The organism is Gulosibacter sp. 10 (assembly GCF_900163695.1).
Classification (GTDB): Bacteria; Actinomycetota; Actinomycetes; order Actinomycetales; family Microbacteriaceae; genus Gulosibacter.
In genome coordinates, this window is record NZ_FUIC01000008.1 from 112,944 (window position 1) to 197,604 (window position 84,661).

At 71.6% G+C, this 84,661-nt stretch carries 76 protein-coding genes and 2 tRNA genes (1 of these 78 running past the window's edge); 14 read left to right on the forward strand and 64 right to left on the reverse strand.

The features are described 5' to 3' along the window. The 4 genes from FM112_RS03000 to polA form a co-directional block, all read right to left on the reverse strand. Positions 1–290: the 5' portion of a DUF779 domain-containing protein gene (locus tag FM112_RS03000; protein WP_087003242.1), read on the reverse strand. The gene continues 136 nt to the left of window position 1, outside the view; the window shows 290 of its 426 coding nt (coding positions 1–290); the start codon lies at positions 288–290; the stop codon falls past the left edge of the window. Positions 291–359: 69 nt separating this feature from the next. Continuing rightward, entirely contained in the window at positions 360–1,883 is a 1,524-nt protein-coding gene (locus FM112_RS03005; RefSeq protein WP_087003245.1) for an aldehyde dehydrogenase family protein, read from the reverse strand. Positions 1,884–1,955: 72 nt separating this feature from the next. Next, the gene (locus tag FM112_RS03010) at positions 1,956–3,257 is read right to left on the reverse strand and encodes a GAF domain-containing protein (RefSeq protein ID WP_140400551.1); all 1,302 of its coding nucleotides are present in this window, start codon (positions 3,255–3,257) and stop codon (positions 1,956–1,958) included. Positions 3,258–3,350: 93 nt separating this feature from the next. Continuing rightward, a complete protein-coding gene (polA, locus tag FM112_RS03015; protein ID WP_087003251.1) occupies positions 3,351–5,993 on the reverse strand; it encodes a DNA polymerase I in 2,643 nt (880 codons plus the stop codon). Positions 5,994–6,156: 163 nt separating this feature from the next. On the opposite strand from polA, the gene FM112_RS03020 reads away from it, so the two are divergent. Next, positions 6,157–6,567: a PaaI family thioesterase gene (locus FM112_RS03020; RefSeq protein ID WP_254910351.1), complete on the forward strand. Its 411-nt coding sequence runs from the start codon at positions 6,157–6,159 to the stop codon at positions 6,565–6,567. 3 nt (positions 6,568–6,570) lie between these two features. Here FM112_RS03020 and FM112_RS03025 read toward each other — a convergent pair whose 3' ends face one another. Further along, positions 6,571–7,197, reverse strand: a complete 627-nt coding sequence (locus tag FM112_RS03025; RefSeq protein WP_087003257.1) for an ANTAR domain-containing response regulator — start codon at positions 7,195–7,197, stop codon at positions 6,571–6,573. A gap of 37 nt (positions 7,198–7,234) precedes the next feature. Here FM112_RS03025 and FM112_RS03030 point away from each other — a divergent pair. Then, positions 7,235–7,317 (forward strand) — tRNA-Leu (locus tag FM112_RS03030). Between the two features lie 29 nt (positions 7,318–7,346). Here the strand turns inward: FM112_RS03030 and FM112_RS03035 are convergent. The 15 genes from FM112_RS03035 to fmt all read right to left on the reverse strand — a co-directional run bounded on the left by FM112_RS03035 (position 7,347) and on the right by fmt (position 19,882). Further along, the gene (locus tag FM112_RS03035) at positions 7,347–8,039 is read right to left on the reverse strand and encodes a Pr6Pr family membrane protein (protein ID WP_176386638.1); all 693 of its coding nucleotides are present in this window, start codon (positions 8,037–8,039) and stop codon (positions 7,347–7,349) included. A gap of 95 nt (positions 8,040–8,134) precedes the next feature. Further along, positions 8,135–9,598, reverse strand: a complete 1,464-nt coding sequence (pyk, locus tag FM112_RS03040; protein ID WP_254910345.1) for a pyruvate kinase — start codon at positions 9,596–9,598, stop codon at positions 8,135–8,137. 103 nt (positions 9,599–9,701) lie between these two features. After that, the gene (lgt, locus tag FM112_RS03045) at positions 9,702–10,682 is read right to left on the reverse strand and encodes a prolipoprotein diacylglyceryl transferase (RefSeq protein WP_087003263.1); all 981 of its coding nucleotides are present in this window, start codon (positions 10,680–10,682) and stop codon (positions 9,702–9,704) included. Further along, positions 10,679–11,500, reverse strand: coding sequence for a tryptophan synthase subunit alpha (gene trpA / locus FM112_RS03050; protein ID WP_087003266.1), 822 nt, complete (start codon positions 11,498–11,500; stop codon positions 10,679–10,681). The genes lgt and trpA overlap by 4 nt, the downstream gene beginning before the upstream one ends. Beyond that, positions 11,497–12,723: a tryptophan synthase subunit beta gene (gene trpB / locus FM112_RS03055; protein ID WP_254910346.1), complete on the reverse strand. Its 1,227-nt coding sequence runs from the start codon at positions 12,721–12,723 to the stop codon at positions 11,497–11,499. Before trpB ends, trpA begins: the two co-directional genes overlap by 4 nt. A 1-nt stretch (position 12,724) precedes the next feature. After that, positions 12,725–13,498 carry an indole-3-glycerol phosphate synthase TrpC gene (trpC, locus tag FM112_RS03060; protein WP_087003272.1) on the reverse strand — a complete coding sequence of 258 codons (774 nt, stop codon included), beginning with the start codon at positions 13,496–13,498 and terminating at the stop codon, positions 12,725–12,727. Next, the gene (locus FM112_RS03065; RefSeq protein WP_087003274.1) at positions 13,498–13,725 is read right to left on the reverse strand and encodes an HGxxPAAW family protein; all 228 of its coding nucleotides are present in this window, start codon (positions 13,723–13,725) and stop codon (positions 13,498–13,500) included. Before FM112_RS03065 ends, trpC begins: the two co-directional genes overlap by 1 nt. Positions 13,726–13,762: 37 nt before the next feature. Continuing rightward, entirely contained in the window at positions 13,763–14,395 is a 633-nt protein-coding gene (locus tag FM112_RS03070) for a Trp biosynthesis-associated membrane protein (protein WP_087003278.1), read from the reverse strand. Further along, complete coding sequence (gene hisI / locus FM112_RS03075) at positions 14,392–14,778, reverse strand: phosphoribosyl-AMP cyclohydrolase (protein WP_087003280.1); 387 nt, start codon at positions 14,776–14,778, stop codon at positions 14,392–14,394. Before hisI ends, FM112_RS03070 begins: the two co-directional genes overlap by 4 nt. After that, a complete protein-coding gene (gene hisF, locus FM112_RS03080; protein ID WP_254910347.1) occupies positions 14,771–15,577 on the reverse strand; it encodes an imidazole glycerol phosphate synthase subunit HisF in 807 nt (268 codons plus the stop codon). Before hisF ends, hisI begins: the two co-directional genes overlap by 8 nt. 5 nt (positions 15,578–15,582) lie before the next feature. Continuing rightward, positions 15,583–16,422 carry an ATP phosphoribosyltransferase gene (hisG, locus tag FM112_RS03085; protein ID WP_087003286.1) on the reverse strand — a complete coding sequence of 280 codons (840 nt, stop codon included), beginning with the start codon at positions 16,420–16,422 and terminating at the stop codon, positions 15,583–15,585. Positions 16,423–16,467: 45 nt separating this feature from the next. Further along, positions 16,468–16,731, reverse strand: coding sequence for a phosphoribosyl-ATP diphosphatase (locus FM112_RS03090; RefSeq protein WP_087003289.1), 264 nt, complete (start codon positions 16,729–16,731; stop codon positions 16,468–16,470). Positions 16,732–16,740: 9 nt separating this feature from the next. Then, on the reverse strand, positions 16,741–17,409 hold the full coding sequence (gene rpe / locus FM112_RS03095) for a ribulose-phosphate 3-epimerase (protein ID WP_087003292.1): 669 nt from the start codon (positions 17,407–17,409) through the stop codon (positions 16,741–16,743). Then, positions 17,406–18,965: an RsmB/NOP family class I SAM-dependent RNA methyltransferase gene (locus tag FM112_RS03100; RefSeq protein WP_087003295.1), complete on the reverse strand. Its 1,560-nt coding sequence runs from the start codon at positions 18,963–18,965 to the stop codon at positions 17,406–17,408. The genes rpe and FM112_RS03100 overlap by 4 nt, the downstream gene beginning before the upstream one ends. Further along, positions 18,962–19,882, reverse strand: a complete 921-nt coding sequence (gene fmt, locus FM112_RS03105) for a methionyl-tRNA formyltransferase (RefSeq protein WP_087003298.1) — start codon at positions 19,880–19,882, stop codon at positions 18,962–18,964. Before fmt ends, FM112_RS03100 begins: the two co-directional genes overlap by 4 nt. Positions 19,883–19,979: 97 nt before the next feature. Between fmt and FM112_RS03110 the strand changes: the two genes are divergently transcribed. Further along, positions 19,980–22,004 carry a prolyl oligopeptidase family protein gene (locus tag FM112_RS03110; RefSeq protein ID WP_087003301.1) on the forward strand — a complete coding sequence of 675 codons (2,025 nt, stop codon included), beginning with the start codon at positions 19,980–19,982 and terminating at the stop codon, positions 22,002–22,004. A gap of 54 nt (positions 22,005–22,058) precedes the next feature. Here FM112_RS03110 and FM112_RS03115 read toward each other — a convergent pair whose 3' ends face one another. Then, positions 22,059–22,547, reverse strand: a complete 489-nt coding sequence (locus tag FM112_RS03115; RefSeq protein WP_087003304.1) for a DUF2087 domain-containing protein — start codon at positions 22,545–22,547, stop codon at positions 22,059–22,061. Positions 22,548–22,617: 70 nt separating this feature from the next. Here FM112_RS03115 and FM112_RS03120 point away from each other — a divergent pair, with 70 nt between their 5' ends. Together FM112_RS03120 and FM112_RS03125 are read left to right on the forward strand one after the other, a co-directional pair. Then, a complete protein-coding gene (locus FM112_RS03120; protein ID WP_176386640.1) occupies positions 22,618–23,091 on the forward strand; it encodes a MarR family winged helix-turn-helix transcriptional regulator in 474 nt (157 codons plus the stop codon). After that, complete coding sequence (locus tag FM112_RS03125; protein ID WP_087003307.1) at positions 23,091–24,755, forward strand: MFS transporter; 1,665 nt, start codon at positions 23,091–23,093, stop codon at positions 24,753–24,755. The genes FM112_RS03120 and FM112_RS03125 overlap by 1 nt, the downstream gene beginning before the upstream one ends. A gap of 70 nt (positions 24,756–24,825) precedes the next feature. On the opposite strand, the gene FM112_RS03130 is transcribed toward FM112_RS03125, so the two are convergent. Continuing rightward, on the reverse strand, positions 24,826–25,617 hold the full coding sequence (locus FM112_RS03130; RefSeq protein WP_254910348.1) for an ABC transporter permease: 792 nt from the start codon (positions 25,615–25,617) through the stop codon (positions 24,826–24,828). Then, entirely contained in the window at positions 25,614–26,405 is a 792-nt protein-coding gene (locus FM112_RS03135; RefSeq protein WP_087003310.1) for an ABC transporter ATP-binding protein, read from the reverse strand. The genes FM112_RS03130 and FM112_RS03135 overlap by 4 nt, the downstream gene beginning before the upstream one ends. 109 nt (positions 26,406–26,514) lie before the next feature. Here FM112_RS03135 and FM112_RS03140 point away from each other — a divergent pair, with 109 nt between their 5' ends. Both FM112_RS03140 and FM112_RS03145 read left to right on the forward strand, forming a co-directional pair. After that, positions 26,515–27,708 (forward strand): sensor histidine kinase, encoded by a 1,194-nt coding sequence (locus FM112_RS03140; RefSeq protein WP_140400552.1) that lies wholly within the window; start codon positions 26,515–26,517, stop codon positions 27,706–27,708. Further along, the gene (locus FM112_RS03145) at positions 27,705–28,394 is read left to right on the forward strand and encodes a response regulator transcription factor (protein WP_087003316.1); all 690 of its coding nucleotides are present in this window, start codon (positions 27,705–27,707) and stop codon (positions 28,392–28,394) included. Before FM112_RS03140 ends, FM112_RS03145 begins: the two co-directional genes overlap by 4 nt. A gap of 90 nt (positions 28,395–28,484) precedes the next feature. On the opposite strand, the gene FM112_RS03150 is transcribed toward FM112_RS03145, so the two are convergent. Beyond that, a complete protein-coding gene (locus FM112_RS03150) occupies positions 28,485–30,164 on the reverse strand; it encodes an alpha-keto acid decarboxylase family protein (protein ID WP_087003319.1) in 1,680 nt (559 codons plus the stop codon). A gap of 238 nt (positions 30,165–30,402) precedes the next feature. Between FM112_RS03150 and FM112_RS03155 the strand changes: the two genes are divergently transcribed. Further along, the gene (locus FM112_RS03155; RefSeq protein ID WP_087003322.1) at positions 30,403–31,173 is read left to right on the forward strand and encodes a MerR family transcriptional regulator; all 771 of its coding nucleotides are present in this window, start codon (positions 30,403–30,405) and stop codon (positions 31,171–31,173) included. On the opposite strand, the gene FM112_RS03160 is transcribed toward FM112_RS03155, so the two are convergent. Next, positions 31,170–33,464, reverse strand: a complete 2,295-nt coding sequence (locus FM112_RS03160; protein WP_176386641.1) for an excinuclease ABC subunit UvrA — start codon at positions 33,462–33,464, stop codon at positions 31,170–31,172. The two genes, FM112_RS03155 and FM112_RS03160, sit on opposite strands and share 4 nt — an antisense overlap. An 80-nt stretch (positions 33,465–33,544) precedes the next feature. On the opposite strand from FM112_RS03160, the gene secA2 reads away from it, so the two are divergent. Beyond that, positions 33,545–35,881: an accessory Sec system translocase SecA2 gene (gene secA2 / locus FM112_RS03165; RefSeq protein WP_087003325.1), complete on the forward strand. Its 2,337-nt coding sequence runs from the start codon at positions 33,545–33,547 to the stop codon at positions 35,879–35,881. A 41-nt stretch (positions 35,882–35,922) separates the two neighbouring features. Next, the gene (locus tag FM112_RS03170; RefSeq protein WP_087003328.1) at positions 35,923–36,960 is read left to right on the forward strand and encodes a nitronate monooxygenase family protein; all 1,038 of its coding nucleotides are present in this window, start codon (positions 35,923–35,925) and stop codon (positions 36,958–36,960) included. 36 nt (positions 36,961–36,996) lie between these two features. Here the strand turns inward: FM112_RS03170 and FM112_RS03175 are convergent, their stop codons facing one another. The 17 genes from FM112_RS03175 to aroC all read right to left on the reverse strand — a co-directional run bounded on the left by FM112_RS03175 (position 36,997) and on the right by aroC (position 55,692). Beyond that, entirely contained in the window at positions 36,997–39,033 is a 2,037-nt protein-coding gene (locus tag FM112_RS03175; RefSeq protein WP_087003331.1) for a hypothetical protein, read from the reverse strand. Positions 39,034–39,035: 2 nt separating this feature from the next. Then, positions 39,036–40,229 carry a methionine adenosyltransferase gene (gene metK / locus FM112_RS03180; RefSeq protein WP_087003334.1) on the reverse strand — a complete coding sequence of 398 codons (1,194 nt, stop codon included), beginning with the start codon at positions 40,227–40,229 and terminating at the stop codon, positions 39,036–39,038. Between the two features lie 94 nt (positions 40,230–40,323). After that, positions 40,324–41,571: a bifunctional phosphopantothenoylcysteine decarboxylase/phosphopantothenate--cysteine ligase CoaBC gene (coaBC, locus tag FM112_RS03185; protein WP_254910349.1), complete on the reverse strand. Its 1,248-nt coding sequence runs from the start codon at positions 41,569–41,571 to the stop codon at positions 40,324–40,326. 6 nt (positions 41,572–41,577) lie between these two features. Then, positions 41,578–41,913, reverse strand: a complete 336-nt coding sequence (rpoZ, locus tag FM112_RS03190) for a DNA-directed RNA polymerase subunit omega (protein ID WP_087003337.1) — start codon at positions 41,911–41,913, stop codon at positions 41,578–41,580. A gap of 11 nt (positions 41,914–41,924) precedes the next feature. Then, positions 41,925–42,824: a guanylate kinase gene (gene gmk, locus FM112_RS03195; RefSeq protein ID WP_087003340.1), complete on the reverse strand. Its 900-nt coding sequence runs from the start codon at positions 42,822–42,824 to the stop codon at positions 41,925–41,927. Beyond that, the gene (gene pyrF / locus FM112_RS03200; RefSeq protein ID WP_254910350.1) at positions 42,821–43,714 is read right to left on the reverse strand and encodes an orotidine-5'-phosphate decarboxylase; all 894 of its coding nucleotides are present in this window, start codon (positions 43,712–43,714) and stop codon (positions 42,821–42,823) included. Before pyrF ends, gmk begins: the two co-directional genes overlap by 4 nt. Next, entirely contained in the window at positions 43,711–47,010 is a 3,300-nt protein-coding gene (carB, locus tag FM112_RS03205; protein ID WP_087003343.1) for a carbamoyl-phosphate synthase large subunit, read from the reverse strand. Before carB ends, pyrF begins: the two co-directional genes overlap by 4 nt. Positions 47,011–47,030: 20 nt before the next feature. Continuing rightward, a complete protein-coding gene (gene carA / locus FM112_RS03210; RefSeq protein WP_087003346.1) occupies positions 47,031–48,176 on the reverse strand; it encodes a glutamine-hydrolyzing carbamoyl-phosphate synthase small subunit in 1,146 nt (381 codons plus the stop codon). Beyond that, entirely contained in the window at positions 48,173–48,694 is a 522-nt protein-coding gene (locus FM112_RS03215) for a hypothetical protein (protein WP_087003349.1), read from the reverse strand. Before FM112_RS03215 ends, carA begins: the two co-directional genes overlap by 4 nt. 5 nt (positions 48,695–48,699) lie before the next feature. Further along, on the reverse strand, positions 48,700–50,049 hold the full coding sequence (locus tag FM112_RS03220; RefSeq protein WP_087003352.1) for a dihydroorotase: 1,350 nt from the start codon (positions 50,047–50,049) through the stop codon (positions 48,700–48,702). Beyond that, the gene (locus tag FM112_RS03225) at positions 50,046–50,999 is read right to left on the reverse strand and encodes an aspartate carbamoyltransferase catalytic subunit (RefSeq protein ID WP_087003355.1); all 954 of its coding nucleotides are present in this window, start codon (positions 50,997–50,999) and stop codon (positions 50,046–50,048) included. Before FM112_RS03225 ends, FM112_RS03220 begins: the two co-directional genes overlap by 4 nt. After that, complete coding sequence (gene pyrR, locus FM112_RS03230) at positions 50,996–51,610, reverse strand: bifunctional pyr operon transcriptional regulator/uracil phosphoribosyltransferase PyrR (RefSeq protein WP_087003358.1); 615 nt, start codon at positions 51,608–51,610, stop codon at positions 50,996–50,998. Before pyrR ends, FM112_RS03225 begins: the two co-directional genes overlap by 4 nt. An 82-nt stretch (positions 51,611–51,692) precedes the next feature. Then, the gene (gene nusB, locus FM112_RS03235) at positions 51,693–52,109 is read right to left on the reverse strand and encodes a transcription antitermination factor NusB (protein ID WP_087003361.1); all 417 of its coding nucleotides are present in this window, start codon (positions 52,107–52,109) and stop codon (positions 51,693–51,695) included. Further along, a complete protein-coding gene (gene efp, locus FM112_RS03240; protein WP_087003364.1) occupies positions 52,109–52,672 on the reverse strand; it encodes an elongation factor P in 564 nt (187 codons plus the stop codon). Before efp ends, nusB begins: the two co-directional genes overlap by 1 nt. A 56-nt stretch (positions 52,673–52,728) precedes the next feature. Then, positions 52,729–53,751, reverse strand: a complete 1,023-nt coding sequence (gene aroB / locus FM112_RS03245; protein ID WP_254910352.1) for a 3-dehydroquinate synthase — start codon at positions 53,749–53,751, stop codon at positions 52,729–52,731. Between the two features lie 115 nt (positions 53,752–53,866). After that, entirely contained in the window at positions 53,867–54,427 is a 561-nt protein-coding gene (locus tag FM112_RS03250) for a shikimate kinase (RefSeq protein ID WP_087003370.1), read from the reverse strand. Then, the gene (gene aroC / locus FM112_RS03255; RefSeq protein ID WP_087003373.1) at positions 54,424–55,692 is read right to left on the reverse strand and encodes a chorismate synthase; all 1,269 of its coding nucleotides are present in this window, start codon (positions 55,690–55,692) and stop codon (positions 54,424–54,426) included. The genes FM112_RS03250 and aroC overlap by 4 nt, the downstream gene beginning before the upstream one ends. 300 nt (positions 55,693–55,992) lie before the next feature. Here aroC and FM112_RS03260 point away from each other — a divergent pair, with 300 nt between their 5' ends. Beyond that, positions 55,993–58,587: an AAA family ATPase gene (locus FM112_RS03260; protein WP_176386642.1), complete on the forward strand. Its 2,595-nt coding sequence runs from the start codon at positions 55,993–55,995 to the stop codon at positions 58,585–58,587. A 285-nt stretch (positions 58,588–58,872) separates the two neighbouring features. Here FM112_RS03260 and FM112_RS03265 read toward each other — a convergent pair whose 3' ends face one another. From FM112_RS03265 to FM112_RS03300, 8 genes are all read right to left on the reverse strand, one after another. After that, on the reverse strand, positions 58,873–59,820 hold the full coding sequence (locus FM112_RS03265) for a shikimate dehydrogenase (protein WP_087003379.1): 948 nt from the start codon (positions 59,818–59,820) through the stop codon (positions 58,873–58,875). Between the two features lie 43 nt (positions 59,821–59,863). Continuing rightward, positions 59,864–61,444, reverse strand: a complete 1,581-nt coding sequence (gene mltG / locus FM112_RS03270) for an endolytic transglycosylase MltG (RefSeq protein WP_087003503.1) — start codon at positions 61,442–61,444, stop codon at positions 59,864–59,866. A 54-nt stretch (positions 61,445–61,498) separates the two neighbouring features. Further along, positions 61,499–61,960, reverse strand: a complete 462-nt coding sequence (gene ruvX / locus FM112_RS03275; RefSeq protein WP_087003383.1) for a Holliday junction resolvase RuvX — start codon at positions 61,958–61,960, stop codon at positions 61,499–61,501. Beyond that, positions 61,960–64,629, reverse strand: coding sequence for an alanine--tRNA ligase (gene alaS, locus FM112_RS03280; RefSeq protein ID WP_087003386.1), 2,670 nt, complete (start codon positions 64,627–64,629; stop codon positions 61,960–61,962). Before alaS ends, ruvX begins: the two co-directional genes overlap by 1 nt. Positions 64,630–64,676: 47 nt before the next feature. Further along, positions 64,677–64,886 carry a hypothetical protein gene (locus FM112_RS03285; RefSeq protein WP_087003389.1) on the reverse strand — a complete coding sequence of 70 codons (210 nt, stop codon included), beginning with the start codon at positions 64,884–64,886 and terminating at the stop codon, positions 64,677–64,679. A gap of 45 nt (positions 64,887–64,931) precedes the next feature. Then, complete coding sequence (locus FM112_RS03290; RefSeq protein WP_087003392.1) at positions 64,932–65,306, reverse strand: DUF948 domain-containing protein; 375 nt, start codon at positions 65,304–65,306, stop codon at positions 64,932–64,934. Positions 65,307–65,450: 144 nt separating this feature from the next. Next, positions 65,451–66,080: a 30S ribosomal protein S4 gene (rpsD, locus tag FM112_RS03295; protein ID WP_087003395.1), complete on the reverse strand. Its 630-nt coding sequence runs from the start codon at positions 66,078–66,080 to the stop codon at positions 65,451–65,453. Between the two features lie 188 nt (positions 66,081–66,268). Then, a complete protein-coding gene (locus tag FM112_RS03300; protein ID WP_087003398.1) occupies positions 66,269–67,591 on the reverse strand; it encodes a replication-associated recombination protein A in 1,323 nt (440 codons plus the stop codon). A 112-nt stretch (positions 67,592–67,703) separates the two neighbouring features. Between FM112_RS03300 and FM112_RS03305 the strand changes: the two genes are divergently transcribed. The 3 genes from FM112_RS03305 to FM112_RS03315 all read left to right on the forward strand — a co-directional run bounded on the left by FM112_RS03305 (position 67,704) and on the right by FM112_RS03315 (position 70,415). After that, on the forward strand, positions 67,704–68,495 hold the full coding sequence (locus FM112_RS03305; RefSeq protein WP_087003401.1) for a peptidylprolyl isomerase: 792 nt from the start codon (positions 67,704–67,706) through the stop codon (positions 68,493–68,495). A 115-nt stretch (positions 68,496–68,610) separates the two neighbouring features. Continuing rightward, entirely contained in the window at positions 68,611–69,843 is a 1,233-nt protein-coding gene (locus FM112_RS03310; RefSeq protein WP_087003405.1) for a DUF349 domain-containing protein, read from the forward strand. 101 nt (positions 69,844–69,944) lie between these two features. Next, the gene (locus tag FM112_RS03315) at positions 69,945–70,415 is read left to right on the forward strand and encodes a hypothetical protein (protein ID WP_087003408.1); all 471 of its coding nucleotides are present in this window, start codon (positions 69,945–69,947) and stop codon (positions 70,413–70,415) included. Here FM112_RS03315 and FM112_RS03320 read toward each other — a convergent pair. The 14 genes from FM112_RS03320 to FM112_RS03385 all read right to left on the reverse strand — a co-directional run bounded on the left by FM112_RS03320 (position 70,412) and on the right by FM112_RS03385 (position 84,593). Next, complete coding sequence (locus tag FM112_RS03320) at positions 70,412–72,661, reverse strand: bifunctional (p)ppGpp synthetase/guanosine-3',5'-bis(diphosphate) 3'-pyrophosphohydrolase (RefSeq protein ID WP_087003411.1); 2,250 nt, start codon at positions 72,659–72,661, stop codon at positions 70,412–70,414. The two genes, FM112_RS03315 and FM112_RS03320, sit on opposite strands and share 4 nt — an antisense overlap. A gap of 56 nt (positions 72,662–72,717) precedes the next feature. Continuing rightward, positions 72,718–73,731 carry a protein translocase subunit SecF gene (gene secF / locus FM112_RS03325; protein ID WP_087003414.1) on the reverse strand — a complete coding sequence of 338 codons (1,014 nt, stop codon included), beginning with the start codon at positions 73,729–73,731 and terminating at the stop codon, positions 72,718–72,720. Then, positions 73,728–75,416: a protein translocase subunit SecD gene (secD, locus tag FM112_RS03330; protein WP_254910353.1), complete on the reverse strand. Its 1,689-nt coding sequence runs from the start codon at positions 75,414–75,416 to the stop codon at positions 73,728–73,730. The genes secF and secD overlap by 4 nt, the downstream gene beginning before the upstream one ends. Before the next feature lie 120 nt (positions 75,417–75,536). Then, entirely contained in the window at positions 75,537–75,941 is a 405-nt protein-coding gene (gene yajC / locus FM112_RS03335; RefSeq protein WP_087003420.1) for a preprotein translocase subunit YajC, read from the reverse strand. A 51-nt stretch (positions 75,942–75,992) separates the two neighbouring features. Further along, positions 75,993–77,021: a Holliday junction branch migration DNA helicase RuvB gene (ruvB, locus tag FM112_RS03340; RefSeq protein ID WP_087003423.1), complete on the reverse strand. Its 1,029-nt coding sequence runs from the start codon at positions 77,019–77,021 to the stop codon at positions 75,993–75,995. Next, positions 77,018–77,665 (reverse strand): Holliday junction branch migration protein RuvA, encoded by a 648-nt coding sequence (ruvA, locus tag FM112_RS03345; protein WP_087003426.1) that lies wholly within the window; start codon positions 77,663–77,665, stop codon positions 77,018–77,020. The genes ruvB and ruvA overlap by 4 nt, the downstream gene beginning before the upstream one ends. Before the next feature lie 9 nt (positions 77,666–77,674). After that, positions 77,675–78,280 (reverse strand): crossover junction endodeoxyribonuclease RuvC, encoded by a 606-nt coding sequence (ruvC, locus tag FM112_RS03350; RefSeq protein ID WP_087003429.1) that lies wholly within the window; start codon positions 78,278–78,280, stop codon positions 77,675–77,677. Positions 78,281–78,295: 15 nt separating this feature from the next. Beyond that, entirely contained in the window at positions 78,296–79,057 is a 762-nt protein-coding gene (locus FM112_RS03355; protein ID WP_087003432.1) for a YebC/PmpR family DNA-binding transcriptional regulator, read from the reverse strand. A 61-nt stretch (positions 79,058–79,118) separates the two neighbouring features. Next, entirely contained in the window at positions 79,119–80,381 is a 1,263-nt protein-coding gene (locus tag FM112_RS03360; RefSeq protein WP_087003435.1) for a M18 family aminopeptidase, read from the reverse strand. Positions 80,382–80,398: 17 nt separating this feature from the next. Beyond that, complete coding sequence (locus FM112_RS03365) at positions 80,399–80,995, reverse strand: HIT domain-containing protein (protein WP_087003437.1); 597 nt, start codon at positions 80,993–80,995, stop codon at positions 80,399–80,401. A gap of 8 nt (positions 80,996–81,003) precedes the next feature. Next, positions 81,004–82,923 (reverse strand): threonine--tRNA ligase, encoded by a 1,920-nt coding sequence (gene thrS, locus FM112_RS03370; protein WP_254910354.1) that lies wholly within the window; start codon positions 82,921–82,923, stop codon positions 81,004–81,006. Between the two features lie 207 nt (positions 82,924–83,130). Then, complete coding sequence (locus FM112_RS03375) at positions 83,131–83,538, reverse strand: hypothetical protein (RefSeq protein ID WP_140400553.1); 408 nt, start codon at positions 83,536–83,538, stop codon at positions 83,131–83,133. Positions 83,539–83,566: 28 nt separating this feature from the next. Further along, a complete protein-coding gene (locus FM112_RS16760; protein ID WP_140400554.1) occupies positions 83,567–84,271 on the reverse strand; it encodes a hypothetical protein in 705 nt (234 codons plus the stop codon). Positions 84,272–84,521: 250 nt separating this feature from the next. Then, positions 84,522–84,593 (reverse strand) — tRNA-Val (locus FM112_RS03385). Positions 84,594–84,661: the final 68 nt, after the last annotated feature.

Consider the following 84,661-nt stretch of genomic DNA (forward strand, 5'->3'; position numbering starts at 1 on the left):
ATCCAGAACTCGAGCTCGCTGCTCGTGCCGTCGCGGTGCGGGAGGTCGAAGACCCCCAGCAGCACGTCCGCGCCGCCCGTCAGGAACTCCCCCGCCGGATAGCACATCGGCGCCGAGCCGTCGCAGCAACCGCCGGACTGGTGGAACATCAGGGGCCCGTGCCTCGCCGCGAGATCCTGGAGCAGCTCGAGCGCCGCCTCCGTGAGCCCGACCCGGGACCCCTCCTCGCCCTCGAGCGTCGCCCGGGCGCGGAGCAGGGCCTCCGGCGGGGCGGTCTCGTTCTCCGTCATTCCTCTCTCATCTCCCTCCGTCGCGGCGGATCGGCGGGGCCGGCTCCGGACCGGCCCCGCCGCCGGCCGCTAGAAGAACCCGAGCCTGTTCTCGTCGTAGCTGACGAGCAGGTTCTTCGTGTTCTGGTAGTGCTCGAGCATCATCAGGTGGTTCTCGCGGCCGATGCCGGAGGACTTGTACCCGCCGAACGCCGAGTGCGCGGGATAGGCGTGGTAGTGGTTGACCCACACGCGACCGGCCTGGATCGCCCGGCCCGCGCGGTAGGCGGTGTTCTGGTAGCGGGACCAGACGCCGGCGCCGAGCCCGTAGAGCGTGTCGTTCGCGATGCCGATCGCATCCTCGAAGTCCGCGAAGCGCGTGACGGCCACCACCGGCCCGAAGATCTCCTCCTGGAAGATCCGCATCGAGTTGTCGCCCTCGAAGATCGTCGGGTCGACGTAGTAGCCGCCCGAGAGCTCCCCGCCGAGGTCGGCGCGCGTCCCGCCGAGACGGACCTTCGCGCCCTCCTGCTTGCCGATGTCGATGTAGCTGAGGATCTTCTCGAGCTGGTCGTTGGAGGCCTGCGCGCCGATCATCGTGTCGGTGTCGAGCGGGTTGCCCTGCACGATGCGGCGCGTGCGCTCCGTGACGATCTCGAGGAAGTCCTCGTAGATCGAGTCCTGGATGAGCGCCCGGGAGGGGCACGTGCACACCTCGCCCTGGTTCAGCGCGAACAGCGAGAAGCCCTCCTGGGCCTTGTCGAAGAACGCGTCGTCCTGCTGCATGACGTCCTCGAAGAAGATGTTCGGCGACTTGCCGCCCAGCTCGAGCGTCACCGGGATGATGTTCTGGGAGGCGTACTGCATGATGAGCCGCCCCGTCGTCGTCTCGCCCGTGAAGGCCACCTTGGCGATGCGCGGATTCGCGGCGAGCGGCTTGCCGCACTCGACCCCGAAGCCGTTGACGATGTTGAGCACCCCGGGCGGCAGCAGGTCGCCGATGAGCTCGACGAGGTAGAGGATCGAGGCCGGCGTCTGCTCGGCGGGCTTCAGCACGATGCAATTGCCCGCGGCCAGCGCCGGCGCGATCTTCCAGGTGGCCATGAGCAGCGGGAAGTTCCAGGGGATGATCTGCCCGACCACGCCGAGCGGCTCGTGGAAGTGGTACGCGGTCGTGTTGTCGTCGATCTGCGAGAGGGTGCCCTCCTGGGCGCGGATGACCCCCGCGAAATAGCGGAAGTGGTCCACCGCGAGTGGGATGTCCGCGTTGAGGGTCTCGCGGACCGCCTTGCCGTTCTCCCAGGTCTCGGCCACCGCGATCTCCTCGAGGTGCTCCTCGATGCGATCGGCGATGCGGTTGAGGACCACCGCGCGCTCGGCGACCGGGGTCCGCCCCCACGACTCCTTCGCGGCGTGGGCGGCGTCGAGCGCCGCCTCGATGTCCTCCTCCGTGCCGCGGCCGACCTCGCAGAAGGGCTGCCCCGTGATCGGGGTGATGTTCTCGAAGTACTCGCCCTTCACGGGGGCGACCCACTCGCCCCCGATGTAGTGGTCGTACCGGGTCCGGTACTCCATGACGGCACCCTGGGTGCCCGGATTCGCGTATACGGTCATGATGCTCCTTGACGTCGTTGTCGTGGATGGTCGGCGGCTGCGCCGACGGCGCGCGGAGTGACGCGCGCGCCGTCATCCTAGCCCGGGCGGGGTTGCATGGACGTTGCGCCCGAGCCCGTCGAGCCGGGCGCGGATCGCCGATCGCTTCGGGGAGCGCGGCGGCAGCAGGCGGAGCAGGGCGAGCAGTGCCTCCGCGTCGTCCTCGTTGCCGGGGATGCCGAGCCAGTCCGTGAGGCTCTCGGCGCCGCCGTTGGCGAGCAGGGCCTCGCGGAGCGTCCCGCGCACCTGCTCGCGCAGGTCGACCACGCCCGGGGCCGCGGAATCCGGCAGCACCGGCCCGCGGTACCGTCGCAGCGCGCGGCGGTGCGCACCCCGGTCCACCTCCGCCAGCAGCCGGTCGACGTCGGAGCGCAGGGACGGCGCGAGCCGGTACGGCCGCGACCGCAGCAGCCCCTCCAGGCCGCCCGCGCCCAGCACCTGCCGCAGCCGCACGAGCTCGGCCCGCAGCGTCACCGGACGCACGCCGTCCTCGTGCAGCAGCGCGCCGAGCTCGCCGCTCGTCAGCCCCTCCGGGCGCCGGGAGAGGAGCGCGAGGATCTCGGCATGGCGCAGGCCGAGCCGGATGGCGCCCCCGCCGCCCGTCGCGATCTCCGGCGCCGCGGCTCCGACGCCCCGCCCCAGGAGCCGTAACGCGAGCCCGTCCTCGCCCTCCTCCCGAGCCGTGGGCGCTCGGTGCGGGCGCCCGCGGCGCTCCCCCGCGATCGTCCGCATCCGGAACTCGGACTCCACCGCGAGGGCCGCGGCGCGCAGCAGCGCGAGGCTCTGCACCGAGGCGGCGCGCGGGCCGCCCGTCACGTCGAGCACGCCCAGCACCCCGCCCGAGTCGAGATCGCGGATCGGCACGGCCGTGCAGCTGAAGGGGTGGACCGCCGGAGCGTAGTGCTCCTCCTCCACCACCCGTACCGCGTCGCCCACCACCAGCGCGGTGCCCGGAGCGCTCGTGCCCATCGAGGGCTCGGACCAGTCCGCGCCGGGCACGAAGCCCATGTCGGCGACCCGGGCGCGGGTGCGGCGGTCGCCGTCGACCCACATGAGCCGCCCCTCGGCGTCGGCGAGGGCGACCACGAGCCCCGCGTCCTCCACCGCCTCGAGCAGCAGCTGCTCGAGCATCGGCAGGAACGGGCCCAGCGCCCCCTCCCGGCGCCAGGCGGAGACGTCGTCCCCGGCCACCGCGGCCCGCGGCACCGCGAGGGCCGGGGATCCCAGCGAGCGCTCGGAGCGATGCCGCGAGGCGGCGATGATCTCGCCCATGCGTCCGGGCGCGCCGCCGCGCTCGGGGCTCCGCCCCCGCCACTGGTCACGCTGCACCGGCACCCGACCTCCTCGTCACGGTGCGAAGAGCGTATCCCCGCCGGCTTCGAGAATCCGGGTAGTCCTGCCGCTCCCCGGCGGGAGCGGCAGGGTCTGCTAGTGCCCCGCCGTCTGCCAGTTCTTCCCGCGGCCGACCGAGACGTCGAGCGGCACCGACAGATCCGCCGCCCCAGCCATCGCGGTGCGCACGAGCCCCTCCAGCGCGTCGAACTCCCCGTCGACGACCTCGAAGACGAGCTCGTCGTGCACCTGCAGCAGCATGCGCGAGCGCAGGCCCTCCTGGCGCAGCCGCTCGGCGACGTCGAGCATCGCGAGCTTGATGATGTCCGCCGCGGACCCCTGGATCGGGGCGTTCAGCGCGGCGCGCTCGGCGTTCTGGCGCGCGACCCGGTTGTTGGAGTTGAGGTCCGGGAAGGGCCGGCGGCGGCCGAAGATGGTCTCGGTGTAGCCGTCCTCCCGCGCCTTCGCCACCGACTCGCGCAGGTAGTCGCGCACCCTGCCGAAGCGCTCGAAGTAGCCGGTCATGAGCTCCTTGGCCTCCGACTGCGGGATGCCCAGCTGCTTCGAGAGCCCGAAGGCGGAGAGTCCGTATACGAGGCCGTAGGACATCGCCTTGACCTTCGTCCGCATCTCGGCGCTCACCTCCCCGGGCTCGACGCCGAACACGCGCGAGCCGACGAAGCGGTGCGTGTCCTCGCCCCGGTTGAAGGCGTCGATGAGTGACTCGTCGCCGGACAGGTGCGCCATGATGCGCATCTCGATCTGCGAGTAGTCGGCGGTGAGCAGCTCGACGTACTCGCCGTCGGCCACGAAGGCCTCGCGGATGCGCTGCCCCTCCGGGGAGCGGATCGGGATGTTCTGCAGGTTCGGGTCGGTGGACGCGAGCCGGCCGGTCGCCGCCCCGGTCTGCAGGTAGGTGGTGTGGATGCGCCCGTCCTCGCCGATGGCCTTGAGGAGGGACTCCATCATCTGCTTGAGCTTGGAGGCGTCGCGGTGCCGCCGGAGCGCGCCGAGGAAGGGATGCGGGTTCTTCAGCTCGAGCTCCTCGAGCGACTGGGCGTCGGTGGAGTAGCCCGTCTTGGTGCGACGGGTCTTCGGCATCTCGAGCTGCTCGAAGAGCACCGTCTGGAGCTGCTTGGGCGACGCGAGGTTGAAGCGCTCGCCGCCCACCGCGTCGAAGGCCTCGTTCTCGTACTCCGTCACGTGCTCGCCCTGCTCCTTCGCGAGCGTCTCGAGCAGCTCGCGGTCCATCGCGATGCCCGTGGTCTCCATGCCGGCGAGCACGGAGGTGAGCGGCGATTCGATGTCCGCGAACACGGGCTTCGTCGCCTCCGGCAGGCGGCCGATCGCGGCGTCCGCCGCGCGCTTGACGAACCAGGCGTCCGAGGCGAGGAAATCGGTGGTCTCCTCCTCGAGGGTCGCGAGCTGGTTCGGATCGGCCTCGGGCAGCGTCTCGCCCAGGTACTGCTGCACGAGCTCCGAGAGGCGCTTGGGCACGCCCGTGGGGTTCACGAGGAAGGCGGCGATCTTCGCGTCGAAGACGGTGCCGCCGACGCGGACCCCGGCCAGGATGCCGCGCTTGAGCTGCGGCTTCGCCTCGAACATGACCTTGGGCGCGTCCGACTCGAGCCATTCCCAGAACGCCGCGAGGTCGGCGCCCTCCTGCACGACGACCCGTGCGGCCTCCGTGCGGCTCGCGACGCCCGCCTCGACGAGGCCGCCCTCGCCGAACACGAGCACGAGGCCCAGGCCGTCCGCCGTCGCGGAGACCGCCGCGCCGAGCCAGTCGGCGAGCCCGTCTCCGTCGAGGGCGCCCTTGATGCCGAGGCCGTCGAGCGCGCTCGTGGTGTCGGCCGTGACGATCGCCCCGTCGCGCTCCGTCGCGAGCTTGAGCACGCGATCCTGCAGGGTGCGGAACTGCAGCCGGGTGAACACCTCCCGGACGGCGTCGACGTCGATCGGGCGGATGACGAGATCCTCGGGGCGCTTGGGCAGCTCGACGTCCTCGAGCAGGCGGTTGAGCCTGCGGTTGCGGATGGCGTTCTCCCGGTGCTCGCGGAAGGACTCCCCCACCTTGCCCGTGAGCTTGTCGTCGTTGGCGAGGATCTCCTCGAGGGAGCCGAACTGGGCGATCCATTTCGCCGCCGTCTTCGGCCCCACCTTCGGGATGCCGGGCAGGTTGTCGGCCTTCTCGCCCACCATCGCGGCGAGCTCGGGGTACTGGGACGGGGCGACCCCGTACTTCTCGAACACGGTCTCCGGCGTATAGCGCGTGAGCTTCGACACGCCCTGCACCGAGGGGTAGAGCAGGGTGGTCTCCTCGTTCACGAGCTGGATCGCATCGCGATCGCCCGAGACCACCACCACGTCGAAGCCCTGGTCCTCGCCCTGCGAGGCGAGGGTCGCGAGGATGTCGTCGGCCTCGAAGTTGTCCTTCTGCATCCACGTGATGCCCATCGCGTCGAGCGACTCCTGCAGCAGCTCGATCTGGCCGCGGAACTCGGGCGGGGTCTCCTCCCGACCGCCCTTGTACTCGGGGTACTCCTCGTTGCGGAAGGACTGCGATCCCGCGTCGAAGGCCACCGCGACGTGGCTCGGGTTCTCATCGCGCATGAGGCTGAGCAGCATCGAGATGAACCCGTGGATCGCATTCGTGTGCTGGCCCTCCGAGTTGACGAAGCTGTCGACCGGCAGGGCGTAGAACGCGCGGAACGCGAGCGAGTGACCGTCGATGACCATGAGGCTTGGCTTAGGCTGATTCGCTGACACCCCCACAGCCTACGTGGGCATCGCGCCGGATGGATGAAGACCTCCCGAGGAGGGCGGTCCCGGGCCCGGCCGACCGAGAGAGATGAGGACGCGCATGGCCGCGACGAACGCCGACCCCCAGCGGATCAACGGGATGCCCATCCCGGACCAGGACGAGATCACGGGCGGCTTCGGCCGCGGCGGCCTCGCCGAGCGCATGGGCCTGCTCATCGTGAGCCTCTCGCCGCAGCGCTCGGTGGCGGTGCTGCCCGTGGAGGGCAACGAGCAGCCCATGGGGCTGCTGCACGGCGGCGCCTACTGCGTCATCGGCGAGACCCTGGGCTCGATCGCCGCCAACCTGCACGCCGGCCCCGGCCGGTACGCGGTGGGCGTGGACATCAACGCCACGCACACCGCCTCCGCCACCTCCGGCTGGGTCACCGCCGTGTGCGAGGCCATCCGGCTGGGCCGCAGCATGACGGTGCACGAGATCGCGGTCGAGGACGCCGACGGCCGCCGCCTCTCGACGGTGCGGATCACAAACATGATCCGCACCCGCCGATAGCGGCTACTCCTCTTCGGCCTTCGCGGGCTTCTTCTTCGGCGCGAGCTGATCGATGACGGCCTGCGCGACCTCGTGCATCGTCAGACGGCGGTTCATCGATGCCTTCTGGATCCAGCGGAACGCCTCGGGCTCGCTCAGCCCCATCTTGTCGGTGAGCAGCCCCTTCGCGCGGTCCACGAGCTTCCGCGTCTCGAAGCGCTCGTTGAGATCGGCGACCTCGCCTTCCAGGGCGAGGATCTGCTGGTGCCGGGCGAGCGCGATCTCGATCGCCGGGAGCAGGTCGTTCTGGTTGAACGGCTTCACGACGTAGGCCAGGGCCCCGGCCTCCGTCGCGCGCTCCACGAGCTCCTTCTGGCTGAAGGCCGTCAGCAGCACGACCGGCGCGATGTTCTCATCGCTCAGCTGCGCGGCCGCGGAGATGCCGTCGAGCTTGGGCATCTTCACGTCCATGACCACGAGATCGGGGCGCAGCTCGCGGGCGAGCGCCACGGCGGTCTCGCCGTCGCCCGCCTCGCCCACGACCTCGAAGCCGTTGTCGCGGAGCGTCTCGACGATATCGATACGGATCAGGGACTCGTCCTCTGCGACGACCACCCGACGCGGTGCAGTAGTTGTTTCGTTCTCAGTCACGATATCGAGATTACTGTACTGTATTGCCAGGATGCTGGCCGGCTTGGCGGAATGGTAGACGCGACGCACTCAAAATGCGTTGTCCGAGAGGGCGTGGGGGTTCGAGTCCCCCAGCCGGCACCCGCGAGTCCGCGGCCGGGCCGGAGCCCTCAACCGCGTTCCGGGGTTCGAGTCCCCGGGCCGGCGTATCCCCGCGCGGAGGCCGACCCCCGCGCGAGCCCCGTCCGGCTCGCGAGCCACACGAGCGCTCCCGCGGCGATGAGCGCCGCGAGCAGCCCGACGATGTGCAGGAGCAGCGAGGCCGCCCCGCGCTCCGGCAGCAGGAAGCCGTAGGGCACCCAGCCGTCGGTGCGGCCGCGGATCAGCACGACGAGCAGCCAGGTCACGGGATGCGGCAGCACGAGCCACAGCGAGCGCCACGGCAGGGGCCGGGCCCGGGCGAGCGCCCAGTCCAGCACGAGCAGCGCGGGGAAGGCGACGTGCAGCACGAAGCTCGCCCACGGCGGCGCCGACCCCGTGCCCGGCACGAGCGTGTTGTAGATCACGCCCACGACGATCATGTTCGTCGTCGCGATCGCGCGCGCCCACACGAGCCATCTCGGCAGCCGCAGCCCGCGAAGCCCGAACGAGGCCGCGACGACGAGCAGCGCCGCGGCGAGCAGCGAGTTCTGATTCGTGAAGTAGCCGAAGAAGTCGAACGGGTTCGGGTCCCCCGCGGCCGCCTGACCGGCGTACGTGCGGGCGAGCACGCCGATCACGAAGATGCCGAGCAGCCCCCGGGCGGCGCCGATCGCCCGTCCCTCCCTGCGGGCTCGCGCATTCGCCGGTTCGTCCACGTCCATCCCGCCAGCCTATGCCCCGGGCGACCGGGACGACGAAGGGGCGGCGGCGATCGCTCGGATCGCGGCCGCCCCTCGCCGTCGAGGCGATGCGCGGGCTAGTCGCGCAGGTGACGGCCCTCGTACGCGGGCGCCATCTGGTCCACGGCGTCGCCGACGCGGTGCACGCGCAGGTCGTTCGTCGACCCGGGGACCCCGGGAGGCGTGCCGGCCACCACCACGACCTTGTCGCCGCGCTTGGCCTTGCCGCTCGAGAGGAGGTAGTCGTCGACCTGCATGAACATCTCGTCGGTGTGGGTGACGCGCTCGACGAGCACCGATTCCACGCCCCAGTACACGTTCATCCGCCGGCGCATCGACTCGCGGGGCGTGAAGCCGATCATCGGGATCTGCGGACGGAGCCGCGAGAGCCTCCGCACCGAATCGCCCGACTCCGTGAACACGCAGTAGTACTTGGCCCCGAGGAACTCGCCCACCTCGGTGGCCGCCAGGGTGAGCACGCCGCCCTGGGTGAAGGGCTTCGTGCCCAGCGGCGGGATGCGGTCGAGCCCGTGCGTCTCGGTGCTCTCGATGATGCGCGCCATCGTCTCGACGGCCACGACGGGGTACTGCCCGACCGAGGTCTCGCCCGAGAGCATGAGCGCGTCGGCGCCGTCGAGCACCGCGTTGGCGCAGTCCGAGGCCTCCGCCCGCGTCGGCCGCGGGTTCGAGATCATCGTCTCGAGCATCTGCGTCGCCACGATGACGGGCTTGGCGCGGCGCCGGGTGAGCTCGATCGCGCGCTTCTGCACGATCGGCACGGCCTCGAGCGGCAGCTCGACGCCGAGGTCGCCGCGGGCGACCATGATGCCGTCGAAGGCGTCGACGATCTCGGCGAGGTTGTCCACCGCCTGCGGCTTCTCGACCTTCGCGATCACCGGCAGGCGGGTGCCCTCCTCGTCCATGATCTCGTGGACGCGGTGGATGTCCTCGGCGCCGCGGACGAAGGACAGGGCGATCAGATCGGCGCCGGTGCGGATGCCCCAGCGCAGGTCGTCCTCGTCCTTCTCGCTCAGTGCGGGCACGTTCACGGCCACGCCCGGGAGGTTGATGCCCTTGTTGTTCGAGACGGGGCCCGCGACCTCGACCCTGGTGGTGACGGTCGTGTCGTCCACCTCGATCGCGCGCAGGGCGACGCGGCCGTCGTCGATGAGCAGCGGGTCGCCGGGCCGGACGTCCGCCGGCAGCCCCTTGAAGGTGGTGCCCACGAGCTCGCGAGTGCCGACCACCTCCTCGGTCGTGATCCTGAAGATGTCTCCCTCGGCGAGCTCGTAGGGCGCGCCGTCGTCGAAGCGGCCGAGGCGGATCTTCGGGCCCTGCAGGTCGACGAGCACCGCCACGGGCAGGCGCAGATCCTCGGAGGCCTGCCTGACGAGCTGGTAGTTGTTCGAGTGGACCGTGTGGTCGCCATGACTCAGGTTGAAGCGGGTGACGTTGACGCCCGCCTTGAGCAAGCCGCGGATGCCTTCCGGGGTGGATACCGCGGGGCCCAGCGTTGCGACAATCTTTGCGCGACGTGACACTATGTTGTTCTCCGTTCTGTGCGGGTGCACTGCAATCCGTGCAGAGAGCTCCGGATCGCCTCGTCGAGTCTGCCCGGAGCGGGTTACCGAATACTCGAAGCCGCTATTTCTCCGCGGTGGCGGGGGCTTCCTCGGCATCGTCCGTCTCCTCCGCCTCGGCGTCCTCGCCGTCGGCGTTCTCGGGGGCGGTCTCCTCCTCGACGGAGGCGTCTTCGTCCTCGTCCCGCTCGCTCCACACGTGGCCGTCCGCGTACACGGAGGTCTCGGGGAGCTTGTGCCTCCGCGTCTGCACGACGAAGAGCACGACGCCGATGAGCACCATGACGAGCGCGCCGAACACGTTCGACCGCAGGCCGAGGATGATCTCGGAGTAGTCGAGCCGGATCGATTCGATCATCATGCGGCCGAGGCCGTACCAGACGAGGTAGAGCGCGAGCGTCTTGCCCCAGCGGAGGCGGAAGCAGCGTTCGAGGAAGATGATGAGGGCCACGCCGAGCAGGTTCCAGAGGAGCTCGTAGAGGAACGTCGGGTGGAAGAGCGTGTCGGCGGGCAGGCCGCTCGGCACCGCCGGGTTGCTCGCGGGGATCTCGAGCCCCCACGGCAGATCGGTCGGCCAGCCGAAGAGCTCCTGGTTGAACCAGTTGCCGAGCCGTCCGATGGCCTGCGCGGCGAGGATGGTCGGCGCAGCGGCATCCGCGAAGCTCAGGAAGCGGATGCCCTTGATGCGGCACGCGATGTATGCGCCGATCGCCCCGCCGATCAGGGAGCCGATGATGGCGTTGCCGCCCTCCCAGATGGCGAAGATGCGCCACAGCTCGGCGCCCTCGAAGAAGTAGTCGGCCGGGTGCGTCGCGACGTGGTACAGGCGAGCGCCGAGCAGTCCGAGCAGGACGGCGGGGAACGCGATGTCGATCAGCGCCCAGGGCTCGGCGCCCCGCGCGACCATCCGGCGGTTCGTCCACCAGATCGCCAGGATCATGCCCACCACGATGATGAGCGCGTAGACGTGGAAGACGAAGGGGCCGATCTCGAAGAACGACCACTCGATGGGCGGCGAGGGGATGGACGCGGGAGCGGGATTCACAGGTGAGCACCTCGGATCGGGGAGTCGAGCTTGCCGGCCGCCAGCGCGCCCGCGGTCTCGGCCAGGCCGTCGAGGCCGGACTCCGCGAGCGAGCGGACGAGCGCCGATCCTACAATCGCGCCCTCCGCGTAGTCGAGGACGTCGCCGATCTGCGCGGCCGTCGAGATGCCGATGCCGACGCAGGCCCGCTCGCAGCCGAATCCGTGCAGCCGGTCGGCGAGCACCTTCGCCGCCGCGTCGAGCTCCGCCCGCGCGCCGGTGGTGCCGAGCGTCGAGACCGTGTACACGAATCCACGGGAGTGCTCGATGACGCTGCGCAGGCGCTCGTCGCTCGAGGTGGACGAGGCGAGGAAGACACGGTCGAGCCCGTGCCGATCGGCGGCCTCGATCCACTCGCCCGCCTCCTCCGGGATGAGGTCGGGGGTGATCGCGCCGGCGCCGCCGGCGGCCGCGAGGTCGGCCGCGAAGCGCTCCACGCCGTGCTGCATGATGAGGTTGTAGTAGCTCATGACCAGCACCGGCACGTCGGTGCGCTCCCGCACACGGCGGATCGCCTCGAACAGCTGCGCGACCTTGAAGCCGTGCTGCAGGGCGGTGTTGCACGCGGCCTGGATCACGGGGCCGTCCATCACCGGGTCCGAGTACGGCACGCCGAACTCGATGACGTCCACCCCGTTCCGGGCCAGCGCGACCGCGGCCTCCACGGAGGTGTCGAGGTCGGGGAATCCCGCGGGCAGGTAGCCGATGAAGGCGCCCCTCCCCCGGTCCCTCGCCGCGTCGATCGCGCGCTCGACCTGGGATGCGTTGGGGTTCGTCACAGCTCTCCTCCGCCGATGACGCGCGAGGCGTCGCCGAGCTCGAAATACTTCATGGCGGTCTCCATGTCCTTGTCGCCCCGGCCCGAGAGCGAGACCACGATCGTGGCATCGGGGCCGAGCTCGCGGCCGAGCGTCATCGCCCCGGCGAGGGCGTGCGCCGACTCGATCGCGGGGATGATGCCCTCGGTCTGCGCGAGGAGCCGCATCGCCGTCATCGTCTCGTCGTCGGTCGCGCCCCGGTACTCGACGCGGCCGATGGCCTGCAGCCAGGAGTGCGCCGGGCCGACGCCCGGGTAGTCGAGGCCCGCCGAGATCGAGTGCGATTCGATGGTCTGGCCGTCCTCGTCCTGCAGCAGCATCGTCTTGGCGCCGTGCAGCACGCCCGGGCGTCCCCGCCCGAGCGTCGCCGCGTGCTGGGGGGTGTCGATGCCCTCGCCGTACGCCTCCACGCCGTAGATGCGCACCGACTCGTCGTCGAGGAACGCGTCGAACATCCCGATCGCGTTCGACCCGCCGCCGACGCAGGCGATGACGGCGTCCGGCAGGCCGCCGAACCGCTCGATGCACTGCGCCCGCGTCTCGTCGCCGATCACCTTCTGCAGATCGCGCACGAGCCCCGGGAAGGGATGGGGGCCCGCCGCGGTGCCGAAGAGGTAGTTGGTGCTGTCCACGTTGGCCACCCAGTCGCGGAAGGCCTCGTTGATCGCATCCTTGAGGGTCCTCGAACCCGAGGCCACCGAGACGACCTCCGCGCCGAGCAGCCGCATGCGGGCGACGTTAAGCGCCTGGCGCTCGATGTCGACCGCTCCCATGTAGATGGTGCACTCGAGCCCGAACAGCGCCGCCGCCGTGGCCGTGGCCACGCCGTGCTGGCCGGCCCCCGTCTCGGCGATCACGCGGGTCTTCCCGATGCGCCGGGTCAGGAGGGCCTGCCCGAGCACGTTGTTGATCTTGTGCGAGCCCGTGTGGTTGAGGTCCTCGCGCTTGAGCAGGATGCGCGCGCCGCCGCAGTGCTCGGCGAAGCGCGGCGCATCCGTGAGCAGGGAGGGCCGGCCGGCGTAGTCGCGCAGCAGATCCTCGAACTCCGCCTGGAATGCGGGGTCGACCTTCGCGGCCTCCCACTCGGTGTCGAGCTGGTCGAGCGCGGCGACGAGGCTCTCGGGGGCGAAGCGCCCTCCGAACTCGCCGAAGTAGGGGCCCTTGACGTTGCGAAGTTGGGTCACGTTATGCCTGCTGGAACTCTCTGATCGTGGTTTCGGGGTCGTTGCCGGTGACGAGCGCCTCGCCGATGAGCACGGCGTCCGCACCCGCATCGCGATAGCGGCGGACGTGCTGCGGCTCGAGCACCGCGGATTCCGCCACCCTGACGACGCCCTCCGGGTATTCGGGCGCGAGTTCCGCGAAGAGCTCGGGATGCATCTCGAAGGTCTTGAGATCGCGGGCGTTCACGCCCAGCACGCGCGAGTCGGCCTCGAGGGCGCGGGTGAACTCGTCGCGCGTGTGCGCCTCGACGAGCACGGTCATGCCGAGCTCCTCGGCGAAGGCCTTGAGCCGCACGAGGGTGCGCTGGTCGAGGCAGGCGACGATGAGCAGCACGAGGTCCGCCCCCGCGGCGCGGGCCTCGAGGATCTGGTACTCCTCGCCGATGAACTCCTTGCGGAGCACGGGGATGCCCACCTGCGCGCGGACCGCGCGCAGGTCGTCGAGGGAGCCGAGGAACCGGCGCTCCTCGGTCAGCACGCTGATGGCCGCCGCGCCGCCGCGCTCGTAGAGCCCGGCCAGCGCGGCCGGGTCCGGGATGTTCGCGAGCCGGCCGCGCGAGGGGCTCGCGCGCTTGACCTCCGCGATGATGTTGATCCGATCGCCGTGGGCGAGCGCCGCCGCGGCGTCGATCGCGGGCGTCTGCGCGAGCGCGGCGCGCTCCACCACGGCCGCGGGTGCGTCCGCGCGGCGACGGGCGGCGTCCTCGAGCGATCCTGCGAGCAGGTCGTCGAGCATCAGTGCGCCTTCGGACCGAGACCGACCGCGTGGAGGATGGGCCAGAGGATCGCGCCGAGCACGACGAGCCCGATGCCGATGTAGACGACGATGTCCTGCACGAGGAAGAGCCCCACGGTTCCCACGAGGAAGCCGAGGATGATGATGAGCACCGAAGCCCAGCCGGCTACCGAGTTGCCCTCGCCCTCGACGTGGTAGCGGGACAGGACGATGTCCTTCTCTGACATGCGATGACTCCTTCGAACGGGGACGTACCGATCCAGTCTACCGGGGGTTTGCGGCCTCGGCGTCGTCCTCGGTCGGGTCGTCGCCGACCGAGAGCGCATCCCACTGCGAAACCGGGTCGGAGGCCGTCGAGGCCCGGGCCTCCCCCTCGGGCGCGAGCGCGGCGCGGCGGTAGCGCCGCGCCGATTCGGGCCACCGCCGGGCGGTGACCACGACGAGGACGCCGAGCGCCGCCTGGACCGCGCCCGCGGCGAGCGCGACGAAGGGCCAGACCGTATCCGACATCGTGCCCTGGGCGATGATCTCGCCGATGCCCTCGGCATCGGTGATGCCGCTGAGCTCGCGTACCGGCCCGACGAAGCCCACCGCGGGTTCGCTCGCCGCGTAGCCGGCGGCGACGGCGATCCCGATGCCCAGCACGGCCGACAGCGCGCCGATCACGACCCGGAACCCCCGGCCCGCGATGGCGAGCGCGGCGATCGCGGCGAGGCCCGCGAGCGAGAACGCCATCACCGCCAGGGCCGGATCGCCGCCGTTCGAGATCACCGAGCGGTCGAACTCCGAGGTATGCAGCTCCAGCACCGCCCAGGTCTGCGTCCGCGCGAGCATGGCCGCGCCGATGCTCGCGAGCATCCCCAGCAGGATGAGCCGCTTCAGCCGTCCGCCGCTCAAGCGCCCGCCTCCTCCTGGAATACGACCGCGAGCGGGTCCGTGTCCCAGCAGGTCCGGGTGTTGCGGTGGCAGGCCGCGCCGACCTGGTCCACGCCGAGCAGGATCGTGTCCGCGTCGCAGTCCGCCGCGAAGGACACGACCCGCTGGGTGTGGCCCGAGGTGTCGCCCTTGCGCCAGAGCTCGCCCCGGGAGCGGGACCAGTACACGGCGCGGCGGCTCGACAGCGTCTCGCGGATGGAATCGCGGCTCATCCAGGCCATCATGAGCACCTCGCCGCTGTCCCACTGCTTGGCGATGGCCGGCACCAGCCCCCGGTCGTCGTAGCGCAGGGCGGCGACGATCTCCTCGATCTGCTCCGCGCTCAGGGCGTCGACGCTACGCATCGCCCCTCCCCTCCCGCACCGGCAGATCGGCGTCGGCCAGCGAGCGCTTGACCTCCGCGATCGTCATCTCGCCGTAGTGGAAGACGCTCGCCGCGAGGACGGCGTCGGCCCCGGCGCCGACGGCGGGCGCGAAGTGCTCGACCCGGCCGGCCCCGCCCGAGGCGATGACCGGCACGTCGGCGACCTCGCGGACGCGGCGGATGAGTTCGAGGTCGAAGCCCGCCTTGGTGCCGTCCGCATCCATCGAGTTCACGAGCAGCTCGCCGGCCCCTCGCCGGCAGCTCTCCCGCGCCCATTCGACGGCGTCGAGATCGGTCTCCCGGCGCCCGCCGTGGGTGGTGACCACGAATCCGGAGGGCATGCGCTCGGAGCGCCTGATGTCGAGCGAGAGCACGAGCACCTGGGCGCCGAACTGGCTCGCGATCTCGTCGATGAGCTCGGGTCTCGCGATCGCCGCCGAGTTGACGCCGACCTTGTCCGCGCCGGAGGCGAGCAGCCTGGTCACGTTCTCGACCGACCGCACCCCGCCGCCGACGGTGAGCGGCACGAAGACCTGCTCCGCGGTGCGGGTCACGAGGTCGTAGGTCGTCGCGCGGTCGTCACTCGTCGCGGTGACGTCGAGGAAGGTGATCTCATCCGCGCCGTCGGCGGCGTACTTCGCGGCCAGCTCGACGGGATCGCCGGCATCGCGCAGATCGAGGAAGTTCACGCCCTTGACGACGCGCCCGGCGGCGACGTCGAGGCACGGGATGACCCGGATCGCGAGGCCCTCCCCATCGTTCGTGGTCGGCTCGGTCACGGACATCACATCCGCGCGGCCTGCAGCGCCGTCACGAGGATGGCGCGCGCACCGATGGCGTAGAGGCGGTCCATGATGCCGTTGAGGTCGCTCTGCGGGACGAGCGAGCGCACCGCCACCCACTCCTCGTCGTGGAGCGGCGAGACCGTCGGCGACTGGTAGCCGGGCGTGACGGCGAGCGCCTCCTCGAGCTTCGACACGTGGATGTCGTAGTCCATGATGCTGTTGCGGCGCGCGACCAGGACGCCCTCGAGCCGCTTGATCAGCGTCCGCGCGCCCTCGACCTTGTCGGGCGTGGAGATGAGCACCGCCGTCGAGTCGAGGATGACGGGGCCGAAGATCTCGAGCCCGGCCTGGCGGAGCGTGTTGCCGGTCGAGACGACGTCGGCCACCGCGTCGGCCACGCCGAGCTGGATCGCGGACTCCACCGCGCCGTCGAGCTTGACGAGCTCGACGGCCAGGCCGCGCTCCTTGAAGAACTGGTCGAGCAGCCCCGTGAAGCTCGTGGCCACGCGCTTGCCCTCGAGCTGCTCGACCTCGGTGAACAGTCCGGGGGGCGCCGCGAAGCGGAAGGTGGAGTCGCCGAAGTCGAGCGCGCGGATCTCCTCGGCCGGCGATTCGGAGTCGAGCAGCAGATCGCGGCCCGTGATGCCGGCGTCGAGGACGCCCTCGCCCACGTAGGTCGCGATGTCGCGGGGGCGGATGTAGAAGAACTCGACCTCGTTCTGGGGGTCGAGCGCGACGAGCTCGCGGCTGCTGCGGCGGCCGCGATAGCCGGCCTCGACGAGCATCTCGTTGGCGGTCTCTGCGAGCATGCCCTTGTTGGGCACTGCGATGCGAAGCAATTGGTCTCCTCAGGAGCGAAGAAGCGTGGCGGTGGAAGATCGGGGCTAGAGGTACCGGTAGAGGTCCTCGAGCGTGTAGCCCTTGGCGAGCATCATGACCTGCAGATGGTAGACGAGCTGCGCCATCTCCTCCCGGCACTCGGCGTCGGACTCGTATTCGGCCGCCATCCAGGTCTCGGCCGCCTCCTCGACGAGCTTCTTGCCGATGAAATGGACGCCGCGGTCGAGTTCGGCCACGGTGCCCGAGCCCTCCGGGCGGGTCTGCGCCTTCTCGGCGAGTTCAGCGAATAGCGATTCGAACGTCTTCACACCGCCAGCCTAGTGGGTGCATCCGTGCTGCGAGGCGAGCTCCCGCAGGCGCGCGATCTCCTCGGCCGGCTCGCCGCGGAAGACCGCGGAGCCGGCCACGAACGTGTCCGCGCCCGCCTCGGCCGCCATCCCGATCGTATCGGCGGAGACGCCCCCGTCGACCTGCAGCCGGATCTCCGAGCCGTGCCGCCTGGCCCATTCCCGCGCGAGCCGCAGCTTGGGCATGGTCTCGGGCATGAACCGCTGCCCGCCGAAGCCGGGCTCGACGGTCATGATGAGCAGCTGGTCGAAGTGCTCGAGGAGCTCCTCGATCTGCGCGAACGGCGTGCCCGGGCGCAGGGCGATCCCCGCGCGGGCCCCACGCTCGCGCAGCTGCCGCGCGAGCGTGACGGGCGCCGTGGCGGCCTCGAGGTGGAAGGTCACGGAGAACACGCCCATCTCGGCGAACCCGGGCGCCCACCGGTCCGGGTCCTCGATCATCAGGTGCAGGTCCAGCGGCACCGGCGAGACCTGCTGCAGCCGCTCCACCATGGGCTGGCCGAAGGTGAGGTTGGGCACGAAGTGGTTGTCCATGACATCGACGTGGGCGGCGTCGGCGGTGCCGATGCGCCCCAGCTCGCGCTCGAAGTTCGCGAAATCGGCGGCCAGGATGGACGGGTTGATGCGGACGTTCGTCAACGGTCGGCGCTCCTCGTATCGGGCTCGGATGCGGGTGTGTGGTCGGTCTCGACCGCCTCGGCGGCGGGCCTCCTGCGCAGCAGCGCGATGAACATCGCGTCCGTGCCGTGCCGATGGGACCACAGCTGCACCGCGCGGCCTCCGGCGAGATCGACGGCGCCGGTCGAGGGGAGGTCGAGCTCGGGGGCGAGCGCGTCGCACACCACCGCGGCGTCGAGCACCTCGATCCCCTCCGCGCTCAGGCCGGTGCGGAGCACCGTGCGCACCACCCCGACGGTCTCGGCGGGATGCGGCGAGCAGGTGGCGTAGACGAGCGCGCCGCCGGGCGCGAGCGCGACGAGCGCGGCCTCGAGCAGCTCCTCCTGGAGGCGGGTGAGCGTCCCGACGTCCTCGGGCCGCTTCCGCCAGCGCGCCTCGGGGCGCCTGCGGAGCGCGCCGAGGCCGGTGCAGGGCGCGTCGACGAGGATGCGGTCGTAGGCTTCGGGCCGCTCGGCGAACTCCCGGCCGTCGAGCTCCGTCACGCGGAGCCCGTCCGGCCCCGACAGCGGCTCGAGGGCCCGCCGGACGAGTCGGGCCCGCGCCGGCACCACCTCGTTCGCCTCGAACTCCGCGCCGGCGAGCCGCGACTCGGCCGCCAGCAGGGCGGACTTGCCCCCGGGGCCGGCGCAGAGGTCGAGCACACGCTCGCCGGGGCGCAGCGGCGCGCAGCGGCTCAGCGCGAGCGCCACGAGCTGCGAGCCGGCGTCCTGCACGCGCACCGCGCCGGAGCGCACCTCCTCGAGCTCGACCGGATCGCCCTCGGCGAGCCGCATCGCCACGGGCGAGGCCGGATCCTCGCGGAGCCGATCGGGATGCGCCGCGACCGTCTCCCGCCGATCCGCCAGGCCCGGCAGCGCGGCGAGCCGCACCTCGGGCGAGCGGTTGTCCGCCTCGAGCGCGCGCTCCAGCTCGGCCGTGTCGTCCTGCGAGGGCGCGCCGGCGCCGAGCCGCAGCGCGTCGCGCAGCGCCCGCGCGATCCAGAGCGGGTGGGCCGTCAGCAGCGCCAGTCGGGCGAGCGCATCGGGCTGCGTCGCGGCGACCCGCTCGCGCCACTCCTCCGGCTCCGCCTCGGACACCCGGCGCAGATTGGCGTTCACGAATCCGGCGGCGCCCTGCCCGCCCCGGTTGCGGACGGCGCTCACCGTCTCGTTCACCGCGGCGTGCGTCGAGACGCGCATGTTGAGCAGCTGGTGGATGCCGAGCTGCAGCGCCGACCGGGCGAGCGGATCCACCTGCTCGGCCGGCCGCTTCGCGACGATGCCGATGATCGCGTCGTAGTAGCCGGACATGCGCAGCGCCCCGTACGCGAGCTCGGTGGCGAGCGCCGCGTCGGCCGCCGAGAGCCGGGCCTCCTCGATCCGGTGCGGCAGCAGCAGGTTCGCATAGGCGTCGTCCTCCGCCACCGAGACGAGCACCGAGAGCGCCGCATCGCGAGCCGTCGGCCGCGGTGCGCGACGGCCCCCGCCGCCTCCTCCTCGTCGGCCGTCCCGGCGACGGCCGTCTCCGCGTCCACTCATCCGAGCCGCACCTCCGCCTCCTGCACTCCCCGGAACCAGTCCGCCGCGCGCATGGCGCGCTTGCCCGCGGGCTGCACCTCGATGAGCTCGAGCGCGCCGGAGCCGCAGGCGGCGAGCACCCGCCCGCCGTCGAGCACGACGGCGCCCGGGCCGCCTGCAACGGCGGCATCCGTCGCCGGCGCGGCCCGCAGCACCTTGAACCGCTCCCCGCGCCAGGTCGTCGAGGCGCCCGGCTCCGGGGTCGCGCCGCGGATGCGGGCATCCGCCCGGGCCGCGGTCGCGGTCCAGTCGATCGCGCCGTCCTCAACGCGCAGCTTGGCCGCGTGCGTGGCCTCGCCCCGCTGCGGCTCGGCGACCGCGGTGCCCGCGCCGATCGCGGCCACGGTCTCGAGCACGTCCGGGACGCCGAGCTCGGCGAGCCTCGCCAGCAGCTCGCCGGCGGTCTCCCCGGCGCCGATCGGGACCTCGCGGTTCACGAAGGTCGGCCCGGTGTCGAGCCCCGCCTCGAGACGGAAGACGGCGATCCCGGTGCTCGAGTCGCCCGCCATCACGGCGCGCTGCACGGGGGCCGCCCCGCGCCAGCGCGGCAGCAGCGAGAAGTGGAGGTTGATCCAGCCGTGGACCGGCTGCGAGAGCAGCGGCTCGCGGATGAGCCCCCCGTAGGCCACCACGACGCCGAGGTCCGGCGCGAGGCCGGCGATCCGCGCGGCGACGGCCTCGTCGATGCGGTTGGCGCGCACGACCGGGAGCCCGAGGGACTCGGCGCGCGCCGCGACCGGCGAGGGCTGCAGCCGGCGCTTCCGCCCGACCGGCGCGTCCTCCCTCGTGATGACGGCGACGATCTCGTGTCCGGCGTCGACGAGTCCCTGAAGCGTCGGGACGGCCGCGTCCGGCGTGCCTGCAAAGGCGATGCGCATGAAACCTCCTGTAGACCTCCGATCGTACCGTCGCGCCGCACTCCCGGCGGCACGCGGTGCGGTTGAATGGACGTCCACGAGGAACGAGGAGGGCCGGATGACGGATCCGTACACATGGCTTGAGGACGTCGAGGGCGAGCGCGCGCTGGAATGGGCGAGAGCCAGGAACGCCGAGGCGGCCGAATCGCTCGCCGCCGCGCCGGAGTTCGCCGAGACCCGGGAGCGCATCCTCGAGGTGCTCGACTCCTCGGACCGCATCCCGGCGGTCTCGAAGGTCGGGCGGCACTACTACAACTTCTGGCGGGACGACCGGCACGAGCGCGGGCTCTGGCGCAGGACGACGCCGGAGTCCTATGCGAGCGACAGGCCCGACTGGGAGACGGTGCTCGACCTCGACGCGCTGGGCGAGCAGGAGGGCGTGAACTGGGTGTGGCACGGCGCCTCGATCCTGCGGGGCGACGACGAGTTCCGGCTGGCGCTCGTCGACCTCTCGCGGGGCGGCTCCGACGCGGACGTCACCCGCGAGTTCGACCTCGAGCGCAAGGCCTTCGTCGAGGGCGGCTTCACCCGTCCGGAGGCCAAGGGATCGGTGTCCTGGATCGACGAGGACACCGTCTTCGTCGCGACCGACACGGGCGAGGGCAGCATGACCGCCTCCGGCTATCCGCGGCTCGCCCGGCGCTGGACGCGCGGCGCGCCCCTGGCCGAGGCGCCGATCGTCTACGAGGGCGAGGAGGCGGACATGTCGATCCACGCCGTGCACGACTCGACCCCGGGCTTCGAGCGCGACCTCGTCATCCGCATGCGGGCCTTCTACGACGCGGAGTTCTTCCTGCTCGGCGACGGCGACGAGCAGGTCCGCATCGACGTGCCGCGATCCGCCGAGCCCGACCTCCACCGGGAATGGCTCACGGTGCGGCTGCGCGACGCGTGGTCCGTCGGCGGCCGGGACTACGCGGGCGGCAGCCTGCTGGCGATCCGGCTCGAGGAGTTCCTCGCCGGCGACCGCCGTTTCCGGGTGCTCTTCGAGCCGGATCCGCGCGTCTCCCTCGTCGATGCGGTGTGGACGCGCGAGCACCTCGTGCTCACCACGCTCGAGGATGTGAAGTCCCGAGTGCGGGCGCTGCGCGCCGGCGACTTCGAGGAGGTGGCGCTGCCGGGTCTACCGGAGGTCGGCACGATCGACGTCCGCCCCGTCGACGCGAAGACCTCTGAAGCAGTCTGGATCACGACCACCGACTTCCTCTCCCCCACGGCCCTCTCGATCGCCGAGATCGGGACCGGCGAGGCGCCGCGGGCGCTGAAGTCGCAGCCCGAGCTCTTCGACGCGTCGGGACTCGTCGCGACGCAGCGCTTCGCGACCTCCGAGGACGGCACTCGCGTCCCGTACTTCCTCGTGCACCGCGGCGACCTCCCGCCGGACGGCGGCACGCCGACGCTCCAGTACGCCTACGGCGGCTTCGAGATCTCCCTGACCCCGGAGTACAACGCGGCGCTCGGCCGGGCCTGGCTCGAGCGAGGCGGCGCCTATGCGCTCGCGAACATCCGCGGGGGCGGCGAATACGGGCCGGCCTGGCATCAGGCCGCGCTGAAGCGGCACCGGCATCGCGCCTACGAGGACATGGCGGCCGTGTCGCGAGACCTCATCGATCGGGGCCTCACCTCGCCGGAGCGCCTCGGCATCCGCGGCGGCTCGAACGGCGGCCTGCTCACGGGCAACATGCTCGTGCGCGAGCCCGGGCTCTACGGCGCGGTCGTGGTTGAGGTGCCGCTGCTCGACATGAAGCGCTACTCCCACCTGCTCGCCGGCGCCTCCTGGATGGCGGAGTACGGCGATCCCGACACCGCGGACTGGGAGTTCATCCGCACGTTCTCGCCCTATCACCTGTTCGACCCCGAGGCCGACTACCCGCCGGTGCTGTTCACGACCTCGACGCGCGACGACCGCGTGCACCCGGCCCACGCGCGGAAGATGGTGGCGGCGATGCTCGCGGCGGGCAAGGACGTGACCTACTACGAGAACATCGAGGGCGGCCACGGCGGCGCCGCGACGAACGAGCAGTCCGCGCACGTGCGGGCGCTCGTCTACCGCTTCCTCGCGGAGCGCCTCGGGCTGGGGTAGCCCCGGCGCGCACGGCCCGGATGCCCCTCGCGGCATCCGGGCCGTGCGCGTGCATCAGGCGCGGGGCCGGTACTCGCCGCCGTCCGGCGCGCGATCGAGCAGCCCGTAGTCGACGAGGTACCGGCGCAGCACGACGTGATCGTCGTGGTAGCGGGAGAGCCGCTCGCCGACCTCCCGCTCGGTGAGCGCCTCGTCCGGGCGGAAGGCGCGCCGCGCGACCCAGCGGAGGAGCTCGCCGCGCTCCCCCTTGTCGGCCGGATACTGGCGGATCCGCCCGTCCTCCAGGAATCGCTCGACGCCGACGCGCCTCGGGCGGCTCGCCCCGCCGAGCGCGCGGGCGAAGACCCCGGCGTCGAAGCGCAGGTCCTCGTCGAGCATGCCCGCTCCCCGGAGCGCCTGCTCGATGCGCCTGCGGCGGGACGGCGAGTGGCGATCGAGCGCGGCAGCGATGTCGCCGCCCTGCATGCCGATGCACGCGACGGCGCGGGCGTCCTCGTTCGCGAGCACCGCCATGATGGGCTGCCATGCCGTGCGGGTGGTCATGCCGCCACGCTACCAATCGGCTCGCGCCGCAGCGCTCGACTCCATCATGAGATTATTATATAATCCCCTTATGGATAACGGACATGGGATCGCGGACAGCCTCTCGGAGCTGCTCGAGCAGCTGGTCCACCGGCTGCGCGACCAGGCCTCGGACGAGCAGCTCTCCCGCGCGTGGACCACGGCGCTGTCCCGGCTCGACAACGAGGGGCCGCTGCCCGTCACCCGGCTGGCGCACGCCGTGGGGGTCTCGCAGCCGGCGATGACCCAGCTCGTCGACCGGATGGCCGCCGAGGGCTTCGTGCTGCGCGCCGCCTCCGAGCAGGACCGCCGGGTGCAGCTCGTGGAGATCACGGAGGCCGGCCGGTCCGCCATCGATGCGCGACGCCGATGGCGCGCATCCCGGCTGGACGACCGCCTCCGCACCCTCGACCCCGCGGATCGCGCGGCCGTGGCAGGGGCCATCCCCGCGCTCGAGCGGCTCGTCGAGTCCCTCGCACGTCCCGACGCCGAAGACCACGACAAGAAAGAAGAAGCACAGCACTGATGAGTCAGTCCCAAGGAAAGCAGCAGGGCCTGCTCAAACAACCCAAGGCGGTCTGGGCGGTCGCCTTCGCCTGCGTCATCTCGTTCATGGGCATCGGGCTCGTCGACCCCATCCTGCCGGCGATCTCCGACAGCCTCGGCGCCTCGCCCGCCCAGGTGTCGCTCCTGTTCACGAGCTACCTCGTGGTGACGGCCATCGCGATGCTCGGGGTCGGCTGGGTGTCGAGCCGGATCGGCTCCAAGTGGGCGCTCATCGTCGGACTCGCGCTCATCGTCGTGTTCGCCGCGCTCGCGGGCGCCGCGGGCAGCGTCGACGGCATCATCGCCTTCCGCGGCGGCTGGGGCCTCGGCAACGCGCTGTTCATCGCGACGAGCCTCGCCGTGATCGTCGCCTCGGCGCAGGGCGGCTTCTCGGGCGCCATCATCCTCTACGAGGCCGCGCTCGGCCTCGGCATCGCGGCGGGCCCGCTGATCGGCGGCCTGCTGGGCCACATCAGCTGGCGCGGGCCGTTCTTCGGCGTGGCCGTGCTCATGGGCATCGCGCTCGTCGCGACGCTCCTGTTCATCCCGAAGACCCCCAAGCCGGCGGAGAAGATCTCGCTCGGCGCCCCGCTCGCCGCGCTCAAGCACCGCGGCCTGCTGACCATGGGCATCATGGCGCTGCTCTACAACTGGGGCTTCTTCACGATGCTCGGCTACGCGCCATACCCGATGAAGCTCGACGCGCTCCAGCTCGGCTTCGTGTTCACCGGATGGGGCCTGCTCGTCGCCGCGTTCGCGGTGTTCTTCGCGCCCCGCCTGCAGCGGCGCTTCGGCACCGCGGCCGTGCTCTACGCGAACCTCGCCGGGCTCGGCATCGTGATGACCGCGATCGCGATCGGCGTCGACTCCCCGCCCGTCGTGATCGCCGCCGTGATCATCAGCGGCGCCTTCATCGGCATCAACAACACGCTCACCACCCAGGCCGTCATGCTGGTCTCCCCGGTGGAGCGCTCCGTCGCCTCGTCGGCCTACGGCTTCCTCCGCTTCTTCGGCGGCGGGCTGGCGCCCTTCGTCGCGGGCATCGTGGCGCAGCACTTCGGCCAGGGATGGGCCTTCGGGCTCGGCGCCATCGCGTTCTTCATCGCGATCCCCGTGCTCGCGAGCGGCCACAAGCTGCTCGTCCGGGCCGAGTCCGCCGAGGAGGCCGAGGAGGAGCCGGAGCTCCCCGGCGCCTCCCTGACGGTGCTCGACGAGGTGGAGCTCGGCGCCAAGCCGATCATCGCCGCCATCGACGACACCGAGCTGGCCGACCAGGTGGTGGACCGGGCCGTGGCCCTCGCCCGGGAGCACCGCGCATCGGTGGAGATCGTCCACGTCACCGAGACCGAGGTGGTGGCCGACCAGACCCTCGACCCCGAGAGCGCGCGCCACTCCCGCGCGGTGGTCGACGCCCAGCTCGACCGGGTGCGCGGCTCCGACGTCGTCGCCCGAGGGGTCCTGCTCACGAGCGTCGGCGACCACGCCGCGACCGGCGCGGTCATCGCGCGCCGCGCCGCCGAGCTGCACGCCGGCATGGTGGTGCTCGGCCGGTCCAAGAACGGGCCGGTGGCGAGGCTCTTCGACGCGGACCTCGTCGGCGAGATCGAGCGCGCCGAGGACTGCCGGGTGATCCTCGTCGCCTGAGCCGGGGACCCGGCATCGGCGGGGCCGCGGCGGAGCATCGCTCCCCCGCGGCCCTTCGCGCTGCGCGGCCTCACTCCCAGCGGAACAGCAGGGCGGCGACCCCGGTGCCGATCACGGCGCTGCCGCCCAGGGAGGCCCAGTTCTGCCAGGGCACCGGCTCGGTGACGAGCGTCGACTGCAGCGCTTCGACGGCCGCGCCGAACGGCAGCCAGGAGCCGACCGCGGCGAGCGGCTCCGGCAGATTCCCGACCGGGCCGAACATGCCCCCGAGCGCCCCGATCCCGAAGAACGCGACGAGGCCGATGGCCACCGCCGAGTTCGGCGTGGGGGCGATCGACGCGACGATCATCCCGACCCCGTACATCGCGGTGCACGCCGCCAGGAACACGAGCGCCGTCAGCCAGGGATGCCGCGGCATCGACGCCTCGAAGAAGACGGCGCCCACGAGGAGCGCCATGCCCACGCCGAGGAGCATCTGCGCGAAGCTCACGATCAGCTGCGCGATGAGCACCATCACGGGCGAGGCCGGCGTGACCGCGAGCCTTCGGAGCAGGTGCGTCTTGCGGTACGTCGCCAGGAAGCTCGGCATGTTGATCATCGCAATGGTCGCGACCACCATCGCGACGATCACCGGCAGCAGGAAGTAGTCGAGCACGGTGACGCCCTCCGCCACGGGCGTCCCGAGGTCGTCGAAGGCCATGGCCTGCATGACGAGGATCAGCATCGGCATGCCGAAGGGGATGATCAGCCCGGCCGTGTCCCGGACGGTCATCCTCGCCTCGGCCTGGACGAGCCTGAGCCAGGCGCCCGCCCCCGGGCCGCCCGCCCGGGTCCGCGCGGCTGCGGCGCTCGCGGCGCTCACGCCGCCTCCTCCGCGTCGATCTCCCTGCCGGTGAGCGCCACGAACGCCTCCTCGAGGGACTGCGCCCCGGCATGGGCGGTCACCTCGGCGGGCGTGCCCTGCACGAGGATCCGTCCCGCGTCGATGAGCGCGATGCGGTCGCACAGCCGCTCCACCTCGTCCATCGCATGGCTGACGAGGATCACCGTCTGCCGCTCGAGCCCCTCGACGGTCTCCCAGATCCGCCGTCTCGCGCGGGGGTCGAGCCCGGTCGTCAGCTCGTCTAGGATCACGACCTCGGGACGCCCGATGAGCGCGAGTGCGATGGAGAGCCGCTGCATCTGGCCGCCGGAGAGATTCGCGAAGCTCGTCCTCGCCATGCCCTGCAGCTCGACCATGCCCAGCGCCTCCTCGGCGGAGAGCGGGTCCGGGTAGAAGCTGCGGTAGAGCGTCACGAGCTCGCCGCAGGTGAGGGCGTCGTGCAGCATCGCCTCCTGGAGCTGCACGCCGAGGATGCGGCGCACCGCGGCCCGGTCGGCGAAGGGATCGAGCCCCAGCACGCGGACCCTCCCGCCGTCGGGGCGGTGCAGCCCCGCGATCATCTCGACCGCGGTGCTCTTGCCCGCCCCGTTGGTACCGAGGATCCCGAAGGTCTCGCCGGCCCGGATCTGCAGCGTCACCCCGTCCACCGCAGTGCGGCGGCCGTAGCGCTTGACGAGGTCCCGTGCGTCCACCGCGTGCTCCGTCACGGCGAGCCCGCCCGGGACGGCCGTCTCGAGTGCGTCGTGCTGTCGTCTGCGTATCTCCATGCCTCAAGGCTGCTCCCCGCGGACCCGGCGGCGCGGGTGCCGCCGGTCATCGCCCCGCTCGTGACGATCGGCACCTCCGCGGCCGGTCCCCGGTCAGTAGGCTCTCCCCATGAATGCCCCCGCGACGCCCCGCCCCGCGATGGGGCGGCGCGCCCCGACCCCGCCGCAGCACTGGGAGCTCTACTCGGGCGCCGCCATGATCGTGATCTGCGTGGGCATCGCCGTGCTCATGCTCTTCACGAGCGGGCCGCCCCGCATTCCCGAATGGCTCTGGGGCGGGCTCTTCCTGCTCGCCGTCTCGCTCGTCGTGCTCGCCGTGTCGGGCCTGCTCCCCCGCCCCTGGCCCCTCCCCGTGTTCGCCGGGGCCGTGCTCCTCAGCTGGCTCCTGCTCATGGCCATGCCCGGTCAGGGCCTGTTCATCGTGATCTTCGTGATGATCGCCGCAGCCGGCGTCTCCATCCTGCCGATGCCCGCGATCCTCGGCCTCGTCGTCGCGAACAGCGCGGTCGTGATGCTGCACCAGCTCCTCGCCGGCGCCGACGCGCCGGAGGTCGTCGCGACCACGGTCTTCTGCCTGCTCATCCACCTCGCAAGCGTGTTCAGCAGCTCCGCGATGCAGCGCGAGAGCGAGCTGCGCGCCGAGCTCGAGGAGCAGCACGTCGAGCTCACCGCCGCGGCGGCGCTGCTCGAGGACTCGGCCAAGGCCTCGGAGCGGCTGCGGATCTCCCGGGAGCTCCACGATCTCATCGGTCATCAGCTCACCGTCCTCAGCCTCGAGCTCGAGGCGGCCAAGCACCGGGACGCCGAGCGCCGGGGCGTGCACGTCGATCGTGCGGCGGAGGTCGCACGGGAGCTGCTCCGGGACGTGCGCAGCACCGTCGGCGAGCTCCGCGCCGCCGAGCGCGGCGGGCTCCGGGCCCATCTCGAACGGCTCGGCGGGGCGGTGCCGACCCTCCAGGTCCACGTGCACGTCGAGGAGGGCGTCTACCCGGACGAGCAGCAGACGGCCGCCCTCGTGCGCGCCGCCCAGGAGATCGTCACCAATGCGGTGAAGCACGCGAACGCGCGCGAGCTGTGGCTCGACGTGACCCGCGACGCCGAGACGATCCGGCTCGTGGGCGTGGACGACGGGTACCCGCCCGGCAGCATCGAGTTCGGCAACGGGCTCACCGGGCTGCGCGAGCGCGTGGAGCTGCTGGACGGGGAGCTCCGTGTGGAGCCCCGCGGCGAGTTCACGGTGGAGGTGCGGCTGCCCGCCTCCGCGCGCCCCGCCTCCGCAGCCGCCGAGGGGGCCGGCGCATGACCGGCTCCGGCATCCGCGTGCTCGTGGTCGACGACCAGACCCTCGTGCGCCGCGGGATCGGGACGCTGCTCGAGCTCGGCGGCATCGATGTGGTCGGCGAGGCCGCGGACGGCGCCGACGCCCTCGAGGCCATCCGGCGCGACAGCCCCGACGTGGTCCTGCTCGATCTGCGGATGCCGCGCTACGACGGCCTCTGGTTGCTCGAACGCCTCGCGGAGCCCCGTTCCGCCGCCCCGGATGCGGACGACCCCGAGGCGGAGCCGCCGCCCGTGCTCGTCCTCACGACCTTCGACGACGACGCGCTGCTGCTCGAGGCCCTCCGCCTCGGCGCGCGAGGCTACCTGCTCAAGGACGTCACCGTCGAGCGGCTCGCCGCCGCTGTCGCGACGCTCGCGGAGGGCGGCACGCTCATCGCCCCCTCCATCACCGACCGGCTGCTCAGGGCCATCCGATCGGGCCCGCCGCCGGCCGGCGCCGACGACGCGCCCGTGCAGCCGCTGACCGGACGGGAGCTCGAGGTGCTCCGCCTCGTCGCCGAGGGCTACACGAACCGGCAGATCGCGGAGATCGTGCACCTGGCCGAGGGGACCGTGAAGAACCACCTGTCGGTGATCCTCGCGAAGCTCGGCGCGAGGGATCGCACGAACGCCGTGCTCCGGGCGCTGCATGAGGGCATCCTCGGCTGAACGGCGGCGGCCCCGGCGCGCGCTCGCCGGGAGCCGCCGCGGAGGCCGGGCGCCGGATGACAGCGCCCGGCCTCCGCCGGCCGATCCGGTTCAGGCGTTCCGCGGGCCGCGGGGGCCGTAGTCGAAGTCGGCCGTCATCGGGCCGAAGCCCTGGAGGCCGGCCGGCGCGTCCTCAGGGTCGAGGTGCAGCTCGAGGAAGGCGCCCTCGGAGGAGGACTCGATCGCCGCGAGCGCCTCTTCGAGCTCCCCCTCGGTGCGGGCGGAGTAGGAGACCATCGAGGTGTCCGGGCGGAACACCTTCGGCAGGGCGCCGTAGTCCCAGTCGGCGACGTCGTTGTACTCGGAGCGCATGCCGAGGATCCAGCGCTCGATCGTGTAGCCGCGGTTGTTCACGAGCACGATGATGGGCGCGAGGTCCTCGCGCAGGATGGTGGAGAGCTCCTGCGCGGTGAGCTGGAAGGAGCCGTCGCCGATGAACAGGATGTGGCGTCGCTCGCGCGCGGCGAGCTGGCTGCCGAGCAGCGCGGGCAGGGTGTATCCGATCGATCCCCAGATCGCCGAGTTGATGTACTTCACGCCCGCGGGCAGCGTCTGGGTGCCCAGCCCGATGTTCGAGGTGCCGGCCTCCGCGATCACCACGTCCTCCTCGCGGAAGAAGCGGCCGAAGCGCGGCCAGAGCCGCGCCTGCGTCAGCGGCGCGTCGCGGTCCGCCCGCCACGGCTCCGGCTCGGCGGCGGGCTCCGGAGCCGCGCCAGCGCGCTCGGGCGCGCGCTCGAGCAGCACGTCGAGCAGTTCGAGCACGTCGATGCCGATGTAGTCCACGCCGTGGATGCCGACGTGCTGGTCGCCGAAGTCGACGGTCGCCTCACGGGGGAGCTTCGCGGAGAAGCCGCCCGAGTTGCCCTCGATGAGCCGGGGCGTCGTGGTGAGGAGGAAATCGGCCTCCTCGATCGCCTCGCGCACGCCGGGCGCGGAGGCGGCGCCGTTGTAGGTGCCCAGGAAGAGCGGGTGCCGCTCGTCGAGGATCGCCTTGCCCGAGTTGAGCTGCGCGTAGCGCGTGCCCGTCTTCTCGGCGAAGGCCTGCAGCTTGGCCGCGAAGCCGTGCCGGTCCGCGTCGAGATCGACCAGCAGCGCGGGGCGCTCGGCGGCCTCGAACAGTTCGAGCACGCGCGATACCGCCGATTCGAGCCGCTCCGGGTCGCTCGACGCGATGCTCGCGGCGGGGTCGAAGGGCGCCTCGGGAGCCTCGATGGTGAGGTGGGAGATGTCCGAGGGCACCTGGATGTGCACCGGCCGCTTCTCGCGCAGGGCGGTGTGCAGGGCGCGGTCGATCTCCTCGGCGGCGTTGGCCGGGGTGATGCGCACCGCGGCCGCGGTGAACTGGCCGACGCTCGCGAGCATGTTCGTGAAGTCGCCGTCCGCCATCGTGTGGTGGAGGTCGTAGCGGCCCTCCGTCGCGTAGAGCGGCGGCGCGCCCGCGATCGAGATCATCGGCACGTGCTCGGCGGCGGCGCCGGCGATGCCGTTCAGCGCGCTGAGCTCCCCCACTCCGTAGGTGGTCATGAGCGCGCCGAGGCCTCGGGAGCGCGCGTACCCGTCCACCGCGTAGGCGGCGTTGAGCTCGTTGCAGGTGCCGACGAACCGGATGCCGTCGAACTCGTCGATCTGCTCGAGCAGATTGAGGTTGAAGTCGCCGGGCACGCCGATGACCTCGGTGATGCCGGCCTGGGCGAGGCGGGTGAGCAGGAACTCGCCGATGGTGATGCGCATGAAACTCCCTTGTGTCGATTCCTCCCATAGTCGGGAGAACATGCATTGTGTGCAAGTGATTGCAAATCATACTTACAAATTGACGCATTAATTGCTTATAAATAGGCAAGCTGTCCGTACCTGATCTCGATTCGGAGTGCTGGGTGCCGCCTCGTTCGGAGTTCCTGCGGGGTCGGTGCTTGACCTTGACGTTGCGTCAACCAATAGCGTGGAGTCGCCGACGACCGAGGAGGACCACATGGACTGGTCGATTCAGGAGATCGCCAAGCTCGCGGGCACGACGAGCCGCACGCTGCGCCACTACGACGCCATCGGGCTGCTCGAGCCCACCCGCATCGGGGGCAACGGCTATCGCCGCTACGACGAAGAGGCGCTCGTGCGCCTCCAGCGCATCCTGCTGCTGCGCGAGCTCGGCCTCGGGCTGCCGCAGATCGCGGAGGTGCTCGACCGTCAGTCCGATCCGGTCGAGGCGCTCGAGAGCCATCTCGAGTGGCTCCGCGAGGAGCGGGATCGGCTCGGACGCCAGATCGCGTCCGTGCGGTCCACGATCGAGGTATTGCAAGAAGGAGGAGTACTCATGGCCACGACCATGTTCGATGGATTCGACCACACCCGGTACCGCGAGGAGGTGGAGCAGCGCTGGGGCGCCGACGCGTATGCCGAGGGCGACCGCTGGTGGCGCTCCCTCTCCGAAGCGGAGCGCGCCGACTGGCAGCGTCGGGTCGCGGACCTCGCGAACGACTGGTCCTCCGCCGCGGAGCGCGGCGTCGACCCGGCGTCCGAGGAGGCGCAGGCGCTCGCGCACCGGCACGTCGAATGGCTTCGCGGCGTGCCCGGCACGCCGGCGGCCGCGCCCGACGGCGACATCGCCGGCTACGTGCGGGGACTCGCCGACATGTACGTCGCGGATCCCCGATTCGGGGCGAACTACGCGACCTCGGAGGGCGGGGCCGCGGGCGCGGAGTTCGTGCGCGACGCGCTGCACCGCTATGCCGAGGAGCGCCTCTAGCCCTCGGCGGCCGCTCGGAGCGCGCGGCCGGTGAGGGAGGCCTCGCACCGCATCACCTCGGCGGGGGTGCCCGTCACGAGCAGGCGCCCGCCGTCGGCCCCTGCCCCCGGGCCGATGTCGATGACGCGGTCCGCCCTGGCGATGACCCGGAGGTTGTGGTCGACCACGACCAGGGTGGCTCCCGCATCGACGAGCTCCGCGAAGAGGTCGTTGATGCGATCGACGTCGCCCGGGTGCAGGCCGGTCGTCGGCTCGTCGAGCACGATTCGCTCGCGGGTGAGATCCGCGGAGGCGCCGAGGTGCTTCGCGAGCAGCAGCCGCTGCTTCTCGCCGCCGGAGAGCGTGTCGAGCGACTGGCCGACCGCGATGTAGCCGAGGCCGACCCGATCCATCCACCGCATCGCCGAGACGATCTCGGGATCGTCCGCGAACAGCGCCGCGAGGTCGTCCGCGGTCATCCCGAGCACGTCGGCGATGCTCCGCCCCCGGATCCTCGCGGCGAGCGCCTCCTCGTTGAACCGCGCGCCGCCGCACACGTCGCAGGGCGTGGCCACGTCGTCGAGGAAGGCGAGCTCCGTCGTGATGTAGCCCTTTCCCCTGCAGGCGGGGCACGCGCCCTTCGAGTTGAAGCTGAACCACGCGGGGGCGAGGCCCGATGCCCGGGCGAACCGCTCGCGCACCGCGTCCGCGATGCCGAGCACGCTGAGCGACGTGGACCGGACGCCGCCGCGCAGCGGATCCTGCCCGACGACGACGAAGTCGGGCCGCTGCCCGGGCAGCTCCACCGTGGCGAGCGAGCTCTTGCCGGAGCCGGCCACCCCCGTGATCGCGGTCAGCACCCCGAGCGGGATGTCCACGTCGAAGCCCGTGAGGTTGTGCGCGCTCGCCCGCTCGACGCGGACGCTGCCCCGCTCCCGCCGCACGGCCGCCGCCGGCTCGAGCGGCCGCGCGAGCAGCCGCCCCGTGATGGTGCCGCTCCCGACGAGGGCCGCGGGATCGCCCTCGAACTGCACCGAGCCGCCTTCGCGGCCGGCCCCCGGCCCCATGTCGATCACGTGGTCGGCCGTCCGGATGACCTGCGGATGGTGCTCGACCACCACGACGGTGTTGCCCGCGTCGCGCAGCTCCCGCAGCAGCCGGTTCAGCCGCTGCACGTCCGCCGGGTGCAGGCCGGAGGACGGCTCGTCGAAGACGTAGGTGACGTCGGTCAGCGCACTGCCGAGATGCCTGACGATCTTCACCCGCTGCGCCTCGCCGCCGGAGAGCGTCGAGGATTGCCGGTCGAGGGTGAGGTAGCCGAGCCCCACCGAGACGAGTGCGCCGAGGGTGCGCCGCATGCCGTGCACCGCGGGAGCCACCCGCGGATCGTCCATCGTCGCGAGCAGGGCGTGGAGGGCCGAGACCGACATCCCGGTCCAGTCGACGATCGACCGGCCGTCGATCAGGCTGGACCGGGCCGCCTCGTTGAGGCGGGCGCCCTCGCACTCGGGGCAGCGCCGCCGGGTGAGGATGCGGTCCAGCTCCTCCCGCACGGCCGCCGACATCTTCTCGGGGCGGTTGCGGATGTACACGTCGCGGATCCGCGTGACCACCCCGTCGAACCGGGCCGTCTTCGGGAACTCCGGCTCCGGGGCCGGCAGCTTCAGCTGCTCCGCGTAGAGGAAGAGCCGCATCTCCTCCTCCGTGTAGTCCTTGAGCGGCTTGCGCCGGTCGAATAGGCCGCAGTAGGCGAACCGCTTCCAGCGGTAGACGCCCGGCCGGAACTGGCTGAACCGCACCGGCCCCTCGTCGATGCTCTTCTCTGGGTCGATGAGCTCGTCCAGGTCGATGTCGACGACCGTGCCGAGGCCGTCGCAGCGGGGGCACATGCCGGCCGGGTCGTTGAAGGAGTAGGCCGGCGAATATCCGGCCGAGGGCTCGCCGATCCGCGAGAACACGAGTCGCAGCAGCGGCGCGATGTCGGCGGCGGTCGCCACGGTCGACCGGGCGTTGCCCGTGAAGCGCCGCTGGTCGATGAGCGCGGTGAAGGTGAGCCCGCTCATCGACTGCACCTCCGGCTCGGGCAGGTGCGGCAGCCGGTTGCGCACGAACGCGGGATAGGAGTCGTTCACCAGCCGTTGCGCCTCCGCGGCGATCGTGTCGAGCACGAGCGAGGACTTGCCCGAGCCCGAGACGCCGGTGACCGCGGTGAGCGCCTTCTTCGGCACGTCCACCGTGACATCGCGCAGATTGTTGGTGGCCGCGCCCACCACCCGGATGAAGTCTCCGCCCTGAGGCTCCTGCCTGTCCATGCCGCTCATCCTACGAGCGGCCCCCGACATCGGATGGAGCGCCCGTCCCCCGTCCTGGCGGCGGCGCTAGGCTGGGGGCGATGACCCGCCGACGCATCGCATCCCGGCCCCGCTCCCCGTGGGAGCGGATCGCGCTGCCCTTCCGGCGCCTCCGACAGGAGCCCGGCACCGTCGACACCCGCCGCCACGCGGCTCTCGCCGATCGCGCCGCCGCCTTCGCCGTCTCGCTCCGCCCCCTGGACGACGCGCGGCTCGTCGACCGGCGGCCCGGCGCGGAGGGCGGGATGCTCCGACGCGACGACGCGCTCGCGCGCCTGCTCGGGTGGACCGCGGAGCACGCGCGGCGACGGCTCGGGCTCGACCCGCGCCGCGAGCAGCTGCTCGCGGCGGCGTGCATGCTGCGCGGCCTCGTCGTCGACATGGCGACCGGGGAGGGCAAGACGCTCGTCGGCCACCTGGTCGCGGCGGTGCACGCGCTCGCCGGGCGCCGCGTCCACGTGCTGTCCGCCAACGACTTCCTCGCCGCGCGGGACGCGGCGGAGGGGCTGCCGCTGTTCGAGGCGCTCGGGCTGCGCGGAGCCGCCGTGGCCGAGCGGATGCCGCACGCCGAGCGGCAGGCCGCCTATCGCGCGGACATCGTCCACGCCACGATCCACGCGGTCGGCTTCGACCTGCTCCGGGACCGGCAGCGCACCGACCCCGAGGACCGGCTCGTGCCGGAGCCCGACGTCGCCGTGATCGACGAGCTCGACGCGGTGCTGCTCGACGACGCGACGGTGCCGCTCGTCCTCGCCGGCGAGGCCGACGCCGCCGAGGAGGAGGAGACCCTGACATCGATCATCGCCGGGCTCCGCCCCGAGATCGACTACACCCTGGACGGCGAGCGGCGGAACGCCGGATTCACCGACGCGGGCATCGCCCGGCTCGAGGAGGCGCTCGACGTCGAGGACCTCTACGCCGAGGACCGCGCCGAGCTCATGAGCGCCGCCCACGTGGCCCTGCACGCCCGCGCCGTGCTCGAGCGGGACGTCCACTACGTCGTCCGCGACGGGCGCCTGCGGCTCGTGAGCGATGCGCGCGGGCGCACTGCCGACCGGCGCCGCTGGCCGGACGGGCTGCACGCCGCCGTCGAGCGCAAGGAGGGGCTCGAGGTCACCGTCCGGGCCGAGATCCTCGACCAGGTCCTCGTCGAGAGCGTCGTGCGCGGCTATCGGAGCATCACCGGGATGAGCGGCACCGCCCTCGAAGCCGCCGAGCGGCTCGCCGACGACCTGCAGCTGAAGACCGCGGTGGTGCCCGCCCACCGCCCGTGCATCCGCGAGGACGAGCCCGACCGGCTGTTCGCCGGCATCCGGGAGCGCGACGACGCGGCGGCGGAGCGCGTCCTCGAGGCCGCGCGGGCCGACCGGCCGGTGCTCGTCGGAACGGCCAGCGTCGCGGAGTCGGAGCGGTTCGCGGACCGGCTCCGGGCCGCGGGCGTGCATCCGGCGGTCCTCAACGCCAAGAACGACGCCGAGGAGGCCGAGACCATCGCCCGCGCAGGCCGCCTGGGCGCCGTCACCGTCTCCACCCAGATGGCGGGGCGCGGCGTCGACATCCGGCTCGGCCCCGGCGCCGCCGACGCCGGCGGGCTCCTGGTCCTCGGACTGGGCAGGTACGAGAGCGCCAGGCTCGATCATCAGCTGCGCGGCCGGGCGGGCCGCCAGGGCGACCCCGGCTCCTCGGTGTTCTTCACCGCCTTCGAGGACCCCGTGGTCCGCGAGCACCTCGTCCTCGACCGCCGCACGGAGATCCCCGCGGAAGGGCCGATCGAGTCCCCGGAGCTCCGGGCCCTCTACGACCACGCGCAGCGGGTGGCGGAGGGCCGGCGGATGCAGCTGCACCGGACCACCCGCGACTATCACCGGGCCGCGGACGAGCACCGGGCGCTGCTCCTCGACACGCGCGAGCGGGTGCTCCGCGAGGACGAAGCGCTGGACCGGTACCTGCGGGGGCTCTGGCCCGCCGACCCGGGGCGGGCCGAGCGCTGGCGCGATCGGCGCGGTTTCGCGAGACAGGTCGTCCTGCACCACCTCGACCGCGGGTGGAGCCGGCACGTGAACCGCCTCGCCGACGTCCGCGAGGGGATCCACCTCCGCGCCCTGGGGCGGCAGAACCCGCTCGAGGAGTTCTCGCTCATCGCCGTCGAGTCCTTCCGCGGCATCGCCTCGGCCGCCGCGGCCGCGAGCCGCGCCGACCTGGAGCGCGCCGCCGAGCAGGACCTCGACCTCGAGGGCCTCGGCCTTCGCCGCCCCGCGTCGACCTGGACCTATCTCATCACCGACAATCCCTTCGGCACGGAGGCGGACCGCGTGCTCGCCTTCGTGGGACGGGTGGTCCGCGGCGGCCGGCCGCCGCGGATCTCGTACACGGCATGATCGGGGCGGCCCGCGGCGGCCCCGCGCAGGAAGGAGCGCCCATGACCCGCAACCGACCGCTCGGAGCCCTCCCGGTCCCGATCCTCGCAGCCCCCATGGCGGGAGGACCGTCCACGCCCGAACTCGTGATCGCCGTCGCGGAGGCCGGCGGCTTCGGCTTCCTCGCGGGCGGCTACGCGACCGTCGACTCGCTCGCCGAGCAGGTCGGCCGGGTCCGCGCGCGCACCGACCGCTTCGGCGTCAACCTCTTCGTCCCGAACCGCCGGCCGATGGATGCGGACACCTTCCGCGCCTACGCCGAGGCGCTCGTTCCCGAGGCGGAAGCGCTCGGGGTCGGGATCGATCCGGAGCCCGTGGACGACGACGATCTCTGGACGGCGAAGCTCGAGTGGCTGCTCGATCATCCCGTGCCCGTGGTCTCGCTGACCTTCGGACTGCCCGACGCCGCCGAGGTGGCCGCGCTGCACGCCGTCGGCACCGCGGTGCTCGCCTCGGTGACCACGCCCGAGGAGGGGCGGAGCGCCGCGGAGCTCGGCGTCGACGGCCTCGTCGTGCAGGGGCCGGGCGCCGGCGGGCACAGCGCGGGTCACGATCCGCGCCGGCTCCCCTCCCCCGTCGACGGAGCCGAGCTCGTGCGGCGCGTCGTCGACGGCGTCGGCCTGCCCGTGATCGCGGCGGGCGGCGTGGACGGCCCCGGCGCGATCCGCGCGCTGCTCGACGCCGGCGCCGAGGCCGTCGCGATCGGCACGCTGCTCCTGCGCTCGGAGGAGGCCGGCACCGCACCCGCGCACCGCAGGGCCCTCGCGGACCCGAGGTTCGAGGAGACGGTCGTGACGCACTGCTTCACCGGCCGGCCCGCGCGCGCCCTGCGCAACGGCTTCATCGAGCGCCACGGCGCGCAGGCGCCGTTCGCCTACCCCGCGGTCCACCACCTCACCCGGCCCATCCGCCGGGCGGCGGCCGCCGCGGAGGACCCGGAGCGGCTGCACCTGTGGGCCGGGACGGGCTACCGGAGCGCCGAGGAGCGGCCCGCCGGCGAGATCGTCCGCGACCTCGCCGCCGCCCTGCGGCGGGGATGATCGCGGCGCGCTCCTCGGCGGGCGGCCCGTCGCGGCTTAGAAGATGTCCGGCGCATCCATCTTGACGCGCAGCGTCGAGGCCGGCCGGTGCCCGCCTCGACGGGCGGCTCCCGCACGGGCGCTCGTCGCGCGGGTGACGAGCTCGCTCTTCAGCGCCGCTGCGATCTCGGCGCCCGCGCGATAGGGGAAGCGGAGCACGGCCCGCTGCAGGTTCGCGTCCTCGGGGTCCGGCACCGGCCCGAGGACGTGGAGCCCCGCCGGGTCGAGATCGCGGAGCCGGCGGAGCGCGCCGTCCACCTCGTCCTCGCTGCCCCGCACCGACGCGACCCGCACCGCGGGCGGGAATTCCAGGGCCCGGCGCTCGTCCAGCTCGTGATCGAGCCAGGACTCCTGCTGCCAGTCCCGGAGGGCGACCAGCGGAGCCGAGGGGGCGCCGGTGAGCATCACCGAGCCGCCCCGGGCTGCGAGCGCGGCGGCGTTCGACCAGGCGCGCAGCGCGAACACCACGGTGTCGAGCGACTCGCGCATGAGCGCCCCCTCGGTGTCGAGCAGCAGTACCGCCCGGTAGCCGCCCTCGGCGACCGGCTCGGCGCCGCGCGTGGAGATCACCAGGGCGGGCTCGTCCGGCACGCCGACGACGCGCTTCTCGCCGTCGGCGACCAGCACCTTGGCGCCCGGGAACGCCCTGCCCAGCTCCTCGGCCGTCCGCTCGTGCCCCGCGCCGGTGCCCCGCAGCTGCTGCCCGCTGCACTCCGGGCAGAGCCACGCCGCGTGCACCTGCCCGCACACCGTGCAGCTCGGCGCCGCGTTCGCGTGCCGCTGGCCGAGCGGCCCTCCGCAGCGGGTGCAGCGCGCGAGCGTCCGGCAGTGCGCGCAGGCCAGCCCCGGGCGATAGCCCGCGCGGCCCACCTGGACGAGCACCGGACCGCGCTCGAGCCCCTCGCGCGCCGCGCGCCACGCCGCCTCGGGGATGCGCGCGGCCTGCGCCCGGGGGTCGTCCGTCATGGTCGTCGAGGCGGGGATGATGCGCGGGCGGGAGCGACGCGACGGCGCGAACTCGCGCAGCCATCCCGTGCGCACGAGCCGGCGCGCCTCGAGCGAGGGCGAATGGCTCGCGAACACGATGCCCGCCCCCTCGATCCCGCTGCGCATGAGCGCGACCTCGCGGCTGTGCGCATAGGGGGCGTGGGGCTCGCGATACGACTCGTCGCCGTCGTCCCACATCAGGATCATGCCGAGCTCGTGAGCCGGCGCGTACACCGCCGCGCGGTTGCCCACGATCACCTGGGGGATGGGCTCGAGGGCGCGGAGGAACTGCTCGTAGCGGGGCTTGGGCTTGTGCCGCCCGTCGATCGGGCGGATGCGCGACGCCGGCAGCTGCGCGCCGAACCGCTCGAGCGCCAGGTCGAGATCCCGGTAGTCGGGCAGCAGCACCAGCACCGACCTGCCGCGCGCGAGGGTCGCGGCGGCGATCTCCGCGAACGTCGAGAGGTATCGGGGCGCGCCCTCGGCGACGCCGGGCACCGCCCGCAGCGCGATGCGCGCGCCATCGCCCTCCGCGGCGAGCGCGACCGCCGCCTCCTCGCCGTAGTCCTCCGCGAGCGATCCCGACGGCGGTGCGAGCGGCTCCTCCGCGGGAATCGGATCCGCCTCCCGCTCCTCGAGCCATTCCTGCTCGAGGCGCACCGAGCGATTCGGGATCGCGAGCCGCAGCACATCGGCCATCGTCCCGGCCTGGCGGTCCGCGACGCGCCGGGCGAGCTCCGCGATGGGCGCCGTCAGCACCCGTGCCGGGGATTCGAGGGAGTCGAGCGGGGCGAGACGCCCCGAGTACTCGGGGGTGGCAGCCGTGCCGAGCACGAATCCGCGCACCAGGCGGCCGCCCGTGCGCAGGGGCGCCTTCACGCGCATCCCGGCGCCGACCCGGCCGCGCAGCGCCGGCGGGATCTCGTACTCGAAGACGCGATCGAGCTGCGGCAGCGGGGAGTCGAGCACCACGCGGGCGACGCGGTGCTCCTCCTCCCCCTGCCCGGCCCCGGGGGTCGGGTCCGGCGCGCCGCCGCCCCCGAGCATCGTCAGTCGAGCGCCGCGCGCAGCGCTTCCACGCGGTCGGTGCGCTCCCACGTGAACTCGGGCAGCTCGCGGCCGAAGTGGCCGTACGCCGAGGTGAGCGAGTAGATGGGGCGGGTGAGGTCGAGATCCCGGATGATCGCGCCCGGCCGCAGGTCGAAGACGCGCTCGACCGCGGCGACGATGCGCGCGGGCTCGACGGTGTGCGTGCCGAAGGTCTCGCAGTAGAGGCCGACCGGCTCGGAGGAGCCGATGGCGTAGGCCACCTGGAATTCCGCGCGCTTCGCGAAGCCCGCCGCGACCACGTTCTTCGCGACCCAGCGCATGGCGTAGGCGGCGGAGCGGTCGACCTTGGACGGGTCCTTGCCCGAGAAGGCCCCGCCGCCGTGGCGCGCCATCCCGCCGTAGGTGTCGACGATAATCTTCCGCCCGGTGAGCCCGGCGTCCGCGGCGGGGCCGCCGAGCACGAAGGGCCCGGCCGGGTTCACGAACACCTTGAGCTCCGAGGCGTCGAGCCCGAGCCCGCCGAGGACGGCGTCGATGACCTCGGCGCGGACGTCCCGCCGCAGCCGCTCGAGCGGGATGTCGCCGTCGTGCTGGGTCGAGACGACCACGGTGTCGACGGTGCGGGGCACGTCGTCCTCGTCGTAGCCGATCGTCACCTGGGTCTTGCCGTCGGGGCGCAGGTAGCCGAGCACGCCGTTCTTGCGCACCTCCGTGAGCCGCTCCGAGAGGCGGTGCGCGACCCAGACGGGCAGCGGCATGAGCTCGGGGGTCTCGTCGCTCGCGTATCCGAACATGATGCCCTGGTCGCCGGCGCCGAGCTTCGCGATCTCGTCCTCGCCGCCGCCCTCGCGATGCTGCAGCGAGGTCTCCACGCCGCTCGCGATCTCGGCCGACTGGGCGCCCACCGAGGCGGAGACGCCGCAGAGGTTGCCGTCGAAGCCCATGTCGCTCGACACGAAGCCGATCTCCGTGATGGTGCGGCGGACGATGCCGGCGATGTCGGCGTAGCCCTCGGTGCGGATCTCGCCCGCGACGTGGACCTGTCCGGTGGTGACGAGCGTCTCGACCGCGACTCGGGAGTTGGGATCCTGCCTGAGCAGATCGTCGAGGATGCCGTCGGAGATCTGATCGCAGATCTTGTCGGGGTGGCCTTCGGTCACCGATTCCGACGTGAAGAGGCGGAGTGCTGACATTGTTGACTCTCTTTCCCTGGGAGTGCGCGCCGCTTCGCCTGCGCTCGGCGGCACGTGGGAGGACTGCGGAGTGATGGTGCGCCGTCGAGGACGGCTATTCGTGCTCGTGCACGAGGTCCAGGATGCTATCGGCCACCGACATCTTGTCGCCCACGGCCTCGGACACGACGTGCCCGTCGAGGTCGAGGATCTGGATGGCCGTCTCGTCGCGGGCGAAGCCGTGGTGCCATCCGACGCGGTTGAGCACCAGGAAGTCGCATCCCTTGCGTCGGATCTTCGCGCGCCCCAGCTCGAGGCGCGCCTCGTCGTCCTCCTCCGTCTCGGCGGCGAAGCCGATGATGGTCTGGCCCGGCACGCGGGCCGCGACCATGTTCTTGAGGATGTCCGGGTTCTTCTTGAAGGTCAGGGTGAGGTCGTCGCCCGTGGCCTCCTTCTTGATCTTGCCCGCCTGGACGTGCTCGGGGCGGTAGTCCGCCACGGCGGCCGCCATCACGATCGCGTCCTGCCGCGGCGCGAGCTCGGCGCAGGCGGCGGCCATCTGCTCCGCGCTCGAGACGAGCACGACGCGGACGTCCTCCGGGGTCGGCACCTCGATGTTCGCCGCGACGAGGGTGACCTCGGCGCCGCGCTCGGCCGCCTTCCGGGCGATCGCGACGCCCTGCCTGCCGGAGGAGCGGTTGCCGAGGAAGCGCACCGGGTCGATGGGCTCGCGGGTGCCGCCCGCGGTGACGAGGACCGTGTGGCCCACGAGATCCCGGCCGCGCTCGGCCGCGAGGCGCTCGCGCTGCCCGCGGCGCGCCGCCGAGACGATCGCGTTCACGATCTCCTCGGGCTCCGCGAGCCGCCCGGGGCCCTCGTCGCTGCCCGTGAGCCGCCCCGATTCGGGCCCCACGAAGGTCACGCCGCGCTCGTCGAGCCGCCTGGCGTTGGCCTGCGTCGCGGGGTTCTGCCACATCTCGGTGTGCATGGCGGGGGCCACGACCACGGGCGCGAGGGAGGCGAGCACCGTGTTCGTGAGCAAGTCGTCGGCCATGCCGGTCGCGAGCTTGGCCAGCGTGTTGGCGGTCGCGGGGACCACGGCGATCACGTCGGCCGATTGGCCGAGCGCCACGTGCTGCACCGTGTCGACGTTCTCGTAGAGATCCGTCCGCACCGGGTTGCCGCTGATCGCCTCGAAGGTCGGCGCGCCGACGAAGCGGAGCGCGGCCCCGGTCGCGATCACGTCCACGTGGTGGCCGAGCAGCACGAGCGAGCGGATGACGGAGACGGCCTTGTAGGCGGCGATGCCGCCCGTGACGCCGACCGCCACCCGCAGCGAGGAACCCCCGAGGGCGCCCATCATCGGCGGCTACTCGGATTCTGCCGGGCTGACCGAGTCGTCGCCGAAGTCCAGCAGGTCCTCCGCGGACTCCTCGAGCACGATCTCCTCCTGCTTGGGCTCGTGCATGACGAGCTTGCCCTCGTTGATCTCGCGCAGCGCGATCGACAGCGGCTTGTCGTCCACGTTGGAGTCGACGAGCGGCCCGACGTTGTTGTAGATGGCGCCGTCCTGCAGGTCGCTGTAGTAGTCGTTGATCTGCCGCGCGCGCTTGGATGCGAAGGTCACCAGCTGATAGCTGCTGTCGACGCGGTTCAGCAGATCGTCCAGCGGCGGATCGATGATCCCCTTGGGCTTGTCAATCATGCGGAGTCCTCTCAGTCGTTGATGTCGTGGTCGAGCCCCATGAGCCGCACGATCTCCTGCGCGGCCCGGGGAACGGTGTCGTTCACGACGCGGGCGTCGAACTCGTCCTGTGCGGCGAGCTCGACCTTCGCGGTCGCGAGTCGGCGGTCCTGTTCCTCCGGGGACTCGGTGCCCCTGCCGATGAGCCGGTTGACGAGCTCGTCCCAGCTCGGCGGCAGCAGAAACACCATTCTAGCCTCTGGCATGTGCTCGCGGACCTGGCGTGCCCCCTGGAGGTCGATCTCGAGCAGCACGGGGCGCTCCTGCGCGAGATGCTCGAGGATGGGGCCGCGCGGCGTGCCGTAGCGGTACGAGTTGTGCACCGTGGCGTATTCGAGCAGTTCGTCCTCCGCGATGAGCCGGTCGAACTCGTCCTCGCCGAGGAAGTAGTAGTCCCTGCCCTCGACCTCGCCCGGCCGCGGCGCGCGCGTGGTGGCGGAGACCGAGATGTGCACCTGCGGATAGTGCTCGCGGATGTACCGGGAGACGGTGCCCTTCCCCACCGCGGTGGGGCCGGCGAGCACCACGACCCGCGGCGCCTGCGGGCTCGACCGCTCCCAGCCCTCCAGGAACTCCTCGAGCCGCGCCCGCTGGTTGCGGCCGAGCCCGCCGAGCCGCTTGACCGGCGCGATCCCCAGGTCGGCGAGGATCCGCTCCGTCTTGGTCACCCCGATATGGGGGATCGAGCGCAGGAACTGCGTGACGCGCAGCGAGGCCGCGGCGCTCTCGGGGTTCTCGGACGCCGCGAGCACGTCGAGCGGCCGGGCCGCGCCGCTCGCCATCCGCGCCTTGATCGACGCGCGGGCGCGCCGGGCCGCGACCGCCGCGCGGGAGGCCGCGACGCGGTCGACGGGTGGGGGTGTCTGGTTCATGCAAATGCGGTTTTCAGTGTTGCCAGCTGGGTGTCGATCGCACGATCGAGGCCGTCGAGGCCGTTCTCGAGCATGCCGCGCGAAGAGGTCACGATGACATTCTCCGCCGACTTGCCGAAAATCCTCCGTACGTCGGCGAACTCCGCGCCCTGATGCCCGAACCCGGGCGCGAGGATGGGCGTGTTCGGCTCGGCCGCGAGGTCCTCGGTGTCGATGTCGAGCAGATCGAGGTCCACGGTGGCGCCGATGACGACGCCCACCGACCCCTGCTCGCGCCCGGCCGAGTGCTCGCGGTTCCACTGCGCGGCGCGCGCCGCGATGCCGCCCGCCACCGTGCGGCCCTCCTGCGAGCCCCGCACCCGGCGCGCGGTCTGCACCGACGCCGACTCGGGGTTGGAGGTCGCCGCCAGGACGAACAGCCCCTTGCCGTAGGACTCCGTCATGTCCAGCGGCTTCCTGAAGGTATCGAAGCCCTGGTACGGGTTGATCGTCATCGCATCCGCCTCGAGCGGCATGCCGGGCGTGAGCCACGCTTCGGCGTAGGCGTCGAGCGTCGACCCGACGTCGCCGCGCTTCACGTCCGCGATCACGATGAGCCCGGCCTCGCGGGCCGCCGCGAAGACGTCCTCGAGCACCTTGAAGCCGTTGGCCCCGAAGCGCTCGTAGAACGCGACCTGCGGCTTGACGATGCCGACCCGGCCCCGGAGCTTCTCGATGATGCGCAGGCCGAACTCGTGCGCGCCGACCGCGGAGACCGGCAGCCCCCACTGCTCGAGCAGATAGGTGTGCGGATCGATGCCCACGCAGAGGTGGCCGTACTCGTCCATGGTCTCGGCGAGCCGGACCCCGAAGGGCCTCGGGTCCACGATCGGGATCGTCGAAGTGATCACACTCGTGCCTTTCGCTGTGCGTGGTACTCCTGCAGGGAGGTGACGTCGAAGCCGTGCTGCATCGCCTCGAAGGAGCCGACCGCGGCCTGCAGCTCCGACATCGTGGTGAAGATCGGCAGGTCCGCGGCCACGGCGGCCGTGCGGATCTCGTAGCCGTCGCCGCGCGAGGTGTTGCCCGCGGAGGGCGTGTTGATGACCATGTCGATCTCGCCGCCGTGGATCATCTCGACGATGTTCGGCAGCGCCGGGTCCTCGTGGTCGCCGTCGCGGGTGAACTTGCCGACGCGCTCCGCCGAGATGCCGTGGCGCCCGAGCACCTGCACGGTGCCCTCGGTCGCGTAGAGCGTGAAGCCGAGATCCACGAGCCGCATGATCGGCGCCACGATGGCGCGCTTGTCGCGGTCGTTCACCGAGACGAACACGTTGCCGGTCGCGGGCAGGCCGCCGTAGGCCGCCAGCTGGCTCTTCGCGAAGGCCCGGGGGAAGTCGCGGTCGATGCCCATGACCTCGCCGGTGGAGCGCATCTCCGGGGTGAGCAGCGTGTCGACGATCGAGCCCTCGAGCGTCCGGAAGCGCTTGAACGGGAGCACCGCCTCCTTCACCGAGACCGGGGTGTCGAGAGGCTGGAAGGTGCCGTCCGTCTCGGGCAACATGCCCTCGCCCCGCAGCTCGGCGATGCTCGCCCCGGCCATGACCCGGCTCGCGGCCTTGGCGAGCTGCACGCCCAGCGCCTTCGAGACGAAGGGCACCGTGCGCGAGGCGCGCGGGTTGGCCTCGATCACGTAGAGTCGGCCGGCGCTGATCGCGAACTGCACGTTGAGCAGTCCGTTGACCCCGATGCCCGCGGCGATCCTGCCCGTGGCCTCGCGGACCTCGCCGAGCACCCGGTTCGAGAGCGTGATGGCGGGCAGCGTGCAGGCGGAGTCGCCCGAGTGGATGCCCGCCTCCTCGATGTGCTCCATGATGCCGCCGATGAACAGCTCCTCGCCGTCGTAGAGGGCGTCCACGTCGATCTCGGTCGCGTCGTCGAGGAAGCGGTCGACGAGCAGCGGATGCGTCGACGACACGACGACCTCCCCGGCCGTGCGCTCGAAGTAGTCGTCGAGCTGCGCGGCGTCGAAGACGATCTCCATGCCGCGGCCGCCGAGCACGAAGCTCGGGCGCACGAGCACCGGGAAGCCGATGCGCTCGGCCACGTCCTGCGCGCTCGCGCGGTCGATCGCGGTGCCGTTGGCGGGCGAGGCGAGGCCGGCGTCGTCGAGGATGCCGGCGAACTGCCCCCGCTCCTCGGCGAGGTCGATCGCGGCGGGGCTCGTGCCGAGCACGGGCACTCCGGCCGCCTCGAGGCCCTTGGCGAGCCCCAGCGCGGTCTGCCCGCCGAGCTGCACGATCACGCCGACGAGCTCGCCGCTCGCGCGCTCCGCGTCGACGATCTCGAGCACGTCCTCGAGCGTGAGCGGCTCGAAGTAGAGCCGGTCCGAGGTGTCGTAGTCGGTCGAGACCGTCTCCGGGTTGCAGTTGATCATGATGGTCTCGAACCCGGCGTCCGAGAGCGCGAAGGAGGCGTGCACGCAGGAGTAGTCGAACTCGATGCCCTGGCCGATGCGGTTGGGCCCGGCGCCGAGGATGATCACCTTGCGGCGGTCCGAGGCGCTGATCTCGGTCTCCTGGTCGTAGCTCGAGTAGTGGTACGGCGTGTAGGCGGGGAACTCGCCGGCGCAGGTGTCCACCGTCTTGTAGACGGGGCGGATGCCCGCGTTGCGGCGGATCGCCCGGACCTCGCCCTCCTCGAGGCCGCGCAGCTCCGCGAGCTGCGCGTCCGAGAAGCCGTGCCGCTTCGCGAGGCGGAGGGTCTGCTCGTCGAGCCCGTCGGCATCCCGCACGAGCGCGGCGATCTCGTTGATCAGCACGATCTGATCGAGGAACCACGGGTCGATCGCCGTGGACTCGAAGACCTGCTCGACCGTGGCGCCCTTGGCGAGCGCGATCTGCACGTCGATGAGCCGGCCGTCGGTCGGGATGCGCATCGACTCCAGGAGCTCCTCGACGCCGCGCGGATCCTCGGCCCAGGTGAACGAGGAGCCGCGCTTCTCGAGCGAGCGCATCGCCTTCTGCAGGGCTGTCGTGAAGTTGCGGCCGATCGACATCGCCTCGCCCACCGACTTCATGGTGGTCGTGAGGGTCGGGTCCGCGGCCGGGAACTTCTCGAAGTTGAAGCGGGGCACCTTGACCACGGTGTAGTCGATCGAGGGCTCGAAGCTCGCGGGGGTCTCCCGGGTGATGTCGTTCGAGATCTCGTCGAGCCGGTAGCCGATGGCCAGCTTGGCGGCCATCTTCGCGATGGGGAATCCGGTCGCCTTGGAGGCGAGCGCCGAGGAGCGCGAGACGCGGGGGTTCATCTCGATGACGATCACGCGGCCGTTCGAGGGGTCCACCGCGAACTGGATGTTGCAGCCGCCGGTGTCCACGCCCACGGCGCGGATGATCGCGATGCCCACGTCGCGGAGGTTCTGGTACTCGACGTCGGTGAGGGTGAGCGCGGGCGCCACCGTGATGGAGTCGCCGGTGTGCACGCCGACCGGGTCGACGTTCTCGATCGAGCAGACGACCACCGTGTTGTCGGAGTTGTCGCGCATGAGCTCGAGCTCGTACTCCTTCCAGCCGAGGATCGATTCCTCGAGCAGGACCTCGGAGGTCGGCGAGGAGAGCAGGCCGTCCTCGACGATGCGCACGAGCTCCGCCTCGGTATAGGCGAAGCCGGAGCCGAGGCCGCCCATCGTGAAGGAGGGGCGGACGACGAGCGGGTAGCCGAGCTCGGCGGCGTAGGCCTTCGCCTCCTCCACGGTGTGGGCGATGCGCGAGCGTGCCACGTCGGCGCCGCACTCGAGCACGAGGTCCTTGAACTCCTGGCGGTCCTCGCCGCGGCGGATGGCGTCGATGTTCGCGCCGATGAGCTCGACCCCGTGCTTCTCGAGGATGCCGAGCTCGTCGAGCTTCATCGCGGCGTTGAGCGCGGTCTGCCCGCCGAGCGTCGGGAGGATCGCGTCGGGACGCTCCTTGACGATGATCGACTCGATCACCGCGGGGGTGATCGGCTCGACGTAGGTCGCATCGGCGAAGTCCGGGTCGGTCATGATCGTGGCCGGGTTGGAGTTGACCAGGATCACCCGGACGCCCTCCTCGCGAAGGACGCGGCAGGCCTGCGTGCCCGAGTAGTCGAACTCGGCGGCCTGGCCGATGACGATGGGGCCCGAGCCGATGACGAGGACGCTGTTGATGTCTGAGCGCTTTGGCATTGTAGTGAGGGCTCCTAGGGTTACTTCGCGGACTTGTGGGCGGCGACCATGTCGCGGAATCGGTCGAACAGGGGGGCCGCGTCGTGCGGGCCCGAGGCCGCCTCGGGGTGGAACTGCACCGAGAAGGCGGGGATGTCGAGGCAGCGCAGCCCCTCGACGACCTGGTCGTTGAGCCCGATGTGGCTCACCTCGACCCTGCCGAAGCCGGCGGGCGAGTCGACGGCGCCCTCGAGCGGCACGTCCACGGCGAACCCGTGGTTCTGCGCGGTGATCTCGACGCGGTTGGTGGCGGTGTCGCGCACCGGCTGGTTCACGCCGCGGTGCCCGAAGGGCAGCTTGTAGGTGCCGAAGCCGAGCGCGCGGCCGAGCAGCTGGTTGCCGAAGCAGATGCCCATGTACGGCAGTCCGTCGCGGAGCAGCTCCTGCAGGGTGCCCACCTGCTGCTCGTTCGCCTCCGGGTCGCCGGGGCCGTTCGAGTAGAACACGGCGTCGACGTCGAGGGCGCGGATCTGGTCCGCCGTGGTCTCGGCGGGCAGCACGTGCACGTCGAAGCCGCGGGTGTTGAGGTTCCGGATGGTGGCCTTCTTGATGCCGAGGTCGAGCAGTGCGACGGAGCCGACCCGCTCCCCCTCCAGCGTGTGCTCGGAGAGGTAGGCCTCCTTGGTGGTCACCACGTCGGAGAGGTAGCGGCCCGCCATGGCGGGCTGCTCCCGGACGCGCTCGAGCAGCTGCTCGGCGGGCAGGCCCGCGGCCTCGCCCGAGAAGACGCCGGCGCGCATCGCGCCGGCGTCGCGGATGCGGCGGGTGAGCGCGCGGGTGTCGATCTCGCTGATGCCCACGATGCCCTGCTCGGTCAGCGCCGTCTCGAGGTCGCCCTCGGCGCGGAAGTTGGAGACCACGCGGCTCGGGTCGCGGACGACGTAGCCGGCCACCCAGAAGCGGTCCGACTCCATGTCCGCGGCGTTGACGCCGGTGTTGCCGATGTGCGGAGCCGTCTGCACGACGATCTGCCCGGCGAAGCTGGGGTCCGAGAGCGTCTCCTGGTAGCCGGTCATGCCGGTGGTGAAGACGATCTCGCCGAGACGCTCACCGGTTGCGCCGTATGCGAATCCCTCGTAGCGGGTTCCGTCCTCAAGGACCAGAACGGCGGGGTCGGTGCGGATCATTTGTGCTCCTCACGGGTTGCGTGTTCGGTTGCGGTGATGGTGGTGATCGCCTCGAGCAGCGCCCGTCGCGCCGAGGGCTCGACGATGCGGAGGAAGGTCTCGACCGAGAGTTCGGGGCCGAGCTGCCATTGGACGGCGATCAGGCCGTCGGGTTCGACGGCGCGGTCGATCGTGGCCTGCGTGCGGGCCACGAGGGTGATGCGCTCGCGCGGGATGAAGAAGGGGTCCTCGGCGGCGATCCCGATCGCGACGCCCTGGGGATGCACCTCGACCACGGCGCGGCCGCGGTAGCCGAAGGGGCGGACGGCGATGCGCTCGAGCGCCGTGCCGGTGTACGAGGTCGCGACGTAGTGCGCGTCGTCCACCGCGAGCCGCGGGGCGCCGAGCCCCGCCGGCAGCGCCGGGGGCGCCGGGATCGCGGACTGCTTGCGGACGCGACGGCGCCAGCCGAGCCACATGCCGAGGACGATGAGCCCGAGGAAGGCCAGGATGCCGAGGGTGACGAGAGCGACTTCCATGGCTCCTACTCCCCGCTCTCCGCGATGCGCGTCCGGCTGGCCCGGGCGACGTCCTGCTCGGGCGCGGTGCGCCCGTCGCGCACCGTGAACGTGCCGCGATAGATCGTGTGGCGGACCGAGCCCGGCAGCTCCAGGCCGAGGTAGGGCGAGTTGACGGACTTGCCGGCCAGGTCGTCCTCGGTGAACACGCTCGACGTCTCGGCGTCGTACAGCACGAGGTTCGCGGGCTCGCCCGCGGCGAGCGGGCGCCCGGCCTCCCCCGCCGCGCCGATGCGCGCCGGGGCCTCGCTCATGACCCGGGCGACGCCGCGCCAGTCGAGCAGGCCGGTCTCGACCATCGCGAGCTGGACGATGCGCAGCGCGGATTCGAGGCCGACCATGCCCATCGAGGCGTGATCCCACTCCTTCTGCTTGCTGTCCATCGGGTGCGGCGCGTGGTCGGTGCCGACCACGTCGATCGTGCCGTCGGCGAGGGCCTGGCGGAGCACCTCCACGTCGGCGTCCGTGCGCAGCGGCGGGTTCACCTTGAAGCGGGCGTCGAAGCCGCGCACCTTCTCCTCCGTGAGCAGCAGGTGGTGCGGCGTCACCTCGGCCGTCACGGCGATGCCGCGCGCCTTGGCCCAGCGGACCACGTCGACCGCCGTCGCGGTGGACAGGTGGCATACGTGCACGCGCGAGCCGACCTGCTCGGCCAGCAGCGCGTCGCGCGCGACGATCGAGGTCTCCGCGGACTCCGGCCAGCCGCCCAGGCCGAGCTCGGCGGACAGGGCGCCCTCGTTCATCTGCGCGCCGACGGTGAGCTTCGGCTCCTGCGCGTGCTGGGCGACCACGCCGTCGAAGGACTTCACGTACTCGAGCGCCCGTCGCATGATGAGCGGATCGAACACGCACCTGCCGTCGTCCGAGAACACGCGCACGCGCGCCCGGGAATCGGCCATCGATCCGAGCTCGGCGAGCTGCTCGCCGTCCTGCCCGACGGTGACCGCGCCGATCGGGTGCACGTCGGCGTAGCCGGCGTCGCGGCCGAGCGCCCAGACCGACTCCACCACGCCGGCGGAGTCCTGCACGGGCTTCGTGTTCGGCATCGCGAAGATCGTGGTGAAGCCGCCCTTGGCGGCGGCGCGGCTGCCCGTCAGCACGGTCTCCGAGGACTCGAAGCCGGGCTCGCGCAGGTGCACGTGCAGGTCCACGAGCCCGGGGAGGGCGATCAGGCCGGATGCGTCGACGATCTCGGCGCGCTCGGGCGCCTCGATCGTCCCCGGGGCGGCGATCTCGGCGATCGCGCCGCCCTCGATGAGGATGTCGCGGGGGTCCTCGCCGTACGGCTTCGCGCCGCGGATCAGGATGGTGGTCATTCGCGTCCTTCGTTCACGCCCGAGCAGAGAAGGTACAGCGCGGCCATGCGCACGCTCACGCCGTTGGCGACCTGCTCGAGGACGGTTGATTTCGGGGAGTCCGCAGCCGCGGAGGAGATCTCGAGGCCCCGGTTCATGGGGCCGGGGTGCATGACGACCGCGCGCTCGTCGAGCCGCGCGAGGCGCTCGGTGCTGAGCCCCCAGCGCCGGGCGTACTCGCGGGTGTGCGGGAAGAAGGCGTCGTGCATGCGCTCGGCCTGGATGCGCAGGGTCATCACCGCGTCGGGGCGCTGCTCGAGCGCCGAGTCGAGGTCGTAGGCGGTCTCCGCGGGCCAGCGGTCGGTGTTCGAGGGCAGGAGCGTGGGCGGTCCGACCAGCGTGACGCGCGCGCCGAGGGTGCTGAGCAGCCACACGTTCGAGCGGGCGACGCGGGAGTGCAGGATGTCGCCGACGATCACGACGTGCGCCCCGTCGAGCCCCTTGCCCCGCGAGGCGCTGCCGTGCAGGCGCCTGCGCAGCGTGAACGCGTCGAGCAGCGCCTGGGTCGGGTGCTCGTGGCAGCCGTCCCCGGCGTTGAGGATGGGCGTGTCGATCCAGCCGCGCTCGGCGAGCATCTGCGGCGCCCCCGAGGCGGGGTGGCGGATGACGACGGCGTCCGCGCCGATCGCGTGCAGCGTCTGCGCGGTGTCCTTGAGGGATTCGCCCTTGGAGACCGAGGACCCCTTCGCGGCGAAGTTGATGACGTCGGCGCTGAGCCGCTTCTCGGCGGCCTCGAAGGAGATGCGCGTGCGCGTCGAGTCCTCGTAGAAGAGGTTCACCACGGTGATGCCGCGCAGCGCCGGGAGCTTCTTGACGGCCCGGGCCTGGGTCGCGGCCATGTCCTCCGCGGTGTCGAGCAGCAGGACCGCCTCCTCGCGGCTCAGTTCGGCGGTCGAGATCAGGTGCTTCACCGCGCGGCCTCCCCTTCGTTCGATTCCTCGCGGATGACGACGCGATCCTCGCCGCCGTCCGCCTCGGCGAGCTCCACCGAGATCCGCTCGCTCCGGGCCGAGGGCAGGTTCTTGCCGACGAAGTCGGCGCGGATGGGCAGCTCGCGGTGCCCGCGGTCGACGAGCACGGCGAGCTGCACGCGCCGGGGCCGGCCGAGATCGCCGATCGCGTCGAGCGCCGCGCGGATGGTGCGGCCCGAGTAGAGCACGTCGTCGACGAGGATGACGGTACGCCCCTCGACGCCGGCGAGCGGGATCTCGGTGGGATGCGCCTCGGCGAGCGGGCGCCGACGGAGGTCGTCCCGGTACATCGTGATGTCGAGCGCGCCGACGGAGGCGTCGGGGTCGAAGTCCCGGCCCTCGAGCCGCTCGATGGTCCGCAGGTTCTCGGCGAGCCGCCGCGCGAGTGGGACGCCGCGGGTGGGGATGCCGAGGAGCACGACGTCCTCCGAGCCCTGATTCGACTCGAGGATCTGATGGGCGATGCGCATGAGCGCACGATTGATGTCGCCGGGGTGGAGCACGATCCGCTCAACCACAGTGACCCCCTTCCCCGCCTCTCCGGACGGCATTAAAGGATGAGTCTTTCCGGTTCCGTAGCCTAGCACCGCGATGCGGCGCGCTCGTCATCGGGCCGGGGTGTCGACGGCGCGCTCAGGCGCCGTGCCGGTCCGAGATGCGCGCGAGCACGCCGTTGATGAAACGGCTCGAGTCCTCGGTCGAGTACTCGGTGGCGTTCTGCACCGCCTCCGAGATGGCGACGACGTCGGGGACCTCCTCGTTGAACCGGATCTCCCACACGGCGATCCGCAGGATCGCGCGGTCGACCCGCGGCATCCGCTCGAGGCGCCAGTCGCGCGCGGTGGACTCGATGTCCTCGTCGATCTCGGCGAAGTGCTCGGCCACGCCGGAGACGATCTGCCGCGCGTAGCGCCAGGAGGCGGCGCGCTCCGGCTCGTTCGCGGCGCGCGCCTGCTCGTCCGCGAGCACCTCCTCGATCGAGTGGCCGACGAGGTCCGCCTTGAACAGCATGTCCATGGCGCGCTTGCGCGCCTTGCTCCGGGCGCTCACTAGTCGTTCACGCGACCGAGGTAGTCGCCCGAACGGGTGTCGACCTTGACCCGCGTGCCCTGGTCGACGAAGAGCGGGACCTGGATCTCGGCGCCCGTCTCGACGGTGGCCGCCTTGGTGCCCGCGTTGGAGCGGTCGCCCTGGAGGCCGGGCTCGGTGTACGTGATCTCGAGCACGACCGAGGGCGGCATCTCGATGTAGAGGGGGTTGCCCTCGTACATGCCGATCTGCACCTGCTGCTGCTCGAGCATGTACTTCGCGGCGTCGCCCACGACGGCCTCGGGCACCGTGAGCTGGTCGTAGTCCTGCTGGTCCATGAAGACGAAGTCGTCGCCGTCGCGGTAGAGGTACTGGTAGTCGCGACGGTCGACCGTGGCGGTCTCGATCTTCGCGCCGGCGTTGAAGGTGCGGTCGACGGTCTTGCCCTGCACGATGTTCTTCAGCTTGGTGCGCACGAAGGCGCCGCCCTTGCCGGGCTTCACGTGCTGGAACTCGAGTACCTGCCAGAGCTGGCCGTCGATGATCAGGACGAGGCCGTTCTTGATGTCTGCGGTGGTTGCCATGTGAGGATTCCTTCCAGATTAAGACGATCCAGCTTAGCGCGCCGAACGCGCTCGCTTCAGGATCCGATCTCCTGATAGGCGGCGAAGAGCATCGACTCGTCGGGCGCCTGCATGATCGTGGGCTTGCCGATCTCGTCGAGCACGACGAAGCGCAGCATCGAGCCGCGCGCCTTCTTGTCGCGCTTCATCACCGACAGGAGCGTCGGCCAGCGGCCGGCGGGGTACTGCGTGGGCAGCCCGAGCAGCTCGAGCACGCGCAGGTGGCGGTCCGCGTCCTCGTCGCTCAGCCGGCCGGAGAGCCGGGCGAGCTCCGCCGCGTAGCGCATGCCCACGGAGACCGCGGCGCCGTGGCGCCACTGGTAGCGCTCGGCGTGCTCGATCGCGTGGCCGAGCGTGTGGCCGTAGTTGAGCATCTCGCGCCCGCCCTGCTCGGTGAGATCGTTCGCGGTGACGTCGAGCTTGTACCGGATCGAGAGCTCGATGATGCGCCGGAACTCGTCCGACTCGGGGTCGGTGGCCCGGTCCGGGTCGGCCTCGATGAGGTCGAGGATCTCCGGGGCGTGGATGAATCCCGTCTTGACCGCCTCGGCGAACCCGGTGACGAGCTCGTTCCGGGGCAGCCCGGCGAGCGCGTCGAAGTCGACGACGACCCCCGCGGGCGGGTAGAAGGCGCCCACGAGGTTCTTGCCCTCGTTCGTGTTCACGCCGGTCTTGCCCCCGATCGAGGCGTCGACCATGCCGAGCACGGTGGTGGGGACGTGGACGACCTTGATGCCGCGCAGCCAGGAGGCCGCCGCCCAGCCGCCCAGATCGGTGACCGCTCCCCCGCCGATCGCGAGCACCGCGTCGGAGCGGGTGAAGTCGGACTGCCCCATGATCTGCCAGAGGAACTCGGCGACCTGGACGCGCTTGCCCGCCTCGGCGTCCGGGATCTCGGCCATCAGCACCCGGCGGTACTTCGGCGCGAGCAACTGCCTGACCTCCTCGGAGATCGCGCCGAGCGAGGGCTGATGCACGATCAGCAGCTGCTCGACGCGGTCGCCGAGCAGCTCGTCGAGGCGATCGTCCAGCGTGCGGATGAGTCCGCGGCCGATCTGGACCGGCCCGTGCCCGCGGCCGCCTTCCAGCGTGAGGAATTCCGTCACCGAGAATGCTCCTTCGTGTTCGTATCTGCAGGTGCGCCGGCGCCGTCCATCAGCCCGTCGGCACCGTTCCGTCCTCGTCCGCCTGCTCGGCGGCCTTGCGCGCGAGCAGCGGCGAGTCGATCTTCTTGAGATGCCGCCGGACCTCGTTCACGACCTGCCACATCGGGCGGAAGCTCGTGTCCACCCTCAGGTCGGCGAGGCGCTCGTAGACGGGCCTGCGCCGCTCGAAGGTCTCGACCCAGGAGTCGATCCCGCTGAGCAGCGGCCGGTTGGTCTTGCCCGAGATCCGCTCCTCGATCGCCCGGCGATTGGCGACGAGCAGGACCACCTCGTGCTCGCCGTACTCGAGATCGGCCTGCGTCCCCTCGTCGAGGATGGCGCCGCCGCCGAGCGAGACCACATCGTACTCCCGCAGGGCGTTCGCGACGACCTCGCGCTCGAGTCGGCGGAACGCCGGTTCGCCCTCCCGGGGGATGAACTCGTGGATCGGCCCGTGCTCGCGCACGAAGAGCTTGTCGGTGTCGGCGTAACTCGCGCCGAGGCGCTGCGCGAGGCGCTTGCCCGCGCGAGACTTGCCCGCCGCCGGGGGCCCGATGAAGACGAGGCTCATACCTTCCACTCGCTCCGCGAGTCGCCCATCGGCGTCTCGTCGACCGGCCCCTCCACCGTCTCGGGGTCGACGAGCTCGGGGCTCGTCCGCAGCGTCTCGGGGATCGCCTCCAGATAGGCGGCGAGGTTGCGGCGCACCTCGGCGAGCGAGTCGCCGCCGAACTTCTCGAGCACGGCGTCCGCGAGCACCAGCGCGACCATCGCCTCGGCGACCACACCCGAGGCGGGCACCGCGCACACGTCGGAGCGCTGATGGTGGGCGGTGGCGTTCTCGCCCGTGCGCACATCGACGGTGTGGAGCGCGCGCGGCACCGTGGCGATCGGCTTCATGCCGACGCGCGCCCGGAGCACCGCGCCCGTGGTCATGCCGCCCTCGATGCCGCCGGCGCGATCCCCGGCGCGGTGGATGGTCCCGTCCACCGCGTACAGGGGGTCGTGGGCCTGCGAGCCCGGGCGGCGCGCGGTCTCGAGGCCGTCGCCGATCTCCACCGACTTGATGGCCTGGATGCCCATGAGCGCGCCGGCGATGCGCGAGTCGAGGCGGCGGTCCCAGTGCACGTAGGAGCCGAGCCCGGGAGGCAGGCCGTAGACGAGCACCTCGGTGACGCCGCCGATCGTGTCGCCGCTGCGCCGCGTCTCGTCGATCCTCTCGACCATGGCTGCCGAGGTCTCCGCGTCCAGGCAGCGGACGGGGTCGGCGTCGAGCCGCTCCACGTCCTCCGGCCGCGGCCAGGGCGCCTCCTCCGGCACCAGCCGGTCGCCGATGGCGACCGTGTGGCTCACCGTGCGGATGCCCAGCTCGGCGAGGAACTTCTTGGCGACGGCGCCGAGCGCCACGCGGGCCGCCGTCTCGCGCGCGCTCGCACGCTCGAGCGCCGGCCGCGCCTCCTCGAACCCGTATTTCTGCATGCCCACGAGATCGGCGTGCCCCGGGCGCGGACGGGTGAGCGGCGTGCCCCGCCCGGTCTCGAAGACCTCGGGGGCGACGGGCTCGGGGCTCATGACCTCGGTCCATTTCGGCCACTCGGTGTTCTGGATCCGGATGCCGAGCGGCGAGCCGATCGTGAAGCCGTGCCGCACGCCGCTCGACAGCGTGAGCTCGTCCTGCTCGAATTTCATGCGCCCGCCGCGGCCGTGACCGAGCTTGCGGCGCGCGAGATCGGCCCGGACCTCGTCGAGCGAGACCGGGACGCCGGCCGGCAGGCCTTCCAGCAATGCGAAGAGTTCGGGGCCGTGAGATTCCCCTGCGGTGAGCCAACGAAGCATTCTTCCATCATCTCATGAACCGCCCGCCGCGATCCCCCCGGAATAGACGGCGAACCCACATGAAAGGCGGATATTCTACAGACGTTCGATGAAATCGCAAGCATCGCGAGCGGATCATCGGAGTGAATCTGGGCCGCGGATCACAACTGGGTGGCTCGATGGGTGGTTTTCACCGACGACTCGTGCACTGCCGCGGCTGTCGAGAGCGGGCTGTGCCAGTGTTTCTCGTCGCGATACCGGGCCGCCGCCGACAAGGGAGGTCGAGGAATGGCCGAGAAAATCACAACCGTAGGGGGAACCGTGCGACAGGACTCCGCCCATGAGACGCCGTTCGGATACGGTCGTCCGCGAACCGTCACCCGGCTCATCGAGCGCCCGCGGCTCGCATTCTCCCCGGCCCCTCCGCTGACCGTCTTCACCGCCCCCGCCGGCTACGGGAAGACCATCGCGCTCTCCCAGTGGGCGGACGCCCTCGAGCAGGAGGAGCACGAGGTCGTCTGGTTCCGCCTGGCCGAGTTCACGGAGGGCCGGCACGAGTTCTGGCGGCTGCTCGCGGGGGCGTTCGGGCTCCCCTCCGGGCCCGACGAGCCCTCCGAGCACCTCCGGAAGCGGCTGCTGCAGCACTGCACCGGGCTGCGCCGCCCCACGTTCCTGTTCATCGACGACTATCAGACCGCGACCGACTCCACGACGGATGCGATGCTCGCGGAGCTCGTGCAGCGCAGCCGCCACCTCCACCTCGTCGTCGCGGCGCGGCACTTCGCGCTCCTCGACGGGCCCCTCGTGACGAGCAAGTTCGACGTGCGCATCGTGCTGGAGTCCGAACTCGCCTTCACCCTCGAGGAGGCCTGCGAGCTCGCGCGGCGCTGCGGCTGGGAGGACGAGGAGCCGGTGCGTGCCCTGCACGCGCAGGTCGGCGGCTGGCCGCTCGTCCTGCAGACCGCCCTCGCCGCCGGCAACGCCGAAGGCGTCGACCGGGCCAATCCGCGCGGCGTCTTCGACCGCCAGCTGGCGGGGCTCGCGGAGGGCTTCCTCTCGACCGTGGATCAGCGGCACGGCCGCCTCGCACTGCTCGCCGTCGCGCTGTGCCCGGGCATCAGCCTCCGGCTCGTCACGGAATGCGTCCGCTTCGCCGACGGCGGCGCAGAAGCCGAGCCGGTTCCGCAGCAGTCCGTCGACCGGATCATGATCCGCCTGCAGGGCCTCGGCCTCGTGGAGCGCACCCACAGCTTCCAGACCCAGCGGTTCCGCTGCCATCCCGGGCTCGAAGGGGCGCTGCGGCTCCGCGCGCACGACGAGATCGAGGACGGCTGCCTGCGCGAGCTCACGAGCGCGCACGCCTCGGACCTGGCCGAGGACGATCCCCCCTCGGCGTTCAGGCTCCTCTGCGAGATCGAGAACTACGAGGCGGCCGAGATCGTGATGCGCCGCCACTTCATCGCGATCCTCTCGAGCGACGAGGCGACCCGGGCCGCGCTCGCGGCCATCCCCTTCTCGCGGCTCTTCCGGCATCTCGCGCTCTCGGGGGCCCGGGTGCTGTTCGCGCTCTCGGACCCGCTGATCCCCGACTCCACGGTGACCGCGCTGCTCGAGGGCATCCGGGACACCGCGCGGCAGGCCGTCTCGGGCCGCGACCGCGGCGCCGCCTTCCCCGCCATCGCCGTCCTCGCGGGCGTGGAGCTCTACCTCGGCAACGTCGCGGACTCGCTCCGCCTCGCGCAGGATCTCGAGCACCGGCTCTCCGAGGACGCCCGACCGGGCGCCTTCGCGCCGAAGGAGATCCAGGCGTTCACGTTGAACATCATCGGCCTCGTGGGGCTCGCCAACGGCGATTTCGCGCTCGCCAACCGCAACTACCGCGCGGCGCTGAAGCTCGCGATGCACGCGGGCAGTCTGCCGAGCCAGATCCGGGCGCTGCAGGGACTGGCGCTCGCGGCCGGCATCGTCGGCGACATGGAATCGCTCCGGTCCTATCTCGAGCGCGCCGGGCAGATCGCCGACCACCACGACGAGGCGGACTTCATCGTCGAGGACACCGTCTGCGCGCAGCTGATCGCGGCGTGCGAGCGGGGCGACCAGCAGCGCGTGCAGCAGCTCTCGGCCGCCATCCAGCCCCTGCTCTCCCGGATGGTCACGGCGCCGCTCATCGTCATGACGCAGATCATGACCGTGCGGAAGCACAGCGGCACGTACTCGGCGCTCACGGCGCTGCATCAGCGTGTGCCCGCGGGTTGGCTCGAGGCCCCCGAGAAGACCTACTTCACGCGCCTGTTGGGGGTCTTCGCCGCCGATCTCAACACGCTGCTCGGCAATTTCGCCGCGGCGGAGGCGCAGCTGCGCCGCATGGACGCCGAGCAGCCGGAGGTGCGGCTCGCCCGCGCCAGGGTGCAGTTCTTCGGCGGCGACGCCCAGGGCTCGCTGCGCACCGTGCAGCAGCTGCAGCCGCCCCTGAACGAGCGGCTCCAGCTCGAGTGCGAGCTGCTCACCGCGCTGTCCTCCTGGCAGCTCGGCTTCGCCGACGACGCGTTCGCGGCCCTCGACAGCGCGACCCGGCGGATGGCCGAGACCTCCGGATACGGCTCGCTGCTCCAGCTGCCCTTCGAGCCGCTGCGGCAGCTCGCCGAGGAGGCGGCGGAGCGGGGGCGGGAGTCCCCGCTGCAGGAGATCGAGGCGATCCCGGAGACGCTGCGCGCCGTGCAGATCGAGCCGCTCACCGCCGCGGAGATGCGCGCGCTCGCCGTGCTCGCCGAGGGCCGACCGCTCGAGGAGACGGCCCAGCTGATGTACGTCTCGCTCAACACGCTGAAGTTCCACCTGCGCAGCATCTACCGCAAGCTGCACGCCTCCAATCGGGAGGAGGCCGTCGGCAGGGCCACCCGGATGGGGCTCGTGTGACCCGATCGAAGCCTCCCTCGCCCCTCGGGCGAGGCGACGGGTGAACCTGCGGGTGAATCCCCTGTCAGGACGGCGCATCCCTCGACCCGAGGGAGTAGCATCGCTGACGGCCGGGGCGCCTGGAGTCCGTATCGCTATGTATTTCCTCCTAGCACCCCTCGCTCACTCGCGGGTCACTCGCCGCGGAGAAGGGGCGGACCGGGGCTTCGGCCCGGCGGCCCTGCCGTCCCTACCGGCAGGGCCGCCCCCATCGGGGACTCCCGCCGGTGCCCGGCGTCGAGGAGGCTAGCCCAGCGCCGTGCGCATGGCGTCGATGATGCCGAGCTCGCCGGGCAGCGCCTCGTCGATATCGCGCCCCGAGAAGAGCCGGACCTGCCGGACCGCCTGGTGCAGCAGCAGGTCCAGGCCGGTGACGATCGGCGCCGCCGCCCGCGACCACTCGACGGCGAGGGGCGTCGGCCAGGGCGAGTAGGCGGCGGAGAAGAGCACGGGCGCCGCACCCGCGCGGAGCCCTGCGCGCAGCTGCTCGGCATCGGCCGCGCAGCCGCCGGGGATCGTGTCGATCACCGCGGCCGCATCGGCCTCGAGCCGCCAGGCGGCGAGGTCCGCGGCCGTGAACGTCGTCCGCGACCGGGCGCCGCCCGCCGAGGCGTTCAGCGACTCGGCGAGCGCGGCCGCCCGCTCCGGCCGACGCGCCCAGATGCGCACCTCGCCCGCGCCGAGGCGCTCGGCGGCGATGCCGAGCGAGGCGGCGGTGCCGCCGCTGCCCAGGACGTCCGCCCGCCCCTCCACGGCCGCCACCCCCCTCTCCGCGAAGGCGTCGATCGCACCGGGGATGTCGGTGTTCCAGGCGCGGGCCGGCGATCCGGGGTCGAGCGCGTCGAAGACGAGGGTGTTCGCGGCCCGGGACCGGACGGCGTCCTCCGAGGCGCTCGCCGCGAAGCGCAGCGCCTCGGCCTTGAGCGGCGCGGTCACGGAGAAGCCGCGCCAGCCCTGCCCCCGCCCCCGCAGCGCCTCCTCGAGCCCGCCGGCGGGGATCCGCCAGCGCTCGTAGGTCCAGTCCGCCCCGAGTAGTCGGTACGCGGCCAGCTGCAGCTGCGGCGAGCGGGAGTGCTCGATCGGGTCGCCGAGCACGGCGAGCCTCGCGGCGCCCCCTCCGCGCGGGGGCTCGACGCTGTGCAAGCCCTCCGGCACGGCGGGGAAACGCGGTTCTTCACGATGCGGTGCGGCCACGGCGGCCCTTTCTCACTCGGCTCGGGCGGAGGGGCCCGCGGCGCTAGCTGTAGTCCGGGTTCTCCTCGAGCCAGGCGATCCACTGGTCCACCGCTTCGAGATGCTCCTCGTAGCTGGAGGTGAACACGGTCTCCCCCGTCTCGAGGTTCACCGTCACGAAGTAGAGCCAGGGCCCTTCCGCGGGGTGCATCGCCGCGTCGATCGCGAGGTCGCCGGGGTTCGAGATCGGCCGGATCACGAGGCCGTTGTGCTGATAGGTGTTGTACTCGTTGCTCGCGTCGTTGCGCTCGGCGTCCGTCGTGGCCGCGCGGTCGTACTCGCCCGTGCCGTAGGTCACGGTCGCGTCGGACTGCAGCGGCATGTCGATGTCGATGCGGTTGAGGAAGACGCGGGACACCTTGTAGAAGTCGTCCTCGAATCGGGCCTCCTTCTCGATGAGGGAGGCCAGGCGGATGACGTCCCACACCTGGTCCTCGGGCACGCCGTGCGCCTCGAGCGACTCGTAGGTGCGGTCGACCATGATGGTCAGCACCGCCTCGGCGTCATCCTCGGGCGCGAACGTATAGGTGGCGGGGAACAGGAAGCCCTCGAGCGATTCGGCCTCCTCCGGCAGGCCGAAGGCCTGCGGGTCCGCGGCCGCCGCCTCGAGCTCCTCGACGGGAATGCCGATCGAGCCCTCGATGAGCGTGAAGACGTCGCGCATGATGGTGCCCTCGGGGATGGTCACCGTGTTCTCCACGCGGTTCTCCTCGTCGGTCAGCGCGACCAGCGCCGATGCGGCGCTCATCTCCTCCTGCATCGTGTACGTGCCGGGCATGAACACCGGCTCCTCCGGCATCGCGGTGATCGAGCGCAGGAAGGCGTCCGAGGTCTTGATGATGCCCTCGTCCTGCAGCCGGATGCCGATATCGGTGCCCGTGTCCCCGGGCAGGATCGTGAAATTCACCTCGGTGCCGTTCCCGGTGCCCTCGAAGTCGTCCTGCTGCCAGCCCAGCACCTCCTGGATGCGGTCGCCGAAGACGTTCCAGCCCACGACGCCGGCGCCGATGACGGCCGCCAGCGCGATGAGCACCACGATGAGGCCGCCCCAGCGGCGGCGCCTGCGCCCCTCGCGCTTGCGGGGGGCGGCGGACGCCTCCGTCGGCTCCCCCGCTCCGGCGAGGATGTCCGCGAAGGGATCCGCGGCATCGCCCGCCCGCCCGGAGGCCGATCGCGACTCGCCTCCCCGTGGCGCCCTCTCCGCGGGCTGCTCCTCGGCCGCCGGCTTCCGCCGCCCGGCTGCCGCGGCCTGCTCGGCTGCCGCAGCCTGCTCAGTGGCGCGGTGCTCCCGCGCCGGCTCCGCGCGCCGGTCCGAGGCGGCCTGCTCCCGCGAGGGCCGGGCACGCCCCGGAGGACGTTCTCCCCCGGCCCGCTCGCCGGGCTGCTGCGCCGGCCGCTCGTCTCGCACCGCCTCCGGACGTTCCCGCGGTCCGGGCTCTCCCGGCGCGGCCCCCTCGGGCCGCGCCCCGGAGGCGGCCGGCTCCGCGGGTCGCTCCCGGCCCGCGGCCTGCGCGTCCAGCTCCGCCCGGCGGGCGCGCTCCTCCGCACGAGCCCGCTCCGCCTCCCGTCGCTCGCGACGGGTCATCGGGCGGCCATCGCCTTCGTGCTCGCGGTGCGAATCCATAAGTGTGAGGGGCTCCTAGAGGTCGTGAAGTGCGGTTCCCGGCGCCGCGCCGTACTGGCGCTCCCGATCGAGCGCGTCCTGCAGCAGCACCACCGCGGCCGCCTGGTCGATGACCCGGCGCGACCTCGAGGCCTGTCTGCCGGCGGCTCGGAACTGTCGGGCGGCGCTCACCGTGGTGAGCCGCTCGTCCAGCAACCGTACCGGTGCATCGACGATAGCCGCCAATTGCCCGGCGACGCTCACCGCATCCTCAGTCGAGGGGGTGGATTCCCCGCGCATGTTCAGGGGATGGCCGACGACGAGCTCGAAGGCGCCGTACTCCTCCGCGAGCTCCGCGATGCGGCGCGCGTGCGCGTCGCCCTCGAGGTCCCGCGGCACGGTCTCGAGCGGCACGGCGAGCAGGCCGTCGGGGTCGGACCGCGCGACGCCGATCCGCGCCTTGCCGACGTCGACGCCGAGGCGCACTCCGCGCCGCACTACGCCCTCGAGAGCTCGGCGCGGATGGCGCTGATCGCCTCGGGCAGCTTGGCGGGGTCCTGCCCGCCGCCCTGGGCGACGTCCGGCTTCCCGCCGCCGCCTCCGCCGAGGATGCCCGCCGCGAGCTTGACGAGCGATCCCGCCTTCAATCCCGCCCCGCGGGCCGCCTCGTTCGTGGCCACGACGATGATCGGCTTGCCGTTCGACTCCCCGCCCAGCGCGACCACCGCGGCCTCCGAGCCGAGGCGCTCCCGGATCTCCAGCGCCAGGCCGCGCACGTCCTCGGCCGAGCCGACTGCGCCGAGCGAGCCGCCCACGTAGGTCGCGGGGCCCGCGGCGGCGGCCTGGGAGACGAGCTCCGGCACGCGCGCGCGGAGCGCCTGCGCCTCCAGCTGGGCGATGCGCTTCTCGGCGCGCTTGAGATTGGTCAGGAGGTCCTCGATGCGGTTCGTCAGCTGCTCGCGGGGCACCTTGAGCCCGCCGGAGAGCTCTCGGACGATCGCCCGCTCCGCGGCGAACTCCGCGAACGCGTTGCGGCCCACGAGCGCCTCGACGCGGCGGTTCTGCGAGCCCACGCTCGACTCGCCGATGAGGTTGACGAGCCCCACCTCCGAGGAGTGCGCGACGTGCGTGCCGCCGCAGAGCTCCCGCGACCACGGGCCCCCGATCTCGACCATGCGGACGGTCGAGCCGTACTTCTCGCCGAACAGGGCGCGGGCGCCGAGGGCCTTCGCCTCGTCGATGCCCATGACGCGGGTGACGACCTCGTGGTCGGCCCGCACCGCGGCGTTCGAGATCTCCTCGAGCTCGGTGCGCGTCTCCTGGCTGAGCGGCTGGTTCCACGAGAAGTCGAGCCGCATGTAGCCGGCCTTGTTGTACGAGCCGGACTGGTGGGCGCCCTCGCCGAGGGTGTCGCGGAGCGCCGCGTGGATGAGGTGGGTCGCGGTGTGCGCCTCGCTCGCCTGCCGGCGGTAGACCTCGTCGACCACGGTCTCGACGCGCTCGCCCACGACGATCTCGCCCGAGACCACCTCCACCGTGTGCGCGGTGAGGCCCGCGACGGGCTGCTGCACGTCGTCCACGCGCGCCTCGAAGCCTCCCGACGGCGCGACGAGCCATCCCTGGTCCGAGTCCTGGCCGCCCGCCTCGGCGTAGAGCGTGGTCGCGGCGAGGATGATCTCGGCGTGGCTCCCGGCGCTCGCCGCCGGCACGCTCTCGCCGTCAACGATGATGCCGAGCACCTCGGACTCCGCGCGCAGCTCGTCGTAGCCGAGGAAGCGCGTCTGGCCCTTGGCCCGGAAGTCGCTATAGACCGACAGGTCGGCGAGCGCCGAGAGGCGGGAGCGGGCGTCCGCCTTCGCGCGCTCGCGCTGCTCGGTCATGAGCTCCGCGAACTTCTCGCGGTTGACCCGGAGCCCGGCCTCCCCCGCCATCTCCAGCGTGAGGTCGATGGGGAAGCCGAAGGTGTCGTGCAGCTTGAAGGCGACGTCGCCCGCGAGCTGACCGCTGCCCGAGCGCTTCGCGTCCGCCACCGCCTCCTCGAAGATCGTCGTGCCCTGGGCGAGGGTGCGCAGGAACGTCTCCTCCTCGGCGTAGGCCGTGCTCGAGATCCGGTCGAAGTCCCGCTCCACCTCGGGGTACGCGTCGCGCATCGCCCGCATGGACGCCGGGAAGAGCCGGTCGAAGGTGGCGTGCTCGACGCCGAGCAGGCGCATGTTGCGCACGACCCGGCGCAGCAGCCGGCGCAGGATGTACCCGCGCCCCTCGTTGCCCGGCTGCACGCCGTCGGCGATGAGCATGAGCGCCGAGCGCACGTGGTCGGCGACCACGCGCAGCCGCACGTCATCCTCGGCGTCGTCCCCGTAGGCCTTGCCGGAGAGCTCAGCCGCGAGGTCGAGCACGGGCCGCACCTGATCGGTCTCGTACATGTTGTCCACGCCCTGCAGCAGGAAGGCGATGCGCTCGAGGCCGATGCCGGTGTCGATGTTCTTCTTCGGCAGCTCCCCGAGCAGCTCGTAGCTGCCGTCGCCGAGGTCCGCGCCGCGCTCGTACTGCATGAACACGAGGTTCCAGATCTCGACGTAGCGGTCGTCCTCGGTCGCGGGGCCGCCGTCGGCGCCGTACTCGGGCCCGCGGTCGAAGAAGATCTCCGAGTCCGGACCGGCGGGGCCGCCGGGCTTGCCCGCCGACCAGAAGTTCTCCTCGCGGCCCAGCCGCTGGATCCGATCCTCGGGCAGCCCCGAGATCTCGCGCCAGTGGTCGAACGCCTCCTGGTCCTCGTGGTACACGGTGACCCAGAGGTCCTTCGGGTCGAAGCCCAGCCCGCCCTCGGCCTGCGGCGTCGTGAGGAAGGTCCACGCGTACCCGATCGCCTCGCGCTTGAAGTAGTCGCCGAAGGAGAAGTTGCCGCCCATCTGGAAGAAGGTGCCGTGACGCGGCGTCCGGCCCACCTCCTCGATGTCGTTGGTGCGGATGCACTTCTGCACGCTCGTCGCCCGCGCGTAGGGCGCGGGCACCACGCCGGTCATGTACGGGATGAAGGGGACCATGCCGGCGATGGTGAACATCACCGTGGGGTCATCCGAGACGAGGGAGGCCGAAGGCACCACGACGTGGTCGCGGTCGGCGAAGAACTTCAGGAAGCGACGCTTGATCTCTGCGGTCTGCATGGCGGGTTGCACCGGGGTTTCGTGTGAGCGGGCGGACGGGGGTGTGGTCAGTGCCTGTCGGCGTCGATGGCGGCGTAGATCGCCTCGGTGCGGGCTCGGTAGCCCTCGCCGATCGCCGCCTTGACCTCGTCGACGCGGGTGTTGACCGATTCGAAGAATGCGCGGCCGCGCGGGGTCGAGTTGACGAAGTGCGCGACGGCGAAGCCCGCCGCGACGCCGCCTGCCACGAGCGCGGCCGAACGGAGGAAGGTACGCATGGTGTGCCGGTTGCCTCTCGGGAAGGGGATGGGATGGATCGTCCGCTAGCGGCGCTTGCGGCGCGTGCGCTGCGGGCGCATGGCGCGGAGCCCCGCCGCCGCGGCGGCGGAGAAGCCCGCGAGCTTGATGAGGGGGCCGCCGACCGTGGCGGCGGTGAGGGCCACGAGCGAATTCACGTTGCTCGTGACCTCGTGCACGTTGGTCGTGATGGCGTCGACCTTCGCGAGCTGCTTGTTCGTCTCCTGCATCGTGACCTGGGTCTCGGCCAGCGTGGGCGTGATCTCGTCCACCGACTTGCGGATGCCGCGTCGAAGCTCGTCGAAGACGCCGCCGAGCTTGAGGATCGGCACGGCGAGCAGGACGACGAGGACGAGGAACACACCCGCCGCGATGAGACCGGCGATGTCACCACCTGACATGAAAACACTCCTGAGATAGCTGCGGTCGCGTCGAGCCCGCGGGGCGCGTGCGACCTCGATCGCCCGGAACAATGAGCGCTCGAAGAATGAGCAGAGGGCGGATCGCCTGCCGGCGATCCGCCCTCAATGCTAGCGGTCTCGAGACTAGCGCGCGGCGTAGTACTCGACGACGAGCTGAACCTCGCACTGCACGGGCACCTCGTCGCGCTTGGGACGACGCTCGAGCACGGCCTGGAGCTTGTCCAGCTCGACGCTCAGGTAGCCGGGAACGGCCGGGAGCACCTCGGCGTGGCCGCCGGCTGCGGCGACCTGGAAGATCTCCAGCTCCTCCGAGCGCGGCTTCACGTGGATCATCTGCCCGGCCTTCACGCGGAAGGAGGGGCGGTCGACGATCTTGCCGTTGACGAGGATGTGGCGGTGCACGACGAGCTGGCGGGCCTGGGCGGTCGTGCGGGCGAAGCCCGCGCGCAGCACGAGCGCGTCGAGGCGCATCTCGAGCAGCTCGACCAGGTTCTCACCGGTCAGGCCGCCCTGGCGGCTCGCCTCTTCGAAGGCGATGCGCAGCTGCTTCTCGCGCAGGCCGTACTGGGCCCGCAGACGCTGCTTCTCGCGCAGGCGGACGGCGTAGTCGCTCTCGGTGCGGCGACGCGTGCGGCCGTGCTGGCCGGGGGCGTAGGGGCGCTTCTCGATGAGGCGGGCGGCCTTCGGGGTCAGGGCGACGCCGAGGGCGCGCGAGAGGCGCACCTTCGAGCGGGTCCGGGACTTCTTCGACATTAAGAAGTCTCCTTTCATTGTTTCGCAATTGGCGCGCGTGAGCGCGCAGATGGCATGTGCTCTCCGCCCGGGCTTTCACGAGCCCCGGCGTCAAACGCGATCGGATGTCCGAAGCGTCCGGTTCAATGGACGACCTCTGCTGAGCGCAGGGCACACGAGTGCCCGCCTGCGCGCAGGACCGAGCAAGCCTACCACGAACGGGTGATGCGGCGCAGTCGCTCCAGGCGGGTCGAGATCTCCCGCTCCCAGCCCAGCTCGGTCGGCCGGTAGTACTCGCGCTCGACCAGGGGGTCGGGCAGGTACTGCTGCGGCACGACCCCGTGCGGATCGTCGTGGGGATAGCGGTAGCCCTTGCCGTGCCCGAGCTGCTTGGCCCCCGCGTAGTGCGCGTCCCGTAGGTGCGGGGGCACGCGGCCGATCCCGCCGCCCTTGACGTCGGCGATGGCCTGCTCGATCGCCGTGATCGCCGAGTTCGACTTGGGCGCGGTGGCGAGGTAGATCGTGGCCTGGGCGAGCGGGATCCGCCCCTCCGGCATGCCGATGAGCTGCACCGCGCCGGCCGCGGCCTCCGCGATGAGCAGCGCCTGCGGGTCGGCCATGCCGATGTCCTCGGCCGCGTGGACGATGAGCCGCCGGGCGATGAAGCGGGGGTCCTCCCCCGCCACGATCATCCGCGCCAGGTAGTGCACCGCGGCGTCGGGATCCGAGCCGCGGATCGACTTGATGAAGGCCGAGATCACGTCGTAGTGCTCGTCGCCGTTCTGGTCGTAGCGCAGCAGCGCCTGGTCGCTCGCGCCCTCGACGTCCTCGGCGGTGATCTCCTCCCGGTCGTCCGCGCGCGTCCCCTCGGCCGCCGCCTCGAGCGTCGTGAGCGCCCGCCGGGCGTCCCCGCTCGCGAGCCGCACGATCGCGTCCCGCGCATCCCCGGCGATGGCCACCTCGCCGTCCAGGCCGTGCGGGGCCTCGATCGCGCGGTCGATCAGCCCCTCCAGATCGGCGCTCTCGAGCGGCCGCAGCGTCAGGAGCAGCGAGCGGCTGAGCAGCGGCGAGATCACCGAGAACGAGGGGTTCTCCGTCGTGGCCGCGACGAGCGTCACCCATCCCTGCTCGACCCCCGGCAGCAGGGCGTCCTGCTGCGCCTTCGTGAACCGGTGGATCTCGTCGAGGAACAGCACCGTCTGATCGCCGTAGAAGTCGCGCTCGCGCAGCGCCTCGTCCATGACCTGGCGGACGTCCTTCACCCCGGCCGAGATCGCGGAGAGCTGGACGAAGCGTCGCTTGCCCGATGCGGCCAGCGCCTGGGCAATGGTCGTCTTGCCGCAGCCCGGCGGCCCCCACAGGATGACGGAGGTGCCCGCGGCGCTCGCCGCGCCGTTGTCGGCGAGGCGGCGCAGCGGCGAGCCCGGCCGGAGGAGATGCTCCTGCCCGACCACCTCGTCGAGGTTGCGCGGCCGCATCCGGGCGGCCAGCGGTGCCGTCCCGCCGCCCCCGAGCAAAGTCTGTTCTGCCATCGCTAGCGATGGTAGCGAGTTCCTCCGACATCGTCGCGGCGCTACTGAGTAGACTGCTCGGGTTGATCCGCCCCGCGCACCGCGGGGCCCGAGCACTGACGAGGGGACCGGCGTGGCCGATTCATCCAAGAAAGCCCGCGAGGAGCGCCGCCGCGCACGCGAGTACGAGGCGCGCATCGTGGTGAACGACGTGCAGCAGGACCGCCGCCGGCGCGACAACCGCACCGGGATCGCGGTGCTCGCCGTGGTCGCCGTGCTCGCGGTGGCCGCGACGGTCGGCTTCTACGCCGCCGGCGGGCAGACCACGATCGCGGACGCCCCCGAGACCCCGGCGCCCACCGAGGCCCCGATCGAGGAGACCGCGCCCGCGGAGACCGGCGAGGCCCCCTCCCCCGAGCTCGCCGAGAATCGCGAGTGGACCGGCACGATGACGCTCAACGGCGGCCTCGACCTGGGCATCACGATCGACGGCGCGAACGCGCCGCAGGCCGCGTCGAACTTCATCGACCTGTCGCAGCAGGGGTTCTACGACCAGACCCCGTGCCACCGCCTCACCACCGAGGGCCTGTTCGTGCTGCAGTGCGGCGACCCCACCGGCACCGGCACCGGCGGCCCCGGCTACTCGTTCGGCCCGCTCGAGAACGTCCCCGAGGACGACGTCTACCCCGCCGGCACCATCGCGATGGCCCGCGCGCAGGCCGAGGACTCGATGGGCTCGCAGTTCTTCATCGTCTACGAGGACACCGAGCTCCCCGCCCCGGGCTACACCGTCTTCGGGCAGGTGACCGACGGGCTCGATCAGCTCAAGGCCGAGATCGTCGATCAGGGCGTGACCCCCGGCATGAGCGAGACCGACGGGCAGCCGGTCGTACCCGTCGACATCACCGGCATCACGCTCGAGTGATCCTCGAGGCCTCCTCGTCTGCGGCGTTCGCCGGCATGCCATACGATTGAGGAATATGCCTGCCGCCGCGGGCGCACGCCCGCGGAACACCCCTGATGAGTACCGAGGAACACGCATGTCTGCTCTCCCCACCCATCCGTTCGGTCGCGTCGACGAGGACGGCACCGTCTACGTCATCGAGGGCGACCGCGAGCGTTCCGTCGGCCAGTACCCCGACGGCACGCCCGAGGAGGCCCTCGCCTACTTCGTCCGCAAGTTCGACGACCTCGCCGGCCAGGTCGGCCTGCTCGAGCAGCGGGCCCGCGCCGGCGCGAACGCGAACGACGTCGCGAAGTCCGTCCGCCACCTGCGCTCGCAGCTCCGGGACGCGAACGCCGTCGGCGATCTCGCGGCGCTCCGCTCCCGCCTCGACGCGCTCGACGGCGAGGTCGAGCACCTGGGCGACCAGCAGAAGGAGGAGCAGCAGGCCGCGCTGACCGAGGCCATCGCCTACCGCGAGTCCATCGTGGTCGAGGCCGAGTCCCTCGCCGCTCAGAACCCCGCCTCCATCCAGTGGAAGCGCACCTCCGCGCAGCTCGAGGACCTCTTCGCCCGGTGGCAGCAGCACCAGAAGGAGGGCCCCCGCCTGCCCAAGAGCGACGCGAACGCGCTCTGGAAGCGGTTCCGCACGGCCCGCACCCACCTCGACTCCGAGCGCCGCAAGTTCTTCGCCGAGCTGGACGCCCAGCACAAGGCCGCCCGCCAGGCCAAGCAGGCCATCATCGAGCGCGCGCAGGCCCTCGCGCCGCAGGGCGCGGACGGCGTCCCCGAGTACCGTCGCCTGCTCGACGAGTGGAAGTCGGTCGGCCGCGCCGGCCGCAAGCACGACGACGCGCTCTGGGAGCGGTTCAAGGCGGCGGGCGACGTGCTCTTCCAGGCGAAGGCCGAGATCGACGCCCGTGACGACGAGGAGTACCAGGAGAACCTCGTCGCGAAGGAGGCCCTGCTCGAGGAGGCCGAACCCCTGCTCAAGGTCACCGACCGGCAGGCCGCGCGCGAGAAGCTCCGCAGCATCCAGGAGCGCTGGGACGCCATCGGCCGGCTCCCGCGCGACCGGTTCCGCGAGATCGAGGACCGCCTCCGCAAGGTCGAGACGCACGTCCGCCAGCTCGACGACGAGCACTGGGCGAACAGCAACCCCGAGAAGCAGGCGCGCCAGAGCGGCATGGCCTCGCAGCTCGAGGAGGCCATCGCCAAGCTCGAGGAGGAGCTCGAGGAGGCCAAGGCCGGCGGCGACGCCGCGAAGATCAAGGCGGCCCAGGAAGCGCTCGACGCCCGGCGCAGCTGGCTCCGGGTCGTGGGCGGCTAGTCCCCGGGCCTCGAGGCCGGCGCGGCTGGGGAGAACTTCGGTTATCCCCAGCCGCGTCCCGTTTCCCGACGCCGGCGGCCCGTCCGGGCCATGATGCGCTCATGAACCCGCTCGACCCGTCGCCCCAGCACCGCTCGCCGCTCGACCGCCGGCTCGAGGGGTTCCCCGAGGTCGAGCTGCGCGCGATGGTGCTCGCCGGCGAGCTGGCGCGGCACGGCATCCCGGGCTTCGAGTTCTATCTGCCGATCGGGATGCTGCCGACCGCCGTGGAGCGGGCCGCGAGCCTGCTCGGCATCATGCGCCCGGGCAGGACGGTCACCGGTCGCAGCGCCCGGTGGGTGCACGTCGGCGGTCCCGCGCCCCGGGAGGTGGAGGTCTCGCGCAGGAGCGGCCGCATGCTCAGGGTGGACGCGCCGGTGCGCTGCCGCTTCCGGCGCCTCGAGCGCTCGGAGGTGACGACCCTGGCGGGGCTCGTCCTCACCACCCCCATGCGGACCATGCGGGATCTGCTGCGCGAGGGCTTCGAGGAGGACGCCCGGCTGCTCGCGGCCGCGCTGGAGCCGGCGGGCTAGCTGTTGTGCACGCGGTACACGTCGTAGGTGCCCTCGACCGAGCGCACGGCCGCGAGCAGCCGGTCGAGGTGGGTCGTGTCACCCATCTGGAACGAGAACTTCGAGATCGCGACCCGGGCCTTCGAGGTGTGCACCGACGCCGAGAGGATGTTCACGTGGTACTCCGAGAGCACGCGCGTGATGTCGCTGAGCAGTCCGGCGCGGTCCAGCGCCTCGACCTGGATGTTCACGAGGAAGAGCGCCTGGGAGCGCTCGGCCCACTCCACGTCGATCATCCGCTCGGGCTGCCGCTTGAGCTCCACCACGTTGCGGCAGTCGGAGCGGTGCACCGAGACGCCCTGCCCGCGCGTGATGAAGCCGACGATCTCGTCGCCCGGGACAGGCGTGCAGCACTTCGAGATCTTCACGAGGATGTCCGGGGCGCCGCGGACGAGCACCCCCGAGTCGCTCACCGCCGACTGGTCGACCTCCGTGCCGGAGATCTCCTGGTTCACGTTGAGCTCGACGTCGCTCTCGCTGTCGACGCGGAGCTCCGCCTGGATCTTCTCCATGACCGACTGCACCGACACGTTGCCGTCGCCCACGGCGGCGTAGAGGCCCGACACGTCGACGTAGCGCAGCTTGGAGGCCACCGTCGCGAACGCCTCGCGGACGAGCTCGCCGGACTCTCGCAGATGCAGCTTGCGCAGCTCCTTCGCGATCTGCTCCTTGCCGATCTCGATCGCCTCGTCGCGGCGCTCCTTCGAGAACCACTGGCGGATCTTGTTGCGCGCGCGGGGCGAGGTCACGAAGGAGAGCCAGTCCTGCTTGGGCCCGGCGTCGGGGTTCTTCGAGGTGAAGATCTCGACGGTGTCCCCCGTCTGCAGCTTCGTGTCGAGCGAGACGAGCCGGTGGTTCACCTTGGCGCCCATCGTGCGGTGGCCCACGTCCGTGTGCACCGCGTAGGCGAAGTCGACGGGCGTGGCCGACTGGGGCAGGCCGATGACCTTGCCCTGCGGGGTGAAGACGTAGACCTCCTTGGCGCCGATCTCGAAGCGCAGGGAGTCGAGGAACTCGTCCGAGTCCTCGGTCTCCTGCTGCCAGTCGTTGATGCGCTTGAGCCAGGCCATCTCGCTGGTCCCGGCCCGCGGCGTCTGCTGACGCCCCGACTGGACGTTCTGCTTGTACATCCAGTGGGCGGCCACCCCGTACTCGGCGCGCTGATGCATCTCATGCGTGCGGATCTGGATCTCGACGGCCTTGCCGTCGGGGCCGATCACGGTCGTGTGCAGGGACTGGTAGAGGTTGAACTTCGGCGTGGCGATGTAGTCCTTGAACCGGCCCGGCATGGGCGTCCACCGCGCGTGGATCGCGCCGAGCACCGCGTAGCAGTCCCGCACGGTGTCCACGATCACGCGGATGGCGACGAGGTCGTAGATCTCGTCGAAGTCGCGGCCCCGCACCACCATCTTCTGATAGATCGAGTACAGCTCCTTGGGGCGCCCCATGACTTCGCCCCGGACGCGCATCTCCCGCAGATCCTTCCGGATCTCGCCCATGACGACGTTGAGATAGCGCTCGCGCTGCGGCTGGCGCTCGCTCACGAGGTGCTCGATCTCCGAGTAGATCTTCGGATGCATCACGGCGAAGGAGAGCTCCTCGAGCTCGTTCTTCATCGCCTGGATGCCCATGCGGTGCGCCAGCGGCGCGTAGATCTCGAGCGTCTCGCGCGCCTTCTTCTTCGCCTTCTCGGGGGGCATGAACCCCCAGGTCCGGGCGTTGTGGAGCCGGTCGGCGAGCTTGATCACGAGCACGCGGATGTCCCGCGACATCGCCACGATCATCTTGCGGACCGTCTCGGCCTGGGCCGCGTCGCCGTAGGTCACCTTGTCGAGCTTGGTGACGCCGTCCACGAGCATCGCGATCTCGTCGCCGAAGTCGGCGCGGAGCTCGTCGAGCGCGTACCCGGTGTCCTCGACCGTGTCGTGCAGGATCGCGGCCGCGATCGTCACCGGGCCGATGCCGAGCTCCGCGAGGATCGTGGCCACCGCCACGGGGTGGGTGATGTACTCCTCGCCCGAGCGCCGATACTGCCCCTTGTGCCAGTGCCTCGCCGTCTCGTAGGCGCGCTGGACGAGGGCGACATCGGCCTTCGGATCGTGCCGGCGGATGAGTCGGATGAGCGGCGAGATCTCCGGGTCCGCGGGCGACTTCGTGAAGATGCGCGGGACGAGCCGCCGCATGGAGATCGAGCTCTGGTCGCTCATCCTTCCCTCACCTCCGCAGGCCGTGGCGCCACCTGTGGCCGCCTAGAGATGCGAGTCTATACCGACGCTGCCTCCGGTACCGCATCGCCTGCGCCCGACGCCTCGCGCTCCTCGAGGATGCGCTCGTCGGTCTCGCGGATGGTGGGCTCGCGCATCCGCAGCTGCGCGTAGAGCGGCCCCGCGAGGAACACCGTCGAGAGCGCTCCGACGAGGATGCCGATGAACAGCGCGAGCGAGATGTCGCGCAGCGTTCCGGCGCCCATCATGAACGTGCCGATGAACAGGATGCCCGCGACCGGGAGCAGGGCCACGACCGAGGTGTTGATCGAGCGCACCAGCGTCTGGTTGATCGCGAGGTTCACCCGCTCCCCGAAGGTCCTCGCCGAGGTCCCGCCGTAGTTCGCGGTGTTCTCGCGGATCTTGTCGAAGACCACGACCGTGTCGTAGAGCGAGTACCCGAGGATCGTGAGGAAGCCGATGACGGCGGCCGGGGTGACCTCGATGCCCGTGAGCGCGTAGATGCCCGCCGTCAGGATGAGGTCGTGGAACAGGGTGAGGATCGCCGCCAGCGACATCTTCCAGGTGCGGAAGTAGATCGCCATGAACGCCGAGGCGATCACGAGGAAGATCCCGAGCCCGATGAGCATCTGCCGGGTGATGTCGCTGCCCCAGGACGGGCCGATGGTGGAGACGGCGACCTCTTCGACGTCCACGCCGTAGCCCTCCGCGAGCTCCGCTCGCAGCTGCGTGTTCTGCTCGCTCGTGAGCGGGTCGGTCTGCACGCGGATGGAGCCGTCGCCGAGCGTCTGCACGCGTGCGGGCGACTCGCCGTACTCCCCCGCGATCTCGCCCGCGATGGCGTCGTCGGCACCGGCGGGTGCCGAGATCTGGTACTCGGAGCCGCCCGTGAACTCGATGCCGAGGTTGAAGCCGCCGCGCACGAAGGGCACGAGCGCCGAGAGGACGATCAGCACCGCGGCGATCGTGAACCACAGCTTCCGGCGGCCGACGAAACGGAAGGACCGCTCGCCCGTGTAGAGGTCGTTTCCGAGGCGAAGGAATGATTTCACTGTTCTTCACTCTTTCCAGCGGCGGCGAGTTCCGCCGCTTTCCGCTCCGCGATGGACTGTCGGCGCTCCGCCTCGCTCTGCGCGCCGCGCTTGCGCCTGCGGTCGGTGACCTTGAACTCGCCCCGGCCGCGGTAGACCGCGCCGAGCGCCTCGGGGTTGAGCCCGGAGGCCGGGTGCCCGCCGCCGAAGAATCGGGTGGTGGCGAGCAGCCGCATGAGCGGGTGCGTGAACATCGCCACGACGAGGAGGTCGATGAGCGTGGTGATGCCGAGCGTGATCGCGAAGCCGCGCACGTTGCCGACCGCGACCATCGCCAGCACGAGCGCGACGAGCAGGTTGATCATGTCCGAGGCGAGGATCGTGCGGATGGCGCGGGACCAGCCCGACTCCACCGATGAGGTGAGCGATTTCCCCTCGCGCAGCTCGTCCTTGATGCGTTCGAAGTAGACGATGAACGAGTCCGCCGTGATGCCGATCGCGATCATGAGCCCCGCCACGCCTGCGAGCGACAGCCGGTAGCCCTCCTGATTCGACAGGAACGTCACCACGAGATAGGCGACCCCGCCCATGATGAGCAGCGAGGCGACCGTGACGAGGCCGAGGGCCCGGTACTGGAACAGCGAGTAGATGATCAGCGCCAGCATGCCGATCGCCCCGGCGATGAGCCCCGCGGTGAGCTGCCAGGAGCCGAGCGAGGCCGAGATGGTCTGGTCGGACTGCGTCTGGAAGCTGAACGGCAGCGCGCCGAACTTCAGCTGATCCGCGAGCTCCTTCGTCGATTCCTCGGTGAAGGCGCCGGAGGAGTTCGTGATCTCGGCCTTGCCGTCGGTGATGACGGCGTTGGCCGTGGGAGCGACGATGACGAGGTCGTCCATCGTCACCGCGAACCGCGAGCGGTTCGTGTCCGGCATGCCCGTGTTGGGATCGACGGTCGAGCCGATCGCGTAGAGGCGCTCGGTCACCTCGCGGAACTGCTCGGTGCCGGTCGCGTCGAACTCGAGGTTCACGGCCCACTGGTTGGTGGCCACGCCGTTCTGCGCCTGCACCTGGCCGTTGCCGGCGTCCTTGATGTTGGCGCCGGTGATCTCGACCGGGCCGAGCACGAACTTCTCGGTGCCCGTGGCGTCGCACGTGATGAGCAGTTCGTCGGGGTCGGCGGGCTCCGTGCGGTCCTCGAGGTCCTCGCAGCTGAACGCGTAGAAGTCGACCATCACCTGATCCGTGAGCTGCACGACGTCCGATGGGTCGGCCGGCTCGCTCTCGGGCTCCGAGGCGAAGGTCTCCCCGGGCTCCATCCCCATCATCTCGGGCGTGATCTCCTGGACCGAGCTCGAGGCCTCCGCGAAGAGGACGGGGCGGAACTCGAGCATCGCGCTCGACTCGATGCGGGCCCGCGTCTGCTCGTCCATCTCGCCGGGCACGGACACGACGACGTTCTGCCCGCCCTGCGTCGTGATCTCGGCCTCGGAGACGCCCGAGGCGTCCACGCGCTGCCGGATGATCTCCACGGCCTGGGACATCTGCTCGCCGCTCGGCGAGGCGCCCTCGGGCAGCTGCGCCTCGAGGACCACCTGCGTGCCGCCCTCGAGGTCGAGTGCGAGCTTGGGCGTCCACAGGCCGTCCTGGAACTGCACCGCCGCCCAGTTGAGGCCGGTGAGGCCGATCAGGATGATCACGAACCACAGAAGCGTGCTTCGGGCCGATTTCACGGCCTGGGATACGCGCGAGGATTTCGCCACAACTACATCTGCCTTTCGGCCGTTACAGAGGGATGAGGGCCCCGGAGCGCTCCGGGGCCGGGAGTGCTAGGACTGCTTGCCGTTCTCGTTCGAGTCGTCGCCGTCGCGGGCGCCCGACTCGGCGGCCGAGTCGTTCTCGTCGGCGGGCTTGTCGGCGTCGTCGACGCCTTCGGTCCCGGTGAGCTCCGAGGCGTCGTCCGGCACGTCGATCTTCGGCTCCACGACGTGCGCGATGGTCTGGTTGTGCACGCGGATGAGCACGCCAGGCGAGGTCTCGATGGTCGCCACGTTGTCGGCCTCGTCGACCTCGACAAGCGTGCCGAAGATGCCCGCCTGGGTCATGACCTCCACGCCCGGCAGGATCTTCGAGCGCATTTCCTGCTGCTGCGCGGTGCGCTTCTTGTTGCTGCGCCACATGAAGATCATCATGATCACGAGCAGGCCGAGGGGAAGGAGGAGAGCGATATCCAAAAGTGGCTCCAAGTCAGAGTGGTCCGCCGCCGAACGGCGGCAAAGGGATGATTATAGGTCAGGAAGCGGAACGCCCAGGTGGGCATAGGCCTCGGGGGTGGCGATCCGGCCCTGCTGAGTGCGGGCCATCAGTCCGATACGCACGAGGAACGGTTCCACGACCGCTTCTACGGTATCGGGTTCCTCGCCGACCGTCACGGCCAATGTCCGCACGCCCACCGGCCCGCCGCGGAATCGGCGGATGAGCGTGTCGAGCACCGCGCGGTCGAGTCGGTCCAGGCCCCGCTCGTCGACGTCGTAGAGCCGCAGCGCCCCGGCCACGGCCTCGTGCGAGAGGTCGGTGCCGTGCACGAGCGCGTAGTCGCGCACGCGGCGCAGGAGCCGATTGGCGATGCGGGGCGTGCCCCGCGAGCGGCCCGCGATCTCCTGCAGCGCTCCGGGCTCCGCCTCGAGCCCGAGCAGGGCCGCGGTGCGCTCGAGCACCCGCTCGAGCTCGCCGTCCCGGTAGAACTCCAGGTGCCCGGTGAAGCCGAACCGATCGCGCAGCGGCGCGGGCAGCAGGCCGGCGCGGGTGGTCGCGCCGACCACCGTGAAGGCGGGGAGGTCGAGCGGCACCGACTGCGCGCCGGCGCCCTTGCCGACCATGATGTCGATGCGGAAGTCCTCCATCGCGAGGTAGAGCATCTCCTCGGCCGTACGCGCCATGCGGTGGATCTCGTCGATGAACAGGACCTCGCCCGGCAGCATGCTCGACAGCACGGCGGCGAGATCGGCGGCGTTCTGCAGGGCCGGACCGCTCGTGAGCCGCAGCGCCTGCCCCGTCTCCTCCGCGACAATCATCGCGAGCGTCGTCTTCCCGAGGCCGGGCGGCCCGGCGAGCAGGATGTGGTCGGGGGTGCGGCCCTGCATCCCCGCCGCCCGCAGCAGCAGGTCGAGCTGTCCGCGCACCTTCTCCTGGCCCACGAATTCCCGCAGGCTCCCGGGGCGGAGCGTGGATTCGAACTCGATCTCGGAGTCGCTCTCCGCGAGCTCCGGCTGCCGCGGCCGGTCCTCGTCCTGCGCGGGATCGAACCCGGTCATCGGCGGCCCCCGGCGCGATGCGAGCCGGCGCGGCCGAGCTCCTGCAGCGAGGCCCGCAGCAGCGCCGGCACATCGGCGCCGGCGCCGAGCTCGGCCGCGGCGGCCTCGACGACCGCCTGGGCGCTCGGCTGCTTCGTGCCGAGCTCGACCAGCGCCGTCACCACCTGCTCCATCGCGCTGAAGTCCACCTCGCCGGCATCGACATCGGCGCCGCTCGGCGTCGCCGCGCGGTCGGGCCGCGCCGCCGGCACGAGCTTGCCCTTGAGCTGCAGCATGATGAGCCGGGCCGTCTTGGGGCCGACGCCGGGCACCGGTTTGAAGGCGGCGACGTCCTCGGTCTCGACCGCGCGCGCGAGTTCGCCCGGCGAGAGGTTCGCGAGCACGTTGAGCGCCGATTTCGGGCCCACGCCGCTGATCGCCGTGAGCTGGTCGAAGATCTCCCGCTCCGCGAAGGAGCGGAAGCCGAACAGCGTCATGGCGTCCTCCCGCACGATGAGCGCCGTCACGATCGTGCACTCGGCGCCGTGGCGGAGCTCGAGCGAGTGCTCGGGGGTGAGCTCCACCCGGTAGCCGACGCCGGCGACGTCGAGGATGGCGTAGTTCGCACCGAGGTGCGCGACGGTTCCGGTCAGCGAGGCGATCACCGGAACAGCCTAGGCCCTTCCGCGCGACTTCGCCGCGCGCTCCGCGGCGAGCCAGGCTTCCTGCGCCCGGGTCGGCGCGGCCACGCTGCGCGCCCCCGAGCCGTGCATCCGCATCGCGGGTCGCGGGCTGGGCGCGCCGGTCTGCCAGGAGGCGCAGATGGCGAGCGCGAGCGCGTCGGCGGCGTCGGCGGGCTTCGGCGGCTGGTCGAGGCCGAGCAGCCGGCGCACCATCTCGCCCACCTGTGCCTTCTCGGCACGGCCGTAGCCCGTGACCGCGGCCTTCACCTCCGACGGGGTGTGCAGCTGGGTCGCGATGTCGCGGAGCGCGGCCTCCCGCAGCACGATGCCGGAGATCTGCGCGACGCCCATGACCGTGTTGAGGTTGCGCTGCTCCGCGAAGACCCGCTCGAGCGCGAGCACCTCCGGCTGGTACCGATCGAGCAGCTCCTCGACGCCGTCGCCGATGAGCCGCAGCCGCTTCCCCAGGTCCTGGTCGGCGTGCGTCTGGATCACGCTGACGTGGACGAATTCGAGCGCGCGCCCCCGGGAGACGTCGACGATCCCGACCCCGCATCGCGTGAGGCCGGGATCGATCCCGATGATGCGCCGTGGCACGTCGTCCCGCTCCGATCAGTCCTCGGCGTCGAGCTGCGCCTGCACCTCGGCGGGGATCTCCATGTTCGTGAACACGTCCTGCACGTCGTCGAGGTCCTCGAGGGCGTCGATCACGCCGAGCACCTTCTTCGCGGTGGCGAGGTCGACCGGCACGCTCACGTTGGCGACGAACTCCGCCTCGGCGGAGTCGTAGTCGAGGCCCGCCTCCTGCAGCGCCGCGCGCACGGCCACGAGGTCGCTCGCCTCCGTCCGCAGCTCGAAGACCTCGTCGTGCTCGAACACCTCCTCGAGGCCTGCGTCGAGGCCGGCGAGGAGGATGTCGTCCTCGGCGACCCCATCGGCCTTGGGCACCGCGATGACGCCCTTGCGCTCGAAGTTGAAGGACACCGAGCCGGGGTCGGCCATGCTCCCGCCGGAGCGCGTGACCGCGAGCCGCGTCTCGGCCGCCGCGCGGTTCTTGTTGTCGGTGAGGCACTCGATGAGCATCGCGACGCCGCCGGGCGCGTACGCCTCGTACATGATCTGATCGTATTCGACGGACTCGCCGGTGAGGCCGCCGCCGCGCTTGACCGCGCGGTCGATGTTGTCGTTGGGGACGGAGGACTTCTTGGCCTTCTGGATCGCGTCCGCGAGGGTCGGGTTTCCGTCTGGGTCAGGACCACCGATCTTCGCCGCGACCTCGATGGTCTTGACGAGCTTCGCGAAGGCCTTCGCGCGCTTGGCGTCGATCGCCGCCTTCTTGTGCTTGGTGGTTGCCCATTTGGAGTGGCCGCTCATTACGTCCCCCGCACCTTTCGAATCGTCTTGCACTGCGACGAACTCGCCGCAGGGATCGATTCTACTGGGCGCGCGAGTAGAACGCGGTGAGGACGTGCTGCAGGGATTCGACGTCGGCCAGCGAGGCCAGCTCCCGCGCCGAGTGCATCGAGAGGATCGGGATGCCGACGTCCACCGTGCGCAGCCCGAGCCGCGTGGCCGTGATCGGCCCCACCGTCGAGCCGCACGGCATGGTGTTCTTCGAGACGAACGCCTGCGCCGGCGCGCCCGCCTCGGCCGAGAGGCGCCGCCAGAGCGCCTCCCCCGCCGCGTCGGTCGCGTAGCGCTGGTCGGCGTTGATCTTGATGATCGGTCCGCGCCCGGCGATCGGCCGCACGTCCTCGTCGTGCCGCTCGGGGTAGTTGGGGTGCACCGCGTGCCCCACGTCGGAGGAGATCGTCCAGCTGCGGGCGGCGGCCCGCCGCTCGTCGGCGGCGTCGGCGCCGAGGCCGGCGCGGATGCGCGTCAGCACGTCCTCGAGGAAGGGCCCGCCGGCGCCGGTGCGGGTGTTGGAGCCCACCTCCTCGTGGTCGAAGCCCGCGAGCACGGGGATGACGCCCTCGGGCTGCGCGTCGAGGAGCGCGCGCAATCCCGCGTGGATGCTCACGAGGTTGTCGAGTCTCCCGGAGGCCACGAGCTCGCCCCTCGCGCCGAGCCGCGCGGCGGGCTGTGCGTCGGCGAGGAAGGCGTCGAAGGCGAGCACGCCGCGGGGGTCGATCCCGCCGGCCTCGGCGAGTGTCTCGAGCAGGCCCGGACCGTCCTCGAAGCCGAGCACCGCACGGGTGTGCTGCTGCGGATCGAGCTTGAGCCCCTCGGCGTTGACCCTGCGGTCGAGGTGCACGGCGAGCTGGGGGATCCTGGCGACGGGGCCGGTCCGCACGAGCGCCGAGCCGCCGTCCTCGAGGACGAGCCGGGCGCCGATGCGCAGATCGCGGTCGAGCCAGGAGTTGAGCAGCGGTCCGCCGTAGACCTCGGCGTTCACGCTGCGCCAGCCCGAGCGGGCCGTGTCGGGCTCGGGCTTGATCCGGAATCCTGGCGAATCGGTGTGCGCGGCCGCGATGCCGAAGGGCGTGCGGGCGTCGGCGCGGGCGGGGATGCGCCACGCGATCACGGCGCCGTCGCGCACGACCGCGTAGGCGCCCTGCCGCACGGGCCAGGCGTCCTCCTCCCGGAGCCGTTCGAAGCCCGCGGCCTCGAGCCGCTCGAGCACCGCGGCGGCGGCATGGTACGAGGTGGGCGAATCGGCCACGAGCGAGGCGAGCTCGTGGAAGGTCTGCGCGTGCATGGGTGGTCTCCTCGTCGTCACGGGCGCCGGTCGCCGCCGGGCCAGTGCCGCGCGAGCAGGGCCCTGAGATCCCCGAGCAGCTGCGGCACGGGCTTGGTCTTGCCGATGATCGGCATGAAGTTCGAATCTCCCGCCCATCGCGGCACGATGTGCTGATGCAGGTGGGCGGCGATGCCCGCCCCCGCGATCGAGCCCTGGTTCATGCCGATGTTGAAGCCGCCGGCGCCCGCGGCCCCGCGAAGCGCGGCCATGGCGGCCTGGGTGAGATGCGCGATCTCGAGGACCTCGGCGTCGGTCGCCTCGTCGTACAGCGGGACATGGCGGTACGGGCACACGAGCAGATGGCCGGAGTTGTACGGGTACAGGTTCATCACCACGTAGGCGTGCTCCCCGCGGTGGACGATGAGCCCGTCCTCGTCGCTCTTGCCGGGGGCCTCGCAGAACGCGCAGCGCTCGTGGCGCCGCTCGTGCCGCTCCTCGCCATCGGCGATGTACGTCATGCGGTGCGGCACCCACGTGCGCTGCAGCTCGTCGGGGACGCCGACGAACTCGTCGGCGGGGACGAACTCCACGCCGTCGAGTTCGCCCTCGGGGAAGCCCAGGTAGCCCGGCATCCGGATCGCTACAGGTCTTCCGCGGTGGTGACGTTGCGGTGGTCCGCGATCGCTCGCCGGATCAGCTCGATCGCCTCCTCCACGGGCACGCCGTTGCGCTGCGAGCCGTCGCGGAAGCGGAACGAGACCGCGTGCTGCGACCGGTCGTCCTCCCCCGCGATGAGCTGGAACGGCACCTTGGCCTTGGTGTGCGTGCGGATCTTCTTGGGCATGCGGTCGCTCGAATCGTCGAGCTGCGCCCGGACGCCCTCGCGCCGGAGCCGCTCGACGATCTCGCCGAGGTAGTCGGCGTATTCCTCGGCGACGGGGATGCCCACGACCTGCTCGGGGGCGAGCCAGACGGGGAAGGCGCCCGCGTAGTGCTCGAGCAGGATCGCGAAGAAGCGCTCGATCGAGCCGAGCAGGGCTCGGTGGATCATGACCGGCTGCTTGCGGGTGCCATCCGCCGCCGCGTATTCGAGCTCGAACAGCTCGGGCTGGTTGAAGTCGAGCTGCACGGTGGAGAGCTGCCAGGTGCGGCCGATCGCGTCGCGCGCCTGCACCGAGATCTTCGGGCCGTAGAACGCGGCCCCGCCCGGGTCGTCCACGAGCTCGAGGCCGGATTCGACGCCGACCTCGCGCAGCGTCTCGGTCGCGACCTCCCACTGCTCGTCGCTGCCGACCGACTTCTCGGGGTCGCGGGTGGACAGCTCGAGGTAGAAGTCGTCGAGGCCGTAGGCGCGCAGCGTCTCGAAGACGAACTCGAGCTGGCGCTTGATCTCTGCCTTCACCTGCTCCTGGGTCACGTAGATGTGCGCGTCGTCCTGCGTGAGGCCGCGCACCCGGGTGAGCCCAGAGAGGGTGCCGCTCTTCTCGTAGCGGTAGACCGTGCCGAACTCGGCGAGGCGCAGCGGCAGCTCGCGATAGCTGCGCGCGCGGGCGCGGAAGATCAGGTTGTGGAACGGGCAGTTCATGGGCTTGAGGTAGTAGTCCTGACCCTGCTTCGTGACGTTGCCCTCGGCGTCCACTGCCTCGTCGAGATGCATCGCCGGGAACATGCCCTCCTTGTACCAGTTGAGGTGCTGGCTGGTCTCGAAGAGCGTGCCCTTGGTGATGTGCGGACTGTTCACGAGCTCGTACCCGTTCTTGATGAGCTGCTCCCGCATGAAGCTCTCGATCTCGTGGCGGATGATGCCGCCGCGGGGGTGGAACACCGCCAGCCCGGAGCCGATCTCGTCGGGGAAGCTGAACAGGTCCATCTCCACGCCGAGCTTGCGGTGATCGCGCTTCTGCGCCTCCTCGAGGCGCGTCTTGTAGGCCACGAGGTCCTGCTTGCTCGCCCATGCCGTGCCGTAGATGCGCTGCAGCATCGGGTTCGCCTCGCTGCCGCGCCAGTAGGCGCCGGCGTTGCGCATGAGCGACCAGCCGTTGCCGAGCAGGCGGGTCGAGGGCAGATGCGGGCCGCGGCAGAGGTCGTACCAGCAGGTCTCGCCGGACTTGGGGTCGACGTTGTCGTAGATGGTGAGCTCGCCCGCGCCGACCTCGACGTTCTCGCCCGACTCGCCTCCGGCGCTGCCCTTGATGGAGATGAGCTCGAGCTTGTAGGGCTCCCCGGCCAGCTCCTCGCGCGCGACCTCGTCGGTCACGGCGCGGCGGGCGAACCGCTGCCCCTGCTTGACGATCCGCTGCATCTCCTTCTCGATGGCCTTGAGGTCCTCCGGGGTGAAGGGGGCCTCGACGTCGAAGTCGTAGTAGAAGCCGTCCTGGATGAAGGGGCCGATGCCCAGCTTCGCCTCGGGGAACAGCCGCTGGACCGCCTGCGCCGTGACGTGCGCCGCCGAGTGCCGGAGGATGTTCAGCCCGTCCTCGCTGTCGATGGTGACGGCCTCGGCGGTGCGGCCGGCCTCGACCTCGCGGAAGAGGTCGAGCAGTTCCCCGTCGACGCGCATAGCGACGACCGCAGGCTGCTTGGGCGCATCCGCGAAGAGCGTGAACCCGTCGGTCGTCGTCGTCGCCTCCACTCGCATCGGTGCGGCTTCGGTCTTGACGTCGGGTTCGCTCACGTCGGCTCCTTGTCGGGGTCTTGATACGGACGGAATGTCATTCTAGGTCGTGCGCCGGGACCGCCGGTCCGGGCGCGTGCCGCGGTCCCGCCGTCAGCCGGTGACGACCGTGCCGCCCAGCTGGTCCACGTACTCGTGCGGATCGGGGGTGTTGATGATCCAGTTGTCCCCCACCAGCAGATGGGTCTCGGTCGCGAGCGTGAGCGCCCGGTCCACGACCTCGTCGATGTCCGCCGGGTTCGCGTAGACGGAGATCACGACCGAGTCGCTGCAGCGGCCGGCCTCCGCGTCGTACTCGCCGGGGTCGATGGCCTCCCATTCGGGGCACTCGCCCCCGGCCGCGACGTAGAGATCGCGGAGCTCCTCGACGCCGTCGTAGGCGGTGGGCTGCCCGGTGATCTCGGGAACGGGCTCGCCGCCGCCGGAGCAGCCGACGAGCGCCGTCGCGAGGGCGCCGGCGGCGAGGAGGGCGGAGGTTCGGCGTGCGTGGATGCGGTTCACGCCCACGACCCTAGCCGAACCGCCGCCGCTACGCGTGCCGCGCGGCCTTCGCGCGACGGCCCATGCGCACGAGCCGCCAGGAGAGGAGCACCGAGAGCGCGATGAGGGCCAGGCCGATCCCGATCTGGATCAGCGCCTGCATCGCGTGGCTGTCGAGGGCCTTGTCGCAGGCGGTCTGGCGCATGCCCAGGTCGTGCGAGCCGTCGCCGGTGATCTCCGCGGGCGCGAAGTAGGTTCCGCAGACGTCCGCCTGCGGGTAGGAGACCTCGACCTCGGCGAAGAACGCCGAGACGCCGACCACGATCACGACGAGTCCGATGAAGACGAGGATGGCCGCGCCGAACCAGGCCTTGATCTGCTGTCCGCGGGACATGGGGCGCTGCTGCTGCGCCCCGAACCCGGATGCGGGCTGCCCGTACTGCGGTTGGCCGTACTGCGGTTGGCCGTACTGCGGTTGGCCGTACTGCGGCTGCCCGTACTGCGGCTGCCCGTACTGGGGCTGGCCGTACTGGGGCTGGCCGTACTGCGGCTGCCCGTACTGGGGCTGGCCGTACTGGGGCTGCACCGGCTGCTGCCCCGCCGTACCCGCAGTCGCGGCCCCGGCGAAGCCCTGCTGCCCGGAGGGCTGCTGCGGGTACGCGCCGTCGTACTGCTGCTGGGAGGAGGAGCCATGGCTCTGCGGTGCGGGTGCGCCCTGATCTTCGGGCGAGGGAGGCTGGGGCGTGCTGTTCACGAAGTGATCATAACCCCGATCGAGCCGCATGCTGGCGCCGATCTCGAGGAGGCATGGCGGTGTCCTCGCAATCCGGGCCGGCGGCGGCGACAGGTCACGCGAAGCGAGGCCTCTGCCGATGGCGCTACGGGGATCGAACCCGCCGGCGATTTCGAGGCGGACGCATCGCATTCGCGATCGCCGCGAGGCCGCTGCTCGAGAGCCCGGGATGGTCCAACACAAAAGCCCCCGCTTCGCGAGGGCTTTCCAGTGGGCGATACTGGGATCGAACCAGTGACCTCTTCCGTGTCAGGGAAGCGCGCTCCCGCTGCGCCAATCGCCCAAGGGTACTGCTGGAGCGGATGACGAGACTCGAACTCGCGACCCTCACCTTGGCAAGGTGATGCGCTA

What these genes read in the sequence shown, in the direction of transcription:
- FM112_RS03005 (WP_087003245.1), bottom strand. Translation starts at nt 1,883, where the DNA reads ATGACCGTATACGCGAATCCGGGCACCCAGGGTGCCGTCATGGAGTAC.
- polA (WP_087003251.1), bottom strand. Translation starts at nt 5,993, where the DNA reads ATGGTCATCGACGGTCACTCGCTCGCGTTCCGCGCGTTCTACGCCCTG.
- FM112_RS03020 (WP_254910351.1), top strand. Translation starts at nt 6,157, where the DNA reads ATGCCCATCCCGGACCAGGACGAGATCACGGGCGGCTTCGGCCGCGGC.
- FM112_RS03035 (WP_176386638.1), bottom strand. Translation starts at nt 8,039, where the DNA reads ATGGACGTGGACGAACCGGCGAATGCGCGAGCCCGCAGGGAGGGACGG.
- trpC (WP_087003272.1), bottom strand. Translation starts at nt 13,498, where the DNA reads ATGCTCGACGACCTGCTCGCAGGATCGCTCGAGGACGCCGCCCGTCGC.
- FM112_RS03065 (WP_087003274.1), bottom strand. Translation starts at nt 13,725, where the DNA reads ATGTCAGAGAAGGACATCGTCCTGTCCCGCTACCACGTCGAGGGCGAG.
- hisI (WP_087003280.1), bottom strand. Translation starts at nt 14,778, where the DNA reads ATGCGTAGCGTCGACGCCCTGAGCGCGGAGCAGATCGAGGAGATCGTC.
- FM112_RS03100 (WP_087003295.1), bottom strand. Translation starts at nt 18,965, where the DNA reads ATGAGTGGACGCGGAGACGGCCGTCGCCGGGACGGCCGACGAGGAGGA.
- fmt (WP_087003298.1), bottom strand. Translation starts at nt 19,882, where the DNA reads ATGCGCATCGCCTTTGCAGGCACGCCGGACGCGGCCGTCCCGACGCTT.
- FM112_RS03110 (WP_087003301.1), top strand. Translation starts at nt 19,980, where the DNA reads ATGACGGATCCGTACACATGGCTTGAGGACGTCGAGGGCGAGCGCGCG.
- FM112_RS03115 (WP_087003304.1), bottom strand. Translation starts at nt 22,547, where the DNA reads ATGACCACCCGCACGGCATGGCAGCCCATCATGGCGGTGCTCGCGAAC.
- FM112_RS03120 (WP_176386640.1), top strand. Translation starts at nt 22,618, where the DNA reads ATGGATAACGGACATGGGATCGCGGACAGCCTCTCGGAGCTGCTCGAG.
- FM112_RS03125 (WP_087003307.1), top strand. Translation starts at nt 23,091, where the DNA reads ATGAGTCAGTCCCAAGGAAAGCAGCAGGGCCTGCTCAAACAACCCAAG.
- FM112_RS03135 (WP_087003310.1), bottom strand. Translation starts at nt 26,405, where the DNA reads ATGGAGATACGCAGACGACAGCACGACGCACTCGAGACGGCCGTCCCG.
- FM112_RS03140 (WP_140400552.1), top strand. Translation starts at nt 26,515, where the DNA reads ATGAATGCCCCCGCGACGCCCCGCCCCGCGATGGGGCGGCGCGCCCCG.
- FM112_RS03145 (WP_087003316.1), top strand. Translation starts at nt 27,705, where the DNA reads ATGACCGGCTCCGGCATCCGCGTGCTCGTGGTCGACGACCAGACCCTC.
- FM112_RS03150 (WP_087003319.1), bottom strand. Translation starts at nt 30,164, where the DNA reads ATGCGCATCACCATCGGCGAGTTCCTGCTCACCCGCCTCGCCCAGGCC.
- FM112_RS03155 (WP_087003322.1), top strand. Translation starts at nt 30,403, where the DNA reads ATGGACTGGTCGATTCAGGAGATCGCCAAGCTCGCGGGCACGACGAGC.
- FM112_RS03160 (WP_176386641.1), bottom strand. Translation starts at nt 33,464, where the DNA reads ATGGACAGGCAGGAGCCTCAGGGCGGAGACTTCATCCGGGTGGTGGGC.
- secA2 (WP_087003325.1), top strand. Translation starts at nt 33,545, where the DNA reads ATGACCCGCCGACGCATCGCATCCCGGCCCCGCTCCCCGTGGGAGCGG.
- FM112_RS03170 (WP_087003328.1), top strand. Translation starts at nt 35,923, where the DNA reads ATGACCCGCAACCGACCGCTCGGAGCCCTCCCGGTCCCGATCCTCGCA.
- FM112_RS03175 (WP_087003331.1), bottom strand. Translation starts at nt 39,033, where the DNA reads ATGCTCGGGGGCGGCGGCGCGCCGGACCCGACCCCCGGGGCCGGGCAG.
- metK (WP_087003334.1), bottom strand. Translation starts at nt 40,229, where the DNA reads ATGTCAGCACTCCGCCTCTTCACGTCGGAATCGGTGACCGAAGGCCAC.
- coaBC (WP_254910349.1), bottom strand. Translation starts at nt 41,571, where the DNA reads ATGATGGGCGCCCTCGGGGGTTCCTCGCTGCGGGTGGCGGTCGGCGTC.
- rpoZ (WP_087003337.1), bottom strand. Translation starts at nt 41,913, where the DNA reads ATGATTGACAAGCCCAAGGGGATCATCGATCCGCCGCTGGACGATCTG.
- gmk (WP_087003340.1), bottom strand. Translation starts at nt 42,824, where the DNA reads ATGAACCAGACACCCCCACCCGTCGACCGCGTCGCGGCCTCCCGCGCG.
- carB (WP_087003343.1), bottom strand. Translation starts at nt 47,010, where the DNA reads ATGCCAAAGCGCTCAGACATCAACAGCGTCCTCGTCATCGGCTCGGGC.
- carA (WP_087003346.1), bottom strand. Translation starts at nt 48,176, where the DNA reads ATGATCCGCACCGACCCCGCCGTTCTGGTCCTTGAGGACGGAACCCGC.
- FM112_RS03215 (WP_087003349.1), bottom strand. Translation starts at nt 48,694, where the DNA reads ATGGAAGTCGCTCTCGTCACCCTCGGCATCCTGGCCTTCCTCGGGCTC.
- FM112_RS03220 (WP_087003352.1), bottom strand. Translation starts at nt 50,049, where the DNA reads ATGACCACCATCCTGATCCGCGGCGCGAAGCCGTACGGCGAGGACCCC.
- pyrR (WP_087003358.1), bottom strand. Translation starts at nt 51,610, where the DNA reads ATGCCGTCCGGAGAGGCGGGGAAGGGGGTCACTGTGGTTGAGCGGATC.
- efp (WP_087003364.1), bottom strand. Translation starts at nt 52,672, where the DNA reads ATGGCAACCACCGCAGACATCAAGAACGGCCTCGTCCTGATCATCGAC.
- FM112_RS03250 (WP_087003370.1), bottom strand. Translation starts at nt 54,427, where the DNA reads ATGAGCCTCGTCTTCATCGGGCCCCCGGCGGCGGGCAAGTCTCGCGCG.
- aroC (WP_087003373.1), bottom strand. Translation starts at nt 55,692, where the DNA reads ATGCTTCGTTGGCTCACCGCAGGGGAATCTCACGGCCCCGAACTCTTC.
- mltG (WP_087003503.1), bottom strand. Translation starts at nt 61,444, where the DNA reads ATGACCCGTCGCGAGCGACGGGAGGCGGAGCGGGCTCGTGCGGAGGAG.
- alaS (WP_087003386.1), bottom strand. Translation starts at nt 64,629, where the DNA reads ATGCAGACCGCAGAGATCAAGCGTCGCTTCCTGAAGTTCTTCGCCGAC.
- FM112_RS03285 (WP_087003389.1), bottom strand. Translation starts at nt 64,886, where the DNA reads ATGCGTACCTTCCTCCGTTCGGCCGCGCTCGTGGCAGGCGGCGTCGCG.
- FM112_RS03290 (WP_087003392.1), bottom strand. Translation starts at nt 65,306, where the DNA reads ATGTCAGGTGGTGACATCGCCGGTCTCATCGCGGCGGGTGTGTTCCTC.
- rpsD (WP_087003395.1), bottom strand. Translation starts at nt 66,080, where the DNA reads ATGTCGAAGAAGTCCCGGACCCGCTCGAAGGTGCGCCTCTCGCGCGCC.
- FM112_RS03300 (WP_087003398.1), bottom strand. Translation starts at nt 67,591, where the DNA reads ATGGCAGAACAGACTTTGCTCGGGGGCGGCGGGACGGCACCGCTGGCC.
- FM112_RS03310 (WP_087003405.1), top strand. Translation starts at nt 68,611, where the DNA reads ATGTCTGCTCTCCCCACCCATCCGTTCGGTCGCGTCGACGAGGACGGC.
- FM112_RS03315 (WP_087003408.1), top strand. Translation starts at nt 69,945, where the DNA reads ATGAACCCGCTCGACCCGTCGCCCCAGCACCGCTCGCCGCTCGACCGC.
- FM112_RS03320 (WP_087003411.1), bottom strand. Translation starts at nt 72,661, where the DNA reads ATGAGCGACCAGAGCTCGATCTCCATGCGGCGGCTCGTCCCGCGCATC.
- ruvB (WP_087003423.1), bottom strand. Translation starts at nt 77,021, where the DNA reads ATGACCGGGTTCGATCCCGCGCAGGACGAGGACCGGCCGCGGCAGCCG.
- FM112_RS03355 (WP_087003432.1), bottom strand. Translation starts at nt 79,057, where the DNA reads ATGAGCGGCCACTCCAAATGGGCAACCACCAAGCACAAGAAGGCGGCG.
- FM112_RS03360 (WP_087003435.1), bottom strand. Translation starts at nt 80,381, where the DNA reads ATGCACGCGCAGACCTTCCACGAGCTCGCCTCGCTCGTGGCCGATTCG.
- FM112_RS03365 (WP_087003437.1), bottom strand. Translation starts at nt 80,995, where the DNA reads ATGCCGGGCTACCTGGGCTTCCCCGAGGGCGAACTCGACGGCGTGGAG.
- thrS (WP_254910354.1), bottom strand. Translation starts at nt 82,923, where the DNA reads ATGCGCGTCGACGGGGAACTGCTCGACCTCTTCCGCGAGGTCGAGGCC.